The 104,486-nt window shown below is 55.0% G+C and carries 82 protein-coding genes, 6 tRNA genes and 1 pseudogene (2 of these 89 cut by a window edge); 55 read left to right on the top strand and 34 right to left on the bottom strand.

What is annotated here, in order from left to right; genetic code table 11:
- Window positions 1-311 carry the 5' portion of a hypothetical protein gene (locus tag ABGT88_RS12220; RefSeq protein WP_346702375.1) on the bottom strand. Its footprint begins 253 nt before the window's first position, so the window shows 311 of its 564 coding nt (coding positions 1-311); it begins with the start codon at window positions 309-311; its stop codon lies beyond the left edge, outside the window.
- Between the two features lie 1,198 nt (window positions 312-1,509).
- Between ABGT88_RS12220 and ABGT88_RS12215 the strand changes: the two genes are divergently transcribed.
- The 8 genes from ABGT88_RS12215 (at window position 1,510) to ABGT88_RS12180 (ending at window position 14,205) form a co-directional block, all read left to right on the top strand.
- The gene (locus ABGT88_RS12215) at window positions 1,510-2,679 is read left to right on the top strand and encodes a DUF1343 domain-containing protein (RefSeq protein ID WP_346702373.1); all 1,170 of its coding nucleotides are present in this window, start codon (window positions 1,510-1,512) and stop codon (window positions 2,677-2,679) included.
- A gap of 28 nt (window positions 2,680-2,707) precedes the next feature.
- Window positions 2,708-4,162 (top strand): sodium:solute symporter, encoded by a 1,455-nt coding sequence (locus ABGT88_RS12210; RefSeq protein ID WP_087409647.1) that lies wholly within the window; start codon window positions 2,708-2,710, stop codon window positions 4,160-4,162.
- Between the two features lie 4 nt (window positions 4,163-4,166).
- Entirely contained in the window at window positions 4,167-6,653 is a 2,487-nt protein-coding gene (locus tag ABGT88_RS12205; RefSeq protein ID WP_346702371.1) for a glycoside hydrolase family 9 protein, read from the top strand.
- Between the two features lie 98 nt (window positions 6,654-6,751).
- Window positions 6,752-7,099, top strand: a complete 348-nt coding sequence (locus tag ABGT88_RS12200) for a hypothetical protein (RefSeq protein ID WP_298662970.1) — start codon at window positions 6,752-6,754, stop codon at window positions 7,097-7,099.
- An 80-nt stretch (window positions 7,100-7,179) separates the two neighbouring features.
- Window positions 7,180-9,486, top strand: coding sequence for a TonB-dependent receptor (locus tag ABGT88_RS12195; RefSeq protein ID WP_346702369.1), 2,307 nt, complete (start codon window positions 7,180-7,182; stop codon window positions 9,484-9,486).
- A 266-nt stretch (window positions 9,487-9,752) separates the two neighbouring features.
- Window positions 9,753-11,015 (top strand): DUF3575 domain-containing protein, encoded by a 1,263-nt coding sequence (locus ABGT88_RS12190; RefSeq protein WP_346702367.1) that lies wholly within the window; start codon window positions 9,753-9,755, stop codon window positions 11,013-11,015.
- Between the two features lie 15 nt (window positions 11,016-11,030).
- Window positions 11,031-12,134, top strand: a complete 1,104-nt coding sequence (locus ABGT88_RS12185) for a DUF6562 domain-containing protein (RefSeq protein WP_346702365.1) — start codon at window positions 11,031-11,033, stop codon at window positions 12,132-12,134.
- 55 nt (window positions 12,135-12,189) lie between these two features.
- A complete protein-coding gene (locus ABGT88_RS12180) occupies window positions 12,190-14,205 on the top strand; it encodes a DUF6562 domain-containing protein (RefSeq protein ID WP_346702363.1) in 2,016 nt (671 codons plus the stop codon).
- A 98-nt stretch (window positions 14,206-14,303) separates the two neighbouring features.
- Here the strand turns inward: ABGT88_RS12180 and ABGT88_RS12175 are convergent, their stop codons facing one another.
- The 5 genes from ABGT88_RS12175 to ABGT88_RS12155 all read right to left on the bottom strand — a co-directional run bounded on the left by ABGT88_RS12175 (window position 14,304) and on the right by ABGT88_RS12155 (window position 21,460).
- Window positions 14,304-15,290, bottom strand: a complete 987-nt coding sequence (locus tag ABGT88_RS12175; RefSeq protein ID WP_087409641.1) for a DUF362 domain-containing protein — start codon at window positions 15,288-15,290, stop codon at window positions 14,304-14,306.
- Window positions 15,291-15,309: 19 nt separating this feature from the next.
- On the bottom strand, window positions 15,310-17,142 hold the full coding sequence (locus ABGT88_RS12170) for a TonB-dependent receptor (RefSeq protein ID WP_346702877.1): 1,833 nt from the start codon (window positions 17,140-17,142) through the stop codon (window positions 15,310-15,312).
- A gap of 248 nt (window positions 17,143-17,390) precedes the next feature.
- Window positions 17,391-18,539: an aldo/keto reductase gene (locus tag ABGT88_RS12165; RefSeq protein ID WP_346702360.1), complete on the bottom strand. Its 1,149-nt coding sequence runs from the start codon at window positions 18,537-18,539 to the stop codon at window positions 17,391-17,393.
- 8 nt (window positions 18,540-18,547) lie between these two features.
- Window positions 18,548-19,930: an aldo/keto reductase gene (locus ABGT88_RS12160; protein WP_087409638.1), complete on the bottom strand. Its 1,383-nt coding sequence runs from the start codon at window positions 19,928-19,930 to the stop codon at window positions 18,548-18,550.
- 24 nt (window positions 19,931-19,954) lie between these two features.
- Window positions 19,955-21,460, bottom strand: a complete 1,506-nt coding sequence (locus ABGT88_RS12155) for a 4Fe-4S binding protein (RefSeq protein WP_346702358.1) — start codon at window positions 21,458-21,460, stop codon at window positions 19,955-19,957.
- A gap of 656 nt (window positions 21,461-22,116) precedes the next feature.
- Between ABGT88_RS12155 and ABGT88_RS12150 the strand changes: the two genes are divergently transcribed.
- From ABGT88_RS12150 to ABGT88_RS12140, 3 genes are read left to right on the top strand one after another with little or no spacing between them, the layout of a single operon-like run.
- Window positions 22,117-23,436, top strand: coding sequence for a TolC family protein (locus ABGT88_RS12150; RefSeq protein WP_346702356.1), 1,320 nt, complete (start codon window positions 22,117-22,119; stop codon window positions 23,434-23,436).
- Window positions 23,437-23,449: 13 nt separating this feature from the next.
- A complete protein-coding gene (locus tag ABGT88_RS12145; protein ID WP_346702354.1) occupies window positions 23,450-24,505 on the top strand; it encodes an HlyD family secretion protein in 1,056 nt (351 codons plus the stop codon).
- Window positions 24,489-26,093 carry a hypothetical protein gene (locus ABGT88_RS12140; RefSeq protein ID WP_346702352.1) on the top strand — a complete coding sequence of 535 codons (1,605 nt, stop codon included), beginning with the start codon at window positions 24,489-24,491 and terminating at the stop codon, window positions 26,091-26,093. Before ABGT88_RS12145 ends, ABGT88_RS12140 begins: the two co-directional genes overlap by 17 nt.
- A gap of 89 nt (window positions 26,094-26,182) precedes the next feature.
- Here ABGT88_RS12140 and ABGT88_RS12135 read toward each other — a convergent pair whose 3' ends face one another.
- On the bottom strand, window positions 26,183-26,881 hold the full coding sequence (locus tag ABGT88_RS12135) for a GIY-YIG nuclease family protein (RefSeq protein WP_346702350.1): 699 nt from the start codon (window positions 26,879-26,881) through the stop codon (window positions 26,183-26,185).
- 275 nt (window positions 26,882-27,156) lie between these two features.
- Between ABGT88_RS12135 and ABGT88_RS12130 the strand changes: the two genes are divergently transcribed.
- A complete protein-coding gene (locus tag ABGT88_RS12130; RefSeq protein WP_346702349.1) occupies window positions 27,157-28,494 on the top strand; it encodes a cytidylate kinase family protein in 1,338 nt (445 codons plus the stop codon).
- A gap of 175 nt (window positions 28,495-28,669) precedes the next feature.
- On the opposite strand, the gene ABGT88_RS12125 is transcribed toward ABGT88_RS12130, so the two are convergent.
- The 10 genes from ABGT88_RS12125 to prmC all read right to left on the bottom strand — a co-directional run bounded on the left by ABGT88_RS12125 (window position 28,670) and on the right by prmC (window position 35,040).
- Window positions 28,670-28,753, bottom strand: a tRNA-Leu gene (locus tag ABGT88_RS12125).
- Between the two features lie 5 nt (window positions 28,754-28,758).
- Window positions 28,759-28,834 (bottom strand) — tRNA-Gly (locus ABGT88_RS12120).
- Window positions 28,835-28,975: 141 nt separating this feature from the next.
- Window positions 28,976-29,461, bottom strand: coding sequence for a hypothetical protein (locus ABGT88_RS12115; RefSeq protein WP_258327034.1), 486 nt, complete (start codon window positions 29,459-29,461; stop codon window positions 28,976-28,978).
- On the bottom strand, window positions 29,458-30,450 hold the full coding sequence (locus tag ABGT88_RS12110) for an aldo/keto reductase (RefSeq protein ID WP_346702347.1): 993 nt from the start codon (window positions 30,448-30,450) through the stop codon (window positions 29,458-29,460). The genes ABGT88_RS12115 and ABGT88_RS12110 overlap by 4 nt, the downstream gene beginning before the upstream one ends.
- 4 nt (window positions 30,451-30,454) lie before the next feature.
- Window positions 30,455-31,804: an argininosuccinate lyase gene (argH, locus tag ABGT88_RS12105; protein WP_300132565.1), complete on the bottom strand. Its 1,350-nt coding sequence runs from the start codon at window positions 31,802-31,804 to the stop codon at window positions 30,455-30,457.
- A 54-nt stretch (window positions 31,805-31,858) separates the two neighbouring features.
- Window positions 31,859-32,290, bottom strand: coding sequence for an SRPBCC family protein (locus ABGT88_RS12100; RefSeq protein WP_346702344.1), 432 nt, complete (start codon window positions 32,288-32,290; stop codon window positions 31,859-31,861).
- Window positions 32,287-32,940 (bottom strand): orotate phosphoribosyltransferase, encoded by a 654-nt coding sequence (pyrE, locus tag ABGT88_RS12095; protein ID WP_087408301.1) that lies wholly within the window; start codon window positions 32,938-32,940, stop codon window positions 32,287-32,289. Before pyrE ends, ABGT88_RS12100 begins: the two co-directional genes overlap by 4 nt.
- Before the next feature lie 87 nt (window positions 32,941-33,027).
- Window positions 33,028-33,723, bottom strand: coding sequence for a phosphoribosyltransferase family protein (locus ABGT88_RS12090; RefSeq protein WP_346702342.1), 696 nt, complete (start codon window positions 33,721-33,723; stop codon window positions 33,028-33,030).
- Window positions 33,720-34,187, bottom strand: a complete 468-nt coding sequence (locus ABGT88_RS12085) for a regulatory protein RecX (RefSeq protein ID WP_346702340.1) — start codon at window positions 34,185-34,187, stop codon at window positions 33,720-33,722. The genes ABGT88_RS12090 and ABGT88_RS12085 overlap by 4 nt, the downstream gene beginning before the upstream one ends.
- Entirely contained in the window at window positions 34,180-35,040 is an 861-nt protein-coding gene (gene prmC / locus ABGT88_RS12080) for a peptide chain release factor N(5)-glutamine methyltransferase (RefSeq protein ID WP_300132572.1), read from the bottom strand. The genes ABGT88_RS12085 and prmC overlap by 8 nt, the downstream gene beginning before the upstream one ends.
- A gap of 117 nt (window positions 35,041-35,157) precedes the next feature.
- Here prmC and ribD point away from each other — a divergent pair, with 117 nt between their 5' ends.
- The 9 genes from ribD to ABGT88_RS12035 all read left to right on the top strand — a co-directional run bounded on the left by ribD (window position 35,158) and on the right by ABGT88_RS12035 (window position 44,886).
- The gene (gene ribD, locus ABGT88_RS12075; protein ID WP_346702338.1) at window positions 35,158-36,210 is read left to right on the top strand and encodes a bifunctional diaminohydroxyphosphoribosylaminopyrimidine deaminase/5-amino-6-(5-phosphoribosylamino)uracil reductase RibD; all 1,053 of its coding nucleotides are present in this window, start codon (window positions 35,158-35,160) and stop codon (window positions 36,208-36,210) included.
- Window positions 36,211-36,497: 287 nt separating this feature from the next.
- On the top strand, window positions 36,498-37,991 hold the full coding sequence (locus ABGT88_RS12070) for a DUF6242 domain-containing protein (RefSeq protein ID WP_346702336.1): 1,494 nt from the start codon (window positions 36,498-36,500) through the stop codon (window positions 37,989-37,991).
- Between the two features lie 86 nt (window positions 37,992-38,077).
- Entirely contained in the window at window positions 38,078-38,752 is a 675-nt protein-coding gene (locus tag ABGT88_RS12065) for a DUF6089 family protein (RefSeq protein WP_346702334.1), read from the top strand.
- 5 nt (window positions 38,753-38,757) lie between these two features.
- Window positions 38,758-39,495 (top strand): isoprenyl transferase, encoded by a 738-nt coding sequence (locus ABGT88_RS12060; protein ID WP_346702332.1) that lies wholly within the window; start codon window positions 38,758-38,760, stop codon window positions 39,493-39,495.
- Between the two features lie 33 nt (window positions 39,496-39,528).
- Window positions 39,529-42,165, top strand: a complete 2,637-nt coding sequence (locus ABGT88_RS12055) for a POTRA domain-containing protein (RefSeq protein WP_346702330.1) — start codon at window positions 39,529-39,531, stop codon at window positions 42,163-42,165.
- Between the two features lie 155 nt (window positions 42,166-42,320).
- Complete coding sequence (locus ABGT88_RS12050; protein WP_087408309.1) at window positions 42,321-42,836, top strand: OmpH family outer membrane protein; 516 nt, start codon at window positions 42,321-42,323, stop codon at window positions 42,834-42,836.
- A 53-nt stretch (window positions 42,837-42,889) separates the two neighbouring features.
- Window positions 42,890-43,405, top strand: coding sequence for an OmpH family outer membrane protein (locus tag ABGT88_RS12045; RefSeq protein WP_087408310.1), 516 nt, complete (start codon window positions 42,890-42,892; stop codon window positions 43,403-43,405).
- 78 nt (window positions 43,406-43,483) lie between these two features.
- Window positions 43,484-44,329 (top strand): glutamate racemase, encoded by an 846-nt coding sequence (gene murI / locus ABGT88_RS12040; protein WP_258327044.1) that lies wholly within the window; start codon window positions 43,484-43,486, stop codon window positions 44,327-44,329.
- A gap of 20 nt (window positions 44,330-44,349) precedes the next feature.
- Window positions 44,350-44,886 carry a S4 domain-containing protein gene (locus tag ABGT88_RS12035; protein ID WP_346702327.1) on the top strand — a complete coding sequence of 179 codons (537 nt, stop codon included), beginning with the start codon at window positions 44,350-44,352 and terminating at the stop codon, window positions 44,884-44,886.
- A gap of 175 nt (window positions 44,887-45,061) precedes the next feature.
- On the opposite strand, the gene ABGT88_RS12030 is transcribed toward ABGT88_RS12035, so the two are convergent.
- The 3 genes from ABGT88_RS12030 to ABGT88_RS12020 all read right to left on the bottom strand — a co-directional run bounded on the left by ABGT88_RS12030 (window position 45,062) and on the right by ABGT88_RS12020 (window position 48,714).
- Entirely contained in the window at window positions 45,062-46,123 is a 1,062-nt protein-coding gene (locus ABGT88_RS12030; RefSeq protein ID WP_087408311.1) for a YeiH family protein, read from the bottom strand.
- Window positions 46,124-46,387: 264 nt separating this feature from the next.
- Window positions 46,388-46,906 carry a gamma carbonic anhydrase family protein gene (locus ABGT88_RS12025; RefSeq protein WP_087408312.1) on the bottom strand — a complete coding sequence of 173 codons (519 nt, stop codon included), beginning with the start codon at window positions 46,904-46,906 and terminating at the stop codon, window positions 46,388-46,390.
- A 29-nt stretch (window positions 46,907-46,935) separates the two neighbouring features.
- Complete coding sequence (locus tag ABGT88_RS12020) at window positions 46,936-48,714, bottom strand: aminopeptidase P family protein (RefSeq protein ID WP_346702324.1); 1,779 nt, start codon at window positions 48,712-48,714, stop codon at window positions 46,936-46,938.
- Window positions 48,715-49,056: 342 nt separating this feature from the next.
- Here ABGT88_RS12020 and rpsU point away from each other — a divergent pair, with 342 nt between their 5' ends.
- The 17 genes from rpsU (at window position 49,057) to ABGT88_RS11935 (ending at window position 65,171) form a co-directional block, all read left to right on the top strand.
- Entirely contained in the window at window positions 49,057-49,248 is a 192-nt protein-coding gene (gene rpsU, locus ABGT88_RS12015; protein WP_087408314.1) for a 30S ribosomal protein S21, read from the top strand.
- A gap of 76 nt (window positions 49,249-49,324) precedes the next feature.
- Entirely contained in the window at window positions 49,325-50,206 is an 882-nt protein-coding gene (locus ABGT88_RS12010; RefSeq protein WP_087408315.1) for a tyrosine-type recombinase/integrase, read from the top strand.
- Window positions 50,207-50,220: 14 nt separating this feature from the next.
- Window positions 50,221-50,523, top strand: a complete 303-nt coding sequence (gene raiA, locus ABGT88_RS12005) for a ribosome hibernation-promoting factor, HPF/YfiA family (protein ID WP_087408316.1) — start codon at window positions 50,221-50,223, stop codon at window positions 50,521-50,523.
- A gap of 162 nt (window positions 50,524-50,685) precedes the next feature.
- Window positions 50,686-50,768 (top strand) — tRNA-Tyr (locus ABGT88_RS12000).
- A gap of 101 nt (window positions 50,769-50,869) precedes the next feature.
- Window positions 50,870-50,944, top strand: a tRNA-Thr gene (locus tag ABGT88_RS11995).
- Between the two features lie 41 nt (window positions 50,945-50,985).
- On the top strand, window positions 50,986-52,170 hold the full coding sequence (tuf, locus tag ABGT88_RS11990; RefSeq protein ID WP_025279249.1) for an elongation factor Tu: 1,185 nt from the start codon (window positions 50,986-50,988) through the stop codon (window positions 52,168-52,170).
- Between the two features lie 63 nt (window positions 52,171-52,233).
- Window positions 52,234-52,306 (top strand) — tRNA-Trp (locus ABGT88_RS11985).
- Between the two features lie 17 nt (window positions 52,307-52,323).
- Window positions 52,324-52,521 carry a preprotein translocase subunit SecE gene (gene secE, locus ABGT88_RS11980; RefSeq protein ID WP_025279250.1) on the top strand — a complete coding sequence of 66 codons (198 nt, stop codon included), beginning with the start codon at window positions 52,324-52,326 and terminating at the stop codon, window positions 52,519-52,521.
- Window positions 52,522-52,537: 16 nt separating this feature from the next.
- Window positions 52,538-53,083, top strand: a complete 546-nt coding sequence (gene nusG, locus ABGT88_RS11975) for a transcription termination/antitermination protein NusG (RefSeq protein ID WP_087408317.1) — start codon at window positions 52,538-52,540, stop codon at window positions 53,081-53,083.
- 61 nt (window positions 53,084-53,144) lie between these two features.
- Complete coding sequence (gene rplK / locus ABGT88_RS11970; RefSeq protein WP_087408318.1) at window positions 53,145-53,588, top strand: 50S ribosomal protein L11; 444 nt, start codon at window positions 53,145-53,147, stop codon at window positions 53,586-53,588.
- A gap of 15 nt (window positions 53,589-53,603) precedes the next feature.
- The gene (gene rplA, locus ABGT88_RS11965) at window positions 53,604-54,302 is read left to right on the top strand and encodes a 50S ribosomal protein L1 (protein WP_087408319.1); all 699 of its coding nucleotides are present in this window, start codon (window positions 53,604-53,606) and stop codon (window positions 54,300-54,302) included.
- Window positions 54,303-54,313: 11 nt separating this feature from the next.
- The gene (gene rplJ, locus ABGT88_RS11960; protein WP_346702320.1) at window positions 54,314-54,829 is read left to right on the top strand and encodes a 50S ribosomal protein L10; all 516 of its coding nucleotides are present in this window, start codon (window positions 54,314-54,316) and stop codon (window positions 54,827-54,829) included.
- Window positions 54,830-54,880: 51 nt separating this feature from the next.
- The gene (gene rplL / locus ABGT88_RS11955; RefSeq protein ID WP_087408321.1) at window positions 54,881-55,255 is read left to right on the top strand and encodes a 50S ribosomal protein L7/L12; all 375 of its coding nucleotides are present in this window, start codon (window positions 54,881-54,883) and stop codon (window positions 55,253-55,255) included.
- Between the two features lie 104 nt (window positions 55,256-55,359).
- On the top strand, window positions 55,360-59,172 hold the full coding sequence (gene rpoB, locus ABGT88_RS11950) for a DNA-directed RNA polymerase subunit beta (protein ID WP_087408322.1): 3,813 nt from the start codon (window positions 55,360-55,362) through the stop codon (window positions 59,170-59,172).
- A 73-nt stretch (window positions 59,173-59,245) separates the two neighbouring features.
- Window positions 59,246-63,520, top strand: a complete 4,275-nt coding sequence (rpoC, locus tag ABGT88_RS11945; RefSeq protein ID WP_087408323.1) for a DNA-directed RNA polymerase subunit beta' — start codon at window positions 59,246-59,248, stop codon at window positions 63,518-63,520.
- 189 nt (window positions 63,521-63,709) lie between these two features.
- Window positions 63,710-64,537, top strand: a complete 828-nt coding sequence (locus ABGT88_RS11940; protein WP_346702317.1) for a metallophosphoesterase — start codon at window positions 63,710-63,712, stop codon at window positions 64,535-64,537.
- Window positions 64,518-65,171 (top strand): hypothetical protein, encoded by a 654-nt coding sequence (locus ABGT88_RS11935; RefSeq protein ID WP_258327049.1) that lies wholly within the window; start codon window positions 64,518-64,520, stop codon window positions 65,169-65,171. Before ABGT88_RS11940 ends, ABGT88_RS11935 begins: the two co-directional genes overlap by 20 nt.
- A 5-nt stretch (window positions 65,172-65,176) precedes the next feature.
- Here ABGT88_RS11935 and ABGT88_RS11930 read toward each other — a convergent pair whose 3' ends face one another.
- The 3 genes from ABGT88_RS11930 to ABGT88_RS11920 form a co-directional block, all read right to left on the bottom strand.
- Window positions 65,177-65,836, bottom strand: coding sequence for a metal ABC transporter ATP-binding protein (locus ABGT88_RS11930; RefSeq protein ID WP_087408325.1), 660 nt, complete (start codon window positions 65,834-65,836; stop codon window positions 65,177-65,179).
- Window positions 65,817-66,701 (bottom strand): metal ABC transporter solute-binding protein, Zn/Mn family, encoded by an 885-nt coding sequence (locus tag ABGT88_RS11925; RefSeq protein WP_087408326.1) that lies wholly within the window; start codon window positions 66,699-66,701, stop codon window positions 65,817-65,819. Before ABGT88_RS11925 ends, ABGT88_RS11930 begins: the two co-directional genes overlap by 20 nt.
- Window positions 66,702-66,860: 159 nt before the next feature.
- Window positions 66,861-67,394: a GNAT family N-acetyltransferase gene (locus ABGT88_RS11920; RefSeq protein WP_087408327.1), complete on the bottom strand. Its 534-nt coding sequence runs from the start codon at window positions 67,392-67,394 to the stop codon at window positions 66,861-66,863.
- 368 nt (window positions 67,395-67,762) lie between these two features.
- Between ABGT88_RS11920 and ABGT88_RS11915 the strand changes: the two genes are divergently transcribed.
- From ABGT88_RS11915 to ABGT88_RS11905, 3 genes are all read left to right on the top strand, one after another.
- Complete coding sequence (locus ABGT88_RS11915; protein WP_087408328.1) at window positions 67,763-68,239, top strand: Lrp/AsnC family transcriptional regulator; 477 nt, start codon at window positions 67,763-67,765, stop codon at window positions 68,237-68,239.
- A 352-nt stretch (window positions 68,240-68,591) separates the two neighbouring features.
- Complete coding sequence (gene trpS / locus ABGT88_RS11910; protein ID WP_087408329.1) at window positions 68,592-69,650, top strand: tryptophan--tRNA ligase; 1,059 nt, start codon at window positions 68,592-68,594, stop codon at window positions 69,648-69,650.
- An 18-nt stretch (window positions 69,651-69,668) separates the two neighbouring features.
- Complete coding sequence (locus tag ABGT88_RS11905) at window positions 69,669-70,613, top strand: cation diffusion facilitator family transporter (RefSeq protein ID WP_346702313.1); 945 nt, start codon at window positions 69,669-69,671, stop codon at window positions 70,611-70,613.
- A gap of 90 nt (window positions 70,614-70,703) precedes the next feature.
- Here ABGT88_RS11905 and dprA read toward each other — a convergent pair whose 3' ends face one another.
- Together dprA and ABGT88_RS11895 are read right to left on the bottom strand one after the other, a co-directional pair.
- Complete coding sequence (gene dprA, locus ABGT88_RS11900) at window positions 70,704-71,801, bottom strand: DNA-processing protein DprA (RefSeq protein ID WP_258327053.1); 1,098 nt, start codon at window positions 71,799-71,801, stop codon at window positions 70,704-70,706.
- 29 nt (window positions 71,802-71,830) lie between these two features.
- Window positions 71,831-72,238, bottom strand: a complete 408-nt coding sequence (locus tag ABGT88_RS11895; RefSeq protein ID WP_298663121.1) for a thioesterase family protein — start codon at window positions 72,236-72,238, stop codon at window positions 71,831-71,833.
- Window positions 72,239-72,315: 77 nt separating this feature from the next.
- Between ABGT88_RS11895 and ABGT88_RS11890 the strand changes: the two genes are divergently transcribed.
- Together ABGT88_RS11890 and ABGT88_RS11885 are read left to right on the top strand one after the other, a co-directional pair.
- Window positions 72,316-73,518 (top strand): carcinine hydrolase/isopenicillin-N N-acyltransferase family protein, encoded by a 1,203-nt coding sequence (locus ABGT88_RS11890; RefSeq protein WP_346702310.1) that lies wholly within the window; start codon window positions 72,316-72,318, stop codon window positions 73,516-73,518.
- A 310-nt stretch (window positions 73,519-73,828) separates the two neighbouring features.
- Window positions 73,829-74,251 (top strand): annotated as a pseudogene (locus tag ABGT88_RS11885) (mobilization protein); the annotation flags it as partial.
- 896 nt (window positions 74,252-75,147) lie between these two features.
- On the opposite strand, the gene ABGT88_RS11880 reads toward ABGT88_RS11885, so the two are convergent.
- Window positions 75,148-75,221: transfer RNA gene (locus tag ABGT88_RS11880), tRNA-Asp, on the bottom strand.
- 152 nt (window positions 75,222-75,373) lie between these two features.
- Window positions 75,374-76,408 carry an aspartate--ammonia ligase gene (gene asnA / locus ABGT88_RS11875; protein ID WP_087408335.1) on the bottom strand — a complete coding sequence of 345 codons (1,035 nt, stop codon included), beginning with the start codon at window positions 76,406-76,408 and terminating at the stop codon, window positions 75,374-75,376.
- 325 nt (window positions 76,409-76,733) lie between these two features.
- Here asnA and ABGT88_RS11870 point away from each other — a divergent pair, with 325 nt between their 5' ends.
- From ABGT88_RS11870 to ABGT88_RS11835, 8 genes are all read left to right on the top strand, one after another.
- Window positions 76,734-77,702: a DUF2156 domain-containing protein gene (locus tag ABGT88_RS11870; protein ID WP_258327064.1), complete on the top strand. Its 969-nt coding sequence runs from the start codon at window positions 76,734-76,736 to the stop codon at window positions 77,700-77,702.
- Window positions 77,703-78,017: 315 nt separating this feature from the next.
- Window positions 78,018-80,555: a zinc-dependent metalloprotease gene (locus ABGT88_RS11865; RefSeq protein ID WP_258327065.1), complete on the top strand. Its 2,538-nt coding sequence runs from the start codon at window positions 78,018-78,020 to the stop codon at window positions 80,553-80,555.
- Window positions 80,556-80,609: 54 nt separating this feature from the next.
- Entirely contained in the window at window positions 80,610-81,857 is a 1,248-nt protein-coding gene (gene hflX / locus ABGT88_RS11860; RefSeq protein WP_087408338.1) for a GTPase HflX, read from the top strand.
- A gap of 66 nt (window positions 81,858-81,923) precedes the next feature.
- On the top strand, window positions 81,924-83,927 hold the full coding sequence (locus ABGT88_RS11855; RefSeq protein ID WP_346702306.1) for a DUF4954 family protein: 2,004 nt from the start codon (window positions 81,924-81,926) through the stop codon (window positions 83,925-83,927).
- A gap of 324 nt (window positions 83,928-84,251) precedes the next feature.
- Window positions 84,252-88,577, top strand: a complete 4,326-nt coding sequence (locus tag ABGT88_RS11850) for a CusA/CzcA family heavy metal efflux RND transporter (protein WP_346702304.1) — start codon at window positions 84,252-84,254, stop codon at window positions 88,575-88,577.
- A 50-nt stretch (window positions 88,578-88,627) separates the two neighbouring features.
- Window positions 88,628-89,551, top strand: a complete 924-nt coding sequence (locus ABGT88_RS11845; RefSeq protein WP_241147813.1) for an efflux RND transporter periplasmic adaptor subunit — start codon at window positions 88,628-88,630, stop codon at window positions 89,549-89,551.
- A gap of 12 nt (window positions 89,552-89,563) precedes the next feature.
- Entirely contained in the window at window positions 89,564-90,607 is a 1,044-nt protein-coding gene (locus ABGT88_RS11840) for a histidine kinase (RefSeq protein WP_346702302.1), read from the top strand.
- Entirely contained in the window at window positions 90,604-91,356 is a 753-nt protein-coding gene (locus ABGT88_RS11835; RefSeq protein ID WP_346702300.1) for a LytTR family DNA-binding domain-containing protein, read from the top strand. Before ABGT88_RS11840 ends, ABGT88_RS11835 begins: the two co-directional genes overlap by 4 nt.
- Here ABGT88_RS11835 and tatC read toward each other — a convergent pair.
- A complete protein-coding gene (gene tatC / locus ABGT88_RS11830) occupies window positions 91,353-92,186 on the bottom strand; it encodes a twin-arginine translocase subunit TatC (protein WP_300132630.1) in 834 nt (277 codons plus the stop codon). The genes ABGT88_RS11835 and tatC overlap by 4 nt on opposite strands.
- 97 nt (window positions 92,187-92,283) lie before the next feature.
- Window positions 92,284-92,529, bottom strand: coding sequence for a twin-arginine translocase TatA/TatE family subunit (locus tag ABGT88_RS11825; protein ID WP_346702297.1), 246 nt, complete (start codon window positions 92,527-92,529; stop codon window positions 92,284-92,286).
- Between the two features lie 341 nt (window positions 92,530-92,870).
- On the opposite strand from ABGT88_RS11825, the gene fabD reads away from it, so the two are divergent.
- Entirely contained in the window at window positions 92,871-93,758 is an 888-nt protein-coding gene (fabD, locus tag ABGT88_RS11820) for an ACP S-malonyltransferase (RefSeq protein ID WP_087408345.1), read from the top strand.
- Between the two features lie 63 nt (window positions 93,759-93,821).
- On the opposite strand, the gene ABGT88_RS11815 is transcribed toward fabD, so the two are convergent.
- A complete protein-coding gene (locus ABGT88_RS11815) occupies window positions 93,822-94,871 on the bottom strand; it encodes an acyltransferase (protein ID WP_087408346.1) in 1,050 nt (349 codons plus the stop codon).
- Between the two features lie 119 nt (window positions 94,872-94,990).
- Between ABGT88_RS11815 and ABGT88_RS11810 the strand changes: the two genes are divergently transcribed.
- From ABGT88_RS11810 to guaA, 3 genes are read left to right on the top strand one after another with little or no spacing between them, the layout of a single operon-like run.
- Window positions 94,991-95,707, top strand: coding sequence for an MgtC/SapB family protein (locus ABGT88_RS11810; protein ID WP_298662500.1), 717 nt, complete (start codon window positions 94,991-94,993; stop codon window positions 95,705-95,707).
- A 2-nt stretch (window positions 95,708-95,709) separates the two neighbouring features.
- A complete protein-coding gene (locus ABGT88_RS11805; protein WP_346702294.1) occupies window positions 95,710-97,956 on the top strand; it encodes a cation:proton antiporter in 2,247 nt (748 codons plus the stop codon).
- 12 nt (window positions 97,957-97,968) lie between these two features.
- Window positions 97,969-99,492 carry a glutamine-hydrolyzing GMP synthase gene (gene guaA, locus ABGT88_RS11800; RefSeq protein WP_346702292.1) on the top strand — a complete coding sequence of 508 codons (1,524 nt, stop codon included), beginning with the start codon at window positions 97,969-97,971 and terminating at the stop codon, window positions 99,490-99,492.
- A gap of 112 nt (window positions 99,493-99,604) precedes the next feature.
- Here the strand turns inward: guaA and ABGT88_RS11795 are convergent, their stop codons facing one another.
- From ABGT88_RS11795 to ABGT88_RS11780, 4 genes are all read right to left on the bottom strand, one after another.
- Window positions 99,605-101,863: a GH92 family glycosyl hydrolase gene (locus ABGT88_RS11795; protein ID WP_346702290.1), complete on the bottom strand. Its 2,259-nt coding sequence runs from the start codon at window positions 101,861-101,863 to the stop codon at window positions 99,605-99,607.
- Complete coding sequence (locus tag ABGT88_RS11790; RefSeq protein WP_346702288.1) at window positions 101,860-102,831, bottom strand: glycoside hydrolase family 130 protein; 972 nt, start codon at window positions 102,829-102,831, stop codon at window positions 101,860-101,862. The genes ABGT88_RS11795 and ABGT88_RS11790 overlap by 4 nt, the downstream gene beginning before the upstream one ends.
- A gap of 95 nt (window positions 102,832-102,926) precedes the next feature.
- Window positions 102,927-104,255, bottom strand: coding sequence for an MFS transporter (locus ABGT88_RS11785; protein WP_087408354.1), 1,329 nt, complete (start codon window positions 104,253-104,255; stop codon window positions 102,927-102,929).
- Window positions 104,256-104,293: 38 nt separating this feature from the next.
- Window positions 104,294-104,486, bottom strand: partial view of a family 20 glycosylhydrolase gene (locus ABGT88_RS11780; protein WP_298662483.1) — the end only. The gene runs 1,880 nt beyond the window's last position; only the last 193 of its 2,073 coding nucleotides appear in the window; its start codon lies off the right edge, out of view; it ends in the stop codon at window positions 104,294-104,296.

Genomic DNA, 104,486 nt, shown 5'->3' with positions numbered 1-104,486 from the left:
CTTTTTCCCATGTTCGTCCCTCTCCGCCATTTTTCTTTACGCTTTCTCCCATAGGCCGGAGGGCTGCGCGTTTTAGTCATCACCCCTGACACGGTTCTCGATGCGGAATCCAGGATATAGCCGCTGTTTATACAAAAGAAAACAGCCGACAGTACCATTCGGGCCAGTAGGAATACACGGTCCGTGCGTCCTGAATCTCCCCTTTTCTTTTCCCGCAAAAGAAAAGGGAAGCCAAAAGAAAGCTCCCGGCTGATGTCCGAAAGCTTAAAAATGGCGGAGAGGTCCGGCGAAAAAGAACTCGCCGGGCTCATTCCACATCGTTATTTATTCCACAGGCTTTACTGCTCCGGGCCCTTCGACTGATTCGCCTCGGCTCAAACATCTTTTTCCCACGTTCGTCCCTCTCCGTCATTTTTCCCACCGCTTTCTCCCATAGGCCGGAGGGCTGCGCGTTTTAGTCATCACCCCTGACACGGTTCTCGATGCGGAATCCAGGATATAGCCGCTGTTTATACAAAAGAAAACAGCCGACAGTACCATTCGGGCCAGTAGGAATACACGGTCCGTGCGTCCTGAATCTCCCCTTTTCTTTTCCCGCAAAAGAAAAGGGAAGCCAAAAGAAAGCTCCCGGCTGATGTCCGAAAGCTTAAAAATGGCGGAGAGGTCCGGCGAAAAAGAACTCGCCGGGCTCATTCCACATCGTTATTTATTCCACAGGCTTTACTGCTCCGGGCCCTTCGACTGATTCGCTTCGGCTCAAACATCTTTTTCCCTTGTTCGTCCCTCTCCGCCATTTTTCTTTCCGCTTTCTCCCATAGGCCGGAGGGCTGCGCGTTTTAATCATCGCCCCCCGATGCGGTCATCTGGTCATTCCGCGCTTGATGCGGTATCCAGAGAATACCGGCAGAAGCACTTGCAAAATACATTCTTTTTTCGGCCCTTTCCTGGACCCCGCATCGAGTGCGGGGTGACACCCTTAGTCATACCGCGCTTTGACACGGTATCCAGAAATATCCGGGGGGGAGAGTCACTGTTGCTATTCCTCTTATGTTATGAACTGGACCCCGCATCGAGTGCGGGGTGACACCCTTAGTCATACCGCGCTTTGACGCGGTATCCAGAAATATCTGGGGGGGAGAGAGTCCCCGTTGTTATTCCTCTTGGGTCATGAACTGGACCCCGCATCGCTGTGCGGGGTGACACAAAAGAAGCGCCGCCGCTGTTATCGGGCCGAGTTGGTCGCAGGTTGCGCCATCGTCGGGGGCTGCGGAACTCGCCACAGGCTCAGACACTCCTCGTCCTCTATCCATCTCTGGCTTGCCCGCTCCCTGCCCGATAAAGGCGGAGTTTTGCGACTCTTCTATCTTTCTTCATGTGGGGCATGGCAATTGTACTTTCTGTATAGTTGATAAAATCTATTAAATATATTTATCGCGGTTGTCTTACTCTGAAAATATGTTTACATTTACAAATAAATTGTGAATTATTTATTTTGAGCATATAGATACCATGAGAAAGAGATTTCTGTTTCTGTTGTTATTTTGTTTTGCACTGATGGTATGCCGGGCCAAGGATAGCCGCGTAGTGGTGGGGGCCGAGCGTACGGGCGAGTATTATCCGGCGTTGAAGGGGCAGCGGGTAGCTGTCTTTTCGAACCACACGGGGATGGTGGGCGACCGCCATCTGGTGGATATGCTGGTGGCCGACGGTGTGAATGTGGTGACGATATTTTCGCCGGAGCATGGTTTCCGCGGCGATGCCGATGCGGGTGAACATGTGGCGGGATCGGTCGATCCCAAGACGGGAATAAAAATCAGTTCGCTGTACGATGGCAAGTCGGGCCGACCGTCGGACGAGTCGATGCACTCGTTTGATGTGCTGCTGGTCGATATTCAGGATGTGGGGCTTCGCTTCTATACTTATTATATTTCGATGGTGAAGTTGATGGATGCTTGTGCCGAGTTTGGCCGCCCGGTGATTGTGCTCGACCGGCCCAATCCGAACGGGCACTATATCGATGGACCTATCCTCGACATGAAGTACAAGTCGGGGGTGGGGTGGTTGCCTATCCCTGTGGTGCATGGCCTGACGCTGGGCGAGTTGGCTCGCATGGTGAACGGTGAGCATTGGCTGCCCGAGGACCGGGTGTGCGACCTCACGGTGGTTCCTTGCCTGAACTACACGCACCAGACGCACTATGTGCTGCCGGTGCCTCCGTCGCCCAATCTGCCGAATATGCGTGCCGTCTATCTCTATCCCTCGACCTGCTATTTCGAGGCTACGCCGGTGAGTCTGGGGCGTGGTACCGACTGGCCTTTCCAGGTGTATGGTCACCCCAACATGAAGGGGTATGACTTTTCGTTTACGCCGCGCAGCGTACCGGGGGCCAAGAATCCGCCGCAACTGAACAAGAAGTGCTATGGCGTGGACCTGACGGGGCTTACCGACGAGGAGATTTGGGCCAAGGGGCTGAATCTCGAGTATGTGATCGATGCCTATCGCAACCTCAATCTGGGCGACCACTTCTTCCGCTCCTTCTTCGAGAAGCTAATCGGTGTGGATTATGTGCGCCGAATGATCGAGGAGGGCAAGTCGGCCGACGAAATCAAGACCATGTGGCACGACGATGTGGAGAAGTTCAGGGAGCAACGCCGTCCTTATCTGTTGTATGAAGAGTAATAACCGTAAACTTAAATAGCTGAAACACATGACACCCGTAGTTGTCTTAATCACCATTTTCGCTTATTTTATCGTCTTGTTCGGCATTTCGTATGTGGTAGGTCACCGGGCCGACAATCAAGGTTTTTTCGTGGGCAATCGCAAGTCGCCCTGGTATGTGGTGGCCTTTGCCATGATTGGTTCCATGATTTCGGGGGTGACCTTCATCTCGGTGCCCGGTATGGTGGCCGCCAGCGGATTCTCGTATTTGCAGATGGTGCTGGGGTTCATCGTGGGGCAGTTGCTCATCGCCTACGTGCTGGTGCCGCTGTTCTACCGCATGAATCTGGTTTCGATTTATGAGTATCTCGAGAACCGGTTCGGCCTTTCGTCGTATCGCACGGGGGCCTGGTTTTTCTTTATTTCGAAGATGTTGGGCGCTGCCGTGCGCCTCTTTCTGGTGTGCGTGGTGTTGCAGATGCTGGTCTTCGAGCCGCTACATCTGCCCTTTATCCTGAATGTGATTTTCACCGTAGGGCTGGTGTGGCTCTACACCTTCAGGGGCGGAGTGAAGTCGCTCATCTGGACCGATACGCTCAAGACGGTGTGTCTCATCGTTTCGGTGATACTCTGCATCTACTATATCGCCAGCGACCTGCACCTCGACCTGGGTGGAATGTGGCAGACGATACGCGGGTCGGAGATGTCGCAGATGTTCTTCTTCGACGATGTGAACGACAAACGCTATTTCTTCAAGCAGTTCTTGGCCGGTGTCTTTACGATGATTGCCATGAACGGACTCGACCAGGATATGATGCAGCGCAACCTGAGTTGCAAAAACTCCAAGGATTCGCAGAAAAACATGATTACGAGCGGCATTGCGCAGTTCTTTGTGAATGCCCTCTTCCTGATGCTGGGCGTGCTGCTCTATGTCTATGCCGCTACCGAGGGGATAGCCGTTCCGCAGAAGAGCGACGAACTCTTCCCGCTGATTGCCACGCAAGGCTACTTCCCGTTGATTGTGGGTATTCTGTTTGTCGTGGGTCTCATTTCGTCGGCCTATTCGGCTGCGGGGTCGGCCCTGACGGCGCTTACCACCTCGTTTACGGTCGATATTCTGGGCGTGAAGGGGAAGAGCGAAGAGCAGGTGGTGCACTTGCGTAAACGGGTACATATCGGCATGGCCGTGGTGATGGGTGTGGTTATCTTCATCTTCAACCTGTTGAACAACACGAGTGTCATCGACGCCGTCTATACGTTGGCCAGCTATACCTACGGGCCCATTCTGGGACTCTTTGCCTTCGGTATCTTTGTGAAGGCACAGGTGCGCGACCGTTATATCCCGCTGGTGGCCATCGCCTCGCCGGTGCTCTGCTTCATTCTCGACCGCAATTCGCAGGCCTGGTTCGGCGGTTATTCGTTCAGCTACGAACTGTTGATTATGAATGCCCTGTTTACCTTCATCGGGCTGTTGCTGTTGATTAAGAAACCAGTAAAAGCATAAAGACATGAAAAAGATTGTCGGGGCTCTCGTGGCGGGAGCGCTCTCTCTCGGTACGGCCGTCTGGGGCGGCGAGTGGATACGGGTGAACCAGTTGGGCTATCTGCCCGCTTCGCCCAAGGTGGCCGTCTATATGAGCGACGAGGCCATCGACCTGGAGTCGTATGCATTGGTCGACGATTGTACCGGTCAGGAGGTGATGCGTTTCGACACCCCTCGGGCTGCGGGCCTGTGGGGCCGGATGCAACGCATGTATCGGCTCGACTTCACCGCCTGCAATCGGCCCGGTACCTATCGGCTGAGGGCCGGCGATGCCCTCTCGCCTCGCTTTGTTATCGGCAATCGGGTGTACGACGGCACGGCCGACTTCATCCTGCGCTACATGCGTCAGCAACGCTGCGGCTTCAATCCCTTCGAGCGCGACAGCTGTCACACCCACGACGGCTACATCGTCTATCACCCCACCCGCAGTGGCCAACACATCGACGTGCGGGGCGGCTGGCACGATGCGAGCGACCAGTTGCAGTACGTGACCACCTCGGCCAACGCCACCTATCAGATGATGTTTGCCTACCTGAAGAATCCCGGAGCGTATGGCGATGCCTACGATGCCAACGGCCTGCCCGGGACCAACGGTATCCCCGACATCGTCGACGAAATCAAATGGGGGCTCGACTGGCTCAACCGCATGAATCCGTCGAAAGGCGAGATGTATAACCAGATAGCCGACGACCGAGACCACAAAGGGTTCAAACTGCCTTCGCAGGACGAGATCGATTACGGTTGGGGCAAGGGGCTGGGACGTCCCGTCTACTACTGTTCGGGCGAGCCCCAGGTGCGGGGCGAGTTTACCAACGCCACCACCGGCGTGGCCAGTACGGCCGGCAAGTATGCCTCGTGTTTTGCGCTGGGGGCCCGGGTGCTGGCCGACTTCTATCCCGCGATGGCCGATACGCTGCTGGCCAAGGCCCGCGACGCCTATCGTCACGGTGTGGAGCATCCTGGTGTGTGCCAAACGGCATCGGTGGTTTCGCCCTATATTTACGAAGAGTGTAATTGGACCGACGATATGGAGCTGGCTGCTGCTCAACTCTACCTCTCGACCGGCGAGCCGCAGTTTCTGAACGAGGCGGTCGAGTATGGCCGATTCGAACCGGTAACCCCCTGGATGGGGGCCGACAGTGCCCGCCACTATCAGTGGTATCCCTTTATCAACCTGGGCCATTATCACCTGGCCGGGGTGGACGACAGCCGCGTGAGCCGCGAGTTTACCCGCAACCTGCGCAGCGGCCTGGAGCGGGTGCGAGAGCGGGCCGAGGGGAATCCTTTCCTCAACGGGGTGCCGGCCATCTGGTGCTCCAACAACCTGACGGTGGCCGTGGCTACCCAGTGCCGGCTCTATCGTGAGTTGACGGGCGACGACCGTTATCGCGAGATGGAGGCGGCTCTCATCGACTGGCTCTTTGGCTGTAACCCCTGGGGCACGAGCATGATTACCGAGTTGCCCTTGTGGGGCGACTATCCCATAGACCCTCACACGCCGCTCATAGCGTTGGGGGCAGGTACGACCGTGGGCGGACTGGTCGACGGGCCGGTCTATGCTTCGATATTCAACAACCTGCGAGGGGTTCGTCTCTCGCGCGAAGACCCTTACGCCCCGTTCCAGTCGGCCGAGATTGTCTATCACGACGACATGCAGGACTATTCGACCAACGAACCCACGATGGACGGTACGGCCAGCCTCAGCTATCTGCTCTCGTCGCTGCAGCAGGAGGGAGCCGAGGCCGCAGGGCCCGACCGCAACGAGTATGCCTGTGGCGGCATTGTGCGCACCGACCGCTCGAAGCGGCAGATTTCGCTCGTCTTCACGGCGGCCGACAAGAACGACGGAGCCCGGCGTATCCTCGAGACCTTGCAGCAGTGCGGCGTGAAAGGCTCGTTCTTTTTCACGGGCGAGTTTTACGAACGATTTCCCCAAACCATTGCACAACTGATACAAGCCGGCCACTACGTGGGGGCACACAGCGACGGGCATCTGCTCTACTGTGCCTGGGAGCGTCGCGACTCTACGCTGGTAGACCGGCAGCAGTTCGAGAGCGATATGCAAGCTATCTACGGCCGCATGAGCCGGGCCGGTATCGACCCGACACAGACGCGCATTTTCGTGCCGCCCTACGAATACTACAACGAGACCATCGCCGCCTGGGCGCGGGGCATGGGGCTGCGCATCGTCAACTTCACTCCCGGCACTTGGACCAATGCCGATTATACCACCCCCGACATGACCAACTATCGCAGCAGCCGGGACATCTACAACCGGGTGATGGAGGTCGAGAAGCGCGAGGGGCTCAACGGCCATATTCTGCTCTTCCACCTGGGGACCGATGAGCGTCGCACCGACAAGTTCTACGACCGTTATCTCGAGCGGCTCATCCGCACCTTGCAGAAGAGGGGTTACACCTTTGTCGCCTTGCCCGAAGCCGTGGGGGAGTGAGATACCTGATTGTAGGTAAATATGGACCTCTTTCTGCCTGTCGTATTGGATTGTAAGATAAAAAGCCCTACCTTTGTGCCTTTGATAATCGAAAGATTATGAACAGGCTGCTCCGTTCCATAGCGAAATACTTTCTACCTGTATTGTTCATTTCATATATAGGTTGCATTTCGCTGTTTACCCACACGCACGTGGTAAACGGGGTGACCATCGTGCACTCGCACCCCTACAATCCCAAGGCCCATCACGGCCACACCACTACCGAGTTTCAACTCATACACGCTTTGTCGCATCTCACTACGGCCGAGCCGTCGGTGGGGGTGCTGCTTTCGGCTGTGCTGTTTGCCTTTTCGTGCCGGTTGTTCTATCCGGCTACCCGCTTCGTACGCACACTCAGGCAGTGGGGGGCTCACGGGTTGCGTGCTCCGCCCGTTTCGATTCTGTAAAATAAGAGGAAACAGAAGGTTTACTCCTGCTCTTGGCGAGTGGGGGATGGATGAGTCTTAACTATTCAGAATCGAAAAAAATGAAGAAATACATTATTTTATGCGTGATATGCCTGTGGCATATCGGCGTGAGTCGTGCCGAAACGGCAACTCAGAAAACATTGGATATAAACATTGTGGGCCATGTGCTCGACAAGCATATGCGGGAACACCTGCCCTACATCACGATTTCGTTGAAGGGGACCACCGTGGGGACGATGACCGACGGTTCGGGTCACTACTTTCTGAAGAATTTGCCCGAGGGCGATTTCGTGCTCGAGGCCTCGTCGGTAGGTTATGAGACGGGCCGGCGGAAGGTGTCGCTGAAAAAGGGTGTGACGCTGGAAATCGATTTCGAAATCGAGCCGAGTGACGTGGCACTCGACGGCGTGGTGGTTTCGGCCAACCGCAGCGAGACTACGCGGCAACTGGCCCCTACGCTGGTCAATGTGCTGAACATAAAGACCTTCGAGAATACCAACTCCGGCACGTTGGCCCAAGGGCTCAACTTTCAGCCGGGTGTGCGGGTCGAGAACGATTGCCAGAACTGCGGCTTCCAGCAGGTGCGCATCAACGGGCTCGACGGTCCCTACACACAGATACTCATGGACTCGCGTCCCATCTTCAGTGCCCTGTCGGGGGTGTATGGCCTGGAACAGATTCCGGCCAACATGATTGAGCGGGTAGAGGTGATGCGGGGCGGCGGTTCGGCCCTCTTCGGGTCGTCGGCCATTGCGGGTACCATCAACATCATTACCCGAGAGCCGTTGCGCAACAGCGGTTCACTGGCACACACGATTACCTCGATAGGAGGTAGCGGCAAGTTCGAGAACAACACGTCGCTCAACGCCTCGCTCGTGACCGACGACAACAAGGCGGGGCTCTATGTCTTCGGGCAAAACCGGCAGCGTGCCGGTTACGACCACGACGGCGACAGCTTCACCGAGTTGCCCGAGCTGAAGGGGCAGACGCTGGGATTCCGCTCTTACCTGAAGACCAGCAACTACTCCAAGCTTACGCTGGAGTATCACCACATCAACGAGTATCGCCGGGGTGGTAACCTGTTGAACCGTCCGCCCCACGAGGCCGATATTGCCGAGCAGTTGAACCACTCGATTAACGGGGGAGGACTCAGCTACAGCCTCTTTACTCCCAACGAGAAACACCGTATCAATCTCTACGCTTCGGCCCAGCATATCGACCGCGACAGCTATTACGGCACGAAGCAGAACCTCGATGCCTATGGCGAGACCAGCGACCTGACGGTGGTAGCCGGTGGACAGTATATCTACAGTTTCGACCGCTGTCTCTTCATGCCGGCCGACCTGACTGCCGGTATCGAGTATAACTACGACAAGCTGCGCGACGAGATGAAGGGCTACAACCGCACCACCCGCCAGGAGGTGCATATCGAGAGTGCCTTCCTGCAGAACGAGTGGAAGAACGACCGCTGGAGTTTCCTCGTGGGCGGACGGCTCGACAAGCACAACCTTATCGATCACGTTATCTTCAGTCCCCGGGCCAATGTGCGTTTCAACCCCACGCCCAACGTCAACCTGCGGGCCAGCTATTCGTCGGGTTTCCGGGCTCCGCAAACCTACGACGAGGACCTGCACGTGGCTGCCGTAGGGGGCGAGGGGACTATCATCCAGCAGGCGGCCAACCTGAAGGAGGAGAAGTCGCACAGCGTGAGCCTCTCGGCCGACATGTACCGCCGCTTCGGAGCCTTCCAGTGCAACCTGTTGCTCGAGGGGTTCTACACCCGGCTCAACCATGTGTTTGTGCTCGAGGAGGTCGGGTTCGACCAGACCCACAACGCTAAGGTGAAGGAGCGCCGCAACGGCAAGGGGGCCGAGGTGGCCGGTGTGACCGTCGAGGGCAAGGTGGCCTATCTCTCGCTCGTGCAGCTGCAGGCCGGTGTCACCTGGCAGCGGAGCCACTATACCCAGCCCGAGCAGTGGAGCGACGACGAGTCGGTGCCTGCCGAGCGTCGTATCTTCCGCACCCCCGACTGGTATGGCTACTTCACCGCCACCTACACCCCGGTGAAGCCGTTGAACATTGCCCTCTCGGGAACCTACACGGGTTCCATGCTGGTACAGCACATGAAGGGCTACATAGCCAAAGATGTGGCGGTGACTACCCCCGACTTCTTCGACATGACGGCCAAGGTGTCGTATGACTTCTCGCTCTACAAGGCCATCACGTTGCAGGTCAACGCCGGTGTGCAGAATATCTTCAACGCCTATCAGCGCGATTTCGACCAGGGTAAGGAACGCGATTCGGGCTACATCTACGGACCTTCGATGCCCCGCAGCTACTTCGCCGGCATGAAACTGATGTTCTGAGGTGATTGACGGGTAGACTCATCGTTTTCATTCAACAGGCTGTGTCCAAATTTTTCAGTTTGGGCACAGCCTTCTTTTTAGGATTGAAAGTCAGGTATTGGAATAGGACTAAAAAGGATGGATAGATTTTCTTAATTTATTTTGCATATTTATAATATTATTCTGTCTTTGTGACTGGGTGTATTAAAATAGTTCTCAAACCAAAATATTCCGATAGCGGTTATATACCATAGGAACACAAAAAAGGAATAGGCAACGATGACTATATGAAAAGGGGGTTGCTATTATCCATATTATGCGCATTGGCGATAGGACTGCTTCATGCGCAAGAGGCTCGAGAGACCGCTTTCCCTCGGGCTACCTATCCCGAGTATGTCGTATTCTTGCCTCAGAGCCAGATTGACTCGGTCTATTATTCTCACAACACCTCGATTATTCCGGTTGTCTTTCGGGTCAACAAGTACAATCTGGTACCCAATCGCCAGCTCGACAGTATCGTGCAGGTGCTGCGCCGGATGCAGGTCGATCCGGCCGTGCGCATAGCCTGTGTGTGGATAGGCGGTAGTGCCTCGCCCGAGGGCCCCAAGGCCTGGAACTACAAGTTGGGCGAATACCGTTCGCAGGCATTGGCCCGCTATCTGGCCGAGGAGGCAGGGTTCCCGCGCGACCAGATGGAGGTGGTGAATCTGTGGGAAGACTGGTATTCGTTTGAGGTTGCCCTCGAGAACGGGGCACAGATACCCCACAAGGAGGAGGTGATGAAAATCTTGCGTACCGAGCCCGACAACGAGCGGCGCAAGCGGAAAATCATGGCTCTCGACAAGGGGTATACGTGGCATCGGATTATTCACGACGTATTCCCTCCCTTCCGCAATGCCCGCATGGCCATTGTCTGTTACGAACAGCCTCGTGACCTGCCGGCCGAGCCCCAGCTGTTGCCGCTCTGCGACGGCATACCGGCCCCCCGGCCCGTACAGCCGGCGGCGGTAAATCCCGTATCGGTGGCCGAGCCCCGCAAGTGGCACCTGGCCGTGAAGACCAACCTGCTCTTTCTGGCAGCCGCCACGGCCAACGCCGGGGTAGAGGTGGAGTTGTGGCCGCACGGCACACTCGATATACCGGTATGGTACTCGCCCTACGACATTACCCCCACGCGCAAATTGCGTTTACTGGCTACCCAGCCCGAGCTGCGCTGGTGGCCGGGCCAGGTGATGCAGGGCCATTTCATCGGGTTGCATACCCATGTGGTCGGGTTCAATGTCGCCGTCAACGACAAGGGTCGCTACCAAGACCCCAACCATGCGTTGTGGGGCATGGGTCTCAGTTATGGATATGCCCTCTCGTGGGGCAAGCAGAAGCAGTGGGGTGTCGAGTTCAATATCGGTGTCGGGTTTGCCGAGTATGACTACGATGTATATCAGAATCGGAAGGACGGGCAACTGTTCCGTTCGGGTTCCGATTTTTACTGGGGAGTAACCCGGGCCGGAATCAGTTTGTCGTACAAGTGGGCTTTCCCCCGCAAGAAATAGGAGGGTAAGAGTTCTATGAAAAGGAATCTGTCTTATATAGCAATACTTATATGTCTCTTGTCGCTGGGGGTTACAGCCTGCGATGAGACCATACACGAGTATCCCCGCACAAACGAGGTATTGGTGATGGTCGAGTTGAATGCCGACCGCACCCCTCCGCTCTATTACAAGGGCCTGATTTACGACGAGACCGGGAACAGTATCGTGCAGGAGCTGCCCGAGGAGCAGGCGACGGGCTATATCCCCGACGAACGTCTGTGTGTCCGCTTTATAGTCGAACTCTACAAACTGCCGTCGGCCGGAGCCTCGGTCGATAAGGGTATCCTGGTCGATCGGCGGGAATTTTCGGTCGACCGGTTGGCTCAGCCTCCGCAAGATACGCTGGCTTTCCAGTTGCCTCAGGGCTACTACCGGGTATTGTCGTGGGCCGATTATGCCCCCGAAGTCCGGGTGAGTGAATGGCATTTCGATACCCAGCAGTTGAATGCCGTGAGAGAGAATATAGACCATACCCCTATGGTCAATCACCATAAGAATGCGGCAGCGGGTAGTTGCGACTTCTCGGTAACCGTAGGGCGATATGGCGAAGAGATTTCGGTCTCTACACCGGGCAGTACGGCGACGGCAACCCCCTCGGGAGAGCCGCTGGTGCCGGTCTACATGAAGCGTCCTTCGGCCCGGTTCCATCTGTGGGCGACCGACTGGAACGAGTTTTCGAAAAAACGCAGTCGGGCTTCGGTCAACAACCTGTTGGTGCGAGTCGTATATAAACAATATGTAGGGGTAGGATACAATGTCGAGAGTGGTATGTTGAATGCCTTTATAGAGTCGCGTACGATGGAGATGATGCCGCCCGACGAACCCAGCGGCGGTGAAGTGCTGCTGGCCTATGACTATGTGTTGGCCAACGACGGTCGCGAAGATCATGTGCTTGTCGATATATTTATCTATAACACGGATGGCGAGGAGATAAACCACTATCAGAATGTAGATATACCGCTCTACCGCAACCACGAGACCGTGTTGCGGGGACCGTTCCTGACCAAGAAGATAGGTAGCGGCAATATAGGTATCGACGACGATTTCGACGATGAGTTTGTGGTGGTCATACCCGATTGATTTGATTGGAATAGAAAAGACAGTTTAGTTATATTATAATTTTAATAGTTCTGTTATGAGAAAGTATCATTATTTAATGGGAATGGTGTTGCTGGGACTGGCAACCAGCTGTTCCGAAGTGATGGATGAGCCGGGATTGAACCCCAACGGCGATGAGATAACGCTTCGCTTTGAGGCTCCCGAAGCTTTACAGATTACGCGTGCCGTACCGGGGACTAACAGTGGTCAAGGGGGATTGGTGAATGTAGACTGGAGTCAGTATGACTTGCGTTATCAGGTAGCCGTTTACTCCGAAGACGGTTCTACGCTGCTTGCTGAGCCTCAGTTGAAGACGGTCGATACCTACGGACCGGTTACCTTCAACTTCAGACTGACGCCCAACAATACCTACAAGTTTGTAGCCTGGGCCGACTTTGTGCGCGAGGGCGAGACGGCCGACTTGCACTACAATACGGCCGATTTTACCCGCATTGCCATACAGGATAGTGTGGATGCCCAGTTGAATGACGAGAGCCGTGATGCCTACTTCCTGGCCAAGAATGTGGCCGTGTCGCAGACCTTCGGTGAGACGATGACGCTGAAGCGTCCGTTTGCCAAGCTGCGGGTAGTGACTACCGACTGGGGCTCGAGCGGTGCCAAGATGCCCGACAACTTCAAGGTTTCGTATCACGATTGCACCCGGTTTGTCGAGCTGAACGCCGTGACGGGCGAAGCCTCGGGCGGTGCCGATGCCGACGCGTCGGTGGTCTATACCGCCACGTTGCAGCAGGATGCCTCGGGCGATAAGTTCTACGAAGGGGGCTACGACGCCACGGCCAACAACCGTACGCTGTTTGTCGACTACCTGATTGCCAATGATGTGCAACAGGCCATTCACTTCAGTGTAGATTGGTTGCAGGGTACGGAGTCGATTCTTACCAAAGACTTTACCACCAACATACCCATACAGCGCAACTACCTGACGACGATTCTGGGTAACCTGCTCACTGTGGGCGGAAGCATGACCATCAATATCGAAGAGGGCTTTGTAAACGAGTGGATCGACGGTGCCGAGTGGTGGCAATCTTCGCCCGTGACTCCGGTGCAACCCGCTCTGGAGGAGACTCGTAATGCCAGCGGGCCGACCGTGAGAGTCTATCGCATCAGCACCCGCGACGAGTTTGCCTGGTTGCCCGACCATATCACGGAGATGGTTACCGAGACCTATACCGATACCGACGGAACCGAAAAGCAGAGAGCTACCGTTACGACCATTCTTCTCGAGAACGATATAGACATGAACGGTGTGGACTGGAAACCCATCTATACCACCGGAGAGAACACCTATACGGTCGACGGTCAGGGCCACGTGCTGCGCAACTTCTCCATGAACGGACAGTTTGGTGCCGTGTATGAATACAAGTGGGGCCCCTTCGTGCTGGGTACCTATCATGCCTACACCGGCGTATGGGGTAAATTTGAGGGTGTGATGAAGAACCTGACCTTCGAAAACATCACCATCAACGGTTTGGCCAACAGTGAGGTCGATGTCGATACCGACGGTAACCCCGTAGACCACAGCAAAGAGTATGCCTACTTTGCCGGTTGCATCGGATACACCGGAGCCAATTACAGTACGACAGTCAATATCGAGAACGTACAGGCCCGCCACGTACGCATCAAGGCCTCCGACAATTTGCAGACCCAGAATGTGGGTGCCCTCGTCGGTTGGATTGGTATAGGAGGCGGCAATACCTGGTTGAAGAATTGCTCGGTCGATGATGTGACGATAACCGGTTATCAGGCTGGTGGTTTGGTAGGTCAAGTGGTTGGTGGCCGCGGTGTGGCATTTACCAATTGCAGTGCCGAGAACGTGATTATGCGTATGCGTCGTGGTTTCGCAAGTTCGGACATCTCGGGCTTCATCGGCCAGTTCAACGACGGTGCCGGCTCTAAAATCGAGCATTGTACCTACCCGACGAATGTGCAGTATATCGACGATGCTACCGGTCTCGTAGACGAAAGCTACGAACCTGCCAGTCCTTACTATGGCTATTGCGACGGCAAGACTACGCCCACGATTGTCGAGTAACCGCAACAGGGCCTCAGTGCAGGCCCGATGATACAAGAAATCCCGGCTCATTCGTGAGTCGGGATTTTCTGTTTATATCGATGTGCAGCAGTGGGCCGTCAGTCGAGGGTGATCAGTTCGTAGCTCTGGGTGCCCAGTCCTATCTGCTCGCCATACTCGAGGGTGTGCATGCCGTGGCGCGAGTCGATGCGCTCGATCAGGTGCACCTTGCCGGGGTCGCTCGAGGCACGCACCAGGTCGGTGCAGGCTTTGTCGAGGGCCACGGGGTCGAGCGAGGCCAGTATGCCGATGTCGCCCATCCGGGGCGCTTCGGGCGAAGCGTCGCAGTCGCAGTCGACCGAGAGGTTGTTGGCTACGCTGATGTAGAGAATTTTGTCGCCGCAGTGGTCGGCTACCGATTTGGCCGCTTCGGCCATCGACTCCAGAAAATCGTCCTGGGCAGGCAGGTTGCTCCAAGGGTTACTTTTGGTCTTCCCGGCCGAGTGTATCCAGGCCTTTCCGCCCGACGAGGCGATACCTATCGACATGTTTTTGATGGCTCCGCCGAATCCGCCCATGGCATGCCCCTTGAAGTGCGAGAGGATGATGGTGAAGTCGTATTGCGGGTAGTGAGCCCCCACATAGTTCTCCTTCAGGTGTTTGCCTCCCTGCACGGGCAGTGCAACCTCACCCTCGGCATCCATGATGTCGACCGGAGCGATAGCTGTGAAGCCGTGGTCGGCAGCTGCCTTCAGGTGGCTTTCGGTGTCGGCCCGTCCGCCGCCATAGGCAGTATTACACTCGACAATGGTACCGTTTACCTTTTGCACAAGCGGTTGAATGAGTGAAGGTTGCAGGAAGTTGTGCCCGCCCGGTTCGCCGGTCGAGAGTTTTACGGCCACTTTGCCGGTAGCTTCGCGGCCCAGGGCTTCGTAGATTTTGACCAGATTCTCCGAAGAGATCTCTTTGAACATGTACACGCGAGCAACCTGTTGCTCTCCCTGGGAGGGCTGTTGCTCCTGATTCTGAGCCTGTGTGCTGCAACTGATGCCGGCCATGACCGGGAGAAATGCCCACAAGGCCATCGAGATGAATTTGGATTGCATAGGCTGTATTGTTTAGGGTTTAGAAGTTCAGATTCACACCGGCCATGACCGTAGCCCGTGGGATGGGGTAGCCGGCATTGATTTCGTAGCGCTGGGCCAGCAGGTTCTCGCCCCGGGCCCACACGTCGAGCCAGCGGTTCACGCGGAACGAGGCGTTGAGGTTCCACAAGACGAACTCCTCGGTCTGAGGGTTGTCGCCTACCGTCGTGTAGAGGTTGTCGATGTATTGCACGCCGGTCGATACGGTCCACCGCTTGTGGGTGTATTGGGCTCCAGCGTAAAGTTTGTGTTCGGGAGCACCCACGACGGGATTCTCCATGTGCAGGTAGCTGTAATTGGCCTCGACCGACCAGTGCGGGTCGATGCGGTAGGCTATCTCGCCCTCCACGCCACAGTTCTCAATCTTGCCGGTGTTCTGGTTCAGCATGCCAGTGCCGTTGGGGTTGGGCAGGGTGACGATGAGGTTTTTGCCGTCGATGTAGAAGAGGTTGATGCCGTAGGTGAGGCTATTGTCGAGCAGGTGTTGGGCCCAGGCCAGTTCGTAACTCCACATCGACTCGGGTTTCAGGTCGGGGTTCTGGGGTGGGAACATGTACATCTCGCGCAGGATGGGGTAGCGGAAACCCTTCGAGGCCGAGGCCTTCAGTTCGATGGTACGGGGCAGGTGGAACGAGAGTCCGGCTTGCGGTATCCACTCGGTTCCTACTCGCGAATGGTGGTCTACGCGCACACCGGCATCGAGAGTGAGCCAGCTGCCCATGTCCTGGCGGAAGTCGACGTAACCGGCCAATTCGTCTTCGTGCTTGTCGACCAGGTCGCTCGTCGTGCCCGCCTTCTCGCCGCTCACAAACTTGTTCCAGGCATGGCCGCCGTAGCGGAACCAGTCGAAGCCCACGGTGATGCGGTTGCCCGGGAAGAACTGCGTGCTCTGGTAGAGCGACAGGCCCATCATGTTGTCGAACGAGAGGAATCGGCTCTCTTGCGGGGTCTCTCCTTTCGAGGGTGTATAACCGTCGTTAATCCAGTGGTTGCCCCAGTTGTAGAAGAAGCTGGCGGCACCCGAGGTTTTCTCGTATTTGTTTTCCACGGCAAAAGAGGTCATGCCGCGGGTGATGCTCTGGTCGCCGTCGAGTAGCGGGGCGCTCACCGGGCCCGGATAGGAGGCGTTGAAGTGGGTCACGTTTACGTCGCCGCGCAGGTTCCAGTTGTCGGTAACCCGATAACCCAGTTTGGCATAGCCGCCATACTGTTCGAAACCCATATCGGAGCGGTGGCCGTCGGTGCGGTTGTACGAGCCGCTGATGAGGCTCGTGAACCGACCCTTTCGGATGCGGTTGGTCACTTCGCTCTGCAGGGTGTTGAACGAGCCGTATCCCAGGTTGACGTTGGTCTTTACCCCCTCTTCGTGCAACTGGCGGGTGACGATGTTGATTACCCCGCCCATGGCGTTCGAACCGTAGAGCACCGAGGCCGGGCCGCGCAGCACCTCCACGCGCTCGGCCAGGAACGACTGGTAGGCGTCGGAGATGGGGTGCCCGAAGATACCGGCATATTGCGGGTGTCCGTCGATAAGTACCATCATACGGCCCGAGCCGCCGCTCAAGCCACGCAGGGCTATGCCGCCGGCTGCACCGTTGGATACGCCGTAGCCCATGATACCCCGTGAAGTGATGAAGAGCCCGGGCACCTGCTGGGTGAGTATGGGCAGTACCGAGGGTTGCATGCTCTGCTCGATCTCCTGACGGTCGATGACCGAGACGGTGAGGGGCAGATGCCGTACGTCGGTCTCGTTGCGGGTACCGGTCACCACCACTTCGCCGATGTGAATCGGGTCGGAGGGTTTTCCGGCCATGGCCAGGTAGGAGTTAGACAGCGAGTCGGTTTGTGCCGAAGCGATTCCGGCAAAGCATAGAAACAGGGGTAAAAGTTTTGTCCTCATTCGTTTATACAAATCTTCTTGATTGTTTTACAACTTGTTTATTCGGGTGAGATGAGCCCGGCGATACCTGGCGCGTTTTCACAGCGCGGCACCAGAGGGTACCTTGCAGGGACTCTCTTCTTTCTCTTTCATGTTCGTTTTTTTGTCTTTGCGCGACTGTGTCAGTAGCCAAATCGTTGAGCGGCCCGTTGCATCGACTCGACAATCTGCACGCCAAAGGGGCAGCGCGTTTCGCAAGCGCCGCAGGCAATGCACTCCGAGGCATGGTGCTCGAGCGCCTTGTAGTGTTCCCGTACGGTTTCGGGAATCTCACCTTGTGCAACAGTCAAGTTGTAGAATTTGTTCACGGCGGCGATATCTATTTTCGACGTGCAGGGGGCACAGTGGCCGCAATACATGCAGTGTCCGCGCCACGAGAACCGGTCGAGATGGGTCATCACCGCGGTGTAGTCGCGCTCTTCGGGCGATGCCTGGCACCAGGCAATGGCGGCAGCCATCTCGTCCTGAGTCTTGCATCCCAGCATGACGGCAGCCACGGCGGGGCGGGTAAGGGCGTAGTCGATGGCCTGTACGGGGGTGAAGGCACAACCGAAGGGCGAGTTTTCCTGGTCGAGCAGGTCGCCGCCGCCGAAGACCTTCATCACGTCGATAGCTACCCCTTCGCGTTCGCACAGGGCATAGAGCTGCTCACGGGCCGGGTCGATGTTGTGCAGGGCCCCGGCGTAGCTCTGCTGATCGAAGAGTACATCTACATCTTCGTTGGGCGGGAGCAGGTCGTAGCAGGGGTTTATCGAGAAGAGCAGCACGTCGATGAGGCCCGTCTTTACCGCCATGCTGGCCACGAGCGGGTTGTGGCTGCTCATGCCTATGTGGCGTATCTTGCCCTCGGCCTTCAGCCGTTGGGCAGTCTCGATAATCTCGTGGTCGAAGACCGTGTGAAAATCCTTCTCGGCATCGACGTAGTGAATCATGCCCACATCGACATGGTCGGTGCGCAGCTGCTTGAGCAGGGAGTCGAACGACTCGATGGTCTTCTTCGGGTCGCGGGTGCGCAGGTACTGGTCGTTCTCCCAGGTGGTGCACAAGTGTCCCTGTATGACGAAGCGGTCGCGGCGGCCCTCCAGTGCCTGCCCGATGTGGTCGCGCAGGTCGGGGTTCGACGAGTAGATGTCGACAAAGTTGATGCCCCGGTCGATGGCAAAGTCGAAGTCGGCCTTCACCTCTTGAGCGCTTTTGTTGATAAAGCCCTCACAGCCGAGGGCAATGGCACTTACCCGTATGCCGGTACGTCCTAATGTGCGGTATTCCATAAGCGAGTTTAAAATTCTTTACCTTGTTTCAGTTCCTCGACAAAGCGGTCGATTCGGTGCAGTTCCTTGGGTATGTTGATGCTTTGCGGACAATGAGATACGCACTGCCCACATCCGATGCAGTGGTTGGCCTGGCGCAACTTGGGTACGCTGCGGTCGTAACCGATGAGGAAAGCGCGGCGCGCTTTGCGGTAATTTTCGTCTTGCGACGAGGCCGGCACGTTGCCCTCGTTGATGCACTTGTTGTAGTGGAGCAGAATAGCCGGTATGTCGAGCCCGTAGGGGCAGGGCATGCAATACTTGCAGTCGTTGCAGGGGATGGTGGGGTAGCGCAGCATCAGTTGTGCCGTCTCTTCGAGGAATTCCAGATCGGCCTCGGTGAGGGTGTCGAGAGGCGAATAGGTGCGCAGGTTGTCCTGCAAGTGTTCCATGTAGGTCATGCCGCTGAGCACGGTGAGCACATCGGCGTGAGAGCCGGCAAAACGGAATGCCCACGAGGCCACGCTCGACTCGGGAGCCTGTTGCTTGAGGGTGGCGGCAATGTGGTCGGGTACGTTGGACAGGCGGCCGCCCAACAGGGGCTCCATGATGATGGCGGGGATGTGTCGTTTTTCCAGCTCGGCATAGAGATATTCGGCATTGACGTTATTGCCCGAGGCGTGGCGCCAGTCGACGTAGTTGAGCTGTATCTGCACGAAGTCCCAGTGCACGGTCTCGTGCATGGCCAGCACCTCGTCGAAGACAGCCTGGGTACCGTGGAACGAGAATCCCAGGTTGCGGATGCGGCCGGCCTTGCGCTCCTCGACGAGGTAGTCGAGCATGCCGTTCTCGATGTAACGGGCCCGGAAGGTCTCGATGCCGCCGTTGCCGATGGAGTGGAGCAGGTAGTAGTCGATGGTATCGACCTGCAGATTCTCGAACGACTTGCGATACATGGTGATGGAGTTCTCGCGGGTGTAGTTGGAGAAGTTCGACAACTTGGTGGCCACGAAATATTTGTCGCGCGGGTAACGCTTGAGGGCGATACCGGTCGCCTTTTCCGACCCGCCCTGCATGTAGACGGGGGAGGTGTCGAAGTAGTTCACGCCGTGGGCGATGGCATAGTCGACCAGTTCGTTGACTGCCTCCTGGTCGATGGTGCTGCTGGTGCCGTCGGGCGAAGGGATGCTGGGCAACCGCATCATGCCGTAGCCGAGCAGCGATACCCGGTCTTGTGTCTTGGGGTTGGTGCGGTAGGTCATCTGGTCGGTGGGGACTTCGGTGGTGGCCGTGTGGGCTGCCTCCTGCCGGTTTTTACAGCCGGGCAGTACGGCGGCCGAAGCGAGGGCCGTGCCGCCTACCACTTTCAGAAAGTTGCGGCGATTTATATTTTTGTTCGATTTGTTTTCCATTGTCTCCTCGTTTTTTTTGAAGGGTTAGATGATGCGGTGTTGTTTGTGGCCTTCGACATAGATGGCACTGAAGGGGCGGGCCGGGCAGAGGTTCTCGCAGGTACCGCAGCCGATGCAACGCTCGGTGTTGACGACTGGAATCTTGGGTGAGTCGGCCACGGCGGGGTCCGAGGCCACCATCTGGATGGCACCCACGGGGCAGTGGCGGGCGCAGTTGCCGCAGCTCACGCCGTCGGTCAGGGGTATGCAGTTGGCTTTCACCCAAACGGCATGCCCTATCTGTATGCTCGACTTTTCGGCTACGGTGATGGGGCGGATGGCGCCGGTGGGGCACACCTCGGAGCAGCGCGTGCACTCGGGGCGGCAATAGCCGCGCTCATATGACATCTCGGGCTGCATGAAGGTCATCAGGTTGCCCGAGGGGCGCAGTACCTGGTTGGGGCAATTAGTGATGCACAGTTGGCAAGCGGTGCAATGCTGGGCCAGATGCGAGTCGCTGAGCGAGCCCGGCGGGGTGATGGGGGTAGCCCGTTTGGGTATCTTTTTCTCTTCGATAGCAGCCAGACCGCCATCGACCTTCATCTCCTGTGCTTTCAGCAGGGCACTTCCGGCCAGTACGCCGGTGAGGGTCAGGAACTCCCGGCGGGAGTTGTTCCCCTTTGCCTCGGGAGCGGGAGCTTTCGCTTCGGCCGTCTTTTCGTTTTTCGGCAGTCGGGTGCGGGGCACGTAGTGAATGGCGTGTTGGGTGCAACGATTGAGACAATCCATGCACACTACGCAGCGGCTGTAGTCGATAGCATGATTTTTGGCATCGATGCACGAGGCTTTGCAGTTGCGGGCACACGACTGGCAACCGTTGCATTTGGTCGTGTCGATGGCGGGGCGGAAGAACGAGAACCGCGACAGCAACCCCAGCGTGGTGCCCACCGGGCAGATGGTGTTGCAGTAGGTGCGGCCGTTGCGCCAGGCCAGTACGACGATGACTACCAGGGTGACCGCGGCTACGATGAGCGAGGGGAGGCTCTTGAGCCAGACCTCGGTCGAGTAGAAGGCATAGCTGTCCATGCGCTCGGCCACGAGGGCAAGCAGGTTGTTGCCCCACCGGTATATCGGGGCAAAGAGGTTGGTGGCTATGCGGCCGTAGGCGCTGTATGGAGCGATGAGGGCGGCCCAGGCGGTTAACCCGGCTACCAGCATGGCGATGAAGATGACCAGCACGCCGTAGCGCAGCCACGAGAGGGCCGGCGAATAACGGAAGCGGTTTTTCTTGCGCTTGCCGGCCAGCCACGAAACGATGTCCTGGAATACTCCAAGCGGACAGATGACGGAGCAGTAGATGCGCCCGAAGAGCAGGGTGAGCACCACCAGCAGAAGGATGACGCCCACATTCAATGCCAGCACGGCCGGGAGAAACTGTATCCGGGCCAGCCACCCGAACCACAGGTGCAGTGTGCCCGTGACATCGAGAAACAGCAGGGTGATGAGTGCAAAGCAGATAGTTGCAGCGACTATTCTGATTTTTTGTAACATAGAAGTTTGTGTTACTATTAAATACTGTGTGTCGTGATGATGATTTCTTGACTGAAAATCACCTACGAAAATACGCAAAGATTTTCTATTTCGAGGAGCATCGGTCCGGGAAAAACACTTTTTTGCCCGAATTTTTCTCGTGCCGGGCCGGCGTAAAACCTTTCGGTCGAGCCTTCTATGCCGTGCTGTCTCTCTTTATCTTGCGTATCGTGCCCCCCTGAGGGGGTCGATGGCAAAGGTAGTGCGGGTATGGCGCATGCGAAATAGACAAATTACAGATAGTTGTACCCGTTTTACAGATTGTACCTCGACCGGGTGGTTCGGCGGGTGTTTCCGGGTAGATTGTAGCCACGGAAAAAGCGTGTATGTATATGAGAGAAAGATATATAGAAGAAAAATATTTCTGTTTTTTTTGAGGAAATCGCTACAGATACCGAATCTTTTTGTACCTTTTCGCCCCGAATGGAGTATATTGCTCCATGTATCTGATGAGACCAAACATAGCCAATCGCATTTATAATTTTCGTAGTGGAGTATTGACAAAACTCGATTCGTTTCACCAATGGGGAATGGCCAATTCCGATTGATCAATAGCTACGGTCAATACATTCTTTTTTAGTTAATCCTACATTTTTAATTCATAATTTTTTTTACGAATGAACAAATTCTATTTGTCCATAGCGGTGCTGTGTGCATCGTTATGTGCAGGTGGTGCATGTGCTCAGGAGCCGGTCTGTCGGGTGTTTACGCTGGACGAGATTTTCGACCTGGCCGATCGCAACAGCAAGACACTGCGCCCCTCGTTTACGGCAATCGATGAGGCTCACGAGGCGGTGAGAGTCGCCAAAAACGACCGCTTACCCGACATAGATGCCTCACTTTCTTTTAGTTACTTGGGCGATGGAACCCTGATGGAGCGTGATTTCACGCAGGTGGAACGGGCTCCGATGCCTCACTTGGGAAACAACTTTGCACTGGAGGTTTCGCAAATCATCTATTCGGGTGGAGCCGTTTCGAACGGTATCGCCATAGCACAGTTGCAAGAGCAGAATGCCCGGCTCGACTGGGCCAAAGACCGCAACAAGGTGCGTTTCCTGCTGGCGGGTTACTACTTCGACCTCTTCAAGCAGCTCAATCTGATCAAGGTTTATGAGCAGAATATCGAGCAGACCAAACAGTTGCTCAAGGATATACGGGCCAAGCAGGGCGAGGGTCTGGCGTTGAAAAACGACATCACCCGCTACGAGCTGCTGCTCTCGGACCTCGAGTTTACCGTCGTGCAAATCAAGAATACGCTGGGTATCCTCAACCGCAATCTGGTTACCAACCTGGGGCTCGACGAGTCGGTATGGATCGAGCCCGACACCACCCTGCTGTCGCGCACGCTGCCCATGGGCGATGCGGCCTACTGGCAAAACGAGGCGATGGAAAACTCGCCCGAACTGAAGCAGTTGGCTCTGGCCGTGCAGATGAACAAGCATCAGGATAAAATCGTGAAGTCCGACCGCCTGCCCAAGATTGCCCTCATGGCCGGCAACCATTTCGACGGCCCTATCACCATCGAGGTTCCTCCCATCAACAAGAATTTCAACTACTGGTATGTAGGCGTAGGGATAAGCTACAACCTGGCCTCGCTCTACAAGACCAACAAGGCGGCCAGCCGCAGCAAGCTAACCATACGCCGCACGCAGGAGCGATATGACGATGCGAGCGAACAGACCGGACTGGCCGTGCAGGCGGCCTATGTGCGCTATATCGAGGCCTATGAACAGCTGGTTACCCGCAAGAAGAACGTAGAGCTGGCCGGCCAGAACTACACCGTCATCGCCAACCGCTACAAAAACGAGCTTGCGCTCATCACCGATATGCTCGATGCGAGCAACTCCAAACTCTCGGCCGAGGTACAGCTGGCCAATGCGCAGATCGATATCGCTTTCAATTATTACAAACTTCTTTATTTAACAGCTACATTATAAATCGTTTACAGCTATGAATAAGAAATCACGCAAAATAGTATTCAACGTCGTGGCCATCGCCTTGCTGGTGATTGGTTTTGTATGGGTATGCTCGCGATTTGTCCATCTGGGGCGGGTCGAGTATACCGACAATGCGCAGGTACGTCAGCACATCGTGCCGGTAAACAGCCGGTTGCAGGGCTTTATCAAGAAGATTTATTTCGAGGAGTATGAGCCGGTGCACAAGGGCGACACGCTGTTGCTCATCGAGGATGCCGAGTTCCGCCTGCGGGTGGCTCAGGCCGAGGCCGACTACCAGAATGCGCTGGCCGGCCGCAGCGCCATGGGTACGGCCGTATCGACGGCCCACAACAACCTGGCCGTGTCGGATGCCGGTATCGAGGAGGTAGAGGTGCTGCTGAAGAATGCCGAGAAGGATTACGAGCGTTACAAGAAGCTGCTTTCCGAAGAGGCTGTGACGCAACAGCAATACGACGGGGTGAAGACCAATTACGAGGCCTTGAAGGCCAAGTGTGAGATGCTGGTGCGGCAGAGACGTTCGGCCTCGCTGGTGAAGGATGAACAGGCGCAACGCCTCGACCAGAACGAGGCTGCCGTGGCTGTGGCCGAGGCGGCTCTCGACCTGGCCAACCTGAACTTGTCGTACACGGTGGTGCTGGCTCCCTGCGACGGGGTGACTTCGCGCAAGACCATTCAGGAGGGGCAGCTCATCCAGCCGGGACAGACGCTGGTGTCGATTGTCGACGAGGCCGAGGCGTGGGTGGTCGCCAACTACAAGGAGACCCAGACGGCCCACATTGCCAAGGGGATGCCGGTCGACATGACCATCGATGCCATTCCCGGGGTGGTCTATAAAGGTCGGGTGCAGTCCATCTCGAAAGCTACGGGTGCCCAGTATTCGCTGGTACCGCAAGACAACTCGGCCGGCAACTTCGTGAAGGTCGAGCAGCGTATCCCGGTGCGTATCGTCTTTTCGGAGGAGAACTCGCCCGAGGATATGGACAAGCTGCGGGCCGGATTGAACGTAGAGTGTGAGGTAAAGTATCGCGACCATGACTCCGCTCGATGACTTGATGCGCCGGGTGCCCGCCTTCAAGGAGTGGGTGCCCATGTGGGCGCGGGTAGTGTCGTTTCTCTTTTGCATTCTGGTGTTCCAGTGCTCGGGGGGTATCTACCTCTCGTCGGTGAGCGAGATGATGGGGGCCACGACGCTGATGCAGGAAGATATACTCATGGCCGGTTATGCCTCGTTTATCGGCATTACGATGATTTTCCCCGTCCTGTTCCGGCTGAAATTCAGGTTGCCGACACGCACCATTCTGCCCATCGTGGCCGTGGGGCTTATCGTGGGCAATATCATCACGATGAGCACCGACAACCTGATGGTACTGGCGATAACCTGTTTCTTCACGGGAGTGTTGCGCATGTGGGGAACCTTCGAGTGCTTCTCGTCGATACAGTTGCGCATCACCCCCACGCGTAACTTTGCCGTATTCTTCCCGGTTATCTACCTCACGGTATTTGGCTGCATACAATTCTCGGGGCTGGTCACCACCTACCTCACCTACTTTTACAGCTGGCACTACATGCACTACCTGGCCGTAGGGCTGTTGCTGGTGGTGATTGTCCTCTCGCAGTGGCTGCTGCGCAAGTTCTATCTGCGTCCGCCGTTGCCGCTCTTCGGCATCGACTGGCTGGGTGCCGTGCTCTGGAGCGTGGTGCTGCTGCTCATCGCATTTGCCTTTAACTACGGCGACTATTACGACTGGTTCGACTCGCCCTACATACGGCTGGCACTGGTGTGTGCGGCTCTGTTTCTCTTCCTGAGTCTGCAGCGCATGTGGCACATACGTCACCCCTATATTGAGCCCGAGACCTTCAAGTACCGGCACTTCGGCACGGTGGTGCTCCTCTTCTTCGCCCTCAACTGCCTGTCGGCCACCTCGACGGTGCTGCAAGGAGCTTTTACGGGAGTCATCCTCCACTACGATTCGCTCAATGCCATCTCGCTCAATGTACCCGGTCTGCTGGGTGTCGTAGCCGGGGCACTCCTGTCGCTACTGCTCCTGGCCCGCTGGCAGATGAGTTACAAGACGGTGACCTTCATCGGGTTTGTGCTGATGGTGGCCTATCAGTTGGTGATGTACTTCTTGATTTCGCCCGACATGAATATCGAGCGGCTCTACCTGCCGCTCTTCCTGAAGAATGCGGGCAATGTGATGATTTATGTGACCCTGACTACCTATCTGTCGCAGATTGTGCCCTTCCGGCACTTCTTTCAGTCCCTTTGTGCCGTGGGTTTCGTGCGCGAGGGGATAGGCGGCCCCATCGCTTCGGCGCTGGTGGCCCGGGTCTTCAAGATGGTGATGCAGTCGAACTACTACACCCTGGGCGGCTCGCTCGATGCCGTGAACCCGCTCACGGACCAGGTACCTTTCTCGGCCTACTTCGGCGAGTTGCAGCGGCAGGCTACGCTGGTCTCGATCAAGCAGGTGTTCGGCTATGCCGTGTTGCTGGGTATCCTGTTCCTCATCGTGATACTTTTCACCCGGTATGCGCGCATTACGCATCGTGTCAAGCTCTTCCGCGTGCCGGTCGTAGGCCGGCTCTTTGCCATCAACCTCTCGCACGAGCGGATGGAAGAGCGTGAACGATAGCCGAACGGTCATGACGCTTTCGGATGATTCAGATAAAAGCACAGCCCGCCAAAAGCGGGCTGTGTGCATATTGGGATGTCGATATTGAATTATTCTGTAGCAGATTCGGACTGTTCTTCCAACTCTTCATCGTCCTGCTCAACCTCTCTCCTCAGCTCTTCGAGAACCTTCCCCTTGTAGGCGAAATATTTGGCTCCTTGATAGGCGCCCGACGTATTGCGCTTGTCTTCGGGCATGAAAGTCCCTACAAAGGGCGAGAGTTTATAGATGCGGCCATCGTATTCGATGGAGTTGTCGCTGGCTACTTTTACCTGTATGCCCGTGGGAATGAATGTAATATATTCGCCGATAGGAATGCCGACCAGGCTGAACCGGAAGCGTTCGCGCTTGACCACCCTCTTGTTGTTGGTTGGGGGACAATCGTTACCCGGTTCTTGAATGGGTCGGTTGTCGCGATACTCTGTGATAACTGCGTCGTCGATGGTTTGGGCTATGTCCTTGAATATGTCTAAGGCAACTTGTGGCGGTACATTGAAAAACTCTCTGTTTTGACGAATCCGCAGGTCGGTTAATCGGTCTATGGTTTTGTGTACGAGCTTTTCGACCTCGTTGAATTTTACGGTCTTGATGGTCGCATAAATCTCGAAAGGCAATGGTACGGCGGTATTATCCAGTTCTTTGGAGCGAATATCGACCGGGCGGGCACTCTTCCCGATTTTGACCCAGTCTTCACGAAAACTGGGATTGGTCAAAATATATACATATCCGGGTTCTGTCGTGGTATTCATATTGAATAAGGCTTTGCAATAACAGTAGTGAGAGGGGGTGCAGATACAAGTGAAAATTCACAGGTTCCATTGGGTTGACTATGCCGAACCACATCCTCTCTTTTACAAAGATAGCGATTTGAGGGTAAAGATTTAGGTTATTTGTAAAAAATATCATTTCGTGCAGGACTTCGGCCCTTCGCCGCAAGTATAAATAAGTTTAAAGACCGGGTAAGGGCCAGCCGGTTAAGCCGGTTTTTGCGTAATTTTGCAGTTGTTTTGAAATATTACCAATTATGAACGGGAAGAGGAGTAAGGCAGAGTGGCTGCGGCGCTATGCCAGTTTTGTAGTTATTCTTTTTGTAATCGCTTTCGGTACCTCCTTGTCTATACGGGCCAACCTGGGCTCGTCGCCTATATCGGCTCCCCCCTATATCTTGTCGTTGGTCCCGGGAGTGAACCTGACGATGGGGCAGCTCACCATCTGCATGCACGTGTTTTTCATCACCATTCAGATTCTGTTGCTGCGCCGTAATTTCGAGGCCCGGCAGTATACCCAGATTCTGGTCTCTTTCCTGTTCGGATTCTATACCGACCTCACGATGTGGTTGACCGGTTTCCTGCAAATCCCCTTCGACATCAACCCCATGATAGGTTATCCCTTGCGATTCATCGAGCTGCTCATCGGTGGTGCCGTGTTGGCATTCGGCATTGCGTGCGAGGTGCGTTGCGACTCGCTGATGCTGGCCGGTGAGGGGCTGCCGCTGGCCATATCGAAGTTCCTGAAAAAAGATTTCGGCAAGGTGAAGATCTGTTCCGATACTTCGCTGGTGCTCATCGGTACGATATTCATGTTCATCTTCTTCGGTCGCTGGAGCTGGGAGATGGTGGGCGTAGGTACACTCGTCTCGATGTTTTACGTGGGCTTTATGGTTCGGGTATTCGCCCCGCACATCGGGTGGCTCGACCGCATCTTTATCCCCAAGGCCGAACGGCAGGCTGCTGCGATTGTGGCTGCCGACGAGTGGAGCGGCAATCGCATCATCACCATCGCCCGCATGTATGGCAGTGGGGGCAATGCCGTGGGCGAGGCTGTTGCCCACCGGTTGGGCTGCCCCTGTTACAACCGGCAGATTATAGACCAGACGGCCCGGGAGATGGGCTACTCGACCGACTTTGTGGCCCAGACCGAGCAGAATCTCCCCACCAGCCGCCTGTGGGAGTTGATATTTGCCGATAGCGGTATACCCGCCTCGATGAACCCCTCGAAGGACGATGCCATCTATGTGAACCAGAGCCGTACCATCCGTGAACTGGCTCATAAGGGCGAGTGTGTCATCATCGGCCGGTTGGGCAACTGGATTCTCCGCGACGACCCGCACGTGCTGCGTGTCTTCATCACCTCGGGCCGAGACTTTGCCGTGAAGCAGCTGGTCGACAAACTCCATATTTCGCCCGAAGAGGCTGCCCGTAAAATCGAGCGGGTGAATACCGGTCGGGCCAATCACTACTGGCACTACACCGGCAAACAGTGGACCGATATTGCCGGCTACGACTTGGTAATCAATACCGAACGTACCAGCATCGATGGAGCCGTGGATATGATTCTGCGTGCTTTCAAGAATGTGAAGTAGGGGAGGGTCTAGTAAATATCTCTTCGCTTTTGATACTTGTGCAATCTGTTTTTTGATTGTAAGGGAGTCTTCTGTATCGGTTACGGAAGGAGATTCCTTTTGTTTTGTTACACCCCTTTGGCTACCTGGAAAAATAAATAGAGCTGAAAATCAAATGATTAACAGCTCTATGCAGTACCCGAAGGGGGACTTGAACCCCCACAGCCGCAATGGCCAAAGGATTTTAAGTCCTTCGTGTCTACCATTCCACCATTCGGGCAGCCTTGGAGCGAAAAACGGGACTCGAACCCGCGACCCCAACCTTGGCAAGGTTGTGCTCTACCAACTGAGCTATTTTCGCAAATGCGATTGCAAAGATAAAATGCTTTTTTGGTTCTGCAAAATTACGACTCGAAAATCTGTTCCCGTCCGACATTCCCCGTGTGGTGAGGTGACCCGGCCCCACAAGCGAAGTCCGGGCGCACTGTACCGGGTGTGCAGGTTAGCGGAAGATGAGCTGCCCGCCGGCGGTACCGTAGGGAGCTATCTGGTAGCTTTGCAAGAAGTAGCGACCGTCTTTGGCGGCGCCGGTCATGGGGCCGCCGGTCGAGATGTCGTAGGTAGAGCCGCACTTGGGGCAACGCAGGCAGAAGTTGTCTTCGTCGAACTCGATGCGGATGTTGGGATTGATTTCGACAGGGCAGCAGAGGTCGTAGACGAAGGGGATGGCGTGCTCGTTGGTCACGAGCATGAGTCCTCCGTAGCCGGTAGCCGAGGAGAGGTTGTAGGGAAATCCGGCGGGGAGTTTCTGGCTGAGGATAAAGCGGCGGTGTATGAAACTGCCGCTTACGCCATACTGGTCCCACATGGCCTGGCTGGCAAACTCGACCCGCACGGCTGCGGCGGGTATGCGGTCGCGGTCGCCTCCGTCGCAGGCAACGGCGGCCAAGGCGAGCAGGAGCAGGAGTATGTGTTGCAATCGTTTCATTTCAGTATCTCCTCTATCATTTCGGTTTCGGTGTCCGTGAGCGACAGGGCCGTGGTGGCGTGCAGGTTGTCCTTCAACTGGTCGAGGTTGCGGGCGCCCACGATTACGGTGCTCACTTCGCTTTGGCGCAATACCCAGGCGAGGGCCAGTTGCGAGAGGGTTTGTCCCCGCTGGTCGGCTATCGCTTTCAGCCGGGCCACGCGAGCTATCTTTTCGGGGGTGACATCGGTTGTCTTCAGATACCCTTCGGGGCGGGCGGCACGCGAGTCGGCCGGGATGCCGTGCAGGTATTTGCCGGTGAGTATGCCTTGGGCCAGCGGCGAGAAGGCTACGACGCCTATACCTTTGGAGGCGCAGAGTTGCAGGTGGTGCTCCTCGACGTGGCGGTCGAACATGTTGTAGCGGTCCTGGTAGGCCAGGCAGGGCACACCGGCGGAGTGCAGGTAGTTGAGGGCATAGAGCAGCTTGTCGATGGGGTATTTCGAGAGCCCGATGTAGAGCGCTTTGCCCTGGCGCACGATGTCGACGAGGGCCTGCATGGTCTCGTCGATGGGGGTAACCCCGTCGTAGCGGTGGCTGTAGAAGAGGTCGACGTAGTCGAGCCCCATTCGTTGCAGACTCTGGTCGATGCTGGCCATGAGGTTCTTGCGCGAGCTGTTGCCTCCATAGGGGCCGGGCCACATGTCGTGACCGGCTTTCGAGGTGATGAACATCTCGTCGCGGTGGGCGGCGAAGCACTGCTTCATCATGCGGCCGAAATTGGCCTCGGCGCTGCCGGCGGGCGGTCCGTAGTTGTTGGCCAGATCGAAGTGGCAAATGCCATGGTCGAAGGCATATTTGACCATCTCGAGTTGGGTGGTATACGAGTCGATGTGACCGAAGTTGTGCCAGAATCCGAGCGAGATGACGGGCAGTTGTATGCCGCTGTTTCCGCAACGGCGATAGATCATGCCGTTGGTGTAGCGGTCGGGTTGCGGTTGGTAGTCCATAGGCCTATGAGTTTTGGCGACCGAGAAGCCGGGCTTCGGCCTCCTGGGCGCGAGCGAAGTCGAAACTGGCGACCGTCTGCTGCATGAGGGCGGTGATGCGGTCGTTGCACAGGTTGCCCATGCTGCCTTCGTGGGTGTGGACGATGTGCTTGTCGGGGGTGAAGTGCCCGGCTTCGATTTCGAGCCCCACCTGCTTGTAGGCATCGCGGAAGGGGACACCGGCCTGTACGCGGCGGTTCACCTCCTCGACGCTGAACATGAGGTTGTAGCGCGGGTCGTCGACGATGTGGGTGTTGACCTCGATTTGCGACATCATCTGGTTGACCATGTGCAGGCAGTCGTCCAGTTCGTCGAAGGCGGGGAGGAACAACTCCTTGATGATTTGCAGGTCGCGGAAGTAGCCCGAAGGCAAGTTGTTGGCTATGAGTGTAATCTGGTAGGGAAGGGCCTGCAGCTTGTTGCATTTGGCCCGGGTCAGTTCGAATACGTCGGGGTTCTTCTTGTGCGGCATGATGCTCGAGCCGGTGGTAAAGGCGTCGGGCAACTTGATGAAGGCGAAGTTTTGCGAGTTGTAGAGGCAGGCGTCGAAGGCCAGTTTGGCCAGCGTCGCCGCTATCGAGGCGATGGCCGAGGCGACGATGCGCTCGGTCTTGCCGCGTCCCATCTGGGCATACACCACGTTGTAGTCCATCGACTCGAATCCCAGCAGGTCGGTGGTGCGGGTGCGGTCGAGGGGGAACGACGAGCCATATCCGGCAGCCGACCCCAGCGGGTTGCGGTTGCACACCCGGTAGGCGGCTTGCATGACGATGAGGTCGTCGACCAGGCTCTCGGCGTATGCCGCAAACCAGAGGCCGAACGACGAGGGCATGGCCACCTGCAGGTGGGTGTAGCCCGGCATGAGTACCTGTTTGTACCGTTCGCTTTGGTCGATGAGCGTATTGAACAGCGTCTCTACCCCCTCGACGGTATGTTGCAGCCGGGCCCGGGTGAAGAGCTTGAGGTCGACCAGCACCTGGTCGTTGCGCGAGCGTCCGCTGTGTATCTTCTTGCCCATGTCGCCCAACCGGCGGGTGAGCATCAGCTCGACCTGCGAGTGCACATCCTCGACCCCCTCTTCGATGGTGAATTGCCCCGACTGGGTTTCGGCGTAGATGTGTCGTAACTCGGCGGTCAGCTTCTCCAGCTCGTCGGCCGAGAGGAGCCCGATGGATTGCAACATGTTGATGTGAGCCAGCGAGCCCAGAATGTCGTAGGGGGCCAGATAGAGGTCCATTTCCCGGTCCCGGCCTACGGTGAATCGCTCTACGTCGTGGTCGACCTGTACCGATTTTTCCCAAAGTTTCTGTGCCATTCGAGTTACGTTTTTAAGATTCTACAAATAGATTGCGGGCAGACTACCTCCTGATTATTGCTCGTAGGGGAGCACCACCAGCATGTCGGCCATTTTGTCGACCCCCTCTTGCAAGGGTTTCGACACCATGGGCTTGATGAAGGGGTTGAGGTCGGCCTTGACGGTGACGCGCGACGCGGTTTCGCTCTCGCCGGTGGGTACGAACTGTATCCACAGGTTGAGGGGCAGCGGCGAGTTTTCGGCCTCGAACTTGATGGTCTTGTTGGGCTCCCGGTTTACGATGCGGAAGGTGACCGAGCCGATGGGGCTCACCTCGATCGAGAGGCTGTCGCTGTCGTATCCCGTAATCTTGAGTTTGTTCTGGTTTTCGGGAGCGTTCAACACGCTTTGGAAGCGGTCGAGGTTCGAGAGGTCGGAGAGCAGGGTATACACCTTCTCTACGGCGTGGGCAATCCGCACCGTTTTACTTTCGAAACTGCTGGTCATACGGCGGGCGTGTTGTTGGGACCTTGCCAGCTCGAGGGATCTTTGCGCCACTCTTGCAGAGTCTCGAGGTCTTCGGGTTTGATATAGTTGGTCTCGAGAGCCGTCTCGAGCATGGCGTTGTAGTTGCTCAACGTAATCAGTTCTACCTGAGCGGCCTTGAACTTGCGCGTGGCAACGGGGAAGCCGTAGGTGAAGATGGCTACCATACCGATGACTTCGCAGCCGGCGTTGCGGATGGCTTCGACTGCTTTCAGACTGCTGCCGCCGGTCGAGATGAGGTCTTCGATAACGACTACCTTTTGTCCGGGAACCAGGTTACCCTCGATGAGGTTCTCGAGTCCGTGGTCTTTCGGTGCCGAGCGCACATATACATAGGGCAGCCCCAGTGTGTCGGCTACCAGTGCACCTTGGGCAATGGCGCCCGTGGCTACGCCGGCAATGGCATCGGCCGAGCCGAAGTTTTCCATAATAACCCGGCAAAGTTCTACCTTGATGAAACTTCTCACCTCGGGGTAGGAGAGGGTACGGCGGTTATCGGTGTATATGGGTGAATTCCAGCCCGATGCCCATACGAAAGGATTCTCGGGTTGCAGTTTGATGGCTCTGATTTTTAAGAGTTTCTCGGCCAGTAATCGTTCTACCGTTTTCATGACGAATAATATTTAGGATAATCGAAAGACAAAGGTAAGAAAAATAGCAGATAAACGGCCGAATGGAATCTAAAAATATGAAAATATTTACTGCGCGGCAGCCAGGGTGAGGCAACTGATGCGAGGCTCGCCGTGGGCGTGGAGTGCTTGGGCGCAGGCCAAGAGGGTGGCGCCGGTGGTCACCACGTCGTCGACGAGCAGGATGTGGCGGCCGGTCAGGTCGGGAGCCAGCCGGGCGTCGTAGGCCGAGTGGGTGTCGAGCCAGCGGTCGTAGATGCCCTTGCGGGTTTGCGAGCGGGAGTCGCGGGTGTGCTGCAGCCAACGGGTGCAGAGTTCTATGCCGGTGGCGTGTGCCACGCCGCGGGCTATCCATTCGCTCTGGTTGTAGCCCCGGCGGCGCAGTTTGGCGGGATGCAGGGGCACGGGTACCAGTGTGTCGATGCCGTCGAAGAACCGGTGCGGCTGTAACTCGCGGGCAAAGATTTCGCCCAGTACGAGGCCGCACCGTTTGCCGCCGTGGTATTTGATGTGGTGTATCAGTTGCCTCACGTCGCCCGGGGTGGTGAAGTGGAAGAAGGCGGCGCATCGCTCGATGGGAATCTTGCCCAGAAAGAGCTGGGCCATGGGGCTGAGTGGGTCGAGGTGGTAGCCGGTGCGGGGCAGGCGGTGCAGGCAGCCGGTACAGAGCCCCCGCTCGTCGCGGTTCATGGCCCGCAGGCAGACGGGGCAGAGGCGCGGAAAGAAGAGGTCGAGCAGGTCGTCGAGCGGATGGAGCCGTTTCATGGCACGACCTGTTTTAATGCGTTGAAAATAAGTGCTGATTCGAATCCCCGGGAGGTGGCGAAGCGGAAGAGTTTGGCCCGTCGGGCTTCGGGGTCGTCGTCGCGAATCGAGCGCGATTTGGCTTGCAGCAGTTCGAGCAGACGGTCGTTGTACTGCTCCTCGTCGAGGGTGGCGAGGGCGTGGTCTATGTCGCTGCCGTCGATGCGTTTCTGCTGCAGGGCGTAGCGCATCTTGATGCGGCCCCACCCCGCGAAACGGAATTTGTCCTTGACGAAGGCCACGGCGTAACGCTGCTCGTCGATAAACCGCTCTTGCACGAGCCGGTCGATGATGGTGCGGCTGTCGGCTTCGGTCACGCCCCATCGGGCCAGTTTTTCACGAATGTCGGCCGTGCAGTGTTCGGCCGATGAGCAGAGGGCGGCGGCCCGGTGCAGGGCTTCGGGGGGTGTCAGTATTTTAGCCATGAGCGTGAGGTTTTATGGCCGATGCAAACCGGTCTTTGTCGTAGAGGTCGTGTATGATGCGTATCTGTTCGTAGCCCTGGCGCTCCAGCATGCAGGCGCAGGCGGGGCCCTGAGCCTCGTTGATTTCGAAGTAGAGGCGGCCGCCGGGCGAGAGCAGGGTGAGACCGTCGCGGGCTATCTTGTCGTAGAAGAGCAACGGGGTCTCGTCGGGGACGAAGAGGGCTTCGTGCGGTTCGTAGCCCAGCACGTTTTCGCTCATGGCCCGGCTTTCGCTCCGGCAGATGTAGGGCGGGTTGCTCACGATGAGGTCGAGCGAACCGGGCGTGAGTTGCGAGAGGTCGTAGTGGAGGATGTCGCGCTGGTAGAAGTCGACCGTCACCTGCTGGAGCTCGGCGTTGCGGCGGGCAATCGCCAGGGCCTCGGGCGAGAGTTCCCACGCTTCGACCCGGCATTGGGGCAGTTCCCGAGCCAGGGTGACGGCAATGCAGCCGCTGCCCGTACCCAGGTCGGCGATGCGCAGCGGGCGGCTGCGGTTCTCGTCGATAATGAGGCGCACCAGCTCTTCGGTCTCGGGGCGGGGAATGAGCGCGCCGGGGGCGATGTAGAAGCGGCGGTCGCAAAACCATGCATAGCCCAGAATGTACTGGATAGGCTCCTGCCGGGCGAGCCGACTGGCTATCTCTTCGATTTTTCGGTGCATATCCTCAGATAAAATCGTATCTTTGCGGAGCAGTATATCGGTAGGGGTATAGTCGCACAGTGCCTCGAAAATCAGCCGGATGAAGCCGTTGATTTCGCCGGGCGGATAGATGCCCTGGAGGGTGTGGCGCAGGAGGTTGATACTCGGTTGCATGTTGACAGTTGTTAGGAACCGAGGCGATACAGACCCGCAAAACCTGCTGCCGATGGCTGCCGTGCCGGGGTGTCGCTGTCTCGGTGTGTGGCAAAGGTAAATAAAAAAGTTCAAGATATGGATAGAGATGTAGATTCTGCTTTCATGCGCCGGTGCCTGCAACTGGCTTCGCTGGGGCGCGGCCATGTGGCTCCCAACCCCATGGTGGGGGCGGTGGTGGTGCACGAGGGGCGCATCATCGGCGAGGGGTATCACCGCTGTTTCGGCAAGCCTCATGCCGAGGTGAACGCCATCGCCTCGGTGGCCTACGAGTCGCTGTTGCCCCAGTCGACCCTGTATGTATCGCTCGAGCCCTGCTCGCATTACGGGAAGACACCGCCCTGTGCCGAACTGATTGTGGCCAAACGCATTCCGCGGGTGGTCGTGGGGTGTCTCGACCCCTTCCCGGCCGTGTCGGGACGAGGTGTTGCCCGGCTGCGCGAGGCGGGTATCGAGGTGGTTACCGGCGTGCTCGAGGCCGAGTGTCTGGCGTTGAACCGTACCTTTATGACCTTTCAGACCCGCCATTGCCCCTTCGTCACCCTCAAGTGGGCGCAGAGCAGCGACGGGTTCATCGACCGGGTGCGTGAGCCGGGTGAACCGGCGGCCCGTATCTCGGACGATGTCTCGTCCGTGTGGGTGCACCGCCTGCGGGCCGAGTCCGACGCTATTCTGGTGGGAACCCGCACGGCCATATCCGACAACCCTTCGCTCACGACGCGCCTCTGGCCCGGACGTTCGCCCCTGCGCATCGTGCTCGACGAGCATGCCCGCGTGCCGGCCGACCGGCAACTCTTTACCGACGGCCTGCCTACGCTCGTGGTGACCGGCCCGGAGACCGACTACCCGGTGCTGCCGCCGTCGGTCGAGGTGGTGCACCTGCCCTTTGGCGAGGCATTGATACCGGCCCTGCTCGACGAGCTATATCGTCGTCGCCTGCAGCATCTCGTAGTCGAGGGTGGTGCTGCTCTGTTACAGTCGTTTATCGACGCGGGCTACTGGGACGAGGCCCGTGTTGAGACCGGCCCCCTCGTGCTGGAGCAGGGTGTGGCCGCCCCGTCGATGGGTCGGCTACCGCAACAGACAGAGTGGTGCGGCCGGGCCCGAATCGAGTGGTACGAAAATAGGTAAAAAGCAACCGTTCACCCGGCGAATCGTGCGGTTTGTCTAAAATTGTGCGTGCGGCCTTGCTGTTTTTGCTATTTTTGTTTCACGGAAACCGGATGCGGTTGGGCATAACAAATTCGAAGTGTTTGCCCATACGTTCACCTTTCGCCATTTTGAACTCGGAAAAGCCTAAGCGACAAGTAGAGGCATATCCATAAATAATTATAATTATCGGAGTTTGTAGTATGCAAAGAAAAAAATGTTGCTAAATTTGCCGATTGTAACTGCAAACTTGTAACGCATATCAGTTGATGAAGACGCAAAAAATATACTTTTTTCTGTGTATAGCCGCTCTGTTTTTATCTGGCATTTCGTGCAACTCTACCGATGACGAGGAGATAACCTATACCATCTCGGAGAGTGTGCGGGTTACCAGCTTCTCTTTGGCAGCCAACGACTCGGTGTTGGCCAATCTCGATACCGTATTCTTCACCATCGACCTGAACGGTGGGCAGATTTTCAATGCCGACTCCCTGCCGGTGGGTACCGACGTATCGGCCTTGATTGCCAACATTTCGTTCGACAACGTGGCACAGGCAAAAATCATCATGGACCGCGGCGATGCCACCAAAAACGATACCATCGACTATTTGGCTTCGCCTACCGACTCGATTGACTTTACATCGAAGGTGTCGCTGGTGGTAACCGCTCAGAACGGGGTGACCGAGAAGTGGTATTCGCTGAAGGTCAACGTTCACCAGATGGACCCCGACTCGCTCTACTGGAACGCCCCCTTCGGGGTGAAGCCGCTGCCGTGTGGCGAAGGTGTTGCCGTGACGGCGCAGAAGGCGGTCTACTTTAAGGGGAAAGCCTATTCGTTTATCGAGTCCAATTCGACTTGTACCGTATATATGACCGACGATCCCTATGCCGGCGAGTGGACTTCGCAGACGGTGACTGCCTTTATACCCAAAGTGCAGTCGGTTCAGGCGACCGACGACGCCCTCTATATGCTGGACCAGAGCGGCGAGCTCTATCGCTCGGAAGATGGTGCGAACTGGACCGCAACAGGCCAAAGTTTCTACTCGCTGGTAGGCTCGTGGAAATCGCGCGTGCTGGGTGTCGTCCTGGACAATGGCGTCTACAAACACGACTGCTATCCGCGTCCCGAGGGTTTCACCCCCTATCCCGTACCCGAAAACTTCCCCGTTACGGGCAGCAGCCAGATGGTTACCTTCGTGTCGGAGTACGACCTGAATACCCCCCAGTCGATTATGATTGGCGGCCGCACGGCCAACAACCGCCTGACGGGAGCCACCTGGGGTTACGACGGTGAGGCTTGGGCACAGCTCGCCGGGTCGATAAAACCCTGCGAGGGAGCGTTGCTCTTCCCCTATTTCACCTTTACGACCAACGAATATTGGATTACGACCCAATACACCTCGTGGATTGTCATCGGCGGCCGCGAAGCCGAAGGGGTGGCCGACTCGGTATATGTGTCGGTCAACAACGGCAATACGTGGACAGCAGCCCCCGAATCGCTGGCCATGCCCTCCTATATCAATCCGCGGGCCTTTGCCTCGGTGCTGGTCATCGGCTCTGACTTCAGCGCTTCACAGAAGGCATCGCCGCTGTGGCGATTCATGCCCGTGCGTCAGGTAGCCGGTATGGCCACCACGCGAGCCAACGACGATTACAAGATTCCCTACATCTATATCTTTGGTGGAGAAAACAACTCGGGTACCGTCTACAACCAGATATGGCGGGGCGCGATAGGACGCCTGCGGTATCCGCCTATACCTTGATAGCGATGGGGGAGAGTGAACGGGACATATACTTTTCATCGGATTATTCCGTTTTATGTATGTAGGCATGTAAAAATGGCGCGCACATGAAAAGAATAATTCCGATATTAGTGATGTTGATCAGTTGCACGGCCGCCGTGTCGGCACAAGACTACCGCTTCGATGCGGGTCTGGCCGGAGGCATAAGCTGTTATATGGGCGATGCGAACCAAGTGTCGCCGTGGCACCGGCCGGGAGTGGCGGTGAGCGGGGTCTTCCGCTTTTTGCTCAACTACCGGTGGGCTGTCAAGACCGATTTTTCGGCCATGCAGTTTTCGGGCGATACCCGCGACTTCGACAACCGGTTTCCCAACGGGAGCGACTATTCGTTCGAGAGTTGGCAATACCGGTTGGGCGGACAGATAGAGTTCAACTTTTTCAACTACGGAATGGGTTACTCCTATCTGGGTACCAAGCGCCTGTCGCCCTATTTGCTGGCCGGAGCCGGTGTAGGATATTCGACCGTCGAGAGTGGTTACGTGAGTGTCGACGGTTCGTTAGGAGTAGGGGTGAAATACAAGATAGCCCCGCGCTGGAACATAAGTTTGGAGTTTGCCATGCACAAGACGTTGGGCGACAGCTTCGACGGCAAGTCATTGAGCGACCCCTACAATATAAGGAGTAGCGTGCTGAAGAATACCGATTGGTTTTCAACGACGTTGTTTTCGATCACGTATGAATTTGGCCGCAAGAAAGAAATTTGTAACAACGATAATCGTTGAAAAACATGACATACGCAGAGCAGATAAATCGTACTCGTGTGCCTAAGCACATCGCCATTATCATGGACGGCAACGGCCGTTGGGCCAAAGAGCGGGGACTGGATCGCTCGGAGGGCCATCGCAAGGGACTCGACGTAGTCCACGAAATTACCGATGCCGCCGCCGAGGTGGGGGTACAGTACCTTACGCTATATGCCTTCTCGACCGAGAACTGGAACCGGCCGCAAGCCGAGGTCGACGCCCTGATGGCTCTGGTGGTCTTCGGTATCGAACGCGAGACCCCCGGCATGATCGAGAAGGGGGTGCGCCTGTCGGTCATCGGCGACATAGACCGTCTGCCGGCCGACGTCAAAGCCCGTCTGTTGAAGTGTATCAGCGACACCTCGGGCGGGAAACGCATCGTCTTGAATCTGGCTCTCAGCTACTCGTCGCGGTGGGAGATTGCCCGTGCCGCCCGCTGCATTGCCCGGGAGGTCGAGGCCTGTCGTCTGGCTGTCGACGACATCACCGAGACAACCCTCGATCGCTACATGACCACGGCCGACATGCCCAACCCCGATTTGCTCATCCGCACCGGCGGCGAGATACGCCTCAGTAACTTCCTGCTGTGGCAGTTGTCCTATGCCGAGTTCTATTTTACCGAGGAGTATTGGCCCGACTTTACCGGCGAGAGCCTCTACCAGGCCATTGTCGAGTACCAGTCGCGTGAACGTCGGTTCGGCAAAACGAGTGAACAACTATAAATGAAGAATTTGAACTTGAAAATACAGTATAATATGCCTTTAAGGTATCTGGCCGTCTTTTTGACATTGTCTTTGTGTTCATGGGCGGCAACCGCACAGAATGAAGAGAAGCTCGACACGATATACAACCCCAAAGTTGTCTACTCGGCTATTCCGCAGAAATACGAAATTGCCGGTATTACCGTGACCGGTGCACCCAACTACGAGGACTATGTGCTCATCGGTTACTCGGGGCTCGAGGTGGGACAGGTAATCGAGATTCCCGGTAACGCCATTACCGATGCTGCCAAGAAATTCTGGCGGCAGGGCCTCTTCTCCGACGTGGTCATCAAGTTGACCAAGACCTATGGCGACAAGGCGTGGATCGAAATTCAGCTCAAGCAACAGCCGCGTATCTCGCAAATCAATTACCACGGCCTCAAGAAGAGCGAGCGCGAAGATCTGGAGATGCGTCTGGGGCTGGTGAAGGGTAACCAGATTACCCCCAACATTGTCGACCGTGCCACCTCCATCATCAAGAAACATTTCGAGGAGAAGGGCTTCAAGAATGCCGAGGTAAACATCCGGCAGACCGATGACCTCACCCACGAAAACGAGGTAATCGTCGACATCTACATCGACAAGAAAGAGAAAATCAAAGTTCACAAGATATACATCGAGGGCAACCAGGCTCTCTCGGACCGGAAGATCAAGTGGGCCATGAAGAAGACCAACGAGAAGGGCAACCTGCTCCACCTCTTCCGTACCAAGAAATTTGTCGAGGAGAACTACAAAAACGACAAGAACCTCATTATCGAGAAGTACAACGAGCTGGGCTACCGCGATGCAACCATCGTGAGCGACAGCGTGGTACGCTACAACGACAAGACCGTCGACGTCTACCTCACCATCGACGAGGGCGACAAATACTACATCCGCAACATCGACTGGGTGGGCAACACCATCTATCCCTCGGACTACCTCTCGGCCGTGCTGGGCATGAAGCCGGGCGATGTCTATAACCAGAAGATGCTCAACAAGCGGACCATGGAGGACGAAGATGCCGTGGCCAACCTCTACATGGACCGCGGTTACCTCTTCTTCCAGCTGGTGCCCATCGAGGGGAATGTACAGAACGACTCCATCGACCTGGAGATTCGCCTCTTCGAGGGTCCGCAGGCCCGCATCAACAAGGTGGTCATTAACGGTAACGACCGTCTGTACGAGCACGTTATCCGTCGTGAGCTGCGTACCAAGCCGGGCGAACTCTTCAGCAAGTCGGACCTCATGCGTTCGGCCCGTGAGATTGCCCAGACCGGTCACTTCGACCCCGAGACCATGGACATCAAACCCGAGCCCAACGAAGAGAACGGTACGGTAGACCTTATCTACAACCTCGAGTCGAAGGCCAACGACCAGATTGAATTCTCGGCCGGTTGGGGCCAGACGGGTGTAATTGGTAAACTCAGTCTCAAATTCACCAACTTCTCCATCAAGAACCTGTTGAACCCCAAATCGTTCAAGGGTATTATCCCGCAGGGCGACGGACAGACTTTCACCATCAGTGCGCAGACCAATGCCCGCTACTATCAGCAGTACAGCATCTCGTTCTACGACCCCTGGTTCGGTGGCAAGCGTCCTAACTCGTTCCAGTTCTCGGCCTATTACAGCCGCCAGACCGGTATCGAGAGCTCGTTCCTGAGCAATGCCTACAACAGCATCTACAACAATGCGTTGTATGGAGGTTACTATGGCGGTTACGGCAGCTACTACAACAACTACTACAACGACTATTACCAGAATGCCTACGAGAATGCACTCGACCCCAACAAGTCGTTGCAGATGGTGGGTGTGTCGTTTGGCTTCGGTAAACGGTTGGAGTGGCCCGACGACTACTTCACCTTCATGGCCGAGCTCGGTTACCAGGCCTATATCCTCAAGAACTGGGAGTACCTCTATTACATGCAGAACGGTACGTCGCACAGCTTCACGCTGGGTCTGACTCTGGGTCGTAGCTCTATCGACAACCCCATCTACACCCGCCGCGGTTCGCAGTTCACCCTCTCGGCCCAGTTCACGCCGCCCTATTCGCTCTTCTCCAAGACCGACTACAAGAGCCTCTACGAAAGCTCGTCGCGAGCCGACCGCGAGAAACTCTACCGCTGGATCGAGTATTACAAGATTAAGTTCAAGAGCCGCGTCTATACGCCGCTGAACAACTCCGACAAGTATACGCTGGTGCTCATGGGTCGCGCCGACTTCGGTTTGCTGGGTGCCTACAACCGATACAAGCAGACCCCCTTCGAAACCTTCTATGTGGGTGGTGACGGTATGACCGGCTCCTACACCTACGCTACCGAGACTATCGGTTTGAGAGGTTACGACAACGGTTCACTGACGCCTTACTCCGACGGTCGGGCCTACACCCGCTTCTCGATGGAGCTGCATTTCCCGTTCCTGTTGCAACCCTCGTCGACCATCTACGGTTTGGCCTTTGTCGAGGGCGGTAATGCCTGGACCCAGCTCGAGAATTTCAACCCCTTCTCGCTGAAACGGTCGGCCGGTGTGGGTGTGCGCATCTTCCTGCCGATGATTGGTCTGATGGGTATCGACTGGGCCTACGGTTTCGACAAGGTACAGGGCGAACGGGGTGGAGGCCACTTCCACTTCATCCTGGGTCAGGAATTTTAATTTGTGAAAAAAGAGATACATTTTGTGTTAAATGCTTTAAAAGGATAGCGCGGTTTAAGAGAATCGCGCTATCTTTATTTTTCGGAGACTGTGGTGATTGGTTCGGTCTCTCCCCGAGAACGTAGAAATGTATAACTAAAACCCTGAAATGTGATATGAAAAGAATAGTTCTTTTGGCGATCGCGGCGATAGCCTTTGCCGCTTCGTCGGTAGCCCAGAAATATGCGTTGATCGATATGGAGTATATTCTCAAGAACATACCTTCGTACGAGATGGCCAACGAGCAGTTGAACCAGGTGTCGCAACGCTGGCAAAAAGAGTGCGACGACAAGGCGGCCGAGGCCAAGACCATGTATCAGAACTACCAGTCGGACCTGGTGTTCCTGACCGAAGACATGAAGGTGAAACGCGAAGAGGAGATTCGCGACAAGGAGACCGAGGTGGTAGAGTTGCGTCGGAAATACTTCGGCCCCGAAGGCGAACTGTTCAAAAAACGCGAGAGTCTGATGAAACCTATCCAGGACGACATTTACAATGCCATCAAGAAAATTTCGGAGGAGAAAGGCTACTCGATGGTCATCGACCGAGCTTCGTCGCCCAATATCATTTTTGCTTCACCCAAGATAGATATTAGTAATGAAGTGCTCGCAAAGTTAGGATATTCAAAATAATTGCGTACTTTTGCACTGTTATTCGTAACTAACAATAAAAACAAAAATATAGTATGATCAAAAAACTTCTTTTTGCTGCTGTGTGCTTCTGCTCGCTGAGCTTCATGGCACAAGCGCAACAGGCCCTTAAATTCGGTACCGTAAATTCTCAGGAGATTTTCATGCTGATGCCCGAGAAAGCAACTGCCGAGAAGACTCTTCAAGATATTAACAAGAAGTATGAGGATGAATTCATGAAGATTCAGGAAGAGTTTACCAAGAAATATAAAGAGTATATGGCTTTGGGCGACACGATTCCCGAGACAATCCGTGCCCGTCGCATGCAAGAGGTTCAGGATTCTCAATCGCGTATCGAGAGCTTCCGCGAAATGGCCGCTCAAGATATCCAGAAACAACAGGAGGCCCTCTTCGCTCCTATCCAACAGAAACTGATGGACGCCATCAAGTCGGTAGGTGCCGAAGGCAAATACACCTATATCTTCGACTTGGCCTATCCTATTGTCATCTATCAGGGCGCACCCAGCGAAGATGTAACTCCGTTGGTAAAAGCCAAATTGGGCTTGAAATAATTATTCCCTCGTCGAGGGACTGTATAAAAGGGTGATAATGTAACTTATCATCCTTTTTCCATATATACGGGAACAGAGATGAATGTAAACAAAGAGCATACGACGATGGGCCCCATCGGGGTCTTCGACTCGGGTTACGGCGGCCTCACCATACTCGAGCAGGTGCGTCGGGGATTGCCCCAGTACGACTACCTATATCTGGGCGATAACGCCCGGGCGCCATACGGTACACGTTCGTTCGAGATTGTCTATGAGTTTACCAAGCAGGCGGTGCTGCACCTCTTCGATCAGGGGTGTTCGCTGGTGATACTGGCCTGCAATACGGCTTCGGCCAAGGCGCTGCGCAGCATTCAGCAGAACGATTTGCCTCGCATTGCTCCCGATCGTCGGGTGCTGGGGGTGATACGCCCCACCGTCGAGGCGCTGGCCGAGCTTACCCGCACCGGCCACATAGGTGTGTTGGCTACGCCGGGTACCATACAGTCGCGGTCGTACGAGATGGAAATCAAGAAGATGTACCCCGGTTACGAGGTCTACGGACAGGCTTGCCCCATGTGGGTTCCGCTGGTCGAGAACAACGAGGCGCAGGGTCCCGGTGCCGATTACTTCGTGAAGAAGTACATCGACGAACTGCTGGCCCAGTCGCCCGCCATCGATACGGTGGTGCTGGGGTGCACCCACTATCCGTTGTTGCTCGATAAGATCAGGAGATACCTGCCCCCGTCGGTATCGGTGGTGGTACAGGGGCCGCTGGTAACCGACCGGTTGGCCGACTATTTGCACCGTCACCCCGAGATTGAGACCCGTTGCTCGAAGGGTGGCCACTGCCGCTACCTCACCACCGAGGCAACCGGCAAATTCTCCGAGGCGGCTACGCTCTTCCTTCACGAGCCGGTAGAGGCCGAACACATTGTATTGGGATAACTGAAAAATATTTTATGACTATGGCAAAGAAAGAGACTCTGCCGGGTATCCGGCTCAACAAATACATCAGCGACTCGGGCTTCTGCTCCCGCCGGGAGGCCGACAAACTCATTACCGACGAACGGGTCACCATCAACGGCCATCTGGCCACACTGGGCAGCCGGGTCGAAGAGGGCGACAAGGTGAAAATCGACGGCGAACCGCTGCACTACATCCCCATGGAACAGCGCGAGTACAAGTTGCGCCGTTACGGGGCTTCGTCGCGCCGCAACAGCTCGTTCGGGGCCGAGGCTGCCGAGGAGCGGTCGACCCACCGTCCGGCGCGCAATCGGGCTGCAGAGGGGCGCGAGAGCGATTCGCAAGGCGGGCGTCGCACCCGTCATGCCGCTCCGGCTGCTACTCACGAGTCGGGCCGTCGCAGAGCACAACCGGCCAAACCTCGGGCCGAGCGTGTCGACAAGAAAGATGCTGCCGGGCGTAGTGCTCCGGCCGACCATACACGGGGCCGGGGCACAACCTCCAAGAACCGTCCCGACGAGAAACGCCGTCGGGGCTGATGGCCATGAGGCCGTGCCGGTTTCCGATGTGGAGAAGTGCGGCCCTTGAGCCCCCTTGTGCTGCGAAACGAACCTATACGACAATCCCCCTTGCCTGTGAGCTACATGCTTCCGGCAAGGGGGATTGTTTTTTTTATCTTGAGATCTCCTTTTCCTTGAGAAGAAAGTGGCTTGCTTAGACCAGCCATTTAACCAGCAGGTAACCACCGCCCACCAGCCAGATGAAGAGCCCGAAGGCCAAAATGAAAGGTTTGGCTCCTGCCTGTTTGAACTTGTCAATGCTGGTCTCGGCGCCCAGTGCCGTCATGGCCATGGTCAGCATGAAAGTATCGAGGTATTCGATGGCTCCGTTCAGGGGAATGTCTTTTACGGTCGGGGCATCGAAGAGGTACTGGAGCAAGGAATTCAGGCAGATGATGCCGATGAATCCGAAAGCAAACCAGGGAATGGTAATCTTGCTCTTGGCCACTGTGCCGTCGGCTGATACTTTTTTACGTCCGGCAAGGGCGAAGCTCATGATGACCAATACGGGGGCCAGGAGCATGACACGAATCATCTTGGTGATGGTGGCTGTACCGGCAATGCCCAGCGTATCGGTGGGGTCCATCGCATTGCCTGCACCGGCAACGTGGGCCACTTCGTGCAGGGTACTTCCCGTGTAGATGGCTACCTGGGTATCGGACAGACTGGAGAGCAGTCCTGAGCGGTACATGATGGGGTAGAGGAACATGGCAATGGTTCCGAAAATGACTACGGTAGACACGGCGATGGCGGTCTTATGGCCTTCGCACTTGATAACCGGCTCGGCACCGAGTACGGCAGCTGCACCACAGATGGCACTGCCGGTAGAGGTAATCAGGGCGGTGTCTTTGTCTATCTTCAGCAGCTTGCCCAGGAAGATGCCCAGGAAGATGGTGCCGCAAACGATGATGCTGTCTACCAGAATGGCCGGGAGACCTACGGCGGCCACATCGGTCAGCGTCAGGCGGAAACCGTAGAGTACGATACCGGCGCGCAGAATCTGTTTCGAACAGAATTTGATACCCGGCACCCAGGTCTCGGGCAGCCGGTTGCGCAAACTGTTGGCGTAGAGCATGCCCAATACGATACCCACGATGAGCGGACTGAGCGAGAGATTTTTTATAAACTGGATCTCGGCGATGTAGAAAGCCGAAAACGAGAAGAGTACAATCAATAGAATACCATGAAGTACGTTTCCTTGTTTTTCGCTGATCATAACAGTTGAATATTAGAGTGTTTTGTTTTGTATTATTGACTTGAGCGGCGAAACAGACCGGGCCGTTTCCCGGGGAAAACACATTTACCCGTCGGGTGGTTTTCCGGTTTCGCGCTGCAAAGGTAGGTTTTTATTTCAAAAGTTATGATTTCTTTGTAGTTATAATCTATAACCAGAGGTTATGCCCCGCCTGCTCCCGGGTTAAACGCACCGAGGGGCTGCCCGCAAAGGCAGCCCCTCGGTGTATGGGTTGAAGGGTAGGGGTTACTCCTCTTCGTACCAGGTCGAGTACATCAGGTAGTTTTTGGCAATCTTCTGGTTGATTTCCTTCGACTGTTCGGGATCGACCATCTTGATGAATTTGGCCGGAGTCCCGCCCCAGAGTTCGCCCGGTTTGATAACCGTCTTGCTCAGCACTACTGCACCGGCAGCCACGATGGCGCCTTCGCCCACTACGGCATGGTCGAGCACGACCGAGCCCATGCCTATGAGGGCTCCGTTGTGTATGGTGGCTCCGTGTATGGTCACGTTGTGGCCTATCGACACGTCGTCGCCAATCTCGATTGTCGATTTTTCGTAGAGGGTATGCAGTACCGCACCGTCTTGAATGTTCACCCGGTTGCCGATGCGTATCGAGTTGACATCGCCCCGCAACACGGCTCCGAACCAGATGCTGCATTCGTCACCGATGACGGTATCGCCTATGAGTACGGCATTGTCGGCCAGGAAGCAGTTCTTGCCGACCTTGGGGGTAAAGCCCCGCACAGATTTTATAAGTGCCATATCGAATCTATTTTTTTAGTTTGTATCCGTTAGATAGATGTAGTCTTGCGGTGCAACCATTGCTGTTCCTCCTCGTTGAGCATGGGGCTGAGGCGGTCGTATACCATTTCGTGGTAGTTGTTGAGCCATTCGATCTCCTTCTCGGTCATAATCGAGAGGTCGAGCGCCTCGGTGTCGAAGGGGAAGAGAGTGAGGGTCTCGAAGCGGTAGAACATGCCGAACTCGTTCTGGTAGTCGGGAACGGTGAGAATGAGGTTCTCGCAACGGATGCCATACTCGCCCGTGCGGTAGAGACCCGGTTCGTTCGAGGTAATCATACCCGGCATGAGCGGGGTGGGATTCTCTTCGAGTCGGATGTTTTGCGGACCTTCGTGCACGTTGAGGAAGTGACCCACGCCGTGACCCGTACCATGCAGGTAGTTGAGGTGGTCGTCCCACAGGAAGTGACGGGCCAGAGCGTCGAGCTGCGAGCCCCGGGTGCCTTGCGGGAAGTGGCAGGTGGCCAGAGCGATGTGCCCCTTCATTACCAGCGTGAAGTCGCGTTTCTGGCGCGGCGAGAGGTTGCCCAGGGCAATGGTGCGGGTGATGTCGGTCGTGCCGTCGAGATATTGGGCACCCGAGTCGATGAGCAGGAATCCGCGGTTGGTAATGGTGGCGTTGCTCTCGGGGGTAGCCGAGTAGTGGACAATGGCACCGTGCTCGTTGAATCCGGCAATGGTGGCGAAGCTCTCACCCACGTAGAGGTTCTGCTGCGAGCGGAATTCACGCAGTTTTTCGGCTACGGTTATCTCGGTCACCTTGCCGCTGTCGATATTCTGCTCGAGCCAGCGGAAGAAGCGAACCAGAGCTATGCCGTCGCGAATCATCGCCTCGCGGGTACCGGCCAGCTGGGTCTCGTTCTTGATGCTCTTGAGCAGAGCGATGGGCGACTGGCCCGAAACGACCGTGGCGTTGAGCTTGTTCAATAATGTATAGTTGATCTTGTTGGTGTCGACGAATACCTTCTTTTCGACGGGCAGAGAGCCTGCGAAGTCGAATATGCTCTCGTAGGGCATGACCTCGACGGCATTCGCCTTCAGATACTGACATACGGTGTCGCCTATCTTGTCCTGGTCGATGAAGAGGATGCGGCGGTCGTCGTCGATATAGGCATAGCACACTACCACGGGGTTGCACTTCACGTCGTTGCCGCGGATGTTGAAGGCCCAGGCAATCTCGTCGAGAGCAGCCAGCAGCAGCGCCTCGGCTCCGGCTTGGTGCACCTGCTCCATGATGCGGGTCATCTTGTCGGCTACCGATTCGCCGCTATATTTCTCTTCGTGGATGAAGACCTCGTTTTTGGGAATCGAGGGGCGTCCCTCCCAGATGGCGTCGAAGGGGGTGAAGTCGGAGACGAAGCGGAGGCCGTGTCTCTCGAAGTTCTGTTTCATCTTGGCCGCCTGCGAGGCGCCGAACAACGTACCGTCGATAGCCACGGTAGCCCCTTGCGGCAGAGTCTTTAAGAGCCATTGTTCGATTGTGGGCGTATCGGGTAACCCCTCTTTGAAGAGCTCGAATCCCGAGCCTTCGAGTTGTTGCGCGGCTTGCAGGAAGTAGCGGGAGTCGGTCCAGAGCCCGGCTTCGTTGGTGGTTACGACAGCGGTTCCGGCCGATCCGTTGAATCCTGAAATCCAGGTGCGTGCAGCCCAGTGGCTGGCATAATACTCGCTTTGGTGCGGATCGGTCCCCGGTATGATAAACGCGGTAATACCGGCTTTGCCCATCTCTTCGCGCAGGGCTTTCAGTCGGGGTAATGTCGATTTGCTCATAATATCTCTTTTTTTATATGTGTGTCTTGTTCCCATCCGGGCGATGTGCCGGCCGTGTCCCTGAACGGATGTTGCAGCGGTCGAGGCCGAAGCCGGTATTGTCGTTACCCGAAAGAAAAAAAATCTCAATGGACTGTAAAGGTAGTCATATTTGAGAAAAAACGAAGATAAAAGCGTGTGAAAATATTGGAACGAAGATGAACGGCCTGCGACACGGCATTGCATAAATTTTATCGATAAGGCGTATTTTAGGGGCCGAAAGTTTTGCTAATCACAAAACAATCTATAATTTTGCACCGCAATTATTCAAAAGGAAATAAATAAACTAATATCTAAATAATTATGATTATAGTTCCAGTAAAAGAAGGCGAAAACATCGAAAAGGCTTTGAAGAAATTCAAACGGAAATTTGAAAAAACAGGTGTAATAAAAGAATTGCGTAACCGTCAGGCATTTGAAAAACCGTCGGTAACGAACCGTAAAAAGATGATGCGGGCTATCTACATCCAGAAGCTCCACCAGGACGAAGAGTAATTTTTTTATTGCCGGCAGGTATTGGATTTTTCAATAATTTCCCTTATATTCGTAGCGTAAGTAAAAGCTACGAGTTATGCTGGTCGAATCGTTTTTAAGATATATCCGGTATGAGAAGAATCTTTCTACTCATACCGTATTGTCATATAAAAACGATTTGTTTCAGTTTAAAGCGTTCCTTGAAACCCTCGAGCCCGGGTGTGAGCTGCAACAGGTTACCCCCGAGCAGGTGAGGGAGTGGATAGCCTCGTTGTCTGAGGATGGGCTTACGGCTCGCAGTATCTCGCGCAAGGTCTCCTCGCTTCGGGCGTTCTATCGTTATCTGGTAAGTCAGTCGGTTGTGGCGGGCAGTCCGGTAAACGATGTACGGGTACCCAAGGTGAGGAAGAAATTGCCGGTCTATTTGCGGCGCGATACCATGGACGAGTTGCTCGACGATGTGTCGTATGGCGATGACCTGGAAGGCGTGCGCAACAAGTTGATCATCGAGATGTTCTATAATACCGGCATCCGTCGGGCCGAGCTGATAGGCTTGAAAGACGAGGATGTGCGCGAAGGAGAGATAAAAGTGACCGGTAAACGCAACAAGCAGCGGTTGGTCCCTTACGGAGCCGAGTTGGCCGAACTGATAGCCGACTACCGTCGGATGCGTAGCGAAGCCGGGTTGGGCGATGCCGAATACTTCTTTATAAGGAAGAGCGGAGAGCCCCTCTATCCGCAACTGGTCTATCGGGTGGTGAAACAAGCCTTGTCGCAGGTGTGCACCCTCGAGAAGCGAAGTCCGCACGTACTGCGTCATACCTTTGCCTCGGTCATGCTCAACAACGGAGCCGGGCTCAACAGTGTCAAGGAACTGCTCGGGCACCATTCATTAGCTTCAACCGAAGTATATACACATATCACGTTTGAAGAACTGAAACAAAGTTATAACCAGGCTTTCCCCCAAAGAAAGCCATAAAAAAAGGAGGTAATATGGAAATCCGTATTCAAGCTATTCATTTCGACGCATCGGAGAAGTTAGAAAAATTCATTCAGAAAAAAGTTTCCAAACTCGAACAATATTACGATGGCATCATTGCCGTAGAAGTTTCATTGAAGGTGGTAAAGCCCGAGACTGCGCAAAATAAAGAAGCGGGCATAAAAGTATTTGTGCCTCGCAACGAGTCGGTATTTTCGAGCAAAGTGGCTGATTCTTTTGAAGAAGCGGTCGATGTTGCTATCGAAGCTCTCATTAAGCAACTCGTGAAGTTGAAAGAAAAGATGAGGGAAAAATAAAAAAAAAGCTCCGATATTTTTGTAGTTTAAAAATTATGCCTAAATTTGCACCCGTTTCTCACCGATATGAGCTGTGAAGAGCGGGTGCAAAATTGTCCCGAACGAAGAGCGGAGTGAGATGAGAGGGCGGCGGCTCTCGATGAAAAACGAAAAGACTGAAAGGGGCAAATACCAGAGTGGCCAAATGGGGCAGACTGTAAATCTGCTGGCTTACGCCTTCGGTGGTTCGAATCCATCTTTGCCCACAAGAAAGAGGCGAAAACGGTACGATGAAAAAGCCGTCGGTTCTCCGGGTCGAATCTCCCCACAGGTGTTGAAGTCGATCTTTCGCTCGAAAAGAAATATTGCCAATGTAGCTCAGGGGTAGAGCACTTCCTTGGTAAGGAAGAGGTCACGGGTTCAAATCCCGTCATCGGCTCCAAGTTTTTAGAACGCTAATCATTTTATAAAAAATACAAAACTATGGCAAAAGAACAGTTTCAACGTACCAAACCCCACGTAAACATTGGTACTATTGGTCACGTAGACCACGGTAAAACGACCTTGACCGCTGCCATTACGATGGTACTCGCTAAGAAGGGTCTTTCTGAAATGCGCTCGTTCGACTCGATCGATAACGCACCTGAGGAAAAGGAACGTGGTATTACTATTAACACTTCGCACGTAGAATATGAAACTGCAAACCGCCACTATGCACACGTTGACTGCCCGGGTCACGCCGACTATGTAAAGAACATGGTAACCGGTGCTGCTCAGATGGATGGTGCAATTATCGTGGTTGCAGCTACCGACGGTCCTATGCCCCAAACTCGTGAGCACATCCTGTTGGCTCGTCAGGTGAACGTTCCCCGTATCGTTGTGTTCCTGAACAAATGTGATATGGTTGACGACGAAGAGATGCTCGAACTCGTTGAAATGGAGATGAGAGAGTTGCTCAACGCCTATGAATATGATGGTGACAACACGCCTATCATCCGTGGCTCTGCCCTCGGTGCCTTGAACGGCGAACCCAAATGGGAAGAGAAAATCATGGAGTTGATGGATGCCGTAGATACTTGGATTCCTCTGCCTCCGCGTGATGTTGATAAACCCTTCTTGATGCCTGTTGAGGACGTATTCTCGATTACTGGTCGTGGTACTGTTGCTACGGGTCGTATCGAAGCCGGTCGCGTAAAAGTTGGCGACGAGGTGCAAATCCTGGGCTTGGGTGCCGACAAGAAATCGGTTGTAACCGGTGTTGAGATGTTCCGTAAGATCCTCGACGAAGGTGAAGCTGGTGATAACGTAGGTCTGTTGCTCCGTGGTATCGACAAGAACGAAATCAAACGTGGTATGGTAATCTGCCACCCGGGACAAGTAAAACCCCACTCGGAATTCAAGGCTCAAGTTTATATCTTGAAGAAAGAAGAAGGTGGTCGTCACACTCCGTTCCACAACCACTACCGTCCTCAATTCTACATCCGTACGCTTGACGTAACGGGCGAAATCACTCTCCCCGAAGGTGTAGAAATGGTAATGCCTGGTGACCACGTAACTATCAACGTGAAACTCATCACTCCGGTTGCTTGCGACAAAGGTCTGCGTTTCGCAATCCGTGAAGGTGGCCGTACGGTAGGTTCGGGTCAAATCACCGAAATCTTGGACTAATCCCTTAGGGAAATAGTTTAGATAAAATACAAAAATCAGCCCTCATTGCGGGGCTGATTTTATACGGGTCTAGCTCAGTTGGTAGAGCACTGGTCTCCAAAACCAGGTGTCGGGAGTTCGAGTCTCTCGACCCGTGCAAAACTGAATGAAACAATGAAGAAATTGAAAATACTTGCCGATATCCAGGATTCTTACAATGAACTGGTTCATAAAGTATCTTGGCCGACCAAATCGGAGTTGGCAAATAGTGCTGTAGTGGTTATGTTTGCTTCCCTTATTATCGCTATAGTGATATTTGCAATGGATCAATGTATTGACAAAATCATGCACCTTATTTACGGAGGTTTTTAATTAGGGAGGTAAATCAATGTCTGAAGAAAAAAAAGGCTGGTACGTTCTGCGTGCCATTAGCGGAAAAGAGAGCAAGGTCAAAGAAGTTCTTGATGCCGAAATCAAGAATACTGATCTTGGCAATTACGTATTTCAGGTCTTGATACCTACCGAAAAAGTCTACACCGTACGTAACGGCAAAAAAGTGGTAAAGGAGAAAAACCTTTACTCGGGTTATGTTTTTGTGGAAGCCATCTTAGTAGGCGAGGTTATTCACCACCTGCGCAACACCACCAACGTCATCGATTTCCTGGGTGGAAAATCCAATCAACCGGAGCCCCTGCGGCCTTCGGAAGTTAATCGTATGTTGGGGGCAGTAGACGAAATGCAAGAGGTGGGCGACGAGCCCGCCGTTGTATATCACGTAGGCGAAACGGTAAAAGTAAACTATGGCCCCTTCAACGGCTTTAGCGGAATTATCGAAGAGGTGAACAACGAGAAGAAGAAGCTGAAGGTGATGGTGAAGATCTTTGGTCGCAAGACTCCGTTGGAACTGGAAAATTCGCAAGTAGAGCGGGAGTAATACAAGAGGTTACGCGCTTGTATGAATCCTCGGTATTTTAATAATATCAAAATTAAAAACAATGGCTAAAGAAATTGCTGGACAAATCAAATTACAGATTAAAGGTGGTGCAGCAAACCCCTCTCCTCCCGTAGGACCTGCTCTGGGTTCCAAGGGTATCAACATCATGGAGTTTTGCAAGCAATTCAATGCCCGTACCCAAGACAAGGCCGGTAAGATTTTGCCGGTTGTCATCACCTATTACAGCGACAAGTCGTTCGACTTTGTTGTAAAGACGCCTCCCGTTGCCATCCAGGTACTGGAAGCTGCCAAAGTAAAAGGTGGTTCGGCCGAGCCCAATCGTAAGAAAGTGGGTGAGATCACTTGGGATCAGGTAAAAGCAATCGCCGAGGACAAAATGGTTGACTTGAACTGTTTTACCGTAGAATCGGCCATGCGCATGGTTGCTGGTACAGCTAGAAGTATGGGTATCACCGTAAAAGGGGAATTCCCGGTAAATAACTAATAAACTTCAATTGAAATGGGTAAACTGACAAAAAATCAAAAGTTAGCTTTAGCAAAGATTGAAGCAGGGAAGGCCTACTCACTCAGCGAGGCATCTCAGTTGGTGAAGGATGTAACCTTTACCAAATTCGACGCATCGCTTGATATTGATGTACGCTTGGGTGTTGACCCTCGTAAAGCCAATCAAATGGTACGTGGCGTCGTTTCGTTGCCTCACGGAACCGGTAAGCAAGTGCGTGTATTGGTGCTCTGTACGCCCGATGCCGAGACTGCAGCCAAAGAGGCTGGTGCCGACTACGTAGGATTGGACGAGTATATCGAGAAGATCAAAGGCGGTTGGACCGATATCGACGTAATCATTACGATGCCTGCTATCATGGGTAAAATCGGTGCTCTGGGACGTATCCTCGGCCCTCGTGGTCTGATGCCTAACCCCAAGAGCGGTACGGTAACTACCGATGTGGCTAAAGCTGTAAAAGAAGTAAAACAAGGTAAGATCGACTTCAAAGTCGACAAGAATGGTATAGTACATGCCTCCATAGGTAAGATTTCGTTTGCTGCCGACCAGATTCGCGACAACGCTCGTGAGTTTGTTTCGACCCTGATCAAACTGAAACCGACTGCTGCTAAGGGTGCTTATATCAAGAGTATTTATCTTTCGAGTACAATGAGCCCGGGTATCAAGATTGATCCCAAATCAGTTGACGAGAACTAAAACATGGAATTATGAGAAAGGAAGATAAAGGCACTATTATTGCACAAATAGCAGATACTGTAAAGGAGTATAGCTGCTTCTACCTCGCCGAAACCGCTACGTTGAACGCCGAGAAAACGAGCAATCTGCGTCGCGCTTGTTTCAAGGAAGGTATCAAAATGTTGGTTGTAAAGAACGCCCTGCTGCACAAGGCTCTCGAAGGTCTCGATGCCGACTACTCGCCTCTGTATGGCGCTTTGAAGGGTTCTACAACGATGTTCTTCTCGAATGTGGGTAACGCTCCGGCCAAACTGATCAAGGAGTTCAGAAAAACCTCTGAAGACCTCGTATTGAAAGCCGCCTATGTAGAAGAAGGTTTCTATATCGGCGCCGATCAGTTGGATACGCTGGTTGCCATCAAGAGCAAAAACGAACTTATTGCTGACGTTATCGCCCTCTTGCAGTCTCCTGCCAAGAATGTGGTATCGGCTCTTCAGTCAGGCGGTTCGACTATTCATGGAGTATTGCAGACTCTATCAGAAAGATAACTTTTTATACACAAACATTATTACGAATAATAACATTTAATTCATACAAAAATGGCAGATTTGAAAGCTTTTGCAGAACAATTAGTTAACTTGACCGTAAAGGAAGTAAACGAACTTGCTCAAATTTTGAAAGACGAATATGGTATTGAACCTGCTGCTGCAGCTGTTGCTGTTGCTGCTGCTCCCGCTGCCGGCGGAGCTGCTGCTGAAGAAAAAACATCGTTCGATGTTGTTCTGAAAGCTCCGGGTGCAAACAAACTGGCTATCGTTAAATTGGTGAAAGAACTCACCGGACTTGGCTTGAAAGAAGCTAAAGACCTCGTAGACGGTGCTCCCAACAACGTAAAAGAAGGTCTTGCTAAAGCTGATGCTGAAGCTCTGAAAAAACAACTCGAAGACGCTGGAGCAGAAGTTGAACTTAAATAATATATCTGGTAATCAGATAGGTTGGTTAAGAATCATCTTAGTCGGTGATTCTTAACCTTTTTGTGTATATATTTTTAATTAAGTTCACTTAATCCATTCTATAAATGTCTTCTACAATAGGTAAACCACGCGTAAATTTCGCTTCAATCAAAAATCCGCTTCCTTATCCGGATTTCCTTGAAGTTCAGTTGAAGTCGTTTCAAGACTTTTTGCAACTCGACACTCCGCCTGAAAAGAGAAAAAACGAAGGTCTTTTCAAGGTCTTTGCCGAGAACTTTCCCATTGCTGATACGCGCAACAACTTTGTCCTCGAATTCCTGGACTATTATATCGACCCGCCCAGATACACCATCGAAGAGTGTCTCGAGAGAGGGTTGACATACAGCGTACCTTTAAAGGCTAAACTGAAACTATACTGCACCGACCCCGATCACGAGGATTTCGCTACGGTAATACAAGACGTTTATTTGGGCCCCATCCCTTACATGACGGCTAAGGGTACCTTTGTCATCAACGGTGCCGAGCGGGTAGTGGTATCGCAGTTACACCGTTCTCCGGGTGTCTTCTTCGGACAAAGTACGCATGCCAACGGTACCAAACTTTATTCGGCTCGTATCATTCCGTTCAGAGGATCGTGGATTGAGTTTGCCACCGACATCAACAACGTGATGTATGCCTATATCGACCGGAAGAAAAAATTGCCCGTGACCACGCTGCTGCGTGCCATCGGCTTCGAGACCGATAAGGACATTCTCGAAATCTTCGGTCTGGCAGAAGACCTCAAAGTCTCCAAGACCAACCTGAAAAAAGCCATCGGTCGCCGCTTGGCCGGTAACGTGGTGAAGTCGTGGGTCGAAGACTTTGTCGACGAGGATACGGGCGAGGTTGTTTCTATCGAACGTACCGAAATCGTGATTCCTCGTGAAACCGTCCTGGAAGAGTCGCACATCGCCGACATTCTCGAGTCGGGGGTTCAAAACATCCTTCTCCACAAGGAAGGCGGGAATACCTCGGACTACTCGATTATCTTCAACACCCTCCAGAAAGACTCCAGTAACTCGGAGAAGGAGGCCGTGCTCTATATCTATCGTCAGTTGCGTAACGCCGAGCCGGCCGACGAAGCCAGCGCTCGTGAGGTGATAACCAACCTCTTCTTCTCGGAAAAGCGTTACGACCTGGGCGAAGTAGGACGTTACAGAATAAACAAGAAATTAAACCTCTCCACCTCGCCCGACGTGAAGGTGCTCACCAAAGAGGATATTATCGAGATCATCAAATACCTTATCGAGCTTATCAACTCGAAGACCGATGTCGACGATATCGACCACTTGAGCAACCGTCGTGTGCGTACTGTGGGAGAGCAATTATACAACCAGTTCGGTGTCGGGTTGGCCCGTATGGCCCGTACCATCCGCGAGCGTATGAATGTGCGCGACAACGAGGTATTCACCCCCATCGACCTGATCAACGCCAAGACGATTTCGTCGGTAATCAATACCTTCTTCGGTACCAATGCCCTGTCGCAGTTCATGGACCAGACCAACCCGTTGGCCGAGATTACCCACAAGCGCCGTATGTCGGCCCTGGGCCCCGGCGGTCTGTCGCGTGAGCGTGCCGGTTTCGAGGTGCGCGACGTGCACTATACCCACTATGGCCGTCTGTGTCCTATCGAGACGCCTGAGGGTCCTAACATCGGTCTGATTTCGTCGTTGTGCGTATATGCCAAAATCAACGATTTGGGCTTCATCGAGACTCCGTATCGCAAGGTGAAAGACGGCAAGGTAGATTTGTCGCCCGAAGGTGTCGTATACCTGACTGCCGAAGTGGAAGAGGGTCAGATTATTGCCCAGGGTAATGCCCCGTTGAACGACGACGGTACCTTTATCCGCAATCGGGTAAAAGCTCGTTTGGGTGCCGACTTCCCCATCGTATCGCCCGACCAGGTGAACCTGATGGATGTGTCGCCTACGCAGATTGCTTCGATTGCCGCATCGCTCATCCCCTTCCTCGAGCACGACGATGCCAACCGTGCGTTGATGGGATCGAACATGATGCGCCAGGCCGTACCTCTGTTGCGCTCCGAGGCTCCTATCGTAGGAACCGGCATCGAGGGCCAGTTGATACGCGACTCGCGTACTCAGATTATGGCCGAAGGCGAAGGTGTAGTCGAGTTTGTCGATGCTACGGTTATCCGCATCCGTTACGACCGCACCGAAGACGAAGAGTTTGTAAGTTTCGAAGATGCCGTTAAAGAATACAAGTTACCCAAATTCCGCAAGACCAACCAGAGCACCACGATCGACCTGCGTCCTATCTGCCACAAAGGCGACCGTGTGAAAGCCGGCGATATTCTCACCGAGGGTTATTCGACCGAAAACGGTGAGTTGGCTCTGGGCCGCAACCTCAAGGTGGCCTTCATGCCTTGGAAGGGTTACAACTACGAGGATGCCATCGTGCTGAACGAACGTATGGTTCGCGAAGACATCCTCACCTCGGTTCACGTCGACGAGTATTCGCTCGAGGTACGTGAGACCAAGCGCGGTATGGAAGAACTTACTTCCGATATTCCCAACGTGAGCGAGGATGCTACCAAAGATCTCGACGAGCGTGGTATTATCCGGGTAGGTGCCCAGGTGAACCCCGGCGATATTATGATCGGTAAGATTACGCCCAAGGGCGAGTCCGATCCTTCGCCCGAAGAGAAACTGTTGCGTGCCATCTTCGGCGACAAGGCCGGCGACGTGAAGGATGCTTCGTTGAAAGCTACCCCCTCGCTGAAAGGTGTCGTTATCGGTACCAACCTCTTCTCGCGCGCCATCAAGAAGAAAAAATCGAAACTCAGCGACAAAGCCATCTTGCCCAAACTCGACGAAGAGTATGAAGAGAAGATGAACGGCTTGAAGTCGATACTTATCGACAAGCTGCTCGTGCTCACACAAGGCAAGGTTTCGCAGGGTGTGAAAGACTTTATGGGTACCGACATCGTGCCCAAGGGCACCAAGTTTACCCAGGCTGTTCTCAGCAAAATCGACTACACCTCGGTACAGGTGAGCAAGTGGACGACCGATGCCGCCAAGAACGACTTGATTCGTGCCACCATCATCAACTACCTGAAGAAGTACAAGGAGTACGATGCCGAATTGCGTCGTAAGAAATTCGACATCTCGATCGGCGACGAGCTCCCCTCGGGTATCGTGCAAATGGCCAAGGTATACATCGCCAAGAAACGTAAGATCAGCGTGGGCGACAAGATGGCCGGTCGTCACGGTAACAAAGGTATCGTGTCGCGTATCGTGCGTCAGGAAGATATGCCGTTCCTGGCCGACGGTACTCCCGTCGACATCGTGCTGAACCCGCTGGGTGTGCCTTCGCGTATGAACTTGGGACAGATTTTCGAAACCGTTCTGGGTTGGGCCGGTGCCGAGCTGGGCGAGAAATTCGCTACGCCTATCTTCGACGGTGCCAGCCTCGACGACCTCAACGCCTGGACCGACAAGGCCGGTCTGCCTCGCTACGGTAAGACCTACCTCTACGATGGTGGTACCGGCGAACGCTTCGACCAACCGGCTACGGTAGGTGTCATTTACATGCTGAAACTGGGCCACATGGTCGAAGACAAGATGCACGCCCGTTCCATCGGTCCGTACTCACTCATTACGCAACAGCCGTTGGGTGGTAAGGCACAGTTCGGTGGTCAGCGTTTCGGTGAGATGGAGGTTTGGGCACTCGAAGCCTTCGGTGCCGCTCACGTGCTGCAAGAGATCTTGACCATCAAGTCGGACGATGTGGTAGGACGTTCGAAAGCCTACGAGGCTATCGTCAAAGGCGAGCCCATGCCTACGCCCGGTATCCCCGAGTCGCTGAATGTGCTCTTGCACGAATTGCGAGGCCTCGGTCTTAGTGTCAACTTAGAATAAAATAAAATCCAAACGGTCGGGCCGTCGCCCTGTGCGGCGGCCGGGCCAATAACTCTTTATACATTAAACATTTATGGCTTTTAGAAAAGATAACAAAATAAAGAGTAACTTTTCGAAGATTTCGATTGGTTTGGCTTCGCCCGAGGAGATTTTGGAGAACTCGAGCGGCGAGGTGCTGAAACCCGAAACCATCAACTACCGTACCTACAAACCCGAGCGCGACGGTCTGTTCTGCGAGCGCATCTTCGGTCCGGTAAAGGACTATGAGTGCCACTGCGGAAAATACAAACGCATCCGTTACAAGGGTATTGTCTGCGACCGATGCGGTGTCGAGGTGACCGAGAAGAAGGTGCGCCGCGAACGTATGGGTCACATCCAGTTGGTTGTGCCTGTGGCCCACATCTGGTATTTCCGTTCGCTGCCCAACAAGATTGGGTACCTGCTGGGATTGCCCAGCAAAAAACTCGACGCCGTTATCTACTACGAGCGTTACATCGTTATACAACCGGGTCCTCAAACCGACCTGGCCACTTACGACCTCCTTTCTGAAGAGGAGTATCTGAACATCATGGATTCGCTTCCCCGCGAAAACCAGATGCTCGAAGATACCGACCCCAACAAGTTCATCGCCAAGATGGGTGCCGAGGCCATCTACGACCTGCTGTGCCGTCTCGACCTCGACGAACTCTCTTACGAGCTGCGTCACCGCGCCAGCACCGACGGCTCTCAACAACGCAAGACCGAGGCTTTGAAACGCCTGCAGGTCGTTGAGTCGTTCCGTGCTTCGAAGGGCCGCAACCGTCCCGAGTGGATGATCTTGAAGGTAATCCCCGTGATTCCCCCCGAACTGCGTCCGTTGGTTCCCCTCGATGGTGGACGTTTTGCCACCAGCGACCTCAACGACCTCTATCGCCGGGTTATCATCCGCAACAACCGTCTGAAACGATTGATGGAAATCAAGGCTCCCGAGGTGATTCTGCGCAACGAAAAACGTATGTTGCAAGAGGCTGTCGACTCGCTGCTCGACAACTCGCGCAAGTCGAGCGCCGTCAAGACCGAGGCCAACCGTCCGTTGAAATCGCTCTCCGACAGTTTGAAAGGTAAACAAGGTCGTTTCCGTCAGAACCTGCTCGGTAAACGTGTCGACTACTCGGCCCGTTCGGTTATCGTCGTAGGTCCTGAGCTGAAGATGCACGAATGCGGTCTGCCCAAAAACATGGCAGCCGAACTTTATAAACCCTTTATCATCCGCAAGCTCATCGAGCGCGGTATCGTCAAGACCGTGAAATCGGCCAAGAAGATCGTGGATCGCAAGGAGCCCGTCGTATGGGATATTCTCGAACACGTGATGAAGGGACACCCCGTGCTGCTGAACCGTGCCCCGACATTGCACCGTCTGGGTATCCAGGCTTTCCAACCCAAGATGATCGAGGGTAAGGCTATCCAACTGCACCCGCTGGCATGTACGGCATTCAACGCCGACTTCGATGGTGACCAGATGGCCGTGCACTTGCCTCTGGGCAACGAGGCTATCCTTGAGGCTCAACTGCTCATGTTGGGTGCGCACAACATTCTCAACCCGGCCAACGGTGCACCTATCACCGTGCCTTCGCAAGACATGGTTCTGGGTCTGTACTACATTACCAAACTGCGTCCCGGTTCGCTGGGCGAGGGGCTGAAGTTCTATGGCCCCGAAGAGGCCGAGATTGCCTACAACGAAGGTAAGGTTTCGTTGCACGCTCCCGTATCGGTAGTGGTGAAAGATGTCGACAAAGACGGCAACATCATCGAACACATGGTCGAGAATACTTCGGTAGGCCGTGTGCTGGTGAACCAATACGTACCTCAGGAGATCGGCTATGTAAACGAGATTCTTTCGAAGAAGTCGTTGCGCGACATCATCGGTAAGGTAATCAAGGTTTGCGGTGTGACCCGTTCGGCACAGTTCCTCGACGACATCAAGAACCTGGGTTACTACATGGCCTTCAAGGGCGGTCTGTCGTTCAACCTGGGCGACGTGCTCGTTCCGCCTGAAAAGGAGACTTTGGTAGCCGAAGGTAATGCCGAGGTTGAGCAGATTATGAACAACTACAACATGGGTTTCATTACCTACAACGAGCGTTACAACCAGATTATCGATACGTGGACACACGTCAACTCGCGTCTGTCCGACATCCTGATGAAACAGCTTTCGGCCGACAACCAGGGATTCAACTCGGTATTCATGATGCTCGACTCGGGAGCCCGTGGTTCTAAGGACCAGATTCGTCAGCTCTCCGGTATGCGTGGTCTGATGGCCAAGCCGCAGAAGTCGGGTGCCGAGGGTGGTCAAATCATCGAGAACCCTATCTTGGCCAACTTCAAGGAGGGTCTGTCGGTGCTGGAGTACTTCATCTCTACGCACGGTGCTCGTAAGGGTCTTGCCGATACCGCCTTGAAAACAGCCGACGCCGGTTACCTGACCCGTCGTCTGGTCGACGTAGCCCACGATGTGATTATTCACGAGGAGGACTGCGGAACCCTGCGCGGATTGGTTTGCACCGAAATCAAGAACAACGAAGAGGTAGTAGCCTCGCTGGGCGAAAGAATCCTGGGCCGTGTATCGGTTCACGATGTAGTGAACCCCCTCACCAACGAGATTCTGGTTCACGCCGGCGAAGAGATAACCGAGGCTATTGCCCAGAAGATAGAAGAGTCGCCTATCGAGCAAGTCGAGATTCGTTCGGTGCTCACCTGCGAATCGAAGAAAGGCGTCTGCGCCAAGTGCTACGGCCGCAACCTGGCCAACAACCGCATGGTTCAGAAAGGCGAGGCTGTGGGTGTGATTGCTGCACAGTCTATCGGCGAGCCGGGTACACAGCTGACACTGCGTACATTCCACGTCGGTGGTATCGCCTCGAACATCGCTGCCGTATCGAGCGTAAACTCGCGTTACGACGGTATCCTCGAAATCGAAGAGCTTCGTACCGTAGAGAGCGTATCGGATAGCGGCACGAAGGTACAGATTGTCGTAGGTCGTCTGGCCGAAATGCGTATTATCGATCCGCACACCAAGATGGTGCTGATGACGGCCAACATTCCTTACGGTTCGAAGTTGTACTTCAACAACGGCGATACCGTGAAGAAGGGCGACATGATTTGCGAATGGGACCCCTTCAACGCCGTTATCGTTTCGGAGGTTGGCGGTAAAGTCAAATTCGAAGCCGTTGAAGATGGTGTTACCTATCGTGTAGAATCGGACGAACAGTCGGGTTTGAAAGAGAAGATTATCATCGAGTCGAAAGACCGTACCCGTGTACCGTCGGCTCAGATTCTCGATGAGAACGGACAGGTAATCAAAACTTACGCTCTGCCTGTGGGTGCTCACCTGATGATTGAGGATGGCGATACGATTAAGACCGGTGAGGTATTCGTGAAGATACCGCGTGCCGTAGGTAAGGCCGGTGATATCACGGGTGGTCTGCCTCGTGTAACCGAGTTGTTCGAGGCCCGTAACCCGTCCAACCCTGCTGTCGTTTCGGAAATCGACGGCGAGGTTATCTTCGGTAAAGTGAAACGTGGTAACCGTGAAATCTCGGTGGTGTCGAAGACCGGCGAGACGAAGAAATATCTGGTACCGCTGTCGAAGCAGATTCTGGTTCAGGAGAACGACTATGTACGTGCCGGTACGCCCCTCTCCGATGGTGCCGTTACGCCCTCCGACATCCTGGCTATCAAAGGCCCCACGGCTGTACAGGAATATATCGTGAACGAGGTTCAGGACGTATACCGCATGCAGGGTGTGAAGATCAACGACAAGCACTTCGAGGTAATCGTTCGCCAGATGATGCGCAAGGTACAGATTCTCGACCCGGGAGATACCCGCTTCCTCGAACAGCAGATTGTCGACAAACGCGATTTCATGGACGAGAACGACCGTATCTGGGGCAAGAAAGTGGTTACCGATCCGGGCGACTCGCAAACGCTCAAGGCCGGTCAGATTGTAACGGCCCGCAAGCTGCGCGACGAAAACTCGGCGCTGAAACGCAAAGACCTCAAACTCATCCAGGTGCGCGATGCTATCCCTGCAACCTCCGAGCAGATTCTGCAAGGTATCACCCGTGCCGCTCTGCAAACGTCGAGCTTCATGTCGGCCGCTTCGTTCCAGGAGACGACCAAGGTGCTCAACGAGGCTGCCATCAACGGCAAGGTCGATACGCTCGAGGGTATGAAGGAGAACGTCATCTGCGGTCACCTCATCCCGGCCGGTACTGGTCAACGCGAGTTCGACAAGCTCATCGTAGGTTCCAAAGAGGAATTCGACCGTGTGTTTGCCAACCGCAAGAACGTAACCGACTTCTCCAACTGATAACGAGCTGAACATTATAGCATAAAGGGAGCGACTCCATACACGGGTCGCTCCCTTTTTTTATGCCCGGCAGCAACAGCCCGAGTTGTTGCATGCTGTTGGAGGTGGGTTGGTTGATAGTTCGGCAATCTTGTCCTATTTAGAAGCCGGCTCTTGCCGGTGGCGTAAAAAGATATACCTTTGGCCCGTATGAGGATAGTGTATTTACCGAATAATAGATGCCGGAATGTAGTCTGGTTGCTTCTGCTGCTGACGATTACGTCGTGTAACTTGTTGGAGAGCAGTCCGTACGATGCCCGGGTAACGGGCGATACCGGCATCAATGCCCGCAATGTGGCCCGTATCGAGAAGGCTCTGGACGGAAAGAGCAGTTTCAGGTTTGCGTTTATCAGCGATACTCAGCGATGGTACGACGAGACCGAGGCTTTTGTCGCGCATCTCAACAGTCGCGACGATGTCGACTTTGTGCTGCATGGAGGAGATGTCTCCGACTTCGGGGTTACTGAGGAGTTTCTGTGGCAGCGCGACATACTCAATGAACTGAAGGTTCCCTATGTGGTGCTGTTGGGCAATCACGACGTGTTGGGCAACGGAGTGCAGGTGTATCGTAGGGTCTTCGGGGAGGAGAATTTCTCCTTTATGGCCGGCGATGTGAAATTTATCTGCCTCAACACCAACGCCCTGGAGTTCGATTATTCCAACCCGATACCCGATTTCTCCTTTATCAAGGCCCAGCTCAAGGATGATAATCCGGCATATCGTCGCACGATTTATGCCATGCACGTGGCGCCGGGCGACGAGCAGTTCAATAATAATGTAGCCGATGTCTTTCATCTCTATGTGAAGTTGTCGCCCGGGATTCTGTGCGGCCTGTACGGGCATGGGCATACGTTTGCCGAAGCCGATAAGTTTGGCGACGGTATAATCTACTACGAAACGCCCTATATCGGGAAGCGTTTCTACCTGATGTTTACGATAAACGCGGAGGGATACAGTTATGAACCGGTCTATTTTTAACCGATTGATGGTGACTTTGTCGCTTCTGTGCGTATGGATGTCGGCTCATGGTGAGACTCCGACCGAGCTGCCCGCATACGATTATCGGGTAGAACAGTATCGGTCGGGATGGAATCGTCTGGTGCCTCGGTATGTCAAGTTGCAGACTGGAGGCCTGATGGGGGCCGTTTCGGTGGGTACGGGTTGGAATTATGGGCGCGATCACTGGGAGACCGATTTCATACTGGGGCTGATACCCAAGTTCAGCGACGACCATGCACGTGTCTCTCTCACGCTCAAACAGAATTATTATCCGTGGAAAGTGCAGTTGGGCAACTCGCCTTTTACCTTCGAGCCGTTGTCGTGCAGCTTTTTCGTCAATGTGATTATGGACCGGGATTACTGGGTGAGTCAACTCGACAAGTATCCCAATGGTTACTATTGGTTCTCGACCCGTGTACGAATGAATTTGGGGTTGGGACAGCGGTGGACTCTGCGTATTCCTGAACCCCGCCGCAAGTTTCATCGCTCGGTTTCGTTTTATTACGAGTTCAGTACATGCGATATGTATGTAACCAGTGCCATAACCAACCGCTACATCTCTTTTTGGGACATATTGCGCCTCTCGTTGGGTGTTAAGTTTCAGATTCTGTGACTCCACTATCGGTCGCCCAGCGTGTGGTCGATATAGAGGTTGCGGTTCGACAGGGTGATGAAGGGTTCGATTTCGTGCGAAACCATCATGATGGTGGTACCCCGGCTCGAGAGTTCACGCAGAATTTCGACCATGCGCACTTCGAACTGGCGGTCGATATACGACGAGGGTTCGTCGAGAATCAGCATCTCGGGGTGCGAGATGAGTGCCCGGCCAAACAAGGTGCGTTGCAACTGTCCACCCGAGAGTACACCGATGGTTTTCTCGCGCAGGGCCGTTATCCCCATGAGGTCGAGCATGTGGTCTATTTCGCGCCGCTCGACCGACTTGGGGCGTTTGGCATTCTTGCCCATCAGCCCCGAGGCTACAACCTCTTCTACGGTGATGGGAAACCGGCTGTCGATGCTGTTTTTCTGGGGCAGATACCCGATGTCGAGCGAGGGGACCTGTCGGCCTCCTTCGAAGAAGTAGATAGCTCCCTGTGTAGGTTTCTGCAAACCCAGTATGGTGCGCAGCAACGAGGTCTTGCCACCGCCGTTCGGTCCCGAAACCAGCAGGAAGTCGCCTCGGAAGATGTCGAGGTTGATGTCTTCGAGCACACTCTTGTCGCCATACGAGAGCCACAGGTTCTCGATGGCTATGATTTTATTCTCCAGCAATGGCATTGGTGATGTTTAAAAGTTCTTCACTCCAGTTGTAGCTGAGCGGGTTGATGGAAACCACTTTCGCACCAATCTCTTGGGCAAACGATTCGGCCTGTTTGGCGTCGAATTCCTGTTGGATGAAGATTACCTTCACGTGATTCTCTTTAGCCACGTCGATTGCTTTTTTCAGATAGAAAGCCGAGGGCTCCTTGCCATTGTATTCGAGGCTGAGCTGGTGCAGATTGTAGTCTTTGGCCAGGTAGCTGAGCGAGGGGTGATAGATGGCAAACATGGTTCCGCTTACGGGTGTCAGTTTGCGGGTCATCACCGAGTCGACCTGGTTTATCTCGGCCAGCAGGGCTTCGTAGTTCTGGCGGTATACCTTCTCTCCGCTGGGGTCGAGGCTCACAAAGGCGTCGTACATGTTTTTGGCGATGATACGAGCATTCTTGGGCGAGCTCCAGGTATGAGGGTCGGCATCGAAGTGGTGATGGTGATTGTCACTGTCGTTGTCGCTGTGCTCGTGAGTGCCCGAGAGAATGTTGATACCCTCGGAGTTGTCGAAGATTTTCATGTGCGGATTGTTCTGTTCCAACTTGTCCATCCAGGCCAGTTCAAATCCGATGTGCCCGATTTTGAAGTAGGCAATGCTCTTGCCCAGATGCACGAGGTGCGAAGGCGAAGGGTCGTAAGCCTCGGGATTGCTGCCCGGAGGCACGATGCAGTTGATGTCGAAACGATCGCCTGCGATCTTCTCGGCAAAGTACTTCTGAGGTTGTATGGTTACAGTGACAATCTTTTGTTCTTTGTTTCCGGTCGAGCACGATACGGCTATGAGTGTGAGCAGTATACATGCACAATATTTCAAAAATGAATGTTTCTTCATAATAAAGTCTTTTGCCTCACGGCACATTTTTGTACAAAAATAGTATAATATCATTAAGATTCCTTCTTTTCGTTGCTATTTAATATGTTAAATTCGGCTTTTAACATTTTGCCAATCAGTCGGTCAGCTACGGTTTGTAGGTTGCAGGCGGTTCCGGCTTCACTCTACGCCGTAGACTCGGCTGTGAATGCGGGTTACTACCGCGTCGAAAACGTGGTCGAGGTCGATTGCTCCATACGACATGAGGTAAAGTTCCAGCGAATGACGGTCGGGCGAGTAGGGGGGCTGGGTATAGGGTCTCGTGGAGAGAACGAAGCCCAACCGCTGGTAGAATGCGATACGTCGTCGACTCAGGTCATCTTCGGGTTTCTCGACTTCGAGCACGGCGGGTTTCCCGAGCTGTTCCAGCAGAGCAGTCATGGCTGCGGCACCATAGCCGGCACCCCGGCATCGGCTGTCGATGGCGAAGTGCTCCATATAGGTAAAGTCGCTCCAGGACCAATAGGAGATGAATCCGATGGGATGCTCCTCGTCAGACAGCAGCGCAATGGCAAAATCGTCGTTCTCTCGCAACAGACGCACGACCTCGTCGAAGTCTCTCCGCTCGTCTGGAGGGAAAGACTCGGTATAAATATGCTCGATAAAGTCGAGAGCCGAATCGTTATCGGCACGGACTGGTGAGATTCGTATCATAGTAGGTTGGGGTTATAAGTGGATACAAATATAATAGATTTAAAGGAATCTTTAAAAAAATAGAACTATAAAGTTTCTCGAACCCGTCTCGACAGGCGTTTAAATGGGATAATCGGTGTATGTAACGAAATAGAAAACAGTCTGTATTTTTGCCACTTAATAATCCCCTGTAGAGGCTGTTTGGTAAATGAAAATTGGAGAAATAGTTTCAAATTGTAACTTTTTTGGAGCCGATGTATCGGTCAAAAATCTTTAATACGGAATACTTCCTGCAAAATTAACAGGATAGATAATCGAAACCTGTAAATTTATTACTATCTTTGTTCTCAAAATAATAAAACAGTTGTAAAAAATCGAAAAAAAGAACCATGGGACATCATCAGTTAGACGAATTGGACTATAAAATTTTGAAACTCATTGCAGCGAATGCACGCATTCCTTTCCTCGAAGTGGCACGGGAGTGTAATGTTTCGGGAGCCGCCATTCATCAGCGGGTACAAAAATTGACCAACCTGGGAATCCTCAAAGGATCGGAATACATTATAGACTCAAACAAGATCGGGTTTGAAACGTGTGCCTATATGGGGTTCTACCTGAAGAATCCGGGCGACTTCGAGCACGTGGTGGAGGAGTTGCACAAAATTCCCGAGGTGGTCGAGTGCCATTTCACGACCGGACAGTACGACATGTTTATCAAACTGTTTGCCCGGAACAACCAGCACCTGCTCGAGATTATCCACACCAAGCTGCAACCCATCGGGCTGTCGCGCACCGAGACGTTGATCTCTTTCCGCGAGATATTCCGTCGCCAGCTTCCTATCGACGAGGTGGAAGACCTGGATTGAGAGCGTCAAAAAAAAGAGTTGAGCGAAATTGAATATACGAGCCCGGTTACACTCCACGGAGAGGAGTTGAACCGGGCTTTGTTTTCGCTCACTGCCATTCCGGATTCCGCCGCTCCGCTGGTTGTGTTCCCCTCTGTCAAACAGGGACTCGGTAGTTTGTGCGGATAGTTGTGATTTTTTACTCGGGCGATAAACCATCTTACCGCTATTTTTGTACCTTTGCGGGAGTGTGTTGCCGGGCCCCGTACGGGCTGGACCTCGGAGCGAATCAAACGCCCGGGCGATAAGTCTGCAGCCGCCTCGGAGAGGCATCTAACGAATATAATGATAAGGATATATATTTGTACGAGAAATGAAAGAAGTTGTAGTTAGTGGAATACGCTCCACGGGAAATTTACATTTGGGAAATTATTATGGTGCCCTGCGCAATTTTGTGAAAATGCAGGAAGAGAACAAGTACAACAGCTATTTCTTTATAGCCGACTGGCATGCTCTCACTACGCATCCCGATCCCAAGACGCTGCATGAGAATGTGCGCGACATCCTTTGCGAATATCTGGCTGCGGGGCTCGACCCCGAAAAATCGACTCTGTTTGTACAGAGCGATGTGCCCGAGATACCGGAGATGTATCTGCTGATGAATATGCACGTGGGTATCGGTGAACTGATGCGTACGGCTTCGTTCAAGGACAAGGCCCGCAAGCAACTGGGCATCAAGTCCGATAGCGATGAGGATGTGGAGCACGAGATTATCGGCAACAACACCAACAAGCGGGTGAATGCCGGATTGCTCACATACCCTACGCTGATGGCGGTCGATATTCTCATTCAACACGGTAACTATGTACCGGTAGGTAAGGATCAGGAACAACACCTGGAGCTGACGCGCCGTTTTGCCCGTCGGTTCAACTCGACCTACGGGGTCGAATATTTTGCCGAGCCGCAGAATTTCAACTTCGGCTGCGAGCCTATCAAGGTGCCTGGTCTCGACGGCTCGGGCAAGATGGGTAAGTCGGAGGGCAACTGCGTCTATCTGATTGATGACGAGAAGACGCTGCGCAAGAAAATCATGCGTGCCGTGACCGACGAGGGCCCCAAAGTACCCAATTCGCCCAAGGTAGAGGCGGTCGAGAACCTCTTCACGTTGCTCAAAATCGTCTCTTCGCCCGATACGGTTGCCTACTTCGAAGAGAAATACAATACCTGCGAAATCCGTTACGGCGACTTGAAGAAGCAACTGGCCGAGGATATTCTCAAGGTGACGTTGCCGATTCGGGAGCGCTTCCTCGAAATCCAGAACGACGAGGCTTATCTGGCCCGTGTCGTGAAGATGGGTGCCGAGAAGGCTCGCGCAACCGCCTCGAAGACCTTGCGCGAGGTGCGTGAAATTATGGGATTCAAGCCTTTCTAACCCAGATATTCCGTCGCTATGGAACATCATCACCACCATCACCCGGCCCCCGATTTGCAGAAGCTCAACCGGTCGTTTATCATCGGTATCGTGCTGAATGTGCTCTTCGTCGTGGCCGAGGCGGGAGCCGGTTTCTACTACGATTCGCTGGCTCTGCTCTCCGACGCCGGTCACAACCTGAGCGACGTGGTGAGCCTCGTTCTGGCCCTTTTCGCCTTGCGTCTTTCGCTGGCGAAACCCTCGTTGCAGTATACCTATGGTTACAAGAAGAGTACCGTGCTGGTATCGCTGCTCAATGCGGCTATCTTGTTCGTGGCGGTGGCGGTGATTCTCTACGAGAGTATCGACAAGCTGCGTAATCCGGCGCCGCTCGACGGTAGTGCCATTGCCTGGGTGGCTGCAATCGGTATCGTGGTCAACGCCTTTACGGCCTACCTCTTCTTTGCCGACAAGTCGAAAGACCTGAACGTCAAGGGGGCCTACCTGCACATGGCGGCCGATACGCTGGTGTCGGTGGGTGTGTTGATTTCGGGTGTAGTGATTAAATACACGGGTTGGAATATCATCGACCCCATTATCGGTATTGTGGTGGGTCTGGTGATTCTCTACTCCACCTGGCATCTGCTGCAGGAGAGCCTGCGCCTGGCGCTCGACGGCGTGCCCGAGGGTATCGATGTCGAGCGGGTCGAGCAGGTGCTCTCGTCCGACCCCGACGTCATCAACGTGCACCATCTGCACATCTGGGCCATCAGCACCACGCAAACGGCGCTCACGGCTCATGTGGTGGTGTCGGACATCATGCGCATGCACGAAGTGAAACATCGCTTGAAACAGGCTCTGCACGAGCTGGGTATCGACCATGCCACCTTCGAACTTGAGGTTAAGGAGGAGCATTGCGACGGCCATTGCGACTGTTGCGACGGGGATACCAATTGCGACAACGACACGCAACCCTATTTGTAGCGATAGATAAAATCGAAGATACCACCGGTGGGAGGAAATCGGGCTGGCTGAGCCCCTTTTCTCCCGCTTTTTTTGTGCGTGCGATGAGGTTTACAGTTTGTAGACTCCGCCCGGCAATGCCTTGACCACCCCTTTGAACTCCAGCTCGACCAGCACCGACAGCAGTTGCGACAGCGGTTGGTTCAGTTCGACGGTCATGCGGTTTATCTGCCCCTCGCCCCGGGCCTTCAGGTAGTCGACAATCGGTTGCTCTTCGTCGGTAAGGTCGGGAAAGAGCGAGCGTTGCACCGCCTCGCGTCGGGGTACCTGCCAGCACATGGCTTCGACGAGGTCGTCGGCCGAGGTGATGAGGGCCGCCCGGTTGCGGCGGATCAGGTGGTTGCAGCCGGCCGAACTCTCGCGGTGAATGTCGCCGGGCAAGGCAAAGACGTCGCGGTGATAGCTCTCGGCAATGCCGGCGGTGATGAGGGCGCCACCCTTTTCGCGCGACTCGACAATGACTACGGCGTCGGCCAATCCCGCCACAATGCGGTTACGGGCCACGAAAAAGGCCGGATGCATGGCGTGGTAGCCGGGATACTCGGTGAGCAGTCCGCCGTGGGCAACCATCTCGGCCGCCGTGTTGCGGTGGCTCGAGGGGTAGATGTGGTCGAGCCCGTGAGCCAGCACGGCTACCGTGTCGAGCCCCTGCTTCAGGGCCGCGCGGTGAGCACAGATGTCTATGCCGTAGGCCAGTCCGCTCACGATGACGAGATGGGGAAAACGGGCTGCCAGGTCGCGAATCATCGCCTCGCAGAAGCTGCGCCCGTAGTCGGTGGCCCGGCGGGTACCCACCACGCTCACCACCTTGGCGGCGTTCAGGTCGGCCGTACCCCGGTAGTAGAGCAGCGGCGGCGCATCTATGCAGTCGACGAGCCGGTGCGGATAGGCGGGGTCGGTAAAGTAGAGCGGGGTGATGTTCCCCTTCTCGATAAACTCCATCTCCTGTCGGGCTGCCTGCAGGGCTGTGCGGCGGGCATCGTCGTGGAGTATTCGTCCCGTGATGCCCGTCATCTGTTGCAGTTGGGCCTCGGGCAGTTCGAAGAACAGAGCCAGGCTGTCGACCGTCTCGTGGATGTGCTGGGCCAGCGACTTGTTCATGCCCTTGATGCGCGAGAGCGCGATGCGGTAGAGAAGCTCTTGTTCCATGATGAGGGGGGGAATGATTGGTTGGTCGGTTACTCTTGTTGCAGGAATCGTTCGAAGTAGGGTACAAACTCCTCGCCGCGGGTGATGCGTCCCTGTGTGGTGCACACCGTCTCGACCACCGCCTTGATGCACAGTTCGCCCGATACCTTGTAAATATCCTGGTAGAAGACAAACTTGATGCCCTCGCGGCGCATGTAGAGTTTGCTCACGAAGCGGTCGCGGCTGCGCAGCGGCATCTTGTAGTTGATTTCGATGCGGTTCACTACCGGGTCGATGCCCCGCTCGCGCATCTCGACGAACGAGATGCCCGCAGCCGCCAGAAACTCGTGGCGGGTGTGCTCGAGATAGTGCTGGTAGTTGGCGTTGTTGACGATGCCTTCCATGTCGCACTCGTAGTCGCGCACCTGCATCTCCAGTTCGAAAATATATTGTGACATAATCTTTCGGTATTTGTTCTTTGCAAACTTACGGAAAAAATGAAGAATTTTCCCTATGTTTGTAAAAAATCAAAGCCATGTGTAGACGGTTGTTTCTCCTCATTCTCTTGTGTGTGGTGGCCGGGATGCCGGCCTGGGCCTGTACCTCGGCAGTCGTTTCGGGGCGGGTGACCCCCGACGGACGTCCGCTGTTGTGGAAGCATCGCGATGCCTCCGACCTCAACAACCGCATCGTGCGCTTCGATGCCGTCAAGGGCCAGTTCTCTTTCGTGGGAGTGGTCAATGGTACCGACACGCTGGCCCGTGAGGTGTGGACCGGCTACAACAGCGTAGGGTTTGCCGTGATGAACACCGCCTCGTATAACCTCAAGAACGATACCTCGTCGCTGGCCGACCGCGAGGGGGTGGTGATGAAGCGGGCTTTGGCCGTGTGCCGTACGGTCGACGACTTTGCCCGTCTGCTCGACGAGTGGCCCCGGCCCATCGGGGTGGAGGCCAATTTCGGGGCCATCGATGCCGAGGGGGGAGCCGCCTATTTCGAGGTGAACAACCACGAGGTGACCCGCTACGACGTGGCCGATAGTCCTGACGGCTATCTGCTGCGCACCAACTACTCGATGTCGGGCCGCCCCGACGAGGGATTCGGCTATATCCGCTACGACAATGCCGCTCGACTTTTCGACCCCGTGGCGGCACAAAAGGCCATTACCCCCGAGTGGCTTACCGGTGTCTGCTCCCGTTCGTTTTACCATACGTTGCTGGGTCGCGATTTCTCGGGCGATGACTGGGTGGTCGATCAAGATTTCATTCCCCGGCGCAGCACCTCGGCCTCGCTGGTGGTCGAGGGGGTAAAGCCCGGCGAGTCGCCGGCGTTTACGACAATGTGGACCGTGTTGGGCTATCCCCCCTGCTCGGTGGTGCTGCCGGTGTGGCTCGGCTGCAACAGCGGCGTGCCCGCTTTGTTGCAGGCCAGTGGCGATACATTGCGTGCCCCCTTGTGCGAGTGGGCCAATGCGTTGAAGCGCGAAGCCTTCCCCATCGAGCGCGGCAGCGGGTCGCACTACCTGCACATGGCACGCCTCTTCCGCCCCGACGGTAGCGGCATGACCCAACAACTGCTCGGCCTCGAGAAGGTGGTCTATGCCCAAAGTCGCACCCTGCTCGACGAGGCCCGCCGCTCCGGCTCGTGGAACGACCGGCAGGTCGAACGCACGATGACCCGCATCGAGCAACAAGTCTCGGCCTTTTTTCAGAAAATGTTGAACAGCGGGAGCCGATAAATCTCTTTCCCGAGAATATTCCTTTTTGTAGACCGTCCCGCCCGGATATTCCTGGATACCACATCCGTGGTGTGGAATGACAGACAAACCGTCCTCGCGTAGCGCGGTATGTCTGCAGTGTGTCACCCCGCACTCGATGCGGGGTCCAACCCCGGGCTGCAAACGGGGAAATGCCGCAGACAGTATTCTCTGGATTCCGCATCACGGTGCGGAATGACCAAACCGCCGTGTCGTAGCGCGGTATGACATACGATGTAGAGAACTCCCAATTACGGCTTGTTAATCCACAAAGAGGCACTTCTTTTACAGCAGGCAGATACGTAATCTGCAAGGAATACACAATCAGGAACTTGAAGCCAAAGACAAGGAAATATCACGGCTGAATACCCTGCTTGAAAAGGCTTTCAAGTGGTTCCCGATGCTCAGGGAGATGCTGAGAATGGAAAAATTGTGCGCAGCTATCGGCTTCACCAAAGAAATGATAGAGAGCCTATTGACAAAGAAAGAAGCTATCAGGTGCAATGGCAGGATTTATTCCGAAGAATATAGGCGGAAGTTTGACATCAAGAATGATGTTTTCAAGGTAGAAAGGAATCCGGCCGATGACGAGAAACTGGTACTGACCATAAACAAGCAACCGATTGGCGAATGGTTCAAGGAGCAATACGACAAACTCCGACAATCATTACGTCAGCCTATACAGCCGAAAAGGAGCCAAGGAATGAAACTATAAACAATAATGGCGATCGTATAATTTCAATGAAGGTCGCCGTCTTTTTTATATTATTGACTATTTGTTAAGCGAGAACAATTATTGAGGGTATATTATTGATTATATGTATGACTATACTGAATAACATTCCGTGTTTTATTCTTGCGTATCCATATAATATAGATCCAGGAATCTTGGCACAAGCATAACAAACAACATACAACCACTGTGACACATCTAAAGTCTGATGGCTGTAATTAGCTATATGCAACATAGCGAAAAGGATTGCTATTGAATAGAAGAAATCCTTGAATCGTACTTGCAGAAGCCATTTGCCCCCAATGAGGTTTATGACAGCTGATGAAATTATTGCGAATACTATTCGGCATAATAGATGTTCCGAATAGAGTCCTCCTGCGAAAATTGCCGAAAACATAAAGGCTATTACGGCTACCGATGTGTAGAGATTAAATCTGCTTCTTTTCAATGGTAATCTGAATCCAAGTTCTTCTATTATTGGAGGTACAATAATCAGAAAGCATAGAGGAAAAACAGATTTATCAGATGTCATTGCAGGCAAATCAACTCCTGCAATGATAAATACGGATACAGTCAGAACTTTAAAGAATAGTGGTACTAATAGACACAGCATTACCGACAAGAGCATCGTCCTTAGACTGAAATCATAAGGACAATTCTCCTGAGGATTCTTGATGTATTGCCACAACTGCTTCATAAAATAATATCTAAAGATTCGACAAAAGTAATAAAATCTTTTTCCTAAGCACCTCTACTTAGCATTAACTCTGTACCGTTGTCGGCGTTTTTCCTAAATAATACAAAAACACCCGACTTTACATTTTTGGGTGTAAAATCGGGTGTTTGATTTGTAAAACATTGATTCCCAATGTTTATTGCGGTGCGGACGGGACTCGAACCCGCGACCCCATGCGTGACAGGCATGTATTCTAACCAGCTGAACTACCGCACCAGTTTCGTTTTGCGAGTGCAAAGATAGAACGCTTTTTTCAATTCTGCAACTCTTCGTTCCAAAAAAAATCGAATTATTTTTTTGCTTCTGTGGCCGGGGGTTCGTACGGTTGTATGGAAAAATCTCATTATCAATCGAAAGCACGGGAGTGATTACAACAGATGAATGTTGTGCCGGGCGCACTCGGCTATCTGCTCTTCGGGCCAGATGCTGGCCTGTACCTCGCCGATGTGGGCTTTCTGGAGCAGAAACATCGAGAAGCGCGATTGCCCGATACCGCCGCCTATCGAGAGAGGCAGTTCGTCGTGGAGCAGGGCCCGGTGGAAATTGAGTTGTGCCCGCTCGGGGCAACCACAGATGTCGAGCTGGCGGAGCAGCGCCTCCTTGTCGACCCGTATTCCCATCGACGAAAGTTCGAAGGGTATTTCCAGCACGGTGTTCCACAGGATAATATCGCCGTTCAGCCCCAGGTAGCCGTCGCTGTTGGGGGTGGTCCAGTCGTCGTAGTCGGGGGCGCGGCCGTCGTGTCGGGTGCCGTCGCTGAGTTGTTGCCCGATGCCGATGAGGAACACTGCCCCGTAACGTCGGGCCGCAGCTGCCTCGCGCTCCTTGGGGGTGAGGTGCGGATACTGTTGCAGCAGCTCCTCGGTGTGGATAAAGGTTATCTCGTCGGGCAGGGTGGGGGTGATGTGGGGGAACTCTTCGTAGATGAGGGCCTCGCACTCCTTGATTACGCGGTAGATGGTGCGCACGGTCTCCTTGAGGTATTCGAGGTTGCGGTCTTCGCGGGTGATGGTCTTCTCCCAGTCCCACTGGTCGACGTAGAGCGAGTGCAGGTTGTCGAGCTCTTCGTGGGTGCGAATGGCATTCATGTCGGTATAGAGTCCGAATCCCGGGGCGATGTCGTAGGCTCCCAGTTTCACCCGCTTCCATTTGGCAAGCGAGTGCACCACCTCGGCCCGACGTCCCTCCATGGCGGCGATGGGGAACGACACGGCACGCTCGTTGCCGTTGAGGTCGTCGTTCAACCCCGTACCCGAGAGTACAAACAGCGGAGCCGTGACCCGGCGCAGGTTCAGGGCTTTGGAAAGTCGCTCTTGAAAAGCATCTTTCAACATCTTGATGGCCATCTCGGTAGTTTCGGGCAGAAGTTTGAGTTTATAGCGTTGAGGAATGATGAGTGACATTTGGTTTTTTCAGGTTAAAGTTCAAATTCAATTAGTGCAAAATTTCTGCAAATATATATCATTTTTCTAATAATACAAATATTTATATATCAATTTGAGATGTTGAACAAGAATATTGTGTCTTTTATGAAAAAGAATGTCTATTAGTTTTAAATTTTCGGAACCAACGGGTAAAATAGATTGTTTATAAATATGTCACTAATAAAATTTATCTATTTTTGCACCGAGAAAATAGTACAAACGACCGATAACGAAGTCGCTCAGACGATTTTCGATTTTACCGAATCGTTCTTAACCTGAGCCATTTAAGTAAAGAAACAGCCTCATGGAGACAACCCGACCGGGCATCACCCCCGAATCTACACAACCGGCAACAACCGATTGCCACCTGGTATTCAAACCGATTACTCTCGACTCGCTGCACGAGATAGCACCTTACCTGACCCGACAAAGCTACCGCACTTGCGACTTCTCGATTGGCGGCATCTATATGTGGGTCGGTTATTTTGGTTACGAGTATGCCATCTGCCGCGATACCCTCTTTATCAAGGGGGGCGAGGAAGACCATCTGCAAAACACCGCTTTTGCCGTGCCGGTGGGGAGTCTCGATTTGAAAGATTCATTGCCGCTGCTGGGGGCTTACTGCCGCCAGCACGGGTTGCCGTTTATCCTCTCGGCCGTGCCTGAACCGGCGGCGCAGGCCATTGCCGAACTCTATGGTTGCCCCATCACCGAGCTGCCCGACTGGGGCGACTACCTCTACCGGGCTACCGACCTGGCTACCCTCGTGGGGCACCGCTTCAACAAGAAGCGCAACCGGGTGAACAAGTTCAAGAGCACCTATCCCGATTTCCAATACGAAGCCATCACGCCGCAGAACCTGCCCGAACTGATTGCCTTCTTCGACCGCTACATGCAGGCCTATCACAAAGACAGCGAGCTGTTTGCCTACGAAGAGAGCATGGTGGCTCAAGTGCTGCGCGAGTATGACCGATTGCCGTTCGAAGGGGGTGTGCTGCGCGTGGGGGGCGAGATTGCCGCCTTCTCGGTGGGCGAAGTGGTGGGCGATACCCTGGTCGTGCATATCGAGAAAGCCCGTAAGGAGGTGGTGGGTGCCTACGAAGCCATCAATCTGTTCTACTCGGCACAGATGGTCGAGGCTCACCCCGAGGTGCAGTACATCAACCGTGAGGACGATGCCGGCGATCCGGGTCTGCGCGAGGCCAAGTTGTCGTACAACCCCGAGACCATCCTGAAAAAGTACAACATTCCGCTCGACGACTATCTGCGTTAAAGCCTGGTTTTTGGGCCTTTCCGAGTTTTTCTTGTCATTCAACTGCCGATGCGGCGTCTCTGTCGTATCGTGCTGCGGCACGGTATGCGGGAGATATCGTCTGCGGTGTTTTTCCCTTTTGCGACACGAGGCTGGGCCTGTGGAGGATGAGGTGAACATCGGGGTATGAAGCCCTAAAAGAAGAACGAATGGCCACTAAAATAGCGGGATAGGTTGCACGCTCATTCAGTTTTTTTACGCCTTGTCACTTGTTTCTGCAGTCGGTTTGCTCTATTTTTGCACTTCAATAGAGAAGCATACACAAAAAACAGAGATATGAAGAAACTGGTATGGGCGACGCTTGCGGCCCTCCTCGTTGCCGGAGTGACCCCCGCAGATTGCTACGCCAAACGGAAAAGTAAAAAAGAGAACAAGAAAGAACAGGTGGCCGATACGACCGCCAAAGAGTCGAAATACGACAAGCTCGTCAAGGGAGCCAAGACGCAGAAGGGCATGTTCACCCTGCATCTGACCACCGAAAACAAACTGCTGGTCGAGGTGCCCGACTCGCTGATGAACCGCATCTTCCTGCTCTCGAGCCGGGTGGCCGCTACCACCGACCCCAAGCTCTTCGTGGCCGGCGAGATGACCACCGACCCCTTTATGATTCGCTTCAGCAAGAACGAGCAGACGCTCTTCATGCACCTGGTGCAGCATAGCAACATCATCGACAAGGACGACCCCATTGCTGCTTCGTTCGACAAGAACTTTGGCGACCCCATCATCAAGGCCTTCAAAATCGAGGCCAAGAACGGCAAGGACGTGGTGGTGGACATGAGCGACTTCTTCAAGACCAACGAGAAGATTATCAGCCCCATGCCCAGCAATCCCTCTTCCAAGATAAAGACGGGCACCTACACCTCGGCCAACTCCTACATCCTGGGAGCCAAGAGTTTCCCGCAGAACTGCGAGATTCGCTCGGTGCTCAGCTTCACCGGCGACAACATCTGCACCGTGACCATGCACCGCTCGCTGGTACTTCTGCCCGAGCAACCCATGCGTCCCCGTATCTACGACCGTCGGGTGGGTTTCTTCTCGAGTACCAAAAACATCTACACGAGCGACAAGGACCGCATAGACCGCACGCAATACATCCACCGCTGGAGGCTCGAACCGAAGGACGAGGATCGCGAAGCCTACTTCAGAGGCGAGCTGGTTGAGCCCAAGCAGCCGATTGTCTTCTACGTCGACAGTGCCTTCCCCGAGAAGTGGCGCGACATCGTGAAGCAAGGTGTGGAGGACTGGAACACCGCCTTCGAGGCTGCCGGTTTCAAGAATGCCATCGTGGCCCGCGACTATCCCAAGAACGACCCCGACTTCGACCCCGACGACATGCGGTACAGCTGTGTGAAATATGCCGTCACCGATATTGCCAACGCCATGGGCCCGAGCTATGTCGACCCCCGCAGCGGCGAAATCCTCACGGCCGATGTCATCTGGTATCACAACGTCATCTCGCTGGTACACAACTGGCGGTTTGCCCAGACGGGAGCCGTAGACCCGCGGGTGAGACAGGAGACCTTCGACAACGACGTCATGCGCGAATCGCTGCGCTACGTCGCCTCGCACGAGATTGGTCACACGCTGGGCCTCATGCACAACATGGGAGCCAGCTACGCCTTCACCATCGACTCGCTGCGCAGCCCCTCGTTTACTCAAAAGTATGGTACTACGCCCAGTATCATGGACTATGCCCGCAACAACTTCGTGGCCCAGCCTGGCGACTATGAGCGCGGCGTGCGGCTCACCCCGCCCATCCTGGGAGTCTACGACATCTACGCCATCAACTGGGGTTACCGACTGATTGACGGTGCCGCCACTCCGCAAGACGAGGTGGCCACGCTCGACCGCTGGATAGCCGAGAAGAAGGCCGACCCCATGTACACCTTCGGAGCCCAGCAGTACCCCGATACCTACGACCCCACCGACCAGACCGAAGACCTGAGCAACGACCACTTCAAGGCAGGCGAGATGGCCATATCGAATCTCAAGATTATCGTGAAGAATTTCGAGAAATGGCTCTTCGACGAGGGGAAAGACTACCGTACGATACGCGACGAATACTCGGCACTCGTGCAACAGTACAACCGCCACCTGCGCCACGTGGTGCCCTACATCGGCGGTGTGCTCTATACCGAGGTGCGCCAGGGCGACGATACGCTGCCCTATGTCTACCTCGACAAGGCTACCCAGCGGAAGGCCCTGAAATGGGTGCTCAACCAGGCCCGTACCTATCGCGACTGGCTCACCCCGGCCGACCTGCTGCAACGCATCGGAGCCAACGTCAACTACGCCAGCTCGATACACCGCACCCTCCCGGCCAGCCTCATCAAACCGGCTACCCTCTTCCGCATCCGTGAGGGTGGAGCCATCGACCCGGTGAAAAACTACACCGTCGAGAGCTACCTCAGCGACGTGATTGCTGAGGTCTTCAAGGCCACCTACCAGGGCCGCAAGCTCAACGACGTGGAGCGCGACCTGCAAAGCGAGACCATCGAGCTGCTCATCCAGTACTCCGATTTGCAGGGAACTCCGGTGAAGGTGAATTTGGGGACCCTGACCGACGATGTTGACCTCGAGGGGATTCCCTTTCCCTGCAGCCACGTGATGGCACACCAGGCCGAAGAGCAGTCGTTCACCCGCTTCACGCTGGGACCCTCGATGTCGGTAGCCGAAATGGCACCCTACATGAGCGGAGCCCTCAAAAAGGTACTCACGCTCTACAAGCAGAAACGGGCCGTCACCACCGATGCTGCCACCCGCGACTTTTACGATTACCAGATTGTCACGATTGAAAAACTGTTTAACAACTAAACAAAGACCCGGCGAAAAGCATTATGTGCATGGCAGGTCTTTGGAGCATAACGCATGAAAGAATTTATCTTAACCCAAGAAGAAACCGAACGCACCGTTCTGGTGGGGTTGATTACCAACACCCAGAACGAGGCGAAAGCTAACGAATACCTCGACGAACTGGCCTTCCTGGCCGAAACTGCCGGTGCCCAGCCTGTGAAGAAGTTTCTGCAACGGCTCGACACCCCCAACTCCCGCACATTCGTCGGTGCGGGCAAGTTGGCCGAAATCAAGAACTACATCGACGAGAACGAGATAGGCATGGTCATCTTCGACGACGACCTCTCGGCCAAGCAGGTGCAGAACATCGAGAAGGAGCTGCAAGTGAAGATTCTCGACCGCACCAGCCTCATTCTCGACATCTTTGCCAAACGGGCCCAGACGGCCAACGCCAAACGGCAGGTCGAGCTGGCGCAATACCAGTATCTGCTGCCGCGGCTTACCCGCTTGTGGACGCACCTCGAGCGGCAGCGGGGTGGTATCGGTATGCGTGGTCCCGGTGAGACCCAGATCGAGACCGACCGCCGTATCATCCTCGACAAGATTTCACACCTGAAAGAGGAGCTGAAAAGCATCGACCGCCAGAAGAGCATCCAGCGCAAGAACCGCGGCAAACTGGTGCGCGTGGCACTGGTGGGCTATACCAACGTGGGCAAGTCGACCCTGATGAACCTGCTGGCCAAGAGCGAGGTCTTTGCCGAGAACAAGCTCTTTGCCACCCTCGACACCACGGTGCGCAAGGTGATTGTCGACAATCTGCCTTTCCTCCTCTCCGATACCGTAGGGTTCATTCGCAAACTGCCCACCCACCTGGTCGACTCGTTCAAGTCGACCCTCGACGAGGTTCGCGAGGCCGACCTGCTGCTCCACGTCGTGGACATTTCGCACCCGGCTTTCGAGGAGCAGATCGAGGTGGTGAACAAGACCCTGCAAGAGGTGTGCGACTCGGCCGACAAGCCCATGATTCTGGTATTCAACAAAATCGATGCCTTCTCCTACGTCGAGAAGGCGGCCGACGACCTCACTCCGCGCACCCGCGAAAACATCTCGCTCGACGAGCTGAAAGAGACCTGGATGGCCAAGATGCACGACAACTGCATCTTCATCTCGGCCCGCAACAAGACCAACATCGACGAGCTGAAGTCGCTGCTCTACCAGCGTGTGAAGGAGATTCACACCACGCGTTTCCCCTACAACGACTTCCTCTTCCAGCACTACGACGAGATTGCCACCGACAACAACGACGACGAAGGCGCCTCCTGACCGGGGCGCCTCTTTGCCTGAATAATTTACTGGGCTACCTCCTCCGGCCTCTTAATCTTTGCCAGTATGACGAATTATCGTAAACTCAATGACTCAGAAATCAGCCGGCTCACAGCCCAGGGTTGCGTGGCCGACGACTGGAGCCAGGTGCTTGTAGCCGAAGGCTTCGTGCCCGAAACCGTTACCCACACCCGATTCTCGGGGCAGGTAAGGCTAGGGGTATTTGAAAAAAACTTCGCCTTGCCGGGCGGACTTACCCGACGTGCCGGGCTGCACCACGTCGCCCTGCACAACTGCACGGTGGGCAACAACACCTTCATCGAGGGGGTGGCCAACTACATCGCCAACTATCGCATAGGCGACGACTGCTACATTCAGAACGTGAACCTGCTGCTGACCGAGGGAGAGAGCTCCTTCGGCAACGGCACCGAGGTGTCGGTACTCAACGAGACGGGCGGCCGCGAGGTTCCCATCTACAACCGGCTCTCGGCACAGATGGCCTACCTCATGGCCATGTATCGCCACCGGCCCGACCTCATCGGGCGGCTCCGGCAGCTGGTGGCCGACTATACCGCCACCGTGACGAGCGACTGCGGCACCATAGGCCGCGGTGTGCACATCGTCAACACGGGGACGATACGCAATCTCTGCATCGGCGATGCCTGTCGCATCGACGGCGCCTCGCGTCTCGACAACGGCACCATCAACAGTTGCCCCGAGGCCCCCGTAACCATCGGGGCCAACGTCACCGCACAAGACTTCATCATCAGTTCGGGCGCCTGCGTGAGCGACGGCGCGGTACTGTCGCGCTGCTTCGTGGGGCAAGCCTGCCACCTTTCGCACCTCTTCTCGGCCCACGACTCGCTCTTCTTCAGCAACTGCCAGGGCGAGAACGGCGAGGCCTGCGCCATCTTTGCCGGCCCCTACACGGTGACCATGCACAAGTCGAGCCTGCTCATTGCCGGCATGTTCTCTTTTCTGAACGCCGGCAGCGGGTCGAACCAGAGCAACCACATGTACAAGCTGGGGCCCATCCACCAGGGTGTGGTCGAGCGCGGGTCGAAGACCACCAGCGACTCCTACATGCTGTGGCCCGCCAGGATAGGGGCCTTCTCGCTCATCATGGGGCGGCACGTCAACCACCCCGATACCTCGGGCATGCCTTTCTCCTACCTGATTGAGCACGGCAAGCACTCCTACCTCGTGCCGGGGGCCAACCTCAAGAGCGTGGGCACCATACGTGATGCCCAGAAGTGGCCCAAGCGCGACCGCCGCACCGACCCCGACAAGCTCGACTGCATCAACTTCAACCTGCTCAGCCCCTATACCATCCAGAAGATGCTGCAAAGCATCGACACCCTGCAGGGGCTCAAGCAGACCTCGGGCGAAACCTCCGAGAGCTACTCGTTCCAGAGTACCACCATCAGGCACAGTTCGCTCGAGAAGGGGATACACCTCTACACGCTGGCCGTGCACAAGTTCATGGGCAACTCCATCATCAAGCGGCTCGAGGGGGCTCCCTTTGCAGACCTTACCGACCTGCACCGCAGGCTGCAACCTACCGACCCGCTGGGGCTGGGCGAGTGGGTAGACCTGGCGGGACTCATCCTGCCCAAACAGGCCGTCGAGGCCGAAATCGACCGCATCGCCGGAGACAACAGCTACACCCTCGAGCAGGCCGAAGCCGACTTCCGCGACCTGCACAGCCGCTACTACGACATGGAGTGGACCTGGGTGTGCTCGCAGATGAGCCGTTGGTATGGGAAGAGTGTCGACCGGCTCACCCCGCAGGACATTGTCGCCATCGTGCGGCAGTGGAACGAGTCGGTCGTGGAGCTCGACCGCCTGCTCTACGAAGACGCCCGCAAGGAGTTCTCGACCGTTTCGCGCATCGGCTTCGGGGTCGACGGTTCGGCCAGCCAGCGCGACGGCGACTTCGAGCAGGTGCGGGGCCAGTTCGAGAGCGACCCCTTCGTCCAGATGGTCTGCCGCCACATCGAGGAGAAAACCTCCCTCGGCCGCGAGCTCATCGGCCGGCTTGAGCGGTTGATGGATAAATTTCCCGGATGAGGGGAATGGCACAATAATAAGATAGTAATCTATTTCGGTTCTGATACCCGCCATCACCCGGCATAACACGGGTTACATGTTGTATCCAGTCAAGGGGCTGTGTCGCCGACAGGCGATGCGGCCCCTTGTGGTATCCGTCGGGTTTTGTCGGTCGGGAAGGGGAGGGGGCGGCGATTACGGGCCGGAGAAGTTGAGGGCGCGGGAAAATCACCCGGCCGATTTTCCGTTTCAACCCCCATTTTGGTCGGTTCACCGGCAAGTAGTCGGAGAAATAGGAGGGAGGTAGTAACTTTGTAACGATTATAAATTTAGTATCTATCACATATGTTTTCAAAGATCGTACACTTTTCAATCCGAAGGAAGCTGTTTGTGGCCCTGACCACCCTGTTGCTTCTGGCGGGCGGCATATACTCCATGTTGACGCTGCCTATCGATGCCGTGCCCGACATCACCAACAACCAGGTGCAGATTGTCACCGTGTCGCCTACGCTGGCTCCGCAAGAGGTAGAACAGCTCATTACTTTCCCCATCGAGATAGCCATGAGCAACGTGATGAATGTCGAGGAGATACGCTCGGTATCGCGTTTCGGACTGTCGCTTGTGACGGTGGTTTTCAAGGAGGATGTGCCCACGCTGGATGCCCGCCAGTTGGTCAACGAACAGATTCAGATGGTATCGGGCGAAATCCCGCCGGAACTGGGAACTCCCGAGCTGATGCCTATCACCACCGGTCTGGGCGAGATATACCAGTATGTGCTCAAGGTGGCGCCGGGCTATGAAGACCGCTACGATGCCATGGAGCTGCGCACCATCCAGGACTGGATTGTGAAACGTCAGCTTTCGGGTATCCCCGGCATTGTCGAAATCAACAGCTTCGGCGGCTATCTGAAGCAGTACGAGGTGGCTGTCGACCCCGACGCTCTCTATTCGCTCAACATCACGATAGGCGAGGTGTTCGAGGCTTTGAGCCGGAACAACCAGAATACGGGCGGCAGCTATATCGAAAAGATAAACCGCGCCTACTACATACGCTCCGAGGGTATGATCAAAGACCTGCACGACGTGGAGCAGATCGTGGTGACCAACCGGGGCGGTATCCCCATACACATCGGCGATATAGGCCGTGTACAGTTCGGCGCTCCCAAACGCTTCGGTGCCATGACCAAGGATGGCGAGGGCGAGTGTGTGGGCGGTATCGCCATGATGCTCAAGGGTGCCAATGCCAACGTGGTGACCAAGGAGCTGGAGAAACGGGTGGCCAAGGTGCAGCAGATGTTGCCCGAGGGAGTGTCGGTCGAGCCCTATCTGAACCGTTCGGAGCTGGTGAATCGGAATATTTCGACCGTGATTCGCAACCTGGTCGAGGGTGCCATCATCGTATTTCTGGTGCTGATTATCTTCCTGGGCAATGTACGGGCCGGGTTGATTGTCGCATCGGTTATCCCGCTGGCCATGCTCTTTGCCTTTATCCTGATGCGCATCTTCAACGTCTCGGCCAACCTGATGAGCCTCGGTGCCATCGACTTCGGTATTGTGGTCGACGGGTCCATCGTCATTCTGGAGGGTATCCTGGCCCACCTCTACGGGCGGCAGTTGCGCGGTCGCACGCTGTCGCGTGAAGAGATGAACGACGAGGTCGAGAAGGGGGCCGGCCGTGTAGCCCGCAGCGCTACCTTTGCCGTGCTCATTATCCTGATTGTATTCTTCCCCATACTTACCTTGAGCGGCATCGAGGGCAAATACTTTACGCCGATGGCCAAGACGCTCGTCTTCTGTATTATCGGCGCCCTTATCCTGTCGCTCACCTATGTGCCCATGATGGCGTCGCTTTGCCTGAAACGGACGATGACCGTGAAGCGGACCTTTGCCGACCGCTTCTTCGACTGGTTGAACCGCCTCTATCAACGCACGCTCCGCTTCAGCCAGGCCCATGTGTGGGGTACGGTGGCCGCCGCCTTCGTGGCTTTGGTGCTGTCGTTGCTGCTCTTCACCCGGTTGGGTGCCGAGTTTATCCCGACGCTCGACGAGGGCGATTTCGCCATGCAGATGACCCTCCCGGCCGGTAGCTCGCTGAGCCGGAGTATCGAGGTTTCGCTCGAGGCCGAGAAACGGCTCAAGGAGCGCTTCCCCGAAATCAAGCACGTAGTGGCCAAAATAGGTACGGCCGAGGTGCCTACCGACCCGATGGCAGTCGAGGATGCCGACGTGATGATTGTGATGAAACCTTTCAGCGAATGGACGTCGGCCTCGAGCCGGGCCGAGATGGTGGAGAAGATGAAGCAGTGCCTCGACTCGATCGACGGTGCCGAGTTCAACTTCAGCCAGCCTATTCAGCTGCGGTTCAACGAGCTGATGACCGGTGCCAAGGCCGATATTGCCATCAAGCTCTACGGCGAGGATATGGCCGAGCTGTACAGCAAGGCGCGCGAGGCGGCCCGTTATGTCGAGCAGGTGCCGGGTGCTGCCGACGTGCAGGTAGAGCAGGCCATGGGTCTGCCCCAGTTGCTCATTCACTTCGACCGGGCCAAGATTGCCCGCTACGGCATCGACATCGAAGAGCTGAATACCGTTATCCGCACCGCCTATGCGGGCGAGACGGCCGGGGTTGTCTTCGAGAACGAACGCCGCTTCGACCTCGTGGTGCGCCTGGATAAGAACAAGGTGAGCGACCTGAACATCGACAAGCTCTTTGTCCGCACGAAAGACAACATACAGTTCCCCGTCAGCGAGGTGGCCAGCATCGAGCTGGAAAACGGCCCCCTGCAAATCAACCGCGACGCCACCAAGCGACGCGTGGTTATCGGTGTGAATGTGCGTGATGCCGATATTCAGCAGGTGGTGAACCAGATCAGAGAGTCGCTCGACAAGAACGTGAAACTCAAGCCCGGCTACTACTTCGAGTATGGAGGCCAGTTCGAGAACCTGCAAAATGCCATCAGCACCCTCACGGTGGTTATCCCCATCGCCCTGATGCTCATCTTGCTGTTGCTCTTCTTTGCCTTCCACAGCATCACCTATTCGCTGGTCGTATTCTCTACCGTGCCCCTCTCGCTCATCGGCGGTATCGTGGCCCTGTGGCTGCGCGGCCTCCCCTTCAGCATCTCGGCCGGTGTCGGGTTCATTGCCCTCTTCGGTGTGGCGGTGCTGAACGGTATCCTCATGATTAACCACTTCAACGACATACGCAAGCGTACCCGGTATCCCTTGACGACCAGCCGCATCATTGCCGAGGGCTGCCCGCACCTGTTGCGCCCGGTATTCCTTACCGGTCTGGTAGCTTCGCTGGGCTTCGTGCCGATGGCCATAGCCAAGTCGGCCGGTGCCGAGGTACAGCGCCCGTTGGCCACGGTAGTGATTGGTGGCTTGATTGTTTCGACCGCCCTGACGCTCATCATTATCCCCGCATTTTACCGTATCGTGAGCATCCTGGCCGCCAAACGGCTGCGCCGGAAGAGTCGCCGCTCTCTCCGTAAGGCTGCTTTGGGTCTGGCTTTGCTGATAGCCTTCGTGCCTGCCGCACAGGCCCAGCAGACCGTGACGATGGAGCAGGCCATCGAGATGGCCCAGAGCAACAACCCGCGGTTGAAGATGGCCGAGTCGGAAATCTCCCTGGCCCGCGTCACAAAGGGCGAAGCCTGGGACGGCGGCAGCACCTCGTTCAGCTACTCCTGGGGGCAACTGAACGGCGAGAGCAGCAAGGACAACGAACTGTCGATCGAGCAGTCGCTCGGCTCGCTGCTCACCCCCTTCTATAAAAATGCCCTGGCCAACACGCAGATAAGCAAGGGCGAGAGCTACCGCGACATGGTGAAGAAAGAGATTACGGCCGAGGTGAAACGGGCGTGGGCCTACTACCAGTATGCCTACCACATCGACGCCCTCTATCGAGGGCAGAAGGAGCTGGCCGAGCGGTTGCGGAACAGCGGCGAGCAACGCTACCAGCAGGGCGACATCGACCTGGCCGAGCGCAACATGATTACGGCCCTGGCCACCGACCTGCACACCCGTTGGATGGAGGCTTCGGAAGAGTTGAACCTGGCCGAGCGCCGGTTTGCTTGGACCTGTTACAGCGACGAGGCCCTGTTGCCGGCCGATACTTCACTGGCCGTGATGCAGCGACAGACCGACGGTCTGTCGCTCTCGTCGCGTCACCTCGACTACTTCAGTGCCCAGGTACAGGAGAAGCGGGATATGCTGAAGATCGAGCGCAGCCGCTTCTTCCCCGAAATTTCGGTCGGTTATGTGCGCCAGAAGATAGCCCCCCTCTCGGGTCTGAACTCGTGGATGGTGGGCGTATCGTTCCCCATACTCTTCTTTCCGCAGCAAAGCCGGGCCAAGCAGGCCCGCATCAACCTGCAGATTGCCAACTGGCAGGCCGAGGACAATCGCCGCCAGCTCTCCAACCGGGTGAGCGAACTGCAGAACCAGTTGGTGCGCCAGTGCGAGCGTCTGCTCTACTACCAGCAGGCTGCCGTCAAGGAGGCCGAGGCCCTGCAAAACAGTGCCGTCAAGAAATTCCAGGAGAACGAAACCGACATTAGCGAATTTATCCAGAGCTTGAATGCCGCCCGCGAAATACGTCGGGGCTACATCGAAACGGTATATGCCTACAATATCACCGTGCTCGAGCTCGAACTCTATACCGAGTGAGCCGCCGGTTCACCCCCTTTAATTACCCAACCTCAAAAACTCAAAGAACAATGAATAACAGAATGAACCTGATGAAACAACGAATGATTTACGTGGCCCTTGCCTTGCTGGCCGTATCGTGTTCCAATTCGTCGACTCCGTCGGCCGGGTCGGCTGCTCCGGCCGACACCGTGGCACAAGCCTCGGGCGACAGTGCCCAGACCCCTAAGGTCGATGGCGTGAGCGGAGCCACCAACGTCTCCAATCCGCCGTCGTTCAACGGCATTATCGTGATGCCGCCGCAAAATCACGTCACCGTTACGCTGAGTATGGGCGGTTCGGTGCAGGATATTCGGGTCTTGCCCGGCAAGTATGTGAGCAAGGGCGAGGTGATTCTTACGCTGGCCAATCCGGCCTATATCGAGCTCCAGCAATCCTATCTCGATGCCGCCGCTCAGGCCGAATATCTCAAGAAGGAGTATGAGCGTCAGCAACGTCTGGTATCGGGCGAATCGGCTTCGCTCAAGCGTCTGCAACAGAGCAAGGCCGACTACCTGTCGATGAAGAGCCGCATGGAAGCGGCCGCCGCACAACTTGCCCTGCTGGGTACCGACACGGCGTCGCTGAACCGGAAAGGCATACGCACCTATCTGGAGGTACGCTCTCCGCGCAATGGTTATGTGACCAACATGGACATCAACGCCGGTAAGTATTTTGCTGCGGGTGAACCTGTTTGCGACGTCATCGACAAGAACAACCCCATGTTGCAGCTGACGGCCTACGAAAAAGACCTGAACAAACTGCAGCCGGGTACCCGCTTCACCTTCAAGGTCAACGGCATGCCCGATACCACCTTCTCGGCCGAGCTTGTTTCGGTAGACCAGATGGTCGACAACGTCAACCGTTCCATCAAGGTCTATGCCCGCATTCTGCAACCCTACTCCAATTTCAGACCGGGAATGTATGTGGCTGCCACGATTACGGATAAAAAATGATAACTTTGGGGCATGAAGTTGTTTCACATCCATAAGCGATTCCTCCTGATGATGAATGCCATCTCCATTCTGGTGGCATTCCTCATGCACCTGCCCGAGCTGATTGCGCTCTCCGAGCCCGAGGCGGGCAGCCGCCTCTTCCCCGATGTACATTGGGCCAACGTCAGTTACGAGATACTGTTTACCTATCTCTCTACCGTGCTGCTGTTCTTCCTGAATATCGGGATGATGAGGCTCAACAAGCCGACGGCCGAGTTGAGCTGGCGGCGGGTGGCGGTGACCTTTGTCGTTACGCTGGTCGCCTGTAATCTGTTGGGCAAAGGTTTTGTTTATGCCCATGAACATTTCGGAGTCCCGGCCATCACGGCCATGTTGCATCACTACCTGCATCCGTTGCGCGACATACTCATTGCCTGTATCGTTACGGGCACCAGTTATTTGGACCACCAGAGTCGACGCAGCCAGCGCATGTTGCTCGAGAACGAACAGTTGCGCACCGAAAATCTCGTCAACCAGTACGAGGCCTTGAAGAGCCAGCTCAACCCGCACATGCTCTTCAACTCGCTCAACACGCTCTATTCGCTCATTCGGGAGTCGCCCGACAAGGCGCAGAACTATCTGCAGGAGCTCTCGCGGGTGATGCGCTACACGCTGCACGACAACCAGACGCACACCGTCACCCTGCGGGAGGAGATGGACTTCGTGCAGTCGTACATCTATCTGCTGCAGATGCGCTATGAGGATAACCTGCACTTCGACATCGACATTCCGCAAGTCTTGATGCAGCGTCAAGTGCCGCTGATGGCGGTGCAGATGCTGGTCGAAAATGCGGTGAAACACAACGAAATCAGCAACCGCAACCCGCTCACCATACGCATCGGTGCCGAGGGCGACGGACTGTGTGTGAGCAACCGCCTGCAACCCAAACTGACCGACAGCAGCAGTACCTGCATCGGGCTGGCCAACCTCTCCAAGCGCTACCGCTTGCTTTTCGGGCGCGACATCACCATCGAGGAGAGCGAGAAAAACTTTAAAGTAACTTTGCCGTTGATATGAAGACCTTGATTATAGAAGACGAAAAAGCGGCCCTGCGCAACCTGAAGGCGGCCATGAAAGAGGTCGATGCCGAGTTCGACATCGTAGGCGAGACCGACAGTGTGACCGGTGCGCTGGAGTGGTTTGCTGCTCATCCCATGCCCGAGCTGGTATTCATGGATATACACCTGGCCGACGGGTCGGCTTTCGGTATCTTCGAGCATATCGACATCACCTGTCCCATCATCTTTACCACCGCCTACGACGAGTATGCCTTGCAGGCTTTCCGGGTGAACAGCATCGCCTATCTGTTGAAACCCATCGGCAGCGGCGACCTGCAGAAGGCCATCGACAAACTGAAGATGCTGGGCGGCACCCCGCAACCGGCTGCCGACCTGCAGGCGGTGATGCGGGCCTTGAAGCGGGAGGAGAGTTACAAAACCCACTTCCTGGTCCCCGTCAAGGGCGACCGCTTCGTGCCCGTGAGTGTGGAGCAAATCAGCTATTTCTACATCGATGGCGGTTCGGTCAAGGCCGTGATGCAGTCGGGCGAGACATTCGACTTTCAGCAAACTCTCGACGAGTTGGCCGAACAGCTCAACCCCCGCCACTTTTACAGGGCCAACCGGCAATACATCATTGCCCACAAGGCCGTTACCGGCGTGAGCCTCTGGTTTGGCGGGCGCATGGTGCTGCAACTCACACCCCCTACGACCGAGAAGGTCATCATCAGCAAGGCCCGTGTGCCAGCTTTCAGAGATTGGTTTTAAGCGGGAGAGTTCTCGTTGTCATCCTCCTCTTCCTCCTCTTTGGGGGTGGGTTTCACCACCCAGGCACTGATTTCGTAGAGAGCATAGAGCGGGATGAATACGACCGAAAGGGTGAAGGGATCGCTCGAGGGGGTGATAAAGGCGGCTAGAATGAGCAGAATGACGATGGCGTGGCGGCGGTAAGTCTTGAAGAATTGCCGCGAGATGAGCCCCATGTTCGAGAGCAGCCAGCAGAGGAGCGGCAACTCGAAGACCAACCCCATGACGAAGTTGAGCGTAAGGAAGTTGTTCATGTAAGAGTCGAGCGAAATCTGGTTGGGCACCATTTCGCTCACCTGATACTCGGCCAGGAACCTCAGGGTGAGGGGGAATACTAGAAAATAGCCGACGGCAATACCGATGAAAAACATGATGTTCCCGGCCAGGAAGGCACCCCGGGCGTGACGTTTCTCGCCCGCATAGAGTCCGGGACTGATGAAAGTCCACAGTTCATAGATGATGTAAGGAAAAGCCACCAGCAGGGCAAGCCACATGGAGGTACTCATGTGAATAAAGAACTGCGAGGCCAGTTGTATGTTGATGAGTTTGACCTCGAACTGGTCGTTGCAAAAGTCGGGCAGGATGGCCGTGTGCTGGTTGAGTGCGCAGAGCCACCGGTACAGAATGAAGTCGGAGTGGCAGGGAGCCAGAATAATGCTGTCGAAGATATGGGGCATGAGTGCAAAGAAGACGATGGCCAGCACGACGATAGCTCCGACCGAACGCAAGATAACCTTACGCAGGTCTTCGACGTGTTCCCAAAAACTCATCTCTTTCAGTTCGTTGCTCATACAAATACAACAGTTCGGCCTGCAGTGTGAGAACCGCACGGCGACAAAGTTCGATTTTTACCGATGTGCCCGACGGGTAGTAGCAAAGCCGTCGTATTTATTTGTTTCCCTCCTTGGGTTGCTCTTTCGATTTCTCCTTGTTGTCGGGGGCAAGAGGGGTATTGATTTCGTCTTCGAGTTCGTTCATGCCCTTTTTGAAACTGCGCACGCCTTTGCCCAGACCGTGCATCAGTTCGGGTATCTTTTTACCGCCGAATAAAAGCAAAAATATAATCAGGATTATAATTATTTCGGTCGTTCCCAAGTTACCAAAAAGCAGCAATATTGCAGAGAGTGTATTCATTTTTGTATACCAGTTTAGTGTTTACGGAACAAAATAAGAAAGAATATTTGTATAATACAACAAATCCATATCAAAATTGATTAACACATCGGCTCACGAATAGGTTCGGTTGCAGCGGTAGATTTCGTTGGTGGTACAATCTGTCTCCCGGCACATGGCTGTTGTCGGGGTTAGGCGCGACGTAATTCTTTTGCATGGAGGTGGGGAGGATGTCTGTTTACGATTATTCTCCCGGTTAAAAATGATATTGATATGTAAAAGTTTGCTCATCCTGATAAATTGATTTAACTTTGCAACGATTTTGGAATAAGGAAAAATTTCCGTAATTAAAAACAATAGAAATGAAAGCATTTGTATTTCCCGGACAAGGGGCCCAATTCGTAGGTATGGGTAAAGACCTCTACGAGAACAACCCCGTAGCCAAAGAGATGTTTGATAAGGCCAACGAGATATTGGGTTTCAATATCACCGACCTGATGTTTAACGGTACCGACGAGGACCTGCGTCAAACCAAGGTTACTCAGCCGGCCATCTTCCTGCACTCGGTCATTCTGGCCAAGACGATGGGCGACGCCTTCGACCCCGACATGGTTGCCGGTCACTCGCTGGGTGAGTTCTCGGCTCTGGTAGCTGCCGGTGCTCTCTCGTTTGAAGACGGTGTACGTCTGGTTTCGGCTCGTGCTCAGGCCATGCAGAAGGCTTGCGAAGCTCATCCCTCTACCATGGCAGCCATCATTGCCCTGCCGGATGCGAAAGTAGAAGAAATCTGCGCATCGGTAGCCGCCGAAGGCGAAGTTTGTGTAGCCGCCAACTACAACTGCCCGGGACAGATTGTGATTTCGGGTAGCATTGAAGGCATCAACAAGGCTTGCGAACTGATGAAAGCCGCCGGCGCCAAACGTGCCCTCCCGCTGAAAGTGGGCGGTGCTTTCCACTCGCCGCTGATGGAGCCCGCTCGTGCCGAATTGGCCGACGCTATCGCTCACACCAACTTCCACACGCCCAAGTGCCCCGTTTATCAAAACGTGAACGCTCAACCGCAGACCGACCCCGATGAGATCAAGAAGAACCTGATCGCTCAGTTGACCGCTCCCGTACGTTGGACGCAATCGGTTCAAAACATGATTGCTGCCGGTGCCGATACCTTCATCGAGGTAGGTCCCGGTGCCGTACTGCAAGGTTTGGTAAAGAAGATTTCGTCGGAAGTAACCACTTCGGGTGTACAGTAAATGACATATATCGAGATAAACGAGAGGCGATGACCCGCGGGGTTGTCGCCTCTTTTGTTTGTTTTAGGATGAGAAGCGTTTGCGAATCAGTCGGTTCAGAGGTTGCTCGATATACTGATGTGCGATATAAGCCGTGGCGATGCTCACAGCAAGGGCAATGAAAAATTCGATAGTGAGCGAGACCTCGAGATGCAGATGTCGCAGCCCGATTTTTACGCATTGTATCACCAGGTAGTGAAACAGATAGAAGGCGAAACTGATTTCCCCCAGTTTGACACATACGGGGTGGGAGAGCAGTCGCGACAAGGCTCCGCGGTGAAAGTAGAAGGAGGCAATGAGCAATCCCATGGGCAACCAGTACCACACGCTGCGGCGAAAGGATACCGGGATAAAGAAGGCCGTGCAGTAGGCCACGATAATTAGGAGCAGGGCTAGCCATTCGAGTTGGGTATAGCGACCTTGTAGCGGAAGGTACGATTCCCATCGGTGGCAGAGGTTGTAGAGTGCAATGCCCAGCACAAAGTCGAAGATGCGGAAAAGGGGATTGATGTAGAGCGTCCAATGTTCCCATAGATTGTTTCGTAACAGATAGGCCGAAAGCACGATGGCCAGCCCCAACCCTACCCACATGGTCTGGGCTTCCCGCCGTCGGTTACGGAAGGTTGAGAAAATAATTACGGGAAAAAGGGCGTAGAAGAAGGCTTCGTCGGAGAGGCTCCAACTCACCGAGTTGAACAGAAACTCTTGTCCCGGAATGAAACTTTGCAGCAGCAGAATGTTGAGTGCCAGTTCTCCAAAATCGCTTGCCGATGGGTGGGTAAAGAAGCGCAAGAGGAAGAGCGATACCAGCAGAGCCAGTAGGTGCAGCGGGTAGATGCGAGCTATCCGTGCTACATAGAACGAGCGTACGGTCACCGTGCCACTTATGAGTCGCTGTTGGTAGGTATAAGCCAGAATGAAACCGCTCAACATGAAAAAGAAACTCACTCCGGCATACCCCTCTCGGAAGATGTGCCACAAAAATCCCGGAGCCTCGTGTGGGAAGAGGTTTTTATGGCTCATGAATACCAGGAAGGCAAACACGAAACGCAGTGAGGTGAGAGGTTTAATCATGAGTTTTTTTTGAATGATACAAAAATAGTAAAAGGCGAGGGTGAGACAAATGAAAAATTGTATTTTCGTTTGCCTCTGCTCTCACCTTTTTCTATCTTTGTACAGCTAAAAAGTAAGATATGAATATCTTCGAAGATTTTCTGGCAACGATTTCAGACACAGAGGTGACAGCCACCTCGGCCGTATTCAAGCTGGCGCTGAGTCTGTTGCTGGGTGGTATCGTCGGTTTTGAGCGGAAGCGCAAGGGCCAGGTGGCCGGAGCCCGCACCTTTGCCCTGATTTCGATGGGGGCGACGCTGGCGATGATTGTGTCGATTTATATTCCACAAGTCTATTTGGGTTTGAAAAACGGCGACCCCGGCCGGGTGGCTGCGCAGGTGATTACGGGTGTGGGTTTCCTGGGTGCCGGTGCCATAATCCAGACCAAGGGATCGGTGCGGGGATTGACTACCGCCGCGGGCATCTGGATGGTGGCCGCTCTGGGTCTGGCCGTGGGGGTAGGGCTCTACTGGGTTGCCGTCATCTCTACGGTGCTTATCCTGTTTACGCTGGTGAGCCTCGAGCAGTACGAGCGGCATGCCAAACTCGATTGGGAGGGGCGCATCATCCACCTGCGTGCCGGCGAGATTGTGGAAGATCTGGAACGCTATAAACAGTTGCTGGGGCAATACAACGTGGCCCTGCACAACGTGCTGGTCGAGTATGACTACGGAGCGCAGAAGACCGACCTGAAGTTTGTCGTGCTGGCCCGCTCGACGACCGATTTCATATCGCTCTTTGCCCGCATGCGTAATCTCTATCGAACCGAATATATTTCTCTTCAAAACGAAATTTGATTATGGGAGGATTGGATTCACTCATTACCGATTTGGCTCTCATCTTGATTGTCGCTGGGGTAGTGACCTTGCTGTTTAAGAAACTGAAGCAGCCCGTTGTTCTGGGTTATATTGTCGCTGGTTTTCTGGTGGGGCCCAATTTCGGTTTTTTCCCGACGATTGTCGATGAGGCCGACATTAACCTGTGGGCCGAACTGGGTATTATCGTACTCTTGTTTTCGCTGGGGTTGGAGTTTAGTTTCAAGAAGTTGTTCCAGGTGGGTTCGTCGGCTGTAATTACGGCGTTGGTTGTGGTGGCGGGCATGATGCTCGTGGGCTACGGAGCCGGGCGGTTGCTGCACTTTACCTATCTCGACAGCGTGTTTCTGGGCGCCATGCTCTCCATGTCGTCCACGACGATTATCATCAAGGCTTTCACCGATTTGAACCTTCGGAAGAAGGCCTTTGCCAATCTGGTATTCGGTGTGCTCATCGTCGAGGATCTGTTTGCCGTGGTGATGATGGTGATTCTCTCGTCGATTGCGGTGAAAAACTCCTTCGAGGGGGCAGCGCTGATCGAGAGTGTCGCCAAGTTGCTCTTTTTCCTGATTATCTGGTTTGTGGTGGGGGTTGCCGTGCTGCCGCTCTTCTTGAAGAAGGCCCGCCGGTTCCTGAACGACGAGACGCTGCTGGTTGTCTCGATGGGCCTCTGCCTGGGTATGGTGGTGCTGGCTACCTACGTGGGCTTTTCGTCGGCACTGGGTGCCTTCGTCATGGGCTCGATTCTGGCGGGGACCAACGAGGCCGAACGCATCGGCAAGGTGGTGGGCCCGGTCAAAGACCTCTTCGGCGCCATCTTTTTCGTGTCGGTGGGCATGCTTGTGAGTCCCGATGCCCTGAGCCAATATGCCTTGCCCATCTGCCTGCTGTCGCTGGTGGTTATCGTGGGGCAGGTATTCTTTGGCACGGTGGGTATGCTGGCCTCGGGCCAGTCGCTCAAAATCGCGATGCAGTCGGGTTTCAGCTTCTCGCAAATCGGCGAGTTTGCCTTTATCATCGCCTCGTTGGGTATGTCGTTGAATGTGATTGACAAGTTTCTTTACCCCATTGTGGTAGCCGTCTCGGTCATCACCACCTTCCTCACCCCCTACTGCATACGCTTGGCCGACCCGGCCTATGGGTGGGTAGAGCGTCATCTGCCCGAAAAATGGCTTACGGCCATCGATCGGTACAGTCAGAGCCGAACCGAAATCAAGCCCCACAAGGCGGTGTGGAAAGAGGCGCTTGCCCAATATCTGTGGCGGGTAGTGCTCTATTCGGCCATCATTGTGGCTATTATACTTATTTCGAAATCGTGGTTCATGCCCCTCATGCTCGATATTCTGCCCGACTGGGGCCGGCTCATCACCGCCGTGGTGACACTGGTAGCGATGTCGCCCTTCCTGTGGGCCCTCATGGTGAAAGAGGTGAACATGAGCCTCATCAAGAAACTGGGCGAGGGGCGGGCCAACCGCGTACCCCTCACGCTGATGATTGTCTTCCGCATTCTGTTGGCGCTCTTCTTCGTCATCTATTACCTCTCGATCGTACACTCGCAACGCACCGGCGTGCTGTTGGGGTTGGGTATCTTTATCGTGGTGCTCATCTTGCTGTCGAAGCGTATTCAGAAGCAGTTCATGCGCATCGAGACCATCTTTATGGACAATCTCAACGAGCGCGAGTTGCGCAAGACCGGCCGCAACACCAGCCTGGTGAGCGACATGCACCTGGCCTATATGGACGTGAATGCCGATTGTCCTTTTGCCGGCCGTCGGCTCATGGACTCGAACCTGCGCAAGGAGTATGGCGTGAACGTGGTGAGTATCCAGCGCGGAACGAAACGCATCAACATACCCAAGGGCGAGACCCGCATCTTCCCCGGCGACACCATCGGGGTAATCGGTACCGACGACCAGATACAGTCGTTGCTCGCCGTAGTCGAGGGCAGTGCCTCGACCGACGACGAAAGCGAAGCCAAGGAGGTGACCTTCACCCATGTGGTGGTGCCCGACGATTCGCCCCTGATCGGGCAGACCAGTTCGTCGCTCAACATCCGCAACCAGAACAACTGCCTCATTGTGGGCATCGAGCGGGCCGACGGTACCTTCCACCAGCCCGACGGTCAAATCCGTTTCGAGGCTCACGACGTCATCTGGCTGGCCGGCGAGCCCGACAACATCAAGCAACTGACACGCGAAAAGATTATGAACAACCATATACAACACACATAAAGACCTACGATTATGCAGGAAAAGATTATTATTCTCGATTTCGGATCCCAGTACACTCAGCTTATCGCCCGCCGCTTGCGGGAGCTGAATACCTACTGCGAAATCTTGCCCTACAACAAGTTCCCCTTTGGCGACGAGGGCATCAAGGGTGTGATTCTCTCGGGAAGTCCCTATTCGGTGAACGACCCTCAGGCACTCTTTGTGGATTTGAGCCGTATCCGCGGTGTCTATCCCGTGCTCGGCGTCTGCTACGGAGCGCAGTTCCTGGCCCACACCTCGGGCGGTAAGGTCGAGTCGGCCGATACCCGCGAATACGGGCGCGCCAATCTGGCCTGGCACGACGACAGCGACCCCCTCATGCACGGCATGCGCGAGAACTCTACGGTGTGGATGTCGCACGGCGACTCCATCACGGTCATCCCCCCGTCGTTCAAACTCGTGGCCAGCACCCACGAGGTGAAGACCGCCGCCTTCCACATCGAGGGCGAGCAGACCTGGGGCGTACAGTTCCACCCCGAGGTATACCACAGCGAAGACGGTACCCTGTTGCTCACCAACTTCGTGCGCGACATCTGCCACTGCAACATGGACTGGACTCCCGCCTCGTTCATCGAACACACGGTGGCCCAGTTGCAAGAGAAGCTGGGCAACGACAAGGTGGTGCTGGCCCTCTCGGGCGGTGTCGATTCGACCGTAGCCGCCGTACTGCTCAACAAGGCTATCGGCAGCCGCCTCACCTGTATCTTTGTCGACAACGGTCTGCTGCGCAAGAATGAGTTCGAAAGCGTGCTTGCCAACTACAAGGATATGGGGCTCAACGTGCTGGGCATCGATGCCAAGGAGTATTTCTACGAACAGCTCAAAGGGGTAACCGACCCCGAGAAGAAGCGTAAGATTATCGGCAAGGGCTTCATCGACATCTTTGACCGCGAGGCTCGCAAGCTCACCGACATCAAGTGGCTGGCTCAAGGTACCATCTATCCCGACGTGATCGAGTCGCTCTCGATTACCGGCATGACCATCAAGTCGCACCACAACGTGGGCGGTCTGCCCGAGAAGATGAACCTGAAGCTGGTAGAGCCCCTGCGCCTGCTCTTCAAGGACGAAGTTCGTCGCGTGGGCCGCGAGCTGGGCATCAGCAACAAGCTCATCGGGCGTCACCCCTTCCCCGGTCCCGGTCTGGGTGTGCGCATCTTGGGCGACATCACCCCCGAGAAGGTGCGCATTCTGCAAGATGCCGACCACATCTTCATCCAGGGCCTTATCGACAACGACCTCTACGACAAGGTTTGGCAGGCCGGTGTGATACTGTTGCCGGTACAGTCGGTAGGCGTGATGGGCGACGAGCGCACCTACGAGCGTGCCGTAGCCTTGCGTGCCGTGCTCTCGACCGACGGCATGACGGCCGACTGGGCCCGTCTGCCCTACGAGTTCCTGGCCAAGGTGTCGAACGACATCATCAACAAGGTGCGCGGCGTGAACCGCGTAGTCTACGACATCAGCTCCAAACCGCCTTCGACCATCGAGTGGGAGTAAGATAGAGTAGGGTAACCGCTCCCACAGTAGTAGATATTACCTGAAATAAAAACGGGGCCGGCTCCAGTGAGGAGACGGTCCCGTTTCGTTTTATGAAGAAAGATTGATTGCGTTATTTCTTCTTCTCGGTGAGGACGAACCGGAGGGTGCCGGCATTGACCAAATCGTCGTGAGAGATAAAGCGGCCTTTGAGTCGCTTGCCGTTGACCTCGACGTGGTCTACGTAGATGGCCTCGGCCGAGGGGCGCTCACACTCGATGACCAGCGTGTCGTGCTTGTAGTAGCGCGGGTCGAGGTGCAGGGTGATGCGGTCGAACGTGGGGGCCGTGAGGGTGTAGCGGGGGATGCCCGGACAGTCGGGGTAGAGGCCCATCATGCTGAATACGGCCCAGGCCGACATGGTACCGGTGTCGTCGTTGCCGGGGATACCGTCGGGCTGGTTCTTGAAGTGCTTTTTCAAGAGCACGTTCACCAGCGAGTCGGTGCGCCACTCCTGACCCTTGACCTGTGCAAAGAGGTAGGGGTAGGTGATGTCGGGCTCGTTGGCGGGGTCGTAGAGGTTCTCGTCGAATACCTTGCGCAGCTTGGCGGCAAACTTCTTGTCGCCCCCCATGAGGCGCTTGAGTCCGTCGATGTCGTGCGGGATGTAGAAGGTGTAGTTCCAGGCGTTACCCTCGTGGAACCCGGGCGAGGGCTCGAAGTTGATGCCCTGCATGGGGTCGAAGGGGGTGTAGAACTTGCCGTCGGGCAGTATGGGTCGCAGCGTGCCGTACTCTTTGCAGTAGTAGCGTTTGTAGCCCAGCGAGCGGTCGGCAAAGAGCTTGGCATCCTCCTTGTGGCCCAGGTCGGCGGCAAAGCGCGATAGGGCAAAGTCGGCCAGATAGTATTCGAGGGCGTGCGATACCGAGTTGTCGAACTGTTCGCGCAGGGGCACATAGCCCAGGGCCAGGTAGTCGTCGTTGTCGGTGCGCAGGATATTCTCGCTGCTCGGGGCGGTGGCCGATTTCACCATGGCCCGGTAGGCCGTTTCGGCGTCGAATCCCTTCAGGCCGCGCAGCCAGGTATCGGCCAGCATGATGGTGGCCGGGTCGCCCGACATGGTGAGGGTCTCGTTGCCGTAGAGCTCCCAGCGGGGCAGCCAGCCGCACTCGTTGTACATGTCGATTAGGGTCTGTGCCATATCGAGCTGCATCTGCGGATAGACGAGGGTGAAGAAGGGGTGCACGTTGCGGAAGGTATCCCACAGCGAGAATACCGTGTAGCGGTTGTGCGGGGTGGTGAGTATCTGCTGGCTCTCCATGGCGGGGTATTGCCCGTTGACATCCTGCAGGATGTTGGGGTGGATGAGCATGTGATAGAGGGCGGTGTAGAAGATGGTCTTCTGTTCGTCGGTGCCCCCCTCGACCTCGACGCGCGAGAGTATGTCGTTCCACTGCCGGCGGGCGTCGTGGGCCACCTGGTCGAACCGGAATCCCTGTTGTTCCCGCTCGAGGTTCTCGCGGGCGTTGGCCGTGCTCACGAACGATACGCCTATCTGCACCTGTATCTGCTCGCCCGGCTGGGTGTTGTAGGTGAAGAATAGACCAATGTCGTCGCCCGACATCTCCTTGGTGTAGCGCGAGTAGATTTTGTATTTGCCGTTATCGGGGTCCCACTCGGCCTCTACGCCGGTCATGGGGCGCTGTTTCTTCCAGTAGCCCGACTGCAGGGGCTTCTTGTCGACCCGAATCACGAAGTAGATGGGGAATACTCCCTGGCGGTTGTAGTAGCAGAAGCCGCCCAGCAGCTTGCAGCCTTCGTACTCGGTGTCGCTCACCTTGCGCACGGTGGCGCCGCTCTCGTTGGTGAGCCCTTCGCCCAGGTTCAGGAGCACGTGGCTCTCGCCGCCGGGGTAGGTGAAGCGGGCAATCGAGCTGCGCATCGTGGCGCTCACCTCGGTGTCGATGCCGTAGCGGGTGAGGCGGTTGGCATAGTAGCCGGGGTGCGCCTCCTCCTGGGTGTATTCACTGCCGTACTGCTTGTAGTCGACACACAGCTCGCCGCTGGTGGGCATGAGCAGCAGGGAGCCCAGGTCGGGGCAGCCCACACCGCTGAGGTTCACGTGCGAGAATCCGGTGAAGAAGCGGTTGTGATACTCGTAGGGGGTAGACCACCAGCGGGCATCCTTGTCGTAGACGTTGAGGTCGGAACCCATGACGTTGAAGGGGGTGACCGACATCAGCCCGTTGGGACAGAGGGCCCCGGGGTTGGTGGTACCGAAGTTGGTGGTACCGATAAAGGGGTTTATATAAGCGACAGGCTCGCCAGCCACTGCCGGGACGGACGAGACTGCCGTTAAGATACCCGCAATGATGAGATTGCGTATGTTCATAATACAGAGTTGTTTTTGGTAAACTCGAGGATTTCCGAAATGTATCCGAAGGCCAGACCTACCACCGTATCGGCCGCACCGTAGTACACGGCTACGCGGTCGCCGTCGGTGAGGGCTGCGCAGGGGAATACGACGTTGGGCACATCGCCTTGCAGCTCGTAGGGAGCGGCGGGGGCGAGCAGGTAGGGACGCGTGCGGTAGAGCAGTTTCGAGGGGTCGTCCTTGTCGAGGATGGCGGCACCCATCGAGTAGCGGAATCCGTTGCAGGTGGTGATGACACCGTGGTAGAAGAGCAACCACCCCTCGTCGGTGAGGATGGGGATGGGACCGGCACCTACCTTGGTGCATTGCCAGGCGCTCTCGGGGAAGGGAGTGGGCGAGAGCACGTGACGGTGTTCGCCCCAGTATTTCATGTCGGGGCTATAGCTGATGTAGATGTCGCCGAAGGGGGTGTGGCCGCTGTCGCTGGGGCGGCTCAGCAGGGCATACTTGCCGTTGATCTTCTGGGGGAAGAGCACGCCGTTGCGGTTGAAGGGCAGCAGGGCGTTTTCGCACTGGAAGAACTCCTTGAAGTCGAAGGTGTAGCCTACGCCGATGGTGGGGCCGTAGTAGCCGTTGCACCAGGTAATCCAGTAGCGGTCTTCGATCCAGGTCACGCGCGGGTCGTATTTGTATTCCGACTCAATCATATCGGTGTTGCCCGGTTTGAATTGGATGGGCTCGTGCTCGATGTCCCAGTGGATACCGTCTTTGCTGAATCCGGCGAAGATGTTCATCTGTACGGCCCGGTTGTCGCAGCGGAATACCCCGGCAAAGCCGTCGCCGAAAGGCACTACGGCACTGTTGAAAATACTGTTCGAGGTGGGGATATGGTAACGATCGATTACCGGATTTTGCGAATAACGCCACATAACCTCCGAGCATCCTGCCGGACGGTCTTCCCAAGGCATAGCCATTTTCTTGTCCATATTTCTCTTTGTTTGTTTTTTGGATTGGTGTTTTATTATAAAATTCTTTGCCCGATAAATATCGGCATTTTATTTGACACGGCCATGAGGCGGTGTTATTTCTCTTGCTGTTTTTTCGAATCGTCGTAGGTGAAGGGGATGAAATAGGTGATCAGCAACGACGGGATGGTGGCCAGCAGGACGTAGATGAAGAACTTCTCGTAGCCCAGCCAGTCGCTGAAGAAACCACTCATCATACCCGGCAGCATCACACCCAGATTCATGATGCCCGAGGCAAAGGCGTAGTGCGACATCTGGTGTTTGCCCGGAGCAATCTGCTGCATCATAAAGAGGGTGAGGCCCACGAAACCGAAGCCGTAGCCGAAGTACTCGGTGATGATGCCGGCGCCGATCACGTAGAGGTTCTCGGGCTGGAACACCGCCAGCAGCGTGTAGGCTACAAAGGGGAAGTTGAAGACGCAGCAGAGTGTGAAGAGCGTCTTTTTCAACCCCCGGCGCGACACATAGATACCGGCCAGCAGCGAGCCCAGCACGAAGGCGGCCGACCCGAACACGCCGTTGAGCGTACCGATTTGGGTGAGCGTAAGTCCCAGTCCGCCGATGTCGCGCGACGAGCGCAGGAAGAGCGGGGCTATCTTCATGATGAAGCCTTCGGCAAAGCGGTAGAGGATGATGAAGCAGATGTAGTAGATGATGTGTTTCTTGGTGAAGAAGTTTTTGATGACCTCCCACAGCTCGTGCAGAACCTCGGCACTCGACCGTTTTTGGGTCGATGGTACTTGTGTGCAGGGCAACATGCGCGAGTGGTAGAGGCCCAGCACCAGCAGCAGCGCCGAGATGATGATGAAGATAATCATCCACGCCTCCTTATAGGCGGGCATGTTCTCCTGTATCGAAGCCCCTTCGACAGCCCCGAAGTGCTCGGCCAGCATGCCGGCCACGGCTACCAGTCCGCCGTTGGCCACCAGCTTGGCAATGTTGTAGAAGGCACCCTGCACCCCGATGTATTTGGCCTGGTCTTCGGGCGAGAGCTCGGCCATGTACACGCCGTCGCAGGCGATGTCGTGCGTGGCACCGCTCAGGGCGATGACGGCCATCGTCGAGATGCTGATGGCAAAGAAATAATCGAACTTCAGCGAGAAGGCTATCACGCCGAAGAGGAGTCCGCTCAGCAACTGGGTGACCACGACGAAGAACTTCTTGGTGCGGTACATCTCCAGAAACGGGCTCCAAAGAAACTTCAAAGTCCACGGCAACATGATGATTGAGGTCCAGAACGCGATTTGTGTATCGGATATTCCTAAGTCTTTGAACATGAACGTCGATACGAGATTGACCGCGATGAACGGCAGTCCCATGGCGAAATAGACTGTGGGAACCCATGCAATGGGATTGGTCGATTTTCCTTTGCTTTTCTTCTCCATTTTTTCTTGTTTATAGATAGCTTTTTGCGTATAGTCGTTTATCGGATAATGATTTCGTCGGTGAAGAGCCAGCCGCCGGCAATGCCGTTCGACTGTGCCTGATACCGCACGTAACGGGCCTGTGTGTTGCCTTGCCAGCCGAAGGTCTTGAACTGGAGGGTGTCGATGTCGGGCGAGATGTCGTTGTCGACAGTTGCCAGAGGCTTATACTCCTTGCCGTCGGTCGAGGCC

Origin of the sequence: Barnesiella sp. An22 (assembly GCF_963931395.1) — a bacterium.
In the GTDB taxonomy this organism is placed as follows: domain Bacteria; phylum Bacteroidota; class Bacteroidia; order Bacteroidales; family Barnesiellaceae; genus Barnesiella; species Barnesiella merdigallinarum.
Note: the sequence above shows the minus strand (reverse complement) of the source record. Positions and strands in the feature narration are given on the sequence as shown.

What these genes read in the sequence shown, in the direction of transcription:
- ABGT88_RS12185 (WP_346702365.1), top strand. Translation starts at nt 11,031, where the DNA reads ATGAAAAGGAATCTGTCTTATATAGCAATACTTATATGTCTCTTGTCG.
- ABGT88_RS11865 (WP_258327065.1), top strand. Translation starts at nt 78,018, where the DNA reads ATGAAGAAACTGGTATGGGCGACGCTTGCGGCCCTCCTCGTTGCCGGA.
- ABGT88_RS12090 (WP_346702342.1), bottom strand. Translation starts at nt 33,723, where the DNA reads ATGAAACGGCTCCATCCGCTCGACGACCTGCTCGACCTCTTCTTTCCG.
- ABGT88_RS11810 (WP_298662500.1), top strand. Translation starts at nt 94,991, where the DNA reads ATGAATATCTTCGAAGATTTTCTGGCAACGATTTCAGACACAGAGGTG.
- nusG (WP_087408317.1), top strand. Translation starts at nt 52,538, where the DNA reads ATGTCTGAAGAAAAAAAAGGCTGGTACGTTCTGCGTGCCATTAGCGGA.
- ABGT88_RS12130 (WP_346702349.1), top strand. Translation starts at nt 27,157, where the DNA reads ATGAACGGGAAGAGGAGTAAGGCAGAGTGGCTGCGGCGCTATGCCAGT.
- ABGT88_RS12165 (WP_346702360.1), bottom strand. Translation starts at nt 18,539, where the DNA reads ATGGAATACCGCACATTAGGACGTACCGGCATACGGGTAAGTGCCATT.
- ABGT88_RS11840 (WP_346702302.1), top strand. Translation starts at nt 89,564, where the DNA reads ATGAAGTTGTTTCACATCCATAAGCGATTCCTCCTGATGATGAATGCC.
- tatC (WP_300132630.1), bottom strand. Translation starts at nt 92,186, where the DNA reads ATGAGCAACGAACTGAAAGAGATGAGTTTTTGGGAACACGTCGAAGAC.
- ABGT88_RS12065 (WP_346702334.1), top strand. Translation starts at nt 38,078, where the DNA reads ATGAAAAGAATAATTCCGATATTAGTGATGTTGATCAGTTGCACGGCC.
- rpoC (WP_087408323.1), top strand. Translation starts at nt 59,246, where the DNA reads ATGGCTTTTAGAAAAGATAACAAAATAAAGAGTAACTTTTCGAAGATT.
- argH (WP_300132565.1), bottom strand. Translation starts at nt 31,804, where the DNA reads ATGGCACAGAAACTTTGGGAAAAATCGGTACAGGTCGACCACGACGTA.
- ABGT88_RS11795 (WP_346702290.1), bottom strand. Translation starts at nt 101,863, where the DNA reads ATGAACATACGCAATCTCATCATTGCGGGTATCTTAACGGCAGTCTCG.
- ABGT88_RS11845 (WP_241147813.1), top strand. Translation starts at nt 88,628, where the DNA reads ATGAATAACAGAATGAACCTGATGAAACAACGAATGATTTACGTGGCC.
- ABGT88_RS11790 (WP_346702288.1), bottom strand. Translation starts at nt 102,831, where the DNA reads ATGGACAAGAAAATGGCTATGCCTTGGGAAGACCGTCCGGCAGGATGC.
- trpS (WP_087408329.1), top strand. Translation starts at nt 68,592, where the DNA reads ATGAAAGAAGTTGTAGTTAGTGGAATACGCTCCACGGGAAATTTACAT.
- tuf (WP_025279249.1), top strand. Translation starts at nt 50,986, where the DNA reads ATGGCAAAAGAACAGTTTCAACGTACCAAACCCCACGTAAACATTGGT.
- ABGT88_RS12060 (WP_346702332.1), top strand. Translation starts at nt 38,758, where the DNA reads ATGACATACGCAGAGCAGATAAATCGTACTCGTGTGCCTAAGCACATC.
- ABGT88_RS11915 (WP_087408328.1), top strand. Translation starts at nt 67,763, where the DNA reads ATGGGACATCATCAGTTAGACGAATTGGACTATAAAATTTTGAAACTC.
- ABGT88_RS12025 (WP_087408312.1), bottom strand. Translation starts at nt 46,906, where the DNA reads ATGGCACTTATAAAATCTGTGCGGGGCTTTACCCCCAAGGTCGGCAAG.
- ABGT88_RS11825 (WP_346702297.1), bottom strand. Translation starts at nt 92,529, where the DNA reads ATGAATACACTCTCTGCAATATTGCTGCTTTTTGGTAACTTGGGAACG.
- ABGT88_RS12195 (WP_346702369.1), top strand. Translation starts at nt 7,180, where the DNA reads ATGAAGAAATACATTATTTTATGCGTGATATGCCTGTGGCATATCGGC.
- asnA (WP_087408335.1), bottom strand. Translation starts at nt 76,408, where the DNA reads ATGTCACTCATCATTCCTCAACGCTATAAACTCAAACTTCTGCCCGAA.
- ABGT88_RS11855 (WP_346702306.1), top strand. Translation starts at nt 81,924, where the DNA reads ATGACGAATTATCGTAAACTCAATGACTCAGAAATCAGCCGGCTCACA.
- ABGT88_RS11925 (WP_087408326.1), bottom strand. Translation starts at nt 66,701, where the DNA reads ATGAAGAAACATTCATTTTTGAAATATTGTGCATGTATACTGCTCACA.
- ABGT88_RS12035 (WP_346702327.1), top strand. Translation starts at nt 44,350, where the DNA reads ATGGCAAAGAAAGAGACTCTGCCGGGTATCCGGCTCAACAAATACATC.
- dprA (WP_258327053.1), bottom strand. Translation starts at nt 71,801, where the DNA reads ATGGAACAAGAGCTTCTCTACCGCATCGCGCTCTCGCGCATCAAGGGC.
- ABGT88_RS11895 (WP_298663121.1), bottom strand. Translation starts at nt 72,238, where the DNA reads ATGTCACAATATATTTTCGAACTGGAGATGCAGGTGCGCGACTACGAG.
- pyrE (WP_087408301.1), bottom strand. Translation starts at nt 32,940, where the DNA reads ATGAAAACGGTAGAACGATTACTGGCCGAGAAACTCTTAAAAATCAGA.
- ABGT88_RS11930 (WP_087408325.1), bottom strand. Translation starts at nt 65,836, where the DNA reads ATGCCATTGCTGGAGAATAAAATCATAGCCATCGAGAACCTGTGGCTC.
- ABGT88_RS11870 (WP_258327064.1), top strand. Translation starts at nt 76,734, where the DNA reads ATGGAGACAACCCGACCGGGCATCACCCCCGAATCTACACAACCGGCA.
- ABGT88_RS11785 (WP_087408354.1), bottom strand. Translation starts at nt 104,255, where the DNA reads ATGGAGAAGAAAAGCAAAGGAAAATCGACCAATCCCATTGCATGGGTT.
- ABGT88_RS12115 (WP_258327034.1), bottom strand. Translation starts at nt 29,461, where the DNA reads ATGAAACGATTGCAACACATACTCCTGCTCCTGCTCGCCTTGGCCGCC.
- ABGT88_RS12145 (WP_346702354.1), top strand. Translation starts at nt 23,450, where the DNA reads ATGAATAAGAAATCACGCAAAATAGTATTCAACGTCGTGGCCATCGCC.
- ABGT88_RS12180 (WP_346702363.1), top strand. Translation starts at nt 12,190, where the DNA reads ATGAGAAAGTATCATTATTTAATGGGAATGGTGTTGCTGGGACTGGCA.
- guaA (WP_346702292.1), top strand. Translation starts at nt 97,969, where the DNA reads ATGCAGGAAAAGATTATTATTCTCGATTTCGGATCCCAGTACACTCAG.
- ABGT88_RS12200 (WP_298662970.1), top strand. Translation starts at nt 6,752, where the DNA reads ATGAACAGGCTGCTCCGTTCCATAGCGAAATACTTTCTACCTGTATTG.
- hflX (WP_087408338.1), top strand. Translation starts at nt 80,610, where the DNA reads ATGAAAGAATTTATCTTAACCCAAGAAGAAACCGAACGCACCGTTCTG.
- ABGT88_RS12215 (WP_346702373.1), top strand. Translation starts at nt 1,510, where the DNA reads ATGAGAAAGAGATTTCTGTTTCTGTTGTTATTTTGTTTTGCACTGATG.
- rpoB (WP_087408322.1), top strand. Translation starts at nt 55,360, where the DNA reads ATGTCTTCTACAATAGGTAAACCACGCGTAAATTTCGCTTCAATCAAA.
- murI (WP_258327044.1), top strand. Translation starts at nt 43,484, where the DNA reads ATGAATGTAAACAAAGAGCATACGACGATGGGCCCCATCGGGGTCTTC.
- ABGT88_RS12135 (WP_346702350.1), bottom strand. Translation starts at nt 26,881, where the DNA reads ATGAATACCACGACAGAACCCGGATATGTATATATTTTGACCAATCCC.
- ABGT88_RS12140 (WP_346702352.1), top strand. Translation starts at nt 24,489, where the DNA reads ATGACTCCGCTCGATGACTTGATGCGCCGGGTGCCCGCCTTCAAGGAG.
- ABGT88_RS12045 (WP_087408310.1), top strand. Translation starts at nt 42,890, where the DNA reads ATGATCAAAAAACTTCTTTTTGCTGCTGTGTGCTTCTGCTCGCTGAGC.
- ABGT88_RS12155 (WP_346702358.1), bottom strand. Translation starts at nt 21,460, where the DNA reads ATGTTACAAAAAATCAGAATAGTCGCTGCAACTATCTGCTTTGCACTC.
- ABGT88_RS11815 (WP_087408346.1), bottom strand. Translation starts at nt 94,871, where the DNA reads ATGATTAAACCTCTCACCTCACTGCGTTTCGTGTTTGCCTTCCTGGTA.
- ABGT88_RS11940 (WP_346702317.1), top strand. Translation starts at nt 63,710, where the DNA reads ATGAGGATAGTGTATTTACCGAATAATAGATGCCGGAATGTAGTCTGG.
- ABGT88_RS12030 (WP_087408311.1), bottom strand. Translation starts at nt 46,123, where the DNA reads ATGATCAGCGAAAAACAAGGAAACGTACTTCATGGTATTCTATTGATT.
- ABGT88_RS12150 (WP_346702356.1), top strand. Translation starts at nt 22,117, where the DNA reads ATGAACAAATTCTATTTGTCCATAGCGGTGCTGTGTGCATCGTTATGT.
- fabD (WP_087408345.1), top strand. Translation starts at nt 92,871, where the DNA reads ATGAAAGCATTTGTATTTCCCGGACAAGGGGCCCAATTCGTAGGTATG.
- ABGT88_RS12205 (WP_346702371.1), top strand. Translation starts at nt 4,167, where the DNA reads ATGAAAAAGATTGTCGGGGCTCTCGTGGCGGGAGCGCTCTCTCTCGGT.
- prmC (WP_300132572.1), bottom strand. Translation starts at nt 35,040, where the DNA reads ATGCAACCGAGTATCAACCTCCTGCGCCACACCCTCCAGGGCATCTAT.
- ABGT88_RS12010 (WP_087408315.1), top strand. Translation starts at nt 49,325, where the DNA reads ATGCTGGTCGAATCGTTTTTAAGATATATCCGGTATGAGAAGAATCTT.
- ABGT88_RS12170 (WP_346702877.1), bottom strand. Translation starts at nt 17,142, where the DNA reads ATGGCCGGAAAACCCTCCGACCCGATTCACATCGGCGAAGTGGTGGTG.
- ribD (WP_346702338.1), top strand. Translation starts at nt 35,158, where the DNA reads ATGGATAGAGATGTAGATTCTGCTTTCATGCGCCGGTGCCTGCAACTG.
- ABGT88_RS12210 (WP_087409647.1), top strand. Translation starts at nt 2,708, where the DNA reads ATGACACCCGTAGTTGTCTTAATCACCATTTTCGCTTATTTTATCGTC.
- rplJ (WP_346702320.1), top strand. Translation starts at nt 54,314, where the DNA reads ATGAGAAAGGAAGATAAAGGCACTATTATTGCACAAATAGCAGATACT.
- ABGT88_RS11805 (WP_346702294.1), top strand. Translation starts at nt 95,710, where the DNA reads ATGGGAGGATTGGATTCACTCATTACCGATTTGGCTCTCATCTTGATT.
- ABGT88_RS12050 (WP_087408309.1), top strand. Translation starts at nt 42,321, where the DNA reads ATGAAAAGAATAGTTCTTTTGGCGATCGCGGCGATAGCCTTTGCCGCT.
- ABGT88_RS12020 (WP_346702324.1), bottom strand. Translation starts at nt 48,714, where the DNA reads ATGAGCAAATCGACATTACCCCGACTGAAAGCCCTGCGCGAAGAGATG.
- ABGT88_RS12190 (WP_346702367.1), top strand. Translation starts at nt 9,753, where the DNA reads ATGAAAAGGGGGTTGCTATTATCCATATTATGCGCATTGGCGATAGGA.
- ABGT88_RS11905 (WP_346702313.1), top strand. Translation starts at nt 69,669, where the DNA reads ATGGAACATCATCACCACCATCACCCGGCCCCCGATTTGCAGAAGCTC.
- ABGT88_RS11920 (WP_087408327.1), bottom strand. Translation starts at nt 67,394, where the DNA reads ATGATACGAATCTCACCAGTCCGTGCCGATAACGATTCGGCTCTCGAC.
- ABGT88_RS12160 (WP_087409638.1), bottom strand. Translation starts at nt 19,930, where the DNA reads ATGGAAAACAAATCGAACAAAAATATAAATCGCCGCAACTTTCTGAAA.
- ABGT88_RS12055 (WP_346702330.1), top strand. Translation starts at nt 39,529, where the DNA reads ATGCCTTTAAGGTATCTGGCCGTCTTTTTGACATTGTCTTTGTGTTCA.
- ABGT88_RS11850 (WP_346702304.1), top strand. Translation starts at nt 84,252, where the DNA reads ATGTTTTCAAAGATCGTACACTTTTCAATCCGAAGGAAGCTGTTTGTG.
- rplA (WP_087408319.1), top strand. Translation starts at nt 53,604, where the DNA reads ATGGGTAAACTGACAAAAAATCAAAAGTTAGCTTTAGCAAAGATTGAA.
- ABGT88_RS11890 (WP_346702310.1), top strand. Translation starts at nt 72,316, where the DNA reads ATGTGTAGACGGTTGTTTCTCCTCATTCTCTTGTGTGTGGTGGCCGGG.
- ABGT88_RS11935 (WP_258327049.1), top strand. Translation starts at nt 64,518, where the DNA reads ATGAACCGGTCTATTTTTAACCGATTGATGGTGACTTTGTCGCTTCTG.
- secE (WP_025279250.1), top strand. Translation starts at nt 52,324, where the DNA reads ATGAAGAAATTGAAAATACTTGCCGATATCCAGGATTCTTACAATGAA.
- ABGT88_RS12070 (WP_346702336.1), top strand. Translation starts at nt 36,498, where the DNA reads ATGAAGACGCAAAAAATATACTTTTTTCTGTGTATAGCCGCTCTGTTT.
- rplL (WP_087408321.1), top strand. Translation starts at nt 54,881, where the DNA reads ATGGCAGATTTGAAAGCTTTTGCAGAACAATTAGTTAACTTGACCGTA.
- ABGT88_RS12100 (WP_346702344.1), bottom strand. Translation starts at nt 32,290, where the DNA reads ATGACCAGCAGTTTCGAAAGTAAAACGGTGCGGATTGCCCACGCCGTA.
- ABGT88_RS12085 (WP_346702340.1), bottom strand. Translation starts at nt 34,187, where the DNA reads ATGGCTAAAATACTGACACCCCCCGAAGCCCTGCACCGGGCCGCCGCC.
- ABGT88_RS12175 (WP_087409641.1), bottom strand. Translation starts at nt 15,290, where the DNA reads ATGCAATCCAAATTCATCTCGATGGCCTTGTGGGCATTTCTCCCGGTC.
- ABGT88_RS11835 (WP_346702300.1), top strand. Translation starts at nt 90,604, where the DNA reads ATGAAGACCTTGATTATAGAAGACGAAAAAGCGGCCCTGCGCAACCTG.
- rpsU (WP_087408314.1), top strand. Translation starts at nt 49,057, where the DNA reads ATGATTATAGTTCCAGTAAAAGAAGGCGAAAACATCGAAAAGGCTTTG.
- raiA (WP_087408316.1), top strand. Translation starts at nt 50,221, where the DNA reads ATGGAAATCCGTATTCAAGCTATTCATTTCGACGCATCGGAGAAGTTA.
- ABGT88_RS12110 (WP_346702347.1), bottom strand. Translation starts at nt 30,450, where the DNA reads ATGGACTACCAACCGCAACCCGACCGCTACACCAACGGCATGATCTAT.
- rplK (WP_087408318.1), top strand. Translation starts at nt 53,145, where the DNA reads ATGGCTAAAGAAATTGCTGGACAAATCAAATTACAGATTAAAGGTGGT.